This is a genomic window from Variovorax ginsengisoli, from assembly GCF_030486595.1.
Classification (GTDB): domain Bacteria; phylum Pseudomonadota; class Gammaproteobacteria; order Burkholderiales; family Burkholderiaceae_C; genus Variovorax; species Variovorax ginsengisoli_B.
This window is the reverse complement of sequence record NZ_JAUJZH010000029.1, coordinates 1-100,481: the sequence shown is the minus strand read 5'-3', so window position 1 is coordinate 100,481 and position 100,481 is coordinate 1. Positions and strand designations below refer to the sequence as shown.

Genomic DNA, 100,481 nt, shown 5'->3' with positions numbered 1-100,481 from the left:
TGAACAACAGGCCGCGCAAAACACTGGGCTGGAAGACACCGGCTGAGACCTTGAACGAGTATCTAAAATCCGTTCGACAACCCGGTGTTGCGACGACCGGTTGAATCCGCCAACCAAGGAATCCGTGGAACTGGCCACGCTGGAATGGGTGTCATGGTTCAACCACCACCGACTGCTCGAGCCCATCGGCTACATCCCGCCTGCAGAAGCTGAGGCAAACTACTATCGGCAACTCGCCAGTCAAGCCACTGCGGTGGTGGCCTGACTTAAACCAACCGGCCTCCACGAAAACCGGGGCGATTCAACTTCGTCAACGAGTCGACGTCAAAGGGCCTTGAGACCGCGCTTACCCACGTGCGACACCGGAGGTCCCTTCAACCGCTTGGGCCCTGCGACCACAGCGGATAGAAAGAGATCGATCGAGAGTTCGATCATCTGCTGCTTGTCAAGACCGCTGTCCGTTCTCGGAGTGCGGCCCGCCAGTATGAGCGCCGCAACACCGTGTTCCGTAGACCAAGCTGCGTGCGAAAGATATTGCAATTGGCCCTTGGCCCAGCCGCTCTCGAGCGCCAATTCGAAGATCGAATCTGAAAAGTAGGAGTACGACACATTGCTCACTGCCTCGACATCACCTCGGACAAACTCTTGTAGTAGTCGCGGCCCCGTCATCAGATCGAACAAGCCGGCGTGCAACTCCGCGTAGCGCACGTAGCTCAGCATCATTTCACGGGCCTTGGCCAGCGCGTCAAGATTCATTGCCGAGATCTTCACGCGTTGCTCAGCCAACTCCTTGAATCCGCTGGACGCGATGGCAGCCAGCAATTCTTCCTTTCCCTTGAAGTGGCGCGATGGCGCTGCTTCAGACACTCCGAGTCGTCGCGCCAGCGCGCGCAGGCTCAGTTCGCTCGCACCGTTTTCCTCGAACATCTTGCGCCCCTCCTCGACGAGCGCGTTGCGCAGGCCGCCGCGCTCGTAGGCGGGCTCGCTGAGTTGCGGGGGCAGCGCACGGGGCGTTTTGGAGCCAACGCGGGGAGTCGCTCGTGGGGGTGTTCTGGGCAGCTTGATGGACATGGCGATACGGTTTTCAACGTGATCGATCTTACAAGCGATATCTTTCGGTGCCTTCTTCAGAGCTAGGTGTTAACACCGATAACAAGAATCTGTTAACATCGTTAGCATTGCTTCCATACAAGGAGAAAGCATGAGCCCAGTTGCATATGAAAAGGATGGCGCCGTCGGCATCGTCACCCTGGCGAAGCCACCCCACAACCTGATTGACAACGCGATGCTGCAGGCGCTTGCGGCTGCGTACGAACAAGCCGTCGGCGAAGGCTGTCGCGCCATCCTGCTGCGCAGTTCAATGCGCCACTTCTGCGCGGGTGCCGACCTCAACCTGCTTCCTGTTGAACGCTGGAGTCAGAGCGAGCTCGCTCGCCTCTGGGCCTTGTTGGAAGACGTGCCTGTGCCTACCGTCGCAGCGGTCCATGGCGCCGCGCTTGGCGGTGGCTTCGAACTGGCGTTGATGTGCGACATGATCGTTGCAGCGGACACCGCGACCTTCGGAATGGCGGAAGCCTCACTCGGCCTGTTGCCACTGCTCGGCGGCGTTCAGCGTGTGGTGCAACGCGCCGGCGTGGCTCGCGCCAAAGAGATGGCGATGTTCGCGCGCCGCCACGATGCGCGTTCGCTGGAACGTTGGGGCGTGATCAATCTCGTCGCGGCGGAGGCCGAGCTGGCTGCCGCGTCGCTCTCGTGGGCACGACAACTGGCAGCGGGTGCCACGGTGGCGTTCCGCAGCATCAAGACGGTGGCGAATCTGGCGGCACGCGGGGGTATCGCAGCAGGCGATGCACGACAGGAGGAAGCCAACACGGTGATGTGGAACAGCCGCGACCAGAAGAGGGGCCTGGATGCCTTCGCCGCGACAGGGCCGGGCTCCGCAGTCTTCGAGGGGAACTGAGATGAGCGCCGCCCCACTCGAAGGCCTGCGCGTGGTCGACTTCACGCGCGTGCTGTCCGGACCGAGTTGCACTAAGACGCTGCGCGACTTGGGCGCCGAAGTGACCAAGATCGAGCCACCCGCCGGTGATCTGGGCCGCGCAGGTGTACCGCATGTCGGAACGATGTCGATGTACTACGCGCAGCAGAACGCCGGCAAGCGCAACATCAGCCTGGACCTCAATTGGCCTGAGGCGCGCGAAATCGTCGGGGACATGTGCCGTAGTGCCGACGTCATCGTCGAGAACTTTCGCCCGGGGACGCTGGCACGCTTCGGCTTTGCCTACGACGACGTGGTGAAAATCAATCCAAAAATCGTCTACGTTTCGATCAGCGGGTACGGGCAGACGGGACCTTGGCGCAATCGACCGGCATTCGCACCGACAGTCCACGCCGAGACCGGACTCACAGACATTCTGCAGAAACATTACGAAGGCGCGATGGTCGAACCGCGCAATGATGCCTGCAGCCATGCTGACGTGTACACCGGACTGCAAGGCGTCATCGCCGTGCTGGCCGCCCTTCGGCATCGCGAGCGCACCGGTGAAGGCCAGTACGTGGATGTGTGCATGGCCGCCACGATGCTCTCCGTCAACGAACGCGCCGGCGCCCTGTTGACAGGTCTGGATGTCAAGGACGAGCCCTACGCATTGAGCGCAAATGAGTCGCCCCTGTTCGAGCTGCCAGATGGGCGAAAGCTGACCATCGCTTCGAGCCCAGTGGCTTCACCGATGTTTCTCAAGTACTGCTCGATGATGCGTCGGACCGATCTCTTCACGGACCCGCGATTCGCATCAGCGACCCTGCGCAAGGCAAACCTTGAGAGCCTGATGGCCGAGGTCAAGGCGTGGATCCTGACTTTCACCGATCTGGATCTGCTGCAGGCGCAAGTGAGCGAGGCAGGCCTTGCGATCGGCATCGTGCGCAGCACGCAGGATCTGGCTGAATCGGAGTGGGCCAAGGACTGGGGAGCGATCGTCAAAGTGGACGATCGCGACGGCGGCACGGTGCGCATGCCTGGCCCGCCCTGGCGCTTTGGAAGCTCCGAGTTGCCGGCACCTGGCGTGCCCTACTTCCAAGGAGAGAGCAACAGTGTGGTCCTGGGCGAACTCGGGCTCACGGAGGAACGCATCGAGGCGCTTCGCACGCAAGGGGTACTGCGCAGCCGCCGCAGTCTCAGCGGTGCGTTCGACTGAGGGTGAGGCGAGCCATGCGCGAAATAGACCTTACCCACGACGCCTCGGCCACAAGCTGGATACTGAGCGCGAATTCGGACGACACCGACTTTCCGATTCAGAATCTGCCCTTTGGCGCCTTCCGGCGATCGGGCAGCGATGAGCCCTTGCGCGGGGGGCGTCGCTATCGGCGACCAAGTGCTGAATTTGGCGACGCTGAGCCAAGCAGCGGACCCGGACGGCCTCGATGGCATCTCACTGCAGGCGGCAAAGGCATGTGCGGCCCCGGCACTCAACGACTTCTTGGCGATGGGACCGGCCGCGTGGCGCGCGCTGCGCCACGCGCTCTTCCGAATGCTCCGGCAAGACGGCGCGAACGACATCGACGCGTCGGCGACTACACGGACTTCTATACCTCCATTCACCACACCCGCGCCATCAGCGCCCTGCTCGAACCCAAGGGAGATCTTCCCAGAAACTTCCAGTGGGTGCCCACCGCATACCACGGTCGTGTTTCCTCGATCGGTGTCGCAGGCCAGACCTTCCGGCGTCCGCGTGGGCAAGCACTCCGGGGCGGTGGAGCCCCTCCGGAGTACGGGCCGTGCCAGCGACTCGACTACGAGCTCGAACTCGGTTTGTATATCGGGGTCGGCAATGCACCCGGCGAACGGATCCCGCTGTCTTCCGCGGAAGACCACGCCTTTGGCATCTGCCTGCTCAACGACTGGTCGGCACGCGACATCCAGGCGTGGGAGATGACGCCGCTCGGGCCCTTCCATGCCAAGAACTTCGCCACTACAGTGTCTCCCTGGATCGTCACCCTGGATGCGCTTGCCCCCTATCGACAACCCTGGACGCGTCCTCCTTCGGATCCTCAGCCGCTGCCCTATCTGGAAGATGACGGGAATCGGGCGGCTGGCGCGCTGGACATCAGATTGGAAGTCCTGATCGAGACTGATCGAATGCGCTCCGGCAAACTGCCGCCCCAGACCCTGTCGCACACGACGTTTGCGCACCACTACTGGTCGATGGGTCAGATGATTGAAAATCACACGGCGGGCGGCTGCAACCTGCAGGCCGGTGACCTGCCGGGTAGCGGCACGATCTCGGGCCCGAGCCGGGCGGAGGCCGGCGCGTTGATGGAACTGGCGCTGGCCGGCCAGATGCCGGTCCAATTGAGCAATGGCGAAAGCCGCAGCTTTCTGGAGGATGGAGATTCGGTCATCTTCCGCGGCTGGTGCGACCGCCAAGGCTTCCGGCGCATCGGCTTCGGCATCAACCATGGCCGGGTGCTTCCGGCCCAGTCGTAGCGACGTCGCTCGCTCCGCCTTCTTGAGAACACCACAAAGGACAACCATGAAGCTCGTTTGCACATCTCGCCGGCGCTACCTGGCCGCCTGCATCGTTGCGGCCGCAGCGCTGCCATTCGTCACACTCGTTCATGCGCAGCTTCCCTCGTCATCCCGACCCCTCGTGATGCGCGTTGCCTACCCGGCCGGCGGGCCTGCCGATGTGGCGGCGCGCAAGATCCAGTTGCCTCTGCAGGCCGCACTCGGAAAGCCGGTCATCATCGAGAACCTGCCCGGTGCCGGCGGCTCGATCGCAGCAAACAATGTGCTGCACGCTACGCCCGACGGACAAACGCTGCTCGTGACGACGGGGAACGACATGATCCTGTCACCGCTTGCCTTGGCACAGGTAAAGTACAAGCCCGAGCAGTACCGCCTGCTTGCCACCATTTTGCCGACCGACTTTACGCTGGTCACGAGCGCCAACCATGCGTTCCCCAGTGTCGACGCCCTCATCGAGCGGGCTCGCAGGAGCGACCAGAAGGAACTCACCATCGGGAGCTGGGGGTATGGCTCGGCACCCTACCTGGTGGGGGCGGATTTCAGTGCATCGACGAACGCACGCGTCATGGATGTTCCTTACAAGGGCGCGGCACCCGTGATCCAAGCGCTGCTGAGTCGTGAGATCGATCTGGCCTTCGTGCCGCTGGCGCCCAACGTGCTGGAACTCATCCGTACCGGCAAGATAAATGCGATCGGTGTCGCGAACACCAAGCGCAATCCCTATCTACCTCAGTTGCCGACGCTGAGCGAAGGCAAATACCTGAAGAATTTCGTCTACAGCGCGTGGGCTGCCGTCTTCGTGCCCGCGTCCGCGCCCGAGCCGGTCGTCGCCGCGCTGCACAAGAACCTGGCGGAAATCACCGGCAGCAGCGATTTCCAGGGCTTTCTCAAGGACTCGGCCGCATTGCCCGTGGAGCCGATGACGCCGGCGCAGTCCGCCGCGTTCTACCAGGCCGAAATCGACAAGTTCCGGCGCATCGCGAAGGCCGTGAAGCTCGAGCCGCAATGACATGTCCGTCACCGACCTGCGCGCGACCGAACCGGAAGCGGATGAACACACTCCCAGCTATCGGTTGAACGCATGAATGACGACTCAGCCGAAATGATCGAGGTGACGCCCATGGACGAGTCTGTGATTGTCGGGGGCTGCCACGGACTTTTCTTCATTCCTGGAGATCAGATGACAGATTATTACCGGGCACATGGTTTGGTCGCTGTGGTCGGTCTCCTATGCCTGCTTTTGGCGCTTACGTCTCTGCCATAGCGCTGATTATGAAGCGTTTCGACCAAGTTATTCCAGCAATAGCGCACGGACTCGTACACCCCGCAGCGTGAAAGAAGTACGACGTGTGGCTGCCGGCAGAGGCCGGCGAGGTCCAACAGATCCCCTGCTCACGCCGAGAGTAAGACGTAGACCCGCGTCCAGCCGTTTGATCTTCGCGCGATTGCGGCAACGTTTGACCTCGATCCACAGGTCCCGCAAGGGGTTGCACGAGTTCGCGCTGGCGCGGGAATCAATTGCCAAGACTCTCGTTGTGGATGTCCTCCACCTGACGATCGAGGCGGGTCAGTAAACACATCTGCGCCTGGACGACGTCGAGTGGTCATCGTCCCCTCGCCCGCCAAAAACTGGGTTCGCAGCTCAGGCCACAACGCGAGCTGGAACGCCGACTGCCCAAGGAACGGGCGTCCTTGCTGGCGCCGACGGCACCAGGCTGCTCGCGGTGTCCAAGCGGCTGATCTGTTCGGCAGAGAGCTCCAGTGTCAAAGCGCCGAGGTTCTCTGTGAGATGGGTCAAGGAGCGTGGTCCGATGATCGGAACCGCACCGTGTGTGCCCGCCCATGCAATGGCAACCTGCCCTGCGCTGGCGCCGACCTCGCCGGCGATGGCGAGGAGGGTATCGAGTACTTGCGTGCGCTGCGCCGAATTCTCCGGCCGGAATACTTTGCCACCGAGGCCTTCGGCACGTCCCGTCTCGCCCTGCCTGTACTTTCCGGTGAGCATGCCGCCACCCTGGGGCGACCAAGTCACAACGCCGAGCCCCAGAGCGTGTGATGCGGCAAACAGATCGGCCTCGGGCTCGCGATGGACCAGGCTGTGCTCGAACTGTGCAGCCGCAATGGGGACGGCATGGGTGAGTTCGGCCATAGTGACCGCGCGAGCCAGTCGCCAGGCGGAGAAGTTCGAAAGTCCCCCATAAAGAATCTTGCCCGCGCGTGCCAAGTCCTCGAAGCCACGGATGATTTCTTCGATGGGCGTGATTCCATCGGGGTGATGTGCCCAGTAAATGTCGATCCGATCGGTCTTGAGCCGCTTCAGGCTTGCCTCCACAGATGAGACCATGGCCTTGCGGCTGTTGCCGGTGACCAGTCGATTGGCGTTGGGCACAGCGCCGTTGGTGAACTTGGTGGCGAGTACGAAATCTTCGCGCCGCCCTTCCAGCAAGGTGCCGAGCAGTTCCTCGGATTGACCGAATTGGTAGACATCTGCCGAGTCGATGAAGTTGCCGCCAGCCTCGGCATAGGCGTTGAAGATGGCCTTGCTGGCGTCAGGAGCAGCTCCATGGCCCCAGCCCGTACCAAAGTTGCCGGTACCGAGTGCCACCTGCGAAACCCGCAGTCCGGTCTTGCCAAAGGGTGTGTATTTCATGCCGTGCTCCGTTGAGTGAATCGGGATAGTGTTGTCAAACTTCTCTGGTCGCGCGCAATCGGTGCGGTCACTTCATGCCGTGGAACAACGAGGTTGGCCGGCTACGGGGGCATGCAGGTGAAGGGGATGCATTGCTGTCTGCCTCTTCAGAGCGCCTCGAGCGCGAGCGCGATGCTCTGTCCACCGCCAATGCAAAGCGTCACAATGCCCCGTTTGAATCCGTCGCGCCGCATCGAATGCAGCATGCGCGCGGTCAGCACAGCGCCCGTGGCTCCGATGGCATGGCCGTGGGCGATCGAGCCGCCCCTCGACGTTGACGATGTCTTCGGGGAGTTCGAGTTGCCGCAGGCAGGCCAGCGCGATCGCGGCAAACGCCTCGTTGATCTCGATTCGATCAATGTCCGTGTGTTTCCAATTGGCACGTTCAACGGCCAGCTTGACCGCCGGCACCGGTCCGATGCCGAACATGCCTGGTTCGACGGCCGCGACGCCATGGGAAACCAGCCGAGCCCAAGGCTGAAGCCCATGTCGTTCCGCGAAGCTACGCTCCGCGACGATCACCGCTGCCGCGCCGCTGTTGAGCTCGGGTGCATTGCCCGCAGTGATGGTGCCGTCCTTGCGAAATGCCGGCTTGAGTTTGGACAGCGTTTCAAGCGTCGTGTCAGGCCGATTGGCTTCGTCCCTTGCAAAGCTCACCGAACCTTTGCGACTGACGAGTTCGATTGGAACGATTTCCTCGACGAACTTGCCCGCGGCCTGCGCGGCACTGAAGCGCTGTTGCGAGCGCGCGGCCCAGCGATCTTGGTCCTCGCGTGTGATGCCGTATTGGCTGACCAAATCTTCGGTATGCCAGCCCGAGTGCTGGCCACTGAACGCATCGTTGAGGCCATCCCGAAGCAGGCTGTCGAGCATCAACGCGTCACCCATACGGTTGCCCCAACGCCCGCCAGGCGCCAGATAGGGCGCCTGGTCCATGTTCTCCATGCCACCGGCAATCGCCACCTGAGCGTACCCCGCCGCAATCTCGAGCGCGGCACTTGCGATCGCCTGAGCACCCGAGCCACACACTCGGTTCACCGTCAGGGCGGGTACCTGCACGGGCAGGCCACCGCGGATGGCGGCTTGCCGCGCCGGGTTCATTTTTGTGCCGGCCTGAATCACGTTCCCCATGACGGCCGTATCGATGATGTCGGCGGTCAGGCCCGAGCGTCGCAGCGTCTCGCGGATCACGGCAGCGCCCAAGTCAGGCGCCGGTGTGTCCCTCAGCGTACCGCCATAGGTGCCAATCGCTGTGCGCACTGGAAAGCAAAGAACGAATTCATGCTTGGCCATGGGATTCTCCGGAGACGGTTGCAGAGTGGTCGAAAATCAAGCACGTCGTGGTCGCGTGCGCATACAGCTTGCCGTCCGGACCGACGATGCGGCCCTCGGCCGTTGCGACCTGACGCCCGGCGTGGATCACCTTGCCTTCGGCGCGGACAAGGGGGACTTGGTCATTCAGAGGTCGCACCATGTTCACTTTCAGTTCCAATGTGGTGAAGCCCTTGCCGGCGGGCAACGTCGAATGCACCGCGCAACCCAAGGCTGAGTCGAGCAGGGTTGCGAACCAGCCCCCGTGCACGGTTCCCAAGGGGTTGTAGTGCCGGCGCTGTGGCCGTCCCTGGAAGACTGCAGCACCCGGCTCCATGTAGATCGGCACGAAGTCGAGCGTGTCACCAATCGGTGGAGGTGGCAGATCCCCAGCAAAGATCGCCTCGAACATTTCCATGCCCGAGCGACCAAAGACCTGCCCTTTGGCCTCAGCCCCGGGTGCACTGAACCGCGCGCGGACCCGTGTTTCGTCTGCTTCCCAACGCGCCACGACCTGATCGACTTCCATCGCGCCTTCCTTTCCCAATTTCGATTGTATATGCAAGTCTTGCAGATACAATATATCATATGAAGAATGCCACCAAGCCTCAGGGATGCACCAACCTTGATCTTCGCCAGTTCACTCGCATGGTGACGCGGCACTATGATCACCATGTCGCCGCGACGGGGCTCAAGAACACGCAGTACGCCCTGCTGTCGCATGTCGTCAGGCTCGGCCCCATCCAGCCAGGCGATCTGGCTAGGCGCATGCAGATGGATGCCTCAACTTTGACGCGCAACCTGCAGCCGCTGGCTGTCCAGGGGCTGCTGGAAGTGGGCTCGGGCAAGGACGCACGCAGCCGTCTGGTCGAAGCGACAGAGGCGGGGCTTACGAAACGAGCTGAGGGGCAGCATGCCTGGAAGTTAGCTCAGGCGTCACTCAACGAGCGGTTGGGAATTGAGCGCGTCGCCGCGTTGCACGATCTGCTCGATGCATGCATCGAATGTCTCGATGACAACGTTGATGGTGAAACGGAGAACTGAGCGTGCCGGCCTGAGACCGCTCGGGTCCTTTCTCCGGCTCCGCTACACGACGTCTTTCCAGAAGGGCTCACGTCCTCTGGGGAATTTCCTCAACCTTTGAATCCGAATCGGCCATTGCAGGTTTAATCGCATGACTCAGGCCCAGTTGGCTTGGCTGGCGGGCAACATTCGGATTCGTGGCTGTGCTGGCCGTCTTGCTCGCCGTTCACTACATTGCCAGATTGGGAGAGACGCATGGTCCCGACAAACGCTCCCCTTTGGCCATCTCGGCAATATCAAGCACCTATCTGCAACTCCTTGTGGACGCTACCGGAAAGCCGCCTCCGCGCTCGCGGCTCAGTCGGAGGAAGCCAGTGACGCGCGAATTTCAGCGCGACATACCTCCAGTATTTCGTCCGCCAAAGGCGACTCGTCCGGACACGCGCGCGACAACACGACCGCACCGACCGCGTGGGCCAATATGTCGATTGCCTTGGCCCGTGCTTCGCGCTTATCTACCACGCCGAACACGCTGCCTTCCCGTTCAAGGCCTGCCAGCAGCTCGTCGATGCCTGCGGCAAATGTGGCCTTGATGGTCTCAGACTGACGTGCGGCATCGCCACTGAGTGCGGCCATCGTGCAACCGTCACTTCGAGCATCGCGGTGCCAGCGAGAGACGTAGTACTCGACGAAGTCTTTGATCCCAACGCCCTCGGTTTTTGCAGCGGTCTGCGTGAACCCGCAGGTCGCGGCTTCCGCCATTAAGTCGGCTTTGGACTTGAAGTGCTTGTAGAACCCGCCATGGGTGAATCCGGCTGCAGCCATCAAATCCGCGATTCCCACCCCATCGTAGCCCCGCTCGCGAAACAGCGTGGAGGCGATCTCAACGATGTGCGCATGGTTCGCCTGCGCCTGTGCTTTGGTGACCTTCATGTTCGGAAATCTCTTCGTGTATGCCAGCAGCGAACTCGTTACTGTACATTGATGTTGCGCATCATCAAAGCCCTTGACAGCAAAGATGATGATTGACATCATTGTGTGGACTTACCACTCTAGCAAGAACTCTGACCATGAGCGACGCCCACCAGACCGCCCCCACCCGCTTCATCGAAGTCGAAGGCGACCGATTCGCCTATCGCCGCTGGGGCAACACCGATTCCGGGCAACCACCGCTGTTCTTCTTCCAGCACTTCCGCGGGGGCCTGGACCATTGGGATCCCCTGATGACCGACGGACTGGCACAAGGCCGCGAAGTCATCCTCTACAACTATCGAGGCTGCGCCTCATCGTCTGGCGCCCCACGCAACAAGATCGAAGACAAGGCGGACGACGCCGCCAAAGTGATCCGCGCACTCGGCTTGCCCAAGGTTGATGTCGTGGGCTTCTCGCTCGGCGGCATGGTGGCGCAAGATGTGACCCTCCGCCATCCCGCTCTGGTCCGTAAGCTGATGTTGATCGGCACCCAGCCACGTGGCGGGAATCCCGAGGCCGATCCGAAGATCTTCGAGGTCGCGCCTCGTCCTGTACCGGTTGTCGAGGACTTCCTGTTCCTGTTTTTCGGCCCGTCCGAAGCGGCCAAACAGGCAGGCCGGGATTTCTGGGAACGCCGTCATCAGCGCGCGGACCAGGATCCGCCGAGTTCGGTTGAACTCATGAAGGCCGAGGTCGAAGCGAGCATGGCGTTCTACGCGCCACTCGACGCAGAAAAGCCTTTCGCGCATCTGGCGAGGATCACGCAGCCGACGCTGATCGTCAACGGCACCAACGACGTCATGATCGCCACGATCAATTCCTGGCACATGGTCCAGAACATTCCGGACGCGCAGTTGATCGTCTATCCGGACGCCGGGCACGGCGCGCAGTTCCAGTATCCCGAGCGCTTCCTCAAACACGCGATCCAGTTCTTGGAGGAGTGATGCCGTCGCGCATCCCCTCTTTTCAAGCTGGCTCCATCGTCGATACGACAGACAAGACATGACTGACAAAACACTTTTCGATCCCTACGCCCTGGGCTCACTCACCCTCTCCAACCGATTCGTGATGGCGCCCCTGAAGCGCAATCGTGCCGGCGCAGGCTTGGTGCCCAGCGAGTTCGCCGCCACCTATGGGACCGGCGCGCCGCTCACCGCGCTGAACCCAGCCACGCTCTATGGCGGTGGCGCCGCGGGCTACATCGACTACCCGACGCTCGCTGATTCCAACGCCCAGTAGTCCTTTCAGGGCCGCGCAAAGGCGCGGCCCCAGTCCTCATGTCGCACATCGCGGCGTGGGCTCCCTTTTTGATCAAGAGAAAAACACATGGCCACCCGTTCCACTGTCCTCATCACCGGCGCATCCTCCGGCATCGGTGCCACCTATGCCGAGCGCTTCGCACGCCGCGGCCACGACCTCGTGCTGGTTGCCCGCGACAAGGCGCGGCTGGAGGCGCTCTCCGCTCGCCTGCGTCAGGAAAGCAGCGTCGTTGTCGATGTCCTTCAGGCCGACCTCACCCAATCGAGCGACTTGGCCGCTGTTGAAACCCGCCTGCGCGATGACGCCAAGATCGAGATCCTCATCAACAACGCCGGGGTAGCCCAGTCCGGCGGCTTCACCGAGCAGACCGCCGGCAGCATCGATCGGCTCGTAACACTCAACACAACTGCGCTGACACGGCTCGCCGCCGCCATTGCTCCGCGACTGGTAAAGGCCGGCGAAGGCGCGATCGTCAACATTGGCTCGGTCGTTGGTTTTGCACCAGAGTTCGGCCAGTCCATCTACGGCGCGACTAAAGCTTTCGTGCTGTTCCTTTCCCAGGGACTGAGCCTGGAGCTCTCGCCCAAGGGCATCTACGTGCAGGCCGTACTGCCCGCCGGAACTCGCACCGAGATTTGGGAGCGCGCAGGCATCGATATCAGTGCGAGGACCGATCTGATGGAAGTGGGTGAGCTGGTGGATGCCGCGCTGGTCGGATTCGACCGCCGTGAACTCGTGACCATCCCGCCCCTGCACGACGCCGCGCGCTGGGATGCGCTGGATACCGCGCGGCAAGGCCTGCTCTCGGACCTCCGGCAAGCGCATGCGGCGGAGCGCTATCGGGCAGGGCCCTGACACGCCGCGCGCGCACTTCTTCTGCTGGAACCGGGGCGAAATCCATGACATTCAAGGCACTGCTTGCAACCAAGGAGGACGGAAAAGTGTCCGTCGATCCCGTCGAACTCGATGAGCTGGACCTCATGCCTGGAGACGTCACGATCGCGGTGGACTACTCGACCGTGAACTACAAGGACGGACTGGCCATCACCAATCGCCGGGAGATCATCCAGCGGCTTCCGCTGATCCCCGGCGCCGACCTTGCCGGCATGGTCGAGGCATCGACCCATCCCGGTATCGAGGTCGGCGACAAGGTCGTTGTCAACTGCTGGGGACTGGGTCAGACGCACCACGGCGGCTTCGCCCAGAAAGCGCGCGTACCTGGTGACTGGGTGGTCAGGCTGCCCGAGCCCTTCCTAACCCGGGACGCCGTGGCCCTCGGCACGGGCGGCTATACAGCGATGTTGAGCGTCCTGGCCCTGGAGCACGGCGGCATCACGCCGGACCGGGGCGACATCCTGGTGACCGGCGCCAGCGGCGGCGCGGGATCGGTGGCGATCGCCCTGCTGTCCAAGCTTGGCTATCGAGTGATCGCGTCGACCGGCCGTCTCGAAGAAGCCGATTACCTGCGCGCGCTGGGCGCGGCGGACATCATCGATCGCCGCACCTTGTCCGAACCGGGCGCGCCGATCGCCGCTGAACGCTGGGCCGGCGCCATCGATACGGTCGGCAGCCATACGCTGGTCAACGTGCTGGCGCAGACACGCTACCGCGGCGTGGTGGCGGCCTTCGGCATGGTCCAGGGCATCGACCTGCCTGGATCGGTGCTGCCCTTCATCCTGCGCAACGTGACCCTCGCGGGTCAACGCGCCGCAGGCGGTTCGCGTCGAGGCCTGGACACGGCTCGCCCGCGATCTGGATCTGGACAAGCTGGCCCGCACGGTGCAGGTGATCGGACAGGCCGACGTACCGGCGGTTGCCAGTCAGATCCTCGAAGGCAAGGTCAGGGGGCGCACCGTGGTCGATGTCAACGCGTGAGCGCGGGCATCGCGTCATGCCAAGTCGTTCATCTCAATCAATGGAGAACCTCATGTCTGAGCCATATGCACTGTGTGTCGTCCTGCCCGTGAAACCGGAACATGGCGAGGAGTTCGCGGCCATGGTCCGGGAAAACGTCGCCGGGACGCGCCAGGACAAGGGCGTCATCACCTTCAACTACCACCAGGTGGTCGGAGAGACGACCTGGATCTTGTATGAGATCTGGGAGAGCAAGGCCGATTCCGATGCCCACCAGCAGAAGCCCGATGTCCAGGCGTTCATTGCGAAAGCACCGCAGCTGCTGGCGGGTGAGCCCAAGATTTTCCAACTGGGTCCGTTGATCTAGCGGATGGCAACGCCTGCCCCGGCGATCGCCAGCTGCGTCTTGTCGCCGATCCCCAGGAGCACATGATGGTCAACGAAACCCAAGACAACCCGCAAGCAACGCCGTCGAGTGCGGCGCAGGAAGCGGGCGCGCGCGCCTATGAAGAACGCCGACAAGGTACTCAACGCCTCACGCTGTTGCGATGGCGCGACCCAAAAGACGTTCATCCCGCGCCGAGGCAGGGATGAACACCCCCTCTACATTCAACTATGAATGTATCCCACACCCACCTGACCAGGAGAAGACGATGACGTTCAAAGCACTGCTAGCCAACAAGACGGGCGATACGATTTCGACCAACCTGGTCGACTTCAAGGACGAGGATCTGATGCCCGGCGACGTCACCGTTGCGGTCGAGTACTCGACGGTGAACTACAAGGACGCGATGGCTGTCAGTGGCCGGTCACCGGTTATTCGCCAGTTTCCGCTGGTTCCGGGCATCGACTTTGCGGGTGTCGTCGAGGCGTCGACCTATCCCGGCATCGTGGCCGGCGACCGTGTGCTGGCCAACGGCTGGGGACTGAGCCAGACCCACCACGGCGGCTTCGCCCAGAAGGTGCGGGTGAGCGGCGATTGGCTCGTCAAAATCCCGGCGGTCTTTTCGACCCAGGATGCCATGGCCATCGGCACCGCCGGGTACACCGCCATGCTGTCCGTGTTGGCTCTGGAGCATGGCGGCCTGACGCCCGAGCGCGGCGACATCCTGGTGACTGGCGCCAACGGTGGCGCCGGTTCCATTGCGATCGCACTGCTGTCCAAGCTCGGCTATCGCGTAGTCGCCTCGACCGGACGTCTCGAAGAAGCCGATTACTTGCGCGCACTAGGGGCGGCGGAGCTCATCGATCGCCGAACTTTGTCCGAACTTGGAGCATCGATCTCCAAGGAGCGATGGGCTGGAGCTGTTGATTCGGTGGGAAGCCATACGCTAGCAAACGTCCTGGCACAGACTCAGTATCGCGGCGTGGTAGCGGCCTTCGGCCTCGCGCAGGGCGCGGATCTGCCTGCATCGGTTCTGCCGTTCATCTTGCGTAACGTCACCCTCGCCGGCATCGACTCGGTCAATGCTCCGCAGCAGGTTCGCCTGCAGGCTTGGTCTCGTCTCGCCAGGGACCTTGATCTGGAAAAGCTTGCACGAACGACTCAGGTGGTCGGCCTTGCCCACGTTCCCGAAGTTGCCAACCAGGTACTGGCCGGGAAGGTCCAGGGACGCACTGTCGTCGATGTGAACGCCTGATCGCCAGTTCTGCGTCCACTTCCCACGATTTCGCCCAGGACAAGACACAAGGAATAACTGATGACCATCGCCGACAATCACTTTGAGCTGGGCAGCCACTATGCCAAGGTTCCCACCCGATCCATCAATGTTAAGGGGACCGTGTTCGCGTACCGCGATCTGGGGCCGCGCAGTGGCGTGCCACTGGTCCTGCTCAATCACTGGGGAGCAGTACTAGACAACTTCGACCCCAGAATCGTCGATGGTCTTGCACGCCGGCATCGCGTTATTGCCATCGACTACCGGGGGATCGGCGGGTCGGGTGGAACGGCACCCGTGACCGTTGAAGCAATGGCAGGGGATGCGATCGCCCTGATCCATGCACTGGGCTTCGAGAAGGTCGATCTGCTCGGTTTCTCCCTCGGAGGATTCGTGGCGCAGGACATCGCGCTGAAAGCCCCCGACCTGGTGCGCCGGCTCATCCTGACGGGTACGGGGCCGGCAGGTGGCAAAGGCATTGACGAGGTCTGGACGGTCTCCTGGCCGTTGATGATCAAGGGCTTGCTGACGCTGCGGGATCCGAAAACCTACCTGTTCTTCACCTCCACAGCCAATGGTCGGCGAGCCGCGGGGGCCTTCCTGAAGCGACTAAAGGAGCGAAAGTCGGATCGGGACAAGGGACCGACGCCTCGAGCCTTCCTACGGCAGTTGAAGGCGATCAAGGCGTGGGGGCGGCAGGCGCCCCAGCATCTCGGCAGCATCGGTATCCCGGTGCTGGTCGCCAATGGCGACAACGACACAATGGTGCCCACCGAGAACAGCATCGATCTTGCGCGGCGCATTCCAGGCTCACAACTGGTCATCTACGAAGACGCCGGGCATGGCGGGATCTTTCAATACCACAGCGAATTCGTGCCAAAGGCACTGTCCTTCCTCAATGACTGAAACGATCGAATGCAGCGAATTGGTTTGAAAAGAAGAGACCGCTCAAGAATATCGCCGCCGTCGACGTTCTCAAACGAACCTTGCGCACGCAGCGAACTGTCGGGTGTCAAGGCACGATTGCGCGATGACGCGAGTATGGCCAACCTCATCAACAAGACGGAGACGATGAAATGAGTCAGCCAACTGCAATCGTGTTTGGCGTGGGATCGATTCGCGGTGTGGGCGGCGCGGTGTGCAGGCGCTTCGCACGCGAGGGCTATCACGTCTTCGTGGCAGGACGTACCTTGGCCAAGATCGAGGCGGTGGTTGCGGAGATCGCCGCGTCCGGAATCGGAAGTGCTGAAGCGCTTCTGACTGACGTGACCGATGAAGTGCAGGTGATCGCCGCTTTCGACCGCGCGATGAACCCCGGGCCGGGCCGCGAGCCAGCCGATGTCGTCGTCTCCAACGCAGGCAACAACGCGGTCATCGATTTCACCCAACTGACCACAGCGCAGTTCGAGGACTTCTGGCGCGTGGGTTGCTACTCCGGCTTCCTGGTTGGTCGCGAGGCCGCACGCCGACTGATCCCGCTGGGCCGCGGCACCGTGATCTTCACTGGTGCCTCGGGCAGTCTGCGAGGCAAGCCCGGCTTCGCACACTTCGCCGCCGCCAAGGCCGGGCTGCGCATGATCTCGCAAAGCATGGCCCGCGAGTACGGACCCAAAGGGCTCCACGTCGCGCATGTCGTCATCGACGGTGGCATCCTCGGCGACCGTCTTCAGGGCGCCTCTCCAGCCAGGGTGGAGCGCGTCGGTCCCGAAGGCCTCCTTGGCTATGACGCCATCGCGGAAAACTACTGGTTGCTCCACCGGCAGCCGAAATCGGCATGGACGCAGGAGCTCGACTTGAGACCGTTCAAGGAAAACTGGTAATCCCATCGAGCAGAAGGCCAGCATCAAGTCCAATGATTCAGGACGCCTGCTGGCTGCTAAAGCGAACGACGACGCACTCGACCGTAACGTTGCAAGGTCGAATTGCTCGCCCGCCAGGCGCATTCCTGCGCTCCCCACGCCAAGGCGAGGCTTGCCAACCGAGCGGTTGGCGGCCTGAGGGTTACGATCGACTTGCCCTTGACGAAAGCATGCGATAGGCTGCGTACTTTTTTGTTCTCGAGGCCGAACAGGCTGCTGCCAGCCCGCGCTTCGGCCGGGTGCGATCCGAATGACTCGGCTTCGAACAAGGCCGCACAAGGAAATCAATGGAAGGCAAGGACGATCGTCATTTCGTCACCGCGTTGGCAAGGGGGCTTAGCATCTTGCGGGCATTCGCCTCAGGGGCCGAGCGTTTAAGTAATCATGAGCTTGCACAGCGATGCGCATTGCCGAAGTCGACGGTATCCCGCCTCACGCACACACTGACCCAGCTCGGATTTCTGCACTACATCGAGGATACGGGGCGATATCGGCTGGGCATGGCGACGCTCGCGCTGGCGCGGACGACCTTGGACCGCCTCGATCTGCGCGAAGCCACAGGGGACCTGCTGCAGAAGGCCGCGGACGGGACCGGCACCATGATTTCGCTGGCGATTCGCGACGAGCTATCAGTTCTGTATGTGGAGAGCTACCGAAGCCAATCCTCGGTCGTCACCCTGCGACTCGGCATCGGTTCACGGTTGCCCGTTGCCTCCACGGCTGCAGGCCGTGCGCATCTCGTGGCGCTGGATGCGCGGCAGCAGTCTGCGCTGATGCAACGGATCAGGAAATTGGACGCTGCCGCGTGGCCCGCGCTCGAAGCAGGCATCCTGCAAGCTCGCAAGGAGTTCGCGAGTTCCGGATGCGTCAGCTCATTCGGCGAATGGCGTAAGGAGATCAACGCCATCGCCGTGCCCATCACGCTGAGCGGCGGTGGCCTGCCACCCCTGGTACTCAATGCGGCAGCGCCTGTCTGGTCGATTTCGGTCGAGACTTTCCTGTCGGACGTTCGCCCGCAATTGATCTCCGCTGCACGAGCCGTCGAGGCCAGATACCGCGAGACTTCCACGCCATAGCGAGCTTCGGCGCCCCGAGGCCAGCTACCTGTCCGGTCAACTGCGCGCGCATGACCTTCTTGTCGTACTTTCCTACGCTGGGACGGGGCAATGCATCGACGAAGCGACCCACTTCCGGAATAGCGTACTTCGTATTGCACCGACTCGAACGACGAGCGCATCGGCGTATGAAATGATGTCTCCGGATTAGTTGTGTTGCCGGGGTCGCACTTTGCTCGCCCTCAACCCAGCTGTAGTTGCGACTGGACGAAGCGGCGGATTGCCTGGGCCAGACCCTCTGACTGCTCGAGCTGAGGCCAGTGTCCTGCGCCGCCGATGTGTTCGACGACCGCGCGGCGAAAGCGCCTGGATCCTTGCGCCAGCATCTCGGTTGTGAAGAACTTGTCGTCGGTCGTCACTGTGAGGGCGGGGCCGCCAAAAAAGGAGGGGCTGTGACCCGCCAGGTGTCCGCCGGTCCAAGCGTGCAATTGCGCAAGTGCGGTATCGCGGGATGTGGCCGCAGTCGACTGCACCAGGATCTCCAGCGCCTCGTCGTCCAGTGCCACGGATAGGGCACGCTTACCATCCCGGATCGACGCGGCGTCGGTGATTCCTGCGCGCGAAGCGAAGCGATCCATCACCGCCGGCGGCAGCGGGTATCCGGCAAGCGGGGCCGGTGTCACCAGCACCAAGCCCGCAGCCTGTGCGCCAAGCGAACACGCCACCAACTCTGCAATTTGCCCGCCCATGCTGTGCCCGACGATGACGACCGGCAGCCCGGCGAGCAATGTCGCGGCGTCTACCTGGTCGACCACCTGTCCAGCATAGAGCTGCAGCAGGTCCGCAGGCGCGCCCGACTGCTGATGCGGCGTCTCGAGCGTAGCGGCAATGGTTCGCCAGCCTGGCAACGCCAGTTGCGAGATAGTCCGCGCCCAGACACCGGGACTGTCCATGTAACCATGCACAAAAACGACAAGCCCCTGCGGTACGGTCCCTGTGCTCGCTTCGGGGTCGTTCACGGTGCAGTCCGAGTCAGCAGATGCTGGACGAACCAGTCGCGTGCAGCCGAACTCGAATCCTCGAACTCGCTGAGATAGGCATCGAAATGCCCGCGCCGGATGATGCGGAGCTTCTTCGGCTCCAGGGCGCGCTCGTAAGCCGCAAGGGCAAGGTCTGCTGGCGTGATGACGTCGTTCTCTGCCACCACCATCAGTAGTGGCTTGGGCCCGATGCGCGACACCCACTGGCCGGGCTCGTACATTTGGGCAAGTCGCGAAGACCGCAATGTGACATGGTCGCCGTGCTCCACGCCTTCGGGAATTTCGAAAGCGTCGTGAAATGCCATCATGTCCTTCGAACGATAGGCCGCGCGGACGGACGGGTCCAGGCTCACGACGAGTTGCGTCATCGGGGGCTCGCCGCGCAACTGCGCGCGTTCGTCTTCGCTGAAGAGTTCCTGCTGGGTGGCACGCGCATCCGGTGGCACTCGCCGCAGACCCTGCTCGTATCCGCTGATGATTGGCACCTGCGCGACCACGGCGCGGATCCGTGAATCGGTCGCACCGAGGACCATGGCATGTCCGCCTGCATAGCTGGTACCCCACACGCCGATGCAGCCGGCGTCGACGCCGGGAAGGTTCTCGAGGTACGAGATGACACGACGCCAATCCGCGATCTGCTTCCAGGGATCGATATCGCCACGAACGTCCCCGCCGCTGAGTCCGAAGTTCCGATGGTCGTGCACGATCACCGCGAAACCAGCCCGCGCGAAGCGCTCCGCATATCGCTGGAGGCCCCGGTACTTAAGGCCGGAGAACCCGTGCGCCATCGTAATGGCGGGGACAGGTCCGTCGACCCCCTCCGGACGGAAGACCCAGGCGTGCAGCCTGAAGCCGTCTTCGACCGGAACGTAGTGCTCTTCTGGTTGCATGATGTTTCCTTGGTACGAATTCATCGGACGATCACTGCCCGTTGAAGTCGAGAGCCGGGCGCTCCGTGCCCGCCTCGATGGCTTTGATCGCGGAACTCACGCCGCGCTGAACGTCATCCGTGGCGAGCAGCACAGACACATGTTCGATCATGGCTTCGTCGGCACTGCGCACGCCGCCCGCCGACCAAGCGGACAAAATCGCCTTCGAAACCGCGTGCGCCCGCGTCGGACCCGACGCGAGCTTCAGGGCGTGTTCGAACGCAACCGCTTCGAGGCGGTCGTCCGGCACGACTTTCGCCACGATGTTCATCGCCAGCGCTTCTGCGGCCGAGATCTCGTCGGACAGCATGACGAGCCTTGACGCCACGCTGCGCCCTGCGCGCTCGGCGATGCGCTGCACGCCCCCGGCCAACGGGGCCACGCCGAGCGTCGCCTCGGAAAAGCGAAACGTCGCGGACTCGGCGGCGATGATGAGATCGGTATGCAGCGCCAGTTCGAAGCCGCCGCCGAATGCCCGTCCTTGTACCTGGGTGATGGTGGGGATCGAAAGCGACTCGATCGCATTGAGCACGCCGTTGGAGAAGCCAAAGCGCTCGCGCCGCGCTGAGTGGGTGGTGAGATGGGGCCATTCGCGAAAGTCGCCGCCGAGGCAGAAGTCGCTGCCATTGCCGCGAAACAGCACGCAGCGCGCGCCATCGTGAACGGCTTGCCTCGCGAACAGATCCAGCAGCGTGAAGAGCGGCCTCGTCAGGCGGTTCTGCGGTGGGCGATCGAGCGTGATAATGGCGACGTTGTCCCGGAGTCCGTACTTGACGATGTCCGCGTCTTCTTGGGTAGTCATATGGCAATTCCCTTGGTTAAACGGTTTCCCAGATCTCGCTGAGCAGTTCGCGCTCGGTGAGCGTGCTGGCGATCGCGATCACGCGCCAACCCTCGGTCGTGCGGTGAATCTCGAAGTGAACGGCGCGCCGCTCGATCTCCGATTCGTCCGCCCGGCGGCGCGACCAGATCACGTCGATCGACCCCGCGTTGCTGTTGTAGCCCTTTACGTGACGATCCAGCACCACGGTGTGGGTGTAGTTCGCCGCCTGCAACGGATCCTGGTTGGCGTGCAGCAGCCCGATCACCGCTTGCCCCGTCATCAGGCACTTGGTCATGTTCACCGAAGCCGCGTGCAGCGGCACACCCCAGTAGTCCAGGATGCCATCTGGTCCTCCGCTCGAAGGATCCGCTCCCATCGCGACCCATTTGGGCAGGTAGATGTTGAAGAACCAGTCATTCATCTCTCGAATACCGGTGATGGCGTGCGTTGGCGATGCTGTGTCGCTAGCTGTAGTCATGTTCAGTCCCTTGTAAGTCGGCCGCTCTCAATCCAGCTTCGCACCGGAGCGTTTGACAACCTGCTGCCACATCGGCGCTTCCCGAAGGTATGTCACGCGGATGGGTGCCGGGCCTTGGAAGCTGGCCACCCATCCGAGTTCACGGATTCGAGCCTGAACGTCGGGCATCTTTACTGCCGCTTCGATGGAAACCCCCAGCTTCTGCACGACGGCGTCTGGCGTCGCGGAAGGAACGGCGACGCCGACCCAACCGACCGCACGCAGCAGCGGATCGTCGAGGCCCACTTCGGCCAAGGTCGGCACATCGGGCAGCGATGGAATACGGGAAGTTCCCGTGACGCCGATGGCCCTGAGCTTGCCACTCTGGATGAAGCCCGGAGCCTGTGCGCCCGTGGCGAACGACATGGGGATGTTGCCTGCCACCAGATCCTGCATCATCGGCGCTTCACCCCTGTAGGCCACGTGCGTCATGTCGCCGTCGAGCATGGCGCTCAGGCGGCTCGCGCTCATGTGAGAAATCGTGCCCACGCCCCACGATCCGTAGGCCAACTTTCCCTTGTTGGCAGCGATGTAGGTACGCAGTTCGGCGCTATTGCGGATCGGCAACGCGGCATTGACCACCAACACGAGCGGCGCATCGGCAACCTTCGCCACCATGGTCAGGTCCTTCTGCGGGTCGTAGGGCAGCTTCGTGTACAGAAACTGGTTGATCATGAGATTGGAGCTCAGGGCCACGGAAACGGTGTAGCCGTCACCCGGCGCCTTGGCCACAGCCTCGACGCCGATGTTCCCTGCCCCACCCGTCTTGTTGTCGACGATGACAGGCTGTCCCAGGCTCCTGGTCATCTTGTCGGCCAGGACGCGGGCCACAATGTCCACGCCACCGCCCGCAGCATAAGGAGCAATGATCTTGACGGGCTTGCTCGGATAGCTCTCCGCTGAAGCAGGCTGCATGAACGCGGCCAATGCGAGCGTTGCACCACATACGAGGTTCAGGAATTCTCTGATTTGCACGATAGTCTCTGTTGGTTAGTTGGTGAAGGAACTAGCTACATCCAGCTAAGGATCTGGCCGCCATCGACCGGCAGCACGGCTCCCGTGATGTAGCGCCCCGCATCGGACGTCAGCAGTAACATGGCGCCATCGAGGTCCGATGGCTCACCGAAGCGACGCATGGGAATTCGCTTGCGGATGGATTCTTCGAGGCCGTGCTCACTGAAGCTGGCCTGCATGTCGGTTCGGATGTTGCCGGGGGCCAGCGCATTGACGCGCACGCCCTTACCGGCGAGTTCAAGAGCCATGATGTGCGTCAGGTGGATCAATCCAGCCTTGGAGGCGCCGTAGCTTGACATGTGACCGCTGGCGCGAAGCCCCGCCGACGATGCCACGTTGACGATGCAGCCGCCGCCCTGCGCGACCATTTGCCGCGCGGCCTCCTGTGCTACCAGGAATGCGCCCTTGAGGTTGGTGTCGAAGATGCGCGTCACGTCCTCCCTGGATTGGTCGGTGAAGCGCTCGATATGGATGACGCCTGCGTTGTTGATCAGGATGTCCAGCGGTTGATCCAGTTGCTGCTGCGCGTCCGCCCAGGCCACCGAGATAGAGTCTGGCTGCGTCACGTCGAGGCTCGTCGCGCAGGCGCGATACCCCGCTTCCTTCAGTTGGGTGACAGCGTCGCCAAGCCGATCAGCCCGACGCGCAGCCAACGCGACCGAAGCACCGGCGCGCGCCAGCAATCGCGCAGTGTGCAGACCGATGCCGCTGGAAGCGCCAGCCACGAAGGCGGCTTTGCCGCGCAAATCGAAAAGGGAAGCGAGGGTCGTCATTTCAAACCCTCAAACAGGCCGGCCGCTCCCATGCCGCGCGCCGCCTCCAGCAACGCATCGAAGACGCCGCCGTTGTGTTCAGGGTATGAATCACGGTGCAGGAGTTCTCCCGTATCCAGGAAACCGTGCAACAAACTATTGAGCTCTCGCTCTCTCACCAGGACGGTCATGATCTAGGCTATCGTTGTCTCTAAAATAATGAGCGCTTGCTCGGTTCTCGAGAAGTTTACGGAGCCGAATCAACTCGGGCAACACGCCGTTCCACTATGCAGTCCAAAATTTCAGGCCAGTTTTCTTTCAGCAGACCGGCTTCACTTCCATGTCGCTGCGTGACCTGTCGCGTGAATCAGGACTCTCAATGGGCGGCTTGTACGGCTACATCAAGACCAAAGACGATCTCGCGGCCATGATCGAAGACGTAGTGCGTTACTGCAGTTGCGCCATTCCTGAGCGGTTCTCGGCCTGCGCCGATCCGCAGGTCAGACTGGCAGCCACCTGCGCGCTCACCGTCTTTCTTGGAGAGCTTGCACCCACGGCTTCGGCGCCCTACACGATCGAGTAATTCGCAGAGGCGTTCGCGCATATCGTTTCCGGCCGATTGCAAGTTGGTCAGCTTATCACCAGCCAAGTCGAACTTGACGGAGTGCCGGACGCCTTTGCCCGTCTGGCCGATCCCGACGCGACGCCAAATTCACCATCGTTCCACAAGCCAGTTGACTACCCGCCAGTTGGAGGATCGGCGCGGATGGTGACCTCATCGGGAACTTACCGACCAGTGGTCACACGCCGATGGCGCATACATAGGCCCGTACCTCATGGGGCGGCGAATTGCTGCATAGATGCACGGACGGCTGATGTATGAGCGAAGTCGCTACCTTGGCTTGGTTCGTCGCTGTGCCGGTATGTCCAAGCATCGGTTCGCCGGTGCATCGTCAAAAGACCGGCCCTTGTAGATCTGCAGCGGGCCGGATTCTGGACGCATTTGGTGAAGAGTGAATATGGAGAATTGATTGGAGAGAACGGGCCTCCGAAGTCAAGGCCGTCGGTGTCGCTATCCGCAAATGTGACAGTCAAGTCCACTTCGCGGAACGCGATGATCGCGGTGGCGATCTGGCTGAGTGCGACGCGAAACTTGGTTCGAATTCCTCGTGTTGCAGGCGCACGCTACGGAAGCGGTTGAACCAACTTTGCTTGGCAAGATGGGCGTCTAACAGCTCAGAAGATCGGCAAGCTCCCTCAGATCTCTGGCGTGAAGCGTGTTGTCCGCATTCAGCGAAATATCTTTCTGCTGGAGAGGGCCGTATTCCATGGGACGTTCGATGTACGCGGTCCTCAATCCACATTCACGTGCATGCGCCAAGTCATCTTGATGGGCTGCAACCATCATGACTTCGTCCGGCTCTATATCGAATATCCGCGCGACCCCCAGGTACACCGCCGGATCAGGTTTGTATTTTCGAAACACTTCCGCCGACAGAATGCAGTCCCACGGCAGGGAGGCATGCTTTGCCATGTTGGAAAGCAATCCGATATTGCCGTTCGACAACGTACAAATCGTATAGCGCGACTTCAACCGGGTGAGGCCTTCCACGCTATCGGGCCAGGGGTCCAGTCGGTGCCAGACTCCGTTGAGACTTCGCCTCTCTTTCTCCGTCAGATGCGTCAGCCGAAAGACTTGCAGCAAGTCGTCCAGAATCATTCTGTGAAGGTCGTCGATCGAGGTCCAATCGAGTTCGCCGGACATGACTTTCCGGATCGCAGGCATGTAGCCGGCTCTCCATGCCAGCGCGAACTGGTTGCCGTCCACGTCGAGATTCATCGACCGGACCTCTTGCACAACGCTCTTGTGCCAATCGACCACCGTTCCGAAGACATCGAAGGCGAGAACCTTGGTGCCAGCGGTTCCTTGGCGGTTCATGTGTTCCATCAGACGTCGTACCCGGGGTTGGTGCGTTCCAACTTGCGCAACAGCGCCGGCCACACGAAGCGGCCGCCGATGCCCCCTGTCTGCGCGCGTGCATCCGCCTCCGCGGTCGCCTGGATGGACTCGTCGACCATGGTCAACGCACCGCCTGCCTGCGCCGCGATCTGAATCTGACAAGCGCTCTCGAAGATGTACATCGCCAGGAAGGCGTCGGCGATCGACGCACCCACCGTGAGCAGGCCGTGGTTGCGAAGCATCAGATAGTTGGCCTTGCCCAAGTCGGCCTGCAAGCGCGGCTTCTCTTCGTCGCGTAGTGCGATGCCTTCGTAATCGTGATACGCCAGCGTATTCTGGATCACCATCGACTGTTGCGATATCGGAAGCAATCCGCCCTGCTGCGCGCTGACGCCCACGCCCGCACGGGTATGCGTGTGCAACACGCACTGAACGTCCGGCCGAGCGGCGTGAATGGCGCTATGAATCACGAAGCCGGCGCGATTGACAGTAAAGGGCGATCCGGTGATCTGATTGCCCTCCGCATCAACGCGAAGGAGCGAGGAGGCCGTGATTTCATCGAACAGCAAGCCGTACGGGTTGATCAGAAAGTCACGCGCATCGCCTGGCAATCTCGCACTGATATGGGTGAATATCAGATCGGTCCAGCCGTGTAGCGCCACCAGTCGGTAGCAGGCTGCCAAGTCGCAACGCAATTGCCATTCTTCGGCGCTGACGACTTCTTTGAGGGATGGGATGTGCACGGTGAACTCCTTTGGATTCGGGGGATGGATGATGACAGCGGGCTAGCTACGCGGCGCCCACGAGCTTCGCCTGCTGCGCTCGCATCAGTTTCTTGTCCAGCTTGCCCACACTGGTCTTGGGTAGACTGTCGGCGAACATCACTTCCTGCGGGATGGCGAACTTTGAGATGGCGCCGGCGTCCGCGAACGTCTTGACGTGGGAACGAATGGTGTCAGCATCGAGAACGACGCCCTCCTTGAGTACGACGATGGCGGCAGGGCGCTCGCTCCAGCGCGGGTCGGGAATTCCGATGACTGCGGCCTCCTGCACTTGGGGGTGCTTCAGCAGGATGTCCTCCAACTGCAGTGAGGAGACCCATTCACCGCCGGTCTTGATCACGTCCTTCAGGCGGTCGACGATCCGGACGCATCCATCCGGATCCATCACCGCGATGTCACCCGTATGCAGCCAACCGCCACGCCAAAGCGCCTGGCTGGCCTGCGCGTCGCCGAGGTAGGACTGCGTGAGCCAGGGCGAACGGGCCACCAGCTCGCCGGGCGAGTTTCCGTCGCGCGGCTGGTCCTTCATCGCATCATCGACCACGCGCAACTGGACGAACGGAATTGCCCAGCCCGCATGACAGCGGGCCGCGACTTCCTGGTCGCTGGGCGAATCGGAACGTCCGGACCGGGGTTGCGCCAGCGTCAGTATCGGGCCGGTTTCCGACATGCCGTAGCCCGCGAACACGTCGACCCCCCACCCCATGGCGGCCCTGGCCAGCGATTGCGGGAGGGCGGCTCCGCCAATGACCACTGTCCAGCCGTCCAAGCGCTGGCCCTTGACCGCTGCCGAGTCAAGAATCATCTGCAGAATAGTCGGCACGCAATGGGAAAAAGTGACCTTTTCTCGCGCGAACAGGGTCAGCAAGCGGTCGGGGACGTAGCGCCCAGGGTAGACCTGCTTGACGCCCATCATCGTGGCCACGTAAGGCAGGCCCCACGCATGCACGTGAAACATGGGCGTGACCGGCATGTACACGTCGTCGTGATTGAAGCGGCCCGCGCCCGGCCCTGACAGAGCGGCCCGGCTGGCCAGGGTGTGTAGGACGAGTTGGCGATGGCTGAAATGCACGGCCTTGGGCAGGCCCGTGGTTCCGGTTGTGTAGAAGGTGGTTGCCCGTGCCGATTCTTCCAGGTCCGGCCATGCGTTCACCGGATGCGATTTCGCGAGCAAGGCCTCGTACTCGGCGGCAATGGGCAGACGCGTCTCGCGTGGGCTCGCTGCGTCCGACAGGACCACCAGTTGCTTACCCGGCTCCACGCGGTCCCAGATAGCCTCCAGCATCGGCAGGAACTCAGTATTGACGAGGATGAAGTCGTCCTTGGCGTGGTTGATGGTGTACAGCAATTGCTCGACCGAAAGTCGAACGTTGACCGTGTGCAGCACCATGCCTGCCATTGGCACCGCGAAGAAGCATTCGAGATAACGATGCGTGTCCCAGTCCATCACAGCGATGGTGTCGCCCGGGCGCGCGCCGAGTGACGCAAGCCCGGCCGCCAGACGGCCGATGCGCCGGCTCAGTTCAGCATAGTCGAAGCGCACGGCATCGCCGCACACAATCTCTTGTGAAGGATTGCGGGCCAGACCGGCCTCCAGCAGTTGCTTGATTAGCAGCGTGTTTGCACCGAAGGCGTCGGGCGTGACGTTCGATTCCATGGTTAGAGATATCCTTTCAACGGCTTGTCGCAATAAAATCGAGGAGCGCGGCATTGACCGCCTCCGGTTGTTCTTGCTGCACCCAATGCCCGGCGTCGGCGATGAACCGCGCCGAGACCCAGCGAGTGCACGCATCGCGCTGCATGGCGGCGAGTGCCCCGGGTAGCATGTGTACACCCCAGTCCAACTCGCCGGCGATGAAGCAGCTTGGCACGTCGACGGTCGATCCGGCGTAGAACTCCAGTCCCTTCTGCAGCGCGGGGCTTGTGGCAGCCCGGTACCACAGCAGCCCCCCCTGGAAGCCGGTGCGGCCGAACTCCTCGCTGTACACGCCCAGAGAATCTTCGGACAACCAACGGCTGGGTCCCATCTCGCGCTGCGCGATGCCTTGCGCCACGGTGTCGGCCATGCCCAGTCCCACGTCCATCACGTAGTAGGTTGGAAGTCGGGCCAGCGATGACGCGCTCAGGTCGGGCAAAGGCATGGGCCGCTCCTCGGCCCCCTCCGCGCTCTTGAGGTGGTAGTACCCGCGCAGGAACTCGCGCAGACCCTGCCGTGCGCCGTGCATTTCGACGTTGGCATCGGGACCCGAGTAGTACAACTGGTAGTGCTTGCGCGGACGTTCCAGGGACGACAGACCGGCAATCGCTTCTGCGAGCTGACGGGCGCGCGGGACCGGCGTACCGGCGTCACCGGGCGGTCCGGTGAAGGGCGTGGCCAGCATGGCCAGCGAACGAAAGACATCCGGGCGGATTAGCGCGCACCAGGCCGCGACGTGCGAGCCGAAGTCGTGGCCGACTACGGCATGCACCGATGTCTTCCCAAGCACATGGACCAGGCCCAAGATGTCGCGCGCAAGGTTGTCCATGCGAAAGGCTCGCAGGTTGCTGCTCGCATCGGCGGTCCAGCCCGTGGTTCGGCCATAGCCGCGCTGATCAGGCGCCACCACATGGAAGCCGGCTTGCGCAAGCGCGAGCAACTGGTGCCGCCAGCTGAAAGCCAGATCGGGGAAGCCATGCAAGAGTACGATCATCGGCGTCTCGGGACTTGCATCACCCGCTTCCAGCCAATGCATGCAAAGGCCGTTGCCGTTGTCGGCATGGCGCGCGCGCACGCGAGAGTCCAGCGGCAAAGGGGTCAAGATGAGTTGCTCGACCAAGGTTCAGCGTGCGTAGACGTCCGTCATCGTTTTGCTCGGGGCAGAGCGGAGCGCGGCAGCACCGCGCCGGATCGCGCCGCTGCTGACCATCAAGATGGCGCCCGCGAGCATGATGCCGGCGATGATCAGCAGGCCGCCCGTCAGGCTACCGGTGGTCTCCTTGACCACGCCCAAGATGTAAGGGCACGCCAATCCAGCCAAGTTGCCCAGGCTCGTGATAATCGCGATGCCTGCGGCGGTCGATTGCCGCGATAGCTGTGACGTCGCCATTGCCCAGAACACCGGCAGCGCCGAGACGGATCCTGCAATTGCGACGGAGATCAGCGCCACCGACAGCCACAGGTCGGCAGTGGTCCAGCTCGTCAGCGCCAGCCCCACTCCACCAATGGCCACCGCGACCGCATAGTGCCAGCGACGCTCGCCACGTCTGTCCGAGTGGCGGCCGTACAGGATCATCGCCAGGGCAGCGAATGCGTAGGGCACGGCGGAGATCAGCCCGATCGTCTGCATGCTCTTGACGCCCAGGCTCTGGATCATCGTAGGCATCCAGAAACTCAGGGTCGTCCCGCCGCAAACGGCCGCGAAGTAGAGAAACGACAGCAGGTAGACCTTAGGGTCACGCAGGGCAGCAAGGGCTGCCTCCACGGGTGGCGTGGATCCATGCGGCGCCGCGTCCTTGGGCAGGTCGACGCGTATCAGTCGCTTCTCGTCCTCGGACAGCCACTTGGCCTCTTCAGGCGAGTTGGACAAGCATGCGTAGACCACGAAGCCCAGCGCCGCGGCCGGTAGGCCTTCGAGCAGGAACATCCATTGCCAGCCTCGCAGGCCGCGCCAACCATCGAGGTTCTGCAGAATCCACCCGGACATCGGACCTGCGATGAGGCCGCCCACAACCGTTGCACTCATGAGCAAGGCGATGATGCGTGCTCGACGCTTCGCCGGGAACCAGAAAGTCAGATACAGCACGATGCCCGGAAAGAAACCAGCCTCGAAAGCGCCCAGCAGGAAGCGGGCAATGTAGAACTGCATTGGCGTGGTGACGAACATTGTCACCGCCGAAATCAGGCCCCAACACACCATGATCCGCATGATGGTCAGGCGCGCACCAATGCGCATCAGGAGCACGTTGCTGGGCACCTCGAAGAGCGCGTACCCGACGAAGAAGATGCCCGCGCCGAGCCCGTAGATCGCATCGGTCAGATGCAGGTCCGAGCTCATCTGCAGCTTGGCATAGCCGACGTTGATTCGGTCGACGTACGAGACGACGTAGGCCAGGAAGAGCAGCGGTATCAGCCGCCATGTGATCTTCCGGTACATCGCCTTCCTGTGCGGCTCATGCGCGTCATCCAGAGGGGCCGGGTTCGCTGTTCGATTCATCGAAGGTCTCCAACGTTGTCTTGTAGTTTCACGATGCTTCGGCGCACAGGGACGGGGAAGCAATGCGGCGGGGACGCCAATTGCCAGGGATGGCGGGCCCTACGTACCTCGCCAGGCTTAGGCCATTGCGGCCGTTTTCTTGTAGATGCTGTTGACCGGACTCAGGAACAGCCGGCGAACCATGGGCTCAAACTCCGACAGCGGCAGCGTCTCGGCCTTGGGGTCGAAGGCCGGGCTGTCGTACAGCTCGCAGAACTCAGCCGTCCGGTCGTAGTGCGGATGCCCGGCGAACTGCTCGCGCATGTCGCGGTCCATGCCCAGGTGATGGAAGAAGTAGTAGCCCTGGAAGATTCCGTGGTTCTGAACCATCCAGTGATCGGCTTCGCTCACGAACGGCTTTAACACCGCCGCCGCAACGTCAGGGTGGTTGAATGTTCCCAGGGTGTCGCCGATGTCGTGCAGCAAGGCGCAGCACACGTAGGCCTCATCGCGACCATCGCGCAAGGCCCGCGTGGCTGTTTGCAAGGAGTGGTCGAGCCGGTCGATGGGAAAGCCCCCAAAGTCGCCCCGAAGCAGACTCAGGTGATGAAGGACACGGTCGGCCAGCCCCTTGGAGAATGATTGAAACTCGCCCGCGATCACTTTCCAATCTTGGGCCGTGCTCTCTTGAAAGCTCCGAAAAGTTGCGCGTTCCATCATGGAAATACACCCGTTCAGTAATGAAGCTGCGCATCTTAGGAATCTTGGGCCTCCTTTGATTGCAAGCCGCTTAACAATCCGCGGGTAAGTCCTAGCGTTTTCACTCGCAGCTCGCAGCTCGCAGCTCGCAACTCCGCGCGAGCACCGGCGGCCAAGCTTTGCCTACAACTCGCTGAGTACCTTCAACGTCTCCACCGACTCTATGACGATGCGCCCATACGACAGCGATACCGCGCCGGTCGCCGCGATAGCCTTGAGCTCCAAAGACAGAGTCTGGCGCGTCAGGCCAAGCATCAGTGCAAGGGTCTCGTGCGTGATGAGGATCACACGCCTTACGCGCGGCAGCGCGTTTGCGTCGCCGCGGGCCAATCGGAGGAGCCGTCTCGCGATGCGGGCACGTGTCGTGCGCAGTGCCGCGTCCTCGAAGAAGCTGAACATGGTGCGCGTGCGCCCAGTCTGCAGTACCGCGATCGACCGCGCAAAGCCAACGTCCTGCATCAAATCTTCGAATACTGGCGGCGCGATGTGCAGCAGTTCGGAGTTGCGCAAAGCCTGAATGTCGTGCGTACGCGGAAGCCCGTCGAGCGACGATGCTTCGCCAAACCAATCGCCTGGCTCAAGCAGGCCGAAAATCATCTCCCGACCATCTTCGAGTACCGACGAAGCAGCGAGAACGCCGCTCACCACACCGTAGAAGCCGTTCGCAGGATCTCCTTTGCGCACCGCAAACTCTCGTCCCCTAACACGAAGTAGCCGCCCTCGGGTCAACAGTATCTCCTGCGTGGCCGACCCGAGTGACTTGAACCATCTATCGCCGGTGAGGCTGAGCAATTCGTCGCGTGCCATCAATGTGCCATTGGCGCCAACGGACCAAGTCCATGTATCGATCCGGCCCATCCAACCGCCGCCGTCAGCCTGAAATGGCCAAAGGAGCCGCCAGCGTTAACGATGCCCTGGCCATTCCACGCTTGTCCGAAGGCACCAGCCGCATGCTCGCCGCCATTGGCGCCGATGGCCCGGCCATGCCGGTGCTGCCGGCCGGCCCCCATACCGACGCCGGCAGCAACCACGCGCCGGAGAGGGACTGCTTCAAGCCCCACCAGAGCTGCCCGAAAGAAAAGGCCAGGCTGATGCCGCCGATGGCCGGATCGGTCGAGGTGTTTGCTGCCGGGAGGTACAGGCCCATCGCCTGTCGCACGACCATCGCAGAAGCCGGCTGGGGTGGATGGGATCCCAGTTGTTCATCGTCCCTGTGAAGTGGTGGAGGCAAACCAGTAGCGGCACAGCCCTCCTTCCCGAAGCGCCGATAGGCGAGTCGAACATCGCCGACCTCTTGGAATCGGGTCGGGCGGACTCGTGCAGGTTGATTTGCGCCATGATGGAGTTTCCTTCCATGGGATGGTTACCCTGCCGACGGCCAGATTGAGATGCGGGTCGGCCTGGCCGCCGTCATGCGTTGACATCGACGACGGTGCGGCCTCGGACCTTCCCTTCGAACATTCGTGCGGCGACGTCGGGCACGTCTGCGAGACCGACGACCTCGGTTGTGCGGGCGAGTTTGCTCAGGTCCAGATCACGTGTCAGTCGCGACCAGGCCTCAATGCGAGCCTCGTGAGGGGCATTGACAGAGTCGATGCCGGCAAGGGTCACGTTGCGCAAGATGAAAGGCAGAACGGACGCGGGGAGGTCCATGCCCTGAGCCAGCCCGCAGGCCGTGACCACGCCCCGGTAGCGGGTTTGCGCCAGGACGTTCGCCAGCGTGCGGCTGCCGACCGAGTCCACGGCTCCGGCCCATCGTTCGCTCGCGATGGGCGCTCCTGCCTCCGACAGCGTCCGGCGGTCAATGACCTCTGTCGCGCCGAGGCTGCGCAAGTAGTCTTTCTCTTCGAGGCGCCCCGTTGATGCCACGACCCGGTAGCCCAGGTCCGAAAGGATTGCGATCGCGATCGAGCCCACACCGCCATTGGCACCGGTGACGAGGATGTCTCCGCGCTGCGGGGTGAGGCCGCCGTGTTCGAGCGCCAGCACGGACAACATCGCCGTATAGCCCGCCGTGCCGATCGCCATGGCATCCTTGGTCGAGAAGGCCGCCGGAATCTTGATCACCCACCCGCCCTTCACACGGGCCTTCTGAGCGAATCCGCCATGATGAGTCTGGCTCAGGCCCCAGCCGTTGACGACGACGCGATCTCCAACCGAAATGCCTGGATACTCCGACGCCTCGACGGTTCCGGCCAGATCGATGCCCGCGATCAAAGGAAACTGGCGCATGACCTCCGCTCGCCCGGTGACCGCCAGCGCGTCCTTGTAGTTCACTGTCGAATAGTCGACCGCTATGCTGACGTCTCCGGGCATCAGATCCTGTTCATCCATCTCGACCACTTTGGTCGAGATGGTCTTGTCCGTCTTCGTTGCAAGAAGGGCTTTGAATGTCATCGTGTTCTCCAAATCGTTTACTGTTCCAAGACCGGAGTCCGAAGCGGCGACGGCCGCTTCCGGCACGACGGCTACGACGCCGCGCTGCTCAGCAGGTGCCGCCACCTGTTTTGGCGCCTGTGACGAGCGCGACACAACCTTCGATCTTCATCGGGTGCCTCTTTCGGGGCTGATGGCGACGAAATCCATCGCCGCCGCGACGACCGCTGGATTGCCTAGGAGGCGCCGGTGGCCCAGTCCCTCGACGCACAGGTGCCGAGCACCGGGCCACACGCTGGCACCGGCCAGGCTGTCTTCGATTGCGACGACGCGGTCGTCGGCGGAATGGATGAAGAGCGCCCGCTGGCGCAGTTGCGGCGCGCGGAGCGGCAGCGAAATCTCGCGCACCTCAACCCCGATTGCGCTGCGCAATAGCGCCAGCATGGCCTCGGTCCCCTCGCGGTCCAGGCCGGCCGCAGCGGCGAACCTGCGTGCATGGTGCTCATAGTGGGCTGGTGCCGAAACTAGCACTGCACACTGGGCCCCCAGTCCCGCGTGCAGCGCTTCCGCCAGCACCGCTGAGCCGATCGAGTGCGCGATCACCGCGTGCAGCGGTCCCAGCGCTTCGCCGACCGCACGCAACGCTCGTGCGGACTGTGGGATCGACGTTTGCCGCCCGGCAGAGTCACCGTGTGCCGGAAGATCCATCGCGAGCACGCTGAAGCCGGCGTCAAGCAGCGGTGGCGCGAAGGCAGCCAGATCGGAAGCTTGCCCTTCCCAGCCGTGAAGAAGCAACACCGCAGGGCCGCTACCGGCGCGCTGCAGCGCAATCTCGCCCTCCGGCGTCGAGATGCGCAGCGCCTCACCGCCGTTGAGCACTAGCGGCCGGCGCTGCGGCGGAGGCCGTGGCGTCAGAAAGGCGTGTGCGACCTGTTCGGGACGCAGGCGCACAACAGTGGTGTCACTCATCGCATTCGATGGCATGATTTGCATCATATTTGTGGTCGAATTCCGCGCTGCCGTGGTTCACGCAAAGTCAGCCGTTGACGGGGACGAGGTGGTTGAGCGCCGCCTCGCGCAACGCATCGGAAAGGCGGAGGTCGTCGACGGCACGCGCCAGTGACAGTGCGCCGACCATCGTGGCCACCGTGACGAGTGCGCGCTCGTGGGCTGCCGGCCCTCCCCATTCGGGCGACTGGCGGGCGATGAGATCAATCATCTCTTTGATGTGGCGGGTAGCGGCTCGCCGCACCTCGGGCGCCTGACGCGGCATCTCCGAGCCGAGTGCGGCAGCAGGACAACCTCTTTCGGTGGCTTCGAGGTGTTCCTTCGACAGATACGCGCGCAGCAGTGACCCCATTGCGCGCTGCGGCGGCGCGTCGGCGGCGATGCGCGTCAACGCGGCGACAGTTTCGGCGCCCGCGCGGTCCGCCGCCTCGGCGAGCATCGCCTCGCGCGACGCGAAGTGGGCGTAGAAGCCGCCGTGGGTCAGGCCGGCGGCCTTCATGATGTCGGCTACACCGCTGCCACCGTAGCCGCTGCGCCGAATGGCACGCGCTGCGGCCTCGACGATCCGTTCATGCGAAGCTTCCTTGCGACTATGTGTGGCTCGTTTCATGGTGGATTCCGTTACTATGATTTCCATCATATCAAATTCCCGCATGTCAAGCAATCTGAACGGATGCAGATCCGGGGCGCCGATAACCCGAATGCGCCCTCGCTCCACGATGGCCAACGACCGCTCAGTCCATCCAGTTTGAACGACTCTCTTCAAGAAGACTTGACGAATTCATGACGTCCATCATATGATTGGACGTCATCCAGCGTGTCTGGCTTCACGCAGATCGCGATCAAAGTCCACGCGGCGCATAGAGCTTGATGCGAGCCCCTCGGATCACGGAGTCAGCCATGCCCGCCACCGCCTCTTCGCCTCAAGCCTCGTCGTTCAAGATTCGCTTCCCATCGCTCTCTAGCGAAGGCAACAGCGAGGACTTTCCGTGTGATGAGGCCGGCCGGGTCGACTTGGATGAACTCGACCGAACGCGCGCGTTGGAACTATCTGTTCGCCCGCGCCATGATCGGGCGCGAGTACGGCAAGCCCAGCGTATACGCGGGCTAGCTTCCGAAATGCCAACAACCCTCGAAAGATTCCCATGAGCATGAATGTCGTCATCTGTTCGCCCGTTCGCAGCGCAATCGGCAGCTTCGGCGGTTCGTTGCGAGATACGCCGACGAGCACACTAGGTGCCCACGCCATCGCCGCCACCTTGCGACGCTCCAAGCTAGATCCTGCACTGATTGATTCAGTGGTGATGGGCAATGTCGTACAAGCTGGCAACGGTATGAATGTCGCGCGGCAGGCCGCGATCCACGGCGGCCTACCGGTGGCTGTGCCGGCGATGACGGTCAACCGTGTGTGCGGTTCGGGCGCTCAAGCCGTGGCCACGGCCTATGCGGAGGTCGCTGCGGGACTGTCTCGGATGGTGGTCGCGGGCGGCGTCGAGAACATGGACCGTGCACCCTACCTGCTGCCGGGCATGCGGTTCGGTACGCGGATGGGCAACGCCGAAACGGTTGACTCGCTGCTGCTGGACGGCTTGCACGATGCGTTCTCGACGCGACATTCAGGATGGCATACCGAAGAACTCGTGCGAAAGCACGGCCTCACCCGAGAGGCGCAGGACGCGTTCGCGGCGGAAAGTCAGAAGCGCTTTGCCGCCGCTCAAGCAGCCGGGTCGTTCAAGGACGAGATCGAGCCTCTGCCCCTCAAAGGGAAGAAAGGTCCGATCACATTTGCGGCGGATGAATCGAATCGTCCCGACACGACTGCGGAAACGCTCGCCCGGCTGAAGCCCGTGTTCCGTCCCGATGGCACGATCACCGCCGGAAACGCGCCGGGTGTCAACGCGGGTGCCGCCGCAATGATCGTCTGCGACAACGCGATGGCACACGATGTTGGACTCGAACCGATGCTTGTCGTCCGCGGCATCGGCGTTGCTGGCGTCGAACCCGGCTTCTTTGGGTTGGGTCCCCTGCCGGCGATCCGCCAGGCCCTGGGCCGCGCCGGCTGGAATATCGGCGAGGTCGACCGCTTCGAAGTGAATGAGGCCTTCGCTGCCATAGCCATCGTTGTTCGCGACGAGTTGGGCATCGACCCGTCGCGCTTCAATGTCGACGGCGGCGCGATTGCGCACGGGCACCCGATCGGCGCAACCGGAGCGATCCTCATCACCAAGGTGGCCCATGCGCTGCAACGCACCGGGGGCAACAAGGCTGTAGTGTCGCTTTGCATCGGCGGCGGTCAAGGCATCGCCTTGTGTCTGGAGCGCGCTTAGTCACGGCACAGCCAGGCGGCGCCGACATCGGGCAACGCGAGGTCAATGCGCAGCTGGGCAGTCTTCATAGCCTGCTGTTGACGCGATGCGCTCGGCCGCTCGAAGCCCGAATCATCGGCGCGGCGCCTGCCCGCACACTCAAGGAAGGAGACCGTTTGTGAAAATCGTTGTTTTCGGCGCCGGCTCCATCGGCGCCTTCGTGGGCGGCTGCTTGCTGGCCTCCGGTGCCCAGGTTCAACTGGTGGGGCGCCCGTCGATGCGGCAGCGGATCGAACAGCATGGCCTTCGATTGTCGGACCTGAACGGATGGAGCGCTGAATTCCCCGCATCGTCGGTGCCGTACGCAGAATCGCCCGAGGTGCTGACGAAGGCCGACCTGGTCATCGTCGCCGTCAAGAGCTCAGGCACGAAGGCGGCCGCGACCGAAGTGGCCAGGCATGCCCCCTCGAGCGCGATGGTCGTGAGCTTCCAGAACGGCATCGGCAACGCCGCGGCGCTGCGCGATGCACTGCCTGGCCGCGTCGTGCTCGGCGGGATGGTGCCCTTCAATGTCGTCCAATTGTCCGAAGGCAGGCTTCACCGCGGCACCGCAGGCGAACTGATGGTCGAGGCACACGAGGGCTGGTCGTCGTGGCTCGCAACCTTCGCGGCGGCGAGACTGCCCCTGGAACAACGAAGCGACTTCGTCGCCGTGCAATGGGGCAAGCTGCTGCTCAATCTCAACAACGCAGTGAACGCGCTATCCGGCGTGCCGTTGAAAGCCCAGCTTTCGGATCACCGCTATCGCCACGTCCTGGCCCAACTCATGGACGAGGCCCTCGCTGCCTTCCAAGCAGCAGAGCTGACACCCGCTCAGGTGAGTGGTGTGCCGCCCGGCAAGCTGCCAGCGCTGATGCGTTTGCCCGACGCCGATTTCGGTCAGGTTGCAAGCACCATGCTGGCCATCGACCCACAGGCGCGCTCTTCGATGTGGGAGGACCTGGAAGCCGGGCGTCTGACGGAGATCGACGAGTTGAACGGCGCGGTGGTTCGGCTCGCCCGTGAGCATGGGTTGAGCGCGCCGGCCAACGAAGCCATCTGTGCCCTCGTGCACGCCGCTGAACGAGGCGGCGACCGGCAGATGCAAGGCCGCGCCCTCCTTCGGGCCGTCGGGCTTCAAGCAGGCACTTGAACACGCAGGCCTCTGACGATGGGGACAATTGACCCGCGATGAACCCCTGATCTGGGCTTCAGCAATCGTCGGCCATCTGGGTCTCGTTCGATCGGAGCGATCGAGCGGCACCCGTTGGATCAGGCAGTGTGGAAGCGCTCGCGCCGGCTCGCAGCGATAGAAACCACCGGTGCCGTTCGGGTCTCTTGCCTGCACATCTCGCGCTCGATCCCGCCCTCCCTCCAGGAGGTCTGGAACTGCATGCCCAGATGCCGCGCCACGGCCTGACCATAGGCGAGGGTGACAGACCAGTCCATCAGGGCTCTGGTGCAATCTCGCCCTGGTTACGCTGTGGCCTCTGAACTGAAGGCGAATCGATGGCGCAGAGGCTTCAAAGCATGGACGAACTGTTCAAGGGCCGGCACTTCGAGCGTCAGGTCATCGTCCTATGCGTTCGGTGGTACCTGCGCTTCAAGCTGAGCGTTCGTGACCTCGTCGAGATGATGGCCGAGCGCGGCCTGGCGGTGGCCCATACAACGATCATGCGCTGAGTCCAACGTTTCGTGCCCGAGTTCGAGAAGCGCTGGAATCTATTTGCTCGCAGGGCCGGTCGCTCATGGCGCGTCGACGAAACCTACGTGAAGATCCGCGGCAAGTGGAGCTATCTCTATCGTGCCGTCGATCGAGAAGGCCAGACGGTCGACTTTCGCCTGAGCGTCAACCGCGACGTGAAGGCAGCCAAGGCATTCTTTCGCAAGGCGCTGCAGACTCAAGGACGACCTCCGGTCAGCATCACCCTGGACGGCTACGCCGCCTCGCATCGCGCAGTCCGGGAGTTGCCCGAGCAGAGTCCTCGCTGGAAAGACACTCGGCTGCGATCGTCGCGCTACTTGAACAATATGGTCGAGCAGGACCATCGGGGCGTGAAGGCGCGCATCAAGCCCATGTTCGGCTTCAAGGTCTTCGATCGCGCGGCCGTGACGATCGCCGGCGTTGAGCTGCTCCATCGCATCCGCAAAGGCCAGTTCAATCTGGGCCGGTTGCGTACAGCGGGCCAAGCCGCGCCCGCAATTTGGAGCGCGGTGCTTTTGGCCTGACAGGCACGCACGCACCCACGAAGTCGTTCGCCCGCGCGGAAGATTTGCACCAGAGCCAGTCCATGCTTCAGTGCTGATTCGGCCCGGTCGCGGGCACCGGTCGACCGCGCTGCGGGCTGATGCGCTTGCGGCGGTTGACCTTCATGCGCAACTGCAGCCCTTCCAGCCGGCACAGGCGATAGACCCGCTTCTTGCCCACCGACCAGCCCTCGCGTTTGAGCATGACCCGGACGCGCAGATACCCGAATCGCGGTCGGTCCATGGCGATCTCCCGAATGCGCAACCGCAACGCACTTTGATCGCGCGCCTCGCTCTTCTGATACCAGACCGAGGGCCTCAGCAGCGCCAATCGACACGACCTGCGCACATTCACTTTGAAGCGCTCCTGCATCCAGGCTGCCAGCTCACGCCGTTGGTAGTCTTCAGAGCTTTTTTCGGACGACCTCCTGCAGGATCTGCTTGTCCAGTGTCAGGTCCGCCACGATGCGCTTCAGCCTGGCGTTCTCGTCCTCGAGCATCTTCAAGCGCTTGAGCTCGGTCACGCCCAAGTCACCGAACTTCTTCTTCCAGGTGTAGTACGTCGCCTCAGACACGCCAATCTGGCGGCACACATCGACCACCGGCGTACCCGACTCGGCCAGCCGCAACGCGTAGGCGATCTGCTCCTCGCTGAATCTCGACCTCTTCATCGCTTCTCCTTCCTGCCCTCACGGGCCGGCCGAAAAAGCCACCTTACCTTTAGTTTTGAAAAGTCCGGAATTCGGGGGAGACGTCATCCAGCAGTTGTCACGACGAGCACCAGTTCCCCCTGAGCCAAGGCTTTGCATCGCTGATGACCTGACCAAGTTGCCCCACGCAGCTAGATCGGACGAACGCCGCTTCCTCGTCGAGTGCCCCGCGCTGGATGCGAAGCCAAATCCGCGAATCACCGCCACCGTCTAGTCCCTTGTAGCCAACATAGTTGTGCTTACGATGGCATCGTAACTCTCGGCGGTTCGACGCCAGATCACCGAGAGAATCTAAGAGGAAACCCTAGTTTCTTCTAACGACCGGTACAGCTACGATAATGCGAACGTTAGCACGCATTGGTGCGTAGTTTCAATCAGACAGAAAGCCTTGGACTGCCATGTTGATGGTCGACGCTAACTGCTTCAAGACTTGACCGCGTTCCATTCCCACAAGCCGCAATTCCTACATTTGGAGACACCCGCAATGAAAAAAACTCTCGTCGCCGTGGCTGTTCTAGCTGCGACCGGCGTCGCCTCGGCTCAGTCAACGGTGACCCTGTTTGGCGTTGTTGACGCAGCCATCAGCGGATACAAGAATCAGTCGGAAACGCCTTTCGGTGTGTCCGTCAATAAGTCGCAAACGGCCATGACGAGTTCCGGCTACAACAACAGCCGGTTGGGGTTCCGCGGAACGGAAGATCTCGGGGGCGGCTTGGCCGCGACCTTCTGGTTGGAAGCAGGGATGACCAACGACAACGGCCTCGGCGCAGGCACCGGAGGCGCCCTTATCTTCAATCGGCGATCAACCGTCAGCCTGTCCGGCGTCTTCGGTGAAGTTCGCCTTGGAAAGGACTTCACGCCCACGTTCTGGAACGACACCGTATTCGATGCTTTTGGCGCCAACGGGGTCGGTACCAACCTGATCACGACTGCAAGTGGCGGCGCCACTTTCGGTGTCCCTAACAGCGGCTTCCAAGCGAATCCAAACTATGTGAGGGCTGTCAACTCGGTGGGCTACTTTCTGCCACCGAACCTAGGCGGGATTTATGGTCAGTTCATGTATGCTTTCAATGAGCAAGTCTCCTATGATCCGGGCGGCCTGACTCCTCCAGGATCTGCCGCGATTGCCGCGAACCCGACCCTGGCCCTGACGCCCAACAACGCGCGGGTCGGCCGATACGTTGGCGGTCGCGTGGGTTACGCCAAAGGTCCGCTGGATGTAGCGTTGGCCTACGGAGCAAGCACGATCGGTTCCAACTATTTCGTCGGTACAACAACGACACTCAATACTTGGAACCTAGGCGCCTCATACGACTTTGGCGTGGTGAAGTTGCTCGGTGAATATTCCAACAACAAGCAGAACACCGATTTCGCGAAGAACACCTTCAACCCGTTCGGTACTACGAAACCCGGCGCCAATGGTGCCGTTGTCGGCGTGCTCATACCCGTGGGTGTCGGGATGATTCGCGCGTCTTACTCGGAGGTCAAATACAACAATGTGAACGCGAATACTCTGGGCCTGAACCCGAACCCGAAGGCTGATCAATTCGCGATCGGATACGTACACAACCTCTCGAGGCGGACGGCGCTGTACACCACGTTCTCGTATTTGAAAGACAAGGATGGCGCTGCGCTGGCAGTCACAGGCTCTCCCGGCTTCTACATGGGCCCAGTTCCGGGCGGTCCCGGCAGCGCGACGCCCAGCAAGTCGCTGGGTTACGACGTGGGGATCCGTCACGCATTTTGATCAGAGAGCGCTGCCAATTTTCTTGCAAGTGAAGTAGTTGAAGCCGCCCGTCCATCGGGTGGCTTTTTTTTGCCGGGCTGAGGCAACTGGCTGCAGTTGCGTAGCAGGAGGCCAGTGAAGTCAAAGCAGAGGGCACCGCTGCGATCTTGAAGACGCGGCTTCTGCCGTTGCCCCGCGAGCCATGGCCGCAAAGCATCGGCCACCTTGCGTTACCTCTCTTGAGGAGGTCGCCGACTCATGCGCGTCTAGAACCAGCGGCGGCAGATGTCACTGAGTTCTTGCGATGGATCCTTGATCAAGCCAACCGCAAAGCCTCTGACTCGGTCCTTTTCTTGCTCATCGGTGATGTACTCCACGGGCGACTTGCCATCGATCCGCGCCAGCAACAGGCCGGGCAGCAACTTCGCGGCCCGGCGTTGTACTTCGTGCGCGGGCTCCCAACCAACTTGGTCGAGGTAGCTGCGCATGAGTGCCATGAACGACCGCGCGAACTCAGCGCTGCGCGACGGCACGACAACCGCCTTCAACACAAGGTGGTTGAGGCAAAACGCGAGGTCAAACGCCGGATCTCCATACCATGCGCACTCCGCATCGAGAAGCACCGGTCCTCGCGGACCGGCCAGGATGTTCTTCGGGCTCACGTCGCCGTGGACCAGCGCGTGCGTGGTGCCCGCTGTCTGCGCCACCAGCGCTAGAAGCGCGGCTGAGACCTCGGGATAACGTGCCGCCGTCGCCACGAGGTAGGGCTCCAGTCGCAGGGCATAGAAGTTCTCGATCGTGTCGAAGCGCTTGGCGAGGTCGATCCGCCAGGCACTTTCCGCATGGATCGCGCCGAGCACCTTACCGACCGCTGCAGCCAAACCAACGTCAACCTCGCCCGCTAGGAGTTGCTGCTTCCACACCGGGTGGTCCTCCGGCTCCAAGTAGGCCATGGCAAACAGGCCGGCTTCCACATCCTGCGCGATCGGCGCGGGAACATTGGCGGGGCAATGCTCCGACACGAATTGCATCCAAGCCCACTCATAGGCATTGCGGGAGACTGGCGCATCCCACACCGCCGCGACCTTCAGTTGCGGCAGCGCGCGCTTGACGCAAATTGTGCGATCGCCCAGATCGACCTTCCAGATGTCGGAAGACACGCCTCCGGCCAACTCCTGCCAGCGCGCTTTGACGCCAGGTTTTGTCAGGCCTTGGACTTCGACGAAGTGGACCAGATCGCGGTCCGGTACGGCTGCATTCGACATGGCGTCTCCTTAACGGCGGTGAGCCGGCTGATTGCGCCCCTCGCGCGGCGCCTGACCCGACAGGACACGCACCACCTCCTCGGCGGCGCGGCGCCGCAACTCTTCCAACGACGCGTCGGACGAGAACGCAACATGCGGCGTCAACATCGCGCCCGGACTGGACCTCAGTTCGTCCGGCACCTGCGGCTCCGACTCCAGCACATCCAAACCAACTGCGGATAGGCGACCGGACCTGAGGGCCTCCATCACTGCCGCTGTATCCACGACGGCGCCTCGGCTGACATTGATGAGCAGGCCACCCGGCCGCATCAGGGCCAGGCGCTCGCGGTTGATCAAGTGCTTGGTGGCCGCTACCAATGGCGCATGCACTACAACGATGTCGCTGTTGCGCATCAGGCCGTCCAGATCCATCGGCTCGACGCCCGGATGCGCTGCGCCCGGAAACGGGTCATATGCCAACAGTCGGCAGCCGAACGCAGACAGCTTGCGGGCGGTGAGGCGGCCGATGCGTCCGAATCCTACGATGCCGCAGGTCAGGTTGGCCAGTCGCTTGAGTTTCGCGCTCGCCGGGTTCCAGTGCCCGGCCCGAACCTCGCGATCGAAGTGATTCAATCCACGGGTCCAGGACAGAATGAATCCGAGCGCATGGTCTGAAACCTCCTCCACGCAATAGTCTGGCACGTTCGTCACCCAGACTCCACGGTCGGTCGCGGCCTGCACGGCAATGTTGTCCAGCCCGACGCCCAGGCGGGCCACTATCTCGAGCGGCAGGCTTGACTGGATCGCGTGCGCGGAGACCTCCGCCCAGCACGTCATGATCCCGTGCGGTTGATGCGCGGCGATCAGAGCGTCGATGTCTGACACGTTGGATGGCGCGGCCGGTCCGCTCACGAGACGCAGGCCCGCTGATTCAATGACCCCGCGCTCGATGGAGTCATCGGGCCAGGCGTAGTCAGTCAGCAAAACAGTCTTGGTCATGGTCATTCCCTACGATGAGACGAAGGCGAGCCCTCGATGAAACAAATGCGTTGGGCCCCCAGGCCGTCGATCCCTGCTTCCACCACGTCGCCGGGGCCCGCCCCGCCTGGACCGTCGCCGCTGTCCTCAGCCGTAGTCGGCCACCGAGAAGATCGGCGCCTCGCACTTCGCGTCGCCGCACGAGACCGCGATGACCTCGGTGGCCGCGCCCTTCTCCTTCAGGCGGACGGCCTCTTCGACCGCGACTAGTCGAGGCGGGCATTGGCGAGGCTCATGGCAGCCAAGGCCTTCAGGGGCACACGACGTAGTTGGAAAAGCCCCCGTTGCGATCCTTCAGGCCGGAGATCGCTTCGTTCACGCGTGCCAGAGGGAACGTGACGTCTTCCAGGTACGACAGGTCGATGGTCCCAGTGCGAACCATGTCGGCCATCTCTTGGCCTTGCGTGGCGCTGAACCAGTTCGACCCGATCAACTGGATCTGCTCGTCCATCAGCCACTTCATGTCGATCGGCAAAGCGTCCGACACGCCGCCGATATTCACCACCTTGCCGCCGCGCCGCACGCCCTTCATGGATTCCAGCATCGTCTCGACCGGTGCGCGGGCGCCCAATGCGCTGATCGCGAAATCAACGCCGTCGCCGCCAGTCTGTGCCCTCGCCCACTCCCCGGTCGGTCGATCCCCCAGCGCGATGACCTCGATGCGCTCGGGAGCCAGCGCCTTCACGCGCTCCAGCAGAGCCAGATCCCGCCCGGTACCCAGAATCTTGGACAGTCCCATCGCCAAGCCGAGCACCGTTGCCGCGACGCCCAGCGTACCGGTGATGCCGTCGATCAGGCCGACTTGCCCCGGGCCAGCGCCAGCATTGCACAGCGCACCGTAGGAGGTGCCTAGATAGCCAAACCGTCCAGCCTTCTCAAAGCTGAGGTTGTCGGGAATGTTCACCAGCGCGTACTCAGGCGCTGTCATGTACTCGCTGAAGCCCCCGTACGGGTACAGGTCGAAAATCCGTTGCCCGTCTGTGCTGGTGCTGAAATAGCCATTGAGCGTGTAGTAACGGCACTGGCTACGACGGCCGGAGCGGCAGGCCTTGCACGATCCGCAAGAACGCAGCGGGCTCACGTACACGCGGTCGCCCGGTTTTGCATTGATCACCGCCTCGCCGACCTCCTCGACGACGCCAGCCGGATCAAGGCCAAAAATGGCCGGAAACTTGGCGAGCGGCTGGTGCGGAAACCAGCTCGGCCAGTTGTTGATGACGTTCGCCATGTTGGGAACGATGCCGCACGCCTTGACGCGCACGAGCACGTCGTTGGACCGAGGCTTCGGCACCGGAATGGTGTCGAGGGTCATTGGGGTGTGCAGCTGGTGCAGCCGCGCCGAGGTCATTGTCCTCATGATTTCTCCTGTTGCGATCCGGGGGTATGCGATGTCACTGGAAGGCGCCTCCCGGCGGGCGGAACTTCGCCGGCCAAACGGTCACCCACTTTCCGCCCTGCACCTGCTTGAGCTTGGTGTCGGGCGCGCTGCTGTTGAACTTGCCTTCGAACGAACGAACGCCGAGCACGGTCTGTACTTTGTTAGCCTTGAGCCAGGCGGCCATGGCCTTGTCGTCAATCTTGCCGGCGCCATTGGCAGCTGCCTCCATGATTTGCCATGCAGCAAATTCCGACGCTGCCTGATATTCGGCGACTGGATACGGCAAGCCGGCTCCCTTGGCCTTCTGCACAAACGCTGCAACGAAGTCTGCGGCTCCAGCATTCTTGATGAACGGGTCGTGGTCTTCGAACCAGGTCAGGCTGGTCACACCGGCAGCGTTCGGGTGCCCCGCCGTCGGACCCGGTGCCGGAAACAGATAGAAGTGACGCTTCGGTAGGTAGTCGATGCGCTTCATTGCATCGAGCAACTGCACCGCCTCCATGCCCACGGCGCCGGACCACAATACGTCTGGATTGGCGTCCTTGATGCGAGCGGCGATAGCGCCGAAGTCACGCGTTCCGAACTCATACTCGAGCGCTAGCACGGTCTTGAGGCCACGCCTCTGCGCGATCTCTTGACCTCCCTTCGCCAAGTCGAGCGCCGACGGGAACTTGCTGGTGACAAAGGCGATGGTTTTAGGCGGATTCGGCAGGCTGGCATATCCATCGAGGATGAGTTCTGTGTCTGCCAGCCGCGGATCCGGGCCCAGGGGCAGCGAAGGGAACTGCATGTCGTACGGCGCCAGCGCTGGCTCCCCCAGGCTGCTTTGAATGAATAGCTTGTTGAACCGCTGCGCAACGCCCATTGCGGCGAGGATCGAACTCGTGCCGTAAGGTCCCATCAGCAGGTCGACCTTTTCCGCAGTGATCAGGCGTTCGTACAGCGTGCGGGCGTTTGCCGGCTGCGACTGGTCGTCCAGTACGACGAACTCGACCTTGCGGCCCAGCAGTCCGCCGCGCTTGTTGATGTCTTCGACAAACACCTCGGCGGCCAGCTTGTGAATCATGCCGACCGACGCCAGCGGGCCGGTGAGTGGCAAGGTGCCTCCGACACGAATGGGGGCGCTGCCGCTCCCTTGCGCGAAGGCCGCCGGCAGGCCGGTTGCAAGCATGAGCGTGCCGGCCGCGAGCGCCAGCACGCGACGACGAAGAGGGCTGCAAGTCATGGTGTTGTCTCCTGCTGATGTTGTAGGTGGGCGACGTTGCCGCCGTTCAGTGGCCCGCTTCGAGTTCGATCCCCAGGCCCGCCATGATGCGAACGCCGGAGTTGTACCAAGAGACCACCAGCACCAGCGCGATCATTTCCGGTTCGCCAAGGAATGCCGCCGCGCGTGACCAGCTGTCGTCGCTCACATCGACCTTGAGAGTCGACTCCTTGGCAAATGTCATCACCGCCTTCTCTTGATCGGTGTAGAGGCTGGAGGTCTCGAACTGCGGAACCGCATCGAGCTGCGCCTGCGTCAAGCCGGCCTTGAGGCCATGCGACTGATGGTGCGCAATCTCGTAGCGCGAGTTCGTGAGGTGCCCCACCGTCAGAATCGCCAACTCCCGCAGCCGAGGGCTCAGCGGCGACGACCGTAGCGCGTTAGCGTAGGTAAGGAAGCCGTCAAGCAACTCCGGCGTCTGGGTCAGCGCCAGGAAGATGTTGGCGGTGGGCATCTTCCGCTCTTTCTCAAGGCGGTCGAAGATCGCCTGGTTGGGGCTGCTGGCGCGATTGAGGTATTTGACGCGTGCCATGGGATTCGGTCCTTGGTTAGTTGTTGCTTTGGGTCGATTGCTGCTGAATGAACATTTCCAGCGTCTGCGGATTCGGCTTCTGCTCCGGGTCCTGTGTGGTGGCGTCCTTGAAGGGGCTGGCGTGGAAATACCAGTGTTCGGTGGCGGGTAGGCCCCAGCGCACGTTGGTGCTTAGGGAGCCCGCATCCCAGCGCACCGGCTCGACCTCGGTGTCGATGGTCTGGTAGTGACCGTCGCACAGCTCAATGCGATGTCCATCCGGGTCCAGGAGGTAGACGTACAGCATTCCGCCGGGGCCGTGTCGGCCTGGCCCGCGGTCCACCGAGCCGCCGTAGCCGTAGTTGCCCGCCAGGTCGCAGGCCGTGAAAATCAGGTGCGACTCCGGAATGATGTAGGCGAAGTGGTGCATCTTCGGCCCCACGTTCTCCACAATCGCCAGGTCAAGGCACGTCCCCTTGCGGAACATGAAGGCACCCAGCAACTTGTCACCGTGCGCCAGGTATTCCGAGTTGCGGAAGCCAAGTTGGCTATAGAACTCGCAGGCCTTCCAGCAATCGGGTGCAAAGATCTGAAAGTGATCGATGCGCTGAGCGTGCGCGCCGGTGAACTGCTCGAACTTGAGGAACATCCGCTCGCGCACTTCCATGTGGGCGCACAGCTCGAGCTTGGTGCCGTACAGATCCTCGCAATGCAGCGTGCGGCCTTGGTAGGGCACCTCCACCCACTTCGCCGGCAAGCCGCGCCCGGTGAACCAGGCGTAAGCGCTATCGAGGTCCTCGTCCAGATAGACACGGAAGCCGAGTCGCTGACAGGCGGGCGCGCCCTCCGTTTGCACCAACACCAGGCTGTGATGCGCTGCTTCTGAGAGACCGCGAAGGTAGCAGGTGGTCGGCGTCTCATCGGAGACCACCAGGCCCACGATCTTCACGTAGAAGTCTCGGCTCTTTTGGAGATCCTTGACTTCCAGCACTATGTGACTCGCCCGGCTGATGTTGAATGGCGGGCGCAGGTCGACGGTGGGCAACATGGCAAATCTCCTGTGTGGTTGGTTTGACGGTGAGCGAACGAGACCGGTTTGCAGAGGGCTTGGGACTCGATTTCCGGCGGTGCAGCCGAAGTAACTTCACCCTACTCGGTTAGCGCCCTGCTGGCGCGGATCTCGGTGGTCAATGCCTGGATGGCGGCGAGAGCGAACTGGATGTTCGACTCGTCCGTCAGCAGGCCGTCCTTCAGCTTCTCGAACACCTGGGGGATGACGACGGCCGGATGGACCGCCACCCGGGACAATGTGCTTGCGAGCGCCTCCCGCAGCTGCGCATGCGCCCGAGCACCACCGGTGAAAGCAGGCGAGGCGCTGATGATGAGCGCATGCTTGCTCCGCAGCGGCGAAGTCTTCGGCGGCCGAGACGCCCAGTCGAGGGCGTTTTTCATCACGCCCGAAGTACCGGCGTTGTACTCCGGGGTGCACAGAACGAGGCCGTCCGCCTGCCGGATCGCCTCGCGCAAGCGCGCCACCGCGACCGGAGGCTCCTCGGTGTCGAAATCGCCGTTGTACAGCGGGAGGTCCGTGAGCGGATGCAACTTGAGGGCGATCCCGTCGGGCACCCGTTGCTGCAGGGTGCGCAGGACGGCCGTATTGCTCGAAGCGTGGCGCAAGCTGCCGGAGAGGCCGAGGAGGCGAATCATGCTGGGAATCCTTTGTTGGCAAGAAATCAGTGACTGGCCTGGAACGGCAATGCGTCCCAGCCCCAGAAGCGCGCGTCGCGGCCCATCGATTCCTCGATGCGCAGCACCTCGTTCCATTTCGCCATTCGCTCCGAGCGGGCGAAGGAGCCGACCTTGAGCTGTCCCGCGTTCCAACCCACCGCCAGATGAGCGATCGTGACGTCCTCGGTCTCTCCTGAACGCGCCGAAACGATGGTGCCGAATCGTGCATCCTTCCCTGCTTGCAGCGCGGCCAGGGTTTCGGTCAAGGTGCCGGCCTGGTTGGGCTTGATCAGGACAGCGTTCAATTGCGACACCGCCGCGGCGGCGCGGACGCGTTCGGCGTTGGTGACGAGAAAGTCGTCGCCGATGATCTGGCAGCGCGATGCGTACTTCGAACTGAAGCGCGTGAAGCCCTCTGCGTCGTCCTCGGCCAATGGGTCCTCAATGGACATGATGGGATAGCTGTCGAGCCAACGCCCCAGCATGTCAATCATGGCGTCCGTGTTGAGCACGCGGCTCTCCAGGGCCAGTTCGTAGCGACCGTTCGAGCCAAATTCGGAGGCTGCGATGTCGAGCGAAATGCCGACCTGCGCACCTGGCTTCAGTCCCGCATCGATGATAGCCTGCATCAGCGTATCCAACGCTTCCTCGTTCGAGTTGAACGCGGGCCAGTAGCCGCCCTCGTCGGCCACTCCTTGGAGCTTCCCGGTGCGTCGTAGCAGCGCTCCCGCGGCGCGATAGATTTCGGCAGTCCACTCCAGCGCTTCGTCGAAGCTGGTGGCGGCAGGACACATCACCATGAAGTCCTGGACATCAACGCGCCGCTCCGCGTGGGCGCCGCCCCCGAAGATCTGGATCTCAGGAAGCGGCAACCGAACCGGCTGCCCGGCGGCCAGCAGCTGCCAAAGCGGCACACCAGCCGCGGCCGCCCGGGCATGTGCTATCGCCATGGATGTCGCCACCAGCGCGTTGCCCCCGAGCCGGCTCCGGTTGGGTGTTCCGTCCAGCTGGACCATCAGTTGGTCCAGCGACCCCTGGTCGTTGACATTGCGCCCTGCAAGCGCGCCGTCTAAAACCTCGTTGATCGCGCGACAGGCCGATTGCACATCCAAGCCACCGAAGCGTGCTCCACCGTCGCGCAGGTCGACCGCCTCCCCACTGCCCATCGAGGCGCCAGCCGGCGCGAGCGCGCGCCCCGTCAGGCCGCCGCGCAGCCGTACGGTCGCCTCGACGGTCGGTCGGCCGCGCGAGTCCCACATGCGTCGTCCGTGGACGCTCTCGATCGTTGTATCGTTCATTTGTTGTGTTGATGTCGTTGGGTGTTACTTGGCCGCTTGGCGCGCACCGATGAGCACGAAAGCCACGGTCGCAGGTCGGTCGGACTTGTTGCGCCATGCGTGGCGTGTACCGTTCTGGACCACGATGTCGAACGGCTCCAGGTGGGTCTGCACCGCGTCGTCGAGCTCCAGCCACAGCTCTCCGTCGAGCAAGATGCCGTAGTCGACGGTTGGGGTCTCGTGCATGCCGTCGGGCTCGAATCGCTCCGCCAAGCCGGGGCTGATCGCGAGGTTCTCTTCAAACGCCGCTTGGCCGTTGAAATCCGCGGCGGCGAAAACGCTGTCTGGTGGAAACGTGACGACCAGTAGCCGGGTTTCGCCGGGGGCAGGTACAAAGCTTGCGACGTCAACAGTCGGATCTTCGCCGTCAAAGGGAAGCGTCGGCGCGGCGGGCGTCGCCCAGACCAAACGCGACACCATGCCCGGGATGTGCTTGAACACGTCTGTCCGGGGCGGCACCGAGTGCATGACAACATGGCCGCCGCCGTCCTGGCGCTGTCCCGTCACGATGCGATTCAGGTCAGACGGCACATTGCCATTGAGGGAACTATCAGACGCCAAGATATGCCTCCTTGATCTTCGGGTCACTCAACAGGGCGGCGGGCCTGCCGGAAGTCACGATCCGGCCCTGCTCGATCACGTACGCGTGGTGCGCGACTTCCAACGCCTGGTGAATGTTTTGCTCGACCAGCATCACTGCCACGCCGCGCTCGTTGATGCGTCGGATGATCTTGAACATCTCCGAGACGATGAGCGGCGAAAGGCCCAGAGAAGGCTCGTCCATCAGCAGCAGACGCGGTCGTGCCATGAGTGCCCGCCCGATCGCGACCATCTGTTGCTGTCCGCCGGACATCGAGCCTGCGATCTGCTGGCGTCGTTCCTTCAACACCGGCAATAGCGAAAAAACCTCTTCCATCGTCTCGCGGCTCGACGCCCGTGCACCCTTGCGATAGGCGCCAAGCTCAAGGTTGTCTTGCACCGTCATGTCGGCGAACAGGCGCCGCCCCTCCGGTACGATGGCGATGCCGTGGTCGCACACCCGGTGACTCGGTGCGGACGCAATGTCGACGCCGTCAATGAGCACCTTCCCCTGGCGCGGCCGAAGGACGCCCGCAATGGCGTTGATCAGCGTGCTCTTGCCAGCACCGTTAGGGCCCAGCACCGCCACCACTTGGCCCGCATCGATGTGCATGCTGGCATCCCAGATTGCGGGAGCGTCGCCATACGACACGTGCACATTGAGAAGATCAAGCAGCATGGGCGGCTCCCAAGTAGACATCGATGACCTTGGGATCCTGCATCGTTGCCTCTGGCTGGCCGAGTGCCAGCAGCCGTCCCTGGTCGAGCACGGCAACCCGGTCGGCAAGGGCCACCACCGCGCGCATCACGTGCTCCACGAACACAATGGTGGTTCCGGCGGCGCGGATGCGGCGGATCAGGTCGATGGCCTGGTCGACTTCAGTTGGCGTCAACCCGCAAAGAACCTCATCCAGCAGCAGCAGCTTGGGTTTTGCGGCCAGCGCACGCGCGAACTCGACGAACTTGCGTTCGTGGAGATTCAGCGACGCCGGCAGTTCGTGCGCCTTCTCCGCCAAGCCCATGAAGTCGAGCCAGTGCAAGGCGGAGTCTGCCGCATTGAGCGCCTTGACGTCTTGGCCGAATGCTGCGCACAGCTGCACATTCTCCAGCACCGTCATGTGCTCGAACAGCCTTGGGATTTGATAGGTACGCGCAATGCCGCGCGCGGCGACCCTATGCGGCTCCAGCGTCTCGAGAGACTGTCCATCCAGTCGGATGCTCCCGGACGTCATCGGAAAGTGACCGCTGATCATGTTGATGAGCGTCGACTTTCCGGAACCATTGGGGCCAACCAGCGCCAGGATTTCGCCGCGGCGAACTGAGAGGGAAATACCGCCGAGCGCCCGCAGGCCGCCAAAGAGCTTGGTGACGTCCTCGCACTCCAGCAGCGTACCGCCCGGCGCGTGGGCGTCGATCGACTGGCGCAGTGGCTCCTCGGCTGACGCCGCCGCCGGCTGAGCACGGCTGCGCAACTTGCGCAGCAGTCGTGGCGCGATGCCTTCAGGCAAGAACAGGATGACCACGATCAATGCGAGCGCGACTCCGGCGCGCCCCAGCTCGGCGTGGCTGCCACCGACGAACAGGCTGAGCGCGACGGTAATCAGGGTCGCGCCCACTGCCGGCCCCACCCAATGCCGGGCCCCGCCCAAAATGCTCATCAGCACGACGTAGAGGGGCACCGTGATCGAGAACGTCTCCCCCACGGTGACGTAGCCCACGTAGCCCGCCTGCACGGCGCCTGCGGCGCCGGCGATGGCAGCCGAGATGGCGAAGGCGCCGACCTTGTAGCGGAATGTGGGCACGCCTTTCACCTCGGCCACGTCCTCGTCGTCGTGTATGGCCAGCAGACCGCGCCCAAAGCGCGAAGACAGAATGCCGCGGGACACCAGCAGAGCGATCACCGCCACTGCCAGGCCCAGCAAATAGATCGCGCCGGGAATCGAGGTGCCGAGTGTCGGCATTGGCACGCCGCTGAGGTTCACGCCGGCGCCGCCATCGATTGGGGTGTTCGACACGATCGCAGCCAGGACGTAGGTCACCGACAGGGATAGCAACGCGAAGAACTCGCCGCGGAGCGTGTGGATGCGAAACACCACCGCGCCGATGCAGGCCGCCAGCCCAGCGGCCAGAGCCGCTGCCAGCGGAATCGTCAGAAGGTAGGGCAGCCCCAACTTCACGGACATCCCGCCTGCCGCATAGATGCCGGTGCCGAAAAAGGCCGCGTGGCCAAAGCTCCAGTAGCCGGCGTAGCCGCTCAGGATTCCCCAGCTCGTGGCCAACGCCACCCAAAAGAAGATGACGTACAGATACGACAGATAGAAGTCGGGGGCTCCCGCGTAAGGCAACGCAATCAGCGCTGCCCCAAGAAGGCCGACGGCCGCTTTGACGGTCATGGAATTCACAGCCATTTCGGCTTCCAGAGCAACAACGCGATGAGGATGGAGAACGCGACCAGGGGCGCCCAGGCGGGATTGACCGTCGCCATCGTGATGGCCTCCGCAACGCCAATCAGCATGCCTGCTGCCAGCGCGCCAAGTGGATTTGCCAGACCGCCGATGATGACGACGGCAAATACCACGCCGATCCAGGCTTCGATCTGCGACGGCGCCAACGTGGAGGTCAGAGCGATGAACACGCCCGCCACGCCAGCAGAGGCGGAACACAGTCCGGCCAAGCCGTATGACAGCTGACGGGCATTGATCCCGAAGGCCGCCGCGATGGGGCCGTCATGGGCAGCGGCCCGTAGCGCGCGCCCGAGCAACGTGCGATGCAACGCCAGCCAGGCTGCGATTGCGAGCAGCGCAGCGCTGGCGAATGCCGTGAGTTCGAGCACCGGAATGAACAAGGGCCCAAGCCGGATTGACTCTTGCGCGTAGGGAGTCTCGTACTTGCGAAAGTCCGCCGACCAGATCCATTGGATCAGGGACTCGATCAGCACGGTGACACCGAAGGTCACGAGCATCGAGGCAAACTCACTGACGTCGAAGCGGACGAATATCGTGTGGAGCGCCAGGCCGACCACGAAGAAGGCGGGAACGATGATGAGCAATGACGCGTACGCCGGCCAGCCGAACTGGGCCCCGAATTGGTAGGTCAGGTACGCGCCCAGGAACGCGAGGGCAAAGTGGCTCAGGTTGACCAGTCTCAGCAGACCCCAGCTGAGGCTCAGCCCCATCGCAAGAAGGCCGTAGATACCGCCAAGCAGCAGGCCCCCGATGCCCGACTGGAGCAGCAGCGAAGCGCTCACCCTTTTGCTCCCTCAGCGCACGCCCGGTGAGCGCAGCGAATTCGCTGGGTGCAGTTGATGGCTTGGCGGCTCGCCACTGTTGGGTTTCGAATCATTTGTCTTGTCTCCTTGTGCTAACGTTAGCGCAATTGTTGGCATGGTCATTTCGTTTGTCAATAGCAGAGATGCTCTGGGGTTTACCCTAGTAAGAAACCTGGTCTTATGGCGTTAAAAATGCCAACGTTTGCACAGGAGATGACATGAGTTCACTGACTGTCGTGAGGTACGAAAGAGAAGGCCAGGCGCACTACGGCGTCTTGGCAGACGGCGTGTTGGAACGCCTGGTTGGCTCCCCCTTCGAGGGAATCGTCAAGAGCGGAGAGCGAGACCGCCTCGATGCGGTCCGCCTGCTGCCACCGGTGGCACAACCGCGCATCTTCGGCCTTGGCTACAACTACAGGGCCCATTCGCAGGAATCGCAGAAGGCCGTGCCTGAGATCCCGGTCGTTTTCATGAAGCCGAGCACCTGCGTCGTCGGCCACGAGGATGCGATTGTGTATCCGTCCCATGGCGAAAACATTCACTTCGAGGGTGAGCTCACAGTGGTGATGGGCAAGACGGCGCGTCATGTCACGGAGGCCGACGCACTGGGCCACGTTTTCGGCTACACCTGCGGCAACGACATCAGCGACCGCGTGCTGCAGAGGCGCGAGAGCAGCTTCGGCTGCCTCTTGGCCGGAAAGGGCTATGACACCTTCGGCCCCATCGGCCCCTGGATCGTGACGGGTCTGGATCCGGCAGACCAGCGGATCATCACACGCGTCAATGGAACCGTACGCCAGGACGGCAACAGCCGGGACCTGGTGTTTTCCGTACCGTTCTTGGTCGCCTACCTGTCGAAATACATGACACTGCTGCCAGGCGACCTGATCATGACGGGCACGCCGGCCGGCGTCGGTCCTATCAGCGTCGACGATGTGATCGAGGTCGAGATTCCGGCTATCGGCGTGCTGCGCAATCCGGTCGTCGCCGAAGCACACTGACGATGTGTCGACGGATCTGGTGGAGACCTCCGGTTCACCCGTGCAAGCCTTTGCCACAGACGCGCGCAGCGGCATGCTATCGTCACCGCTTACTTGGTGGGGCTTTCCGTGGTAACGATTAAGGACATTGCCGCGCGGCTGAACGTGTCGGCTTCGACTGTTGGCCGAGCGCTGGCGGATGACTCCCGCATCAGCGCGGCCATGAAGCAGCGGGTTCAGGAGGTCGCAGGCGAGATCGGCTACGTGGCCAATCGGGCCGCTCGCATGATGCGCGGAGTGTCGAGCAACTTGGTGGGGCTGATCGTCCCCGACGTGCGCAACAATTTCTACTCGACGATTGCCCACGCGCTATCCAAGTGCTTGGAGCAGGAGGGGTTCCAACTGACCCTGTCCGAGTCGGACGACGATCGGGCCGCCGAGTTGAGACACGTCCGCGAACTTGTAAGCGCCAATGTCGCCGGGATGATTCTGGTGCCCTGCGCGCGGCCGCTGCCTGCGACAGCAAAGCTTCTGCAGACCATGCCACACATTCAGTTGCTGCGCGAGCACACCAGTTTGGGGAAGCAGTGGTTTGGGATGGATGACGTCCGGGCCTTGGGTCTGGCTGTGGAACATCTCCTGCAGCTTGGTCACCGGCGCATCGCATACATCGGCCCGCCGATGGATTTGCCGACAGGCGCCGCGCGATTGAAGGGCTACCGCGATGCACTGGCGCTGAGCGCCAGTCATGATCCCGCACTGGAGTTGTGTGGCGCACCCGACGACGAGATGGCGAGCGGCGCAGGCCTTGGCGGCCTGCTGCGGCTGGAGCGCCCTCCGTCGGCCGTTGTGATCGCTGGTGTGCGGCACACGCACGCCGTCGTCAACGAATGCATTGCCATGGGGATTCGCGTGCCCGAGGACCTCTCGGTGGTGGGCTTCGGCGACGAGGCCGGATTCGGCTGGTGGGGCGCTGGCTTGACGACGATCAGCCTTCCGGTGTCTGAAATGGCCACCTCCTGCGGCTTGTGGTTCTTGCATCAGTTGCGGCAGCGGGCGACGCCGCTTCCGCCCTACCGCTCCATTTCGGCGCCTTCCCTGGTCGTGCGGGGCAGTACGCAAGAAGTTGCGGACCCCGAGGTGCTGGGCCGTGGTGGCGATCCGCTTGCCCCAGCCAAGACAGGGAGCCGCAACACACGCCTTAGACGTGAGGCGTCCCGGCTCTAAGCTTGGGTCGCCGGATGCAGCTGCCCGCAAGGGCGTCACACGATCCCCCTTGGCCGCCGCCTGCTACCCAAAGCGATCTGCACGGGTTGCAGACCGAACCGGGCTAGCGCACCCTGAAATTGCTGAGACCCTAAAAATTCCAGCAGCGCTGCGATCTGACTTCCCTGTGGGCGCCGGTCGACAGCGATGGCGTCATAAGCGGCCTGTCTTTTGAACTCCTCGGGCAACTCGAGAATGGTCACGCCTGGTACGCCGATCATTTCGCTGATCTGTTGAATACCCAATTCAGCAGCTCCTGAGGCCACGAGGGTCGCCGCCGATCCTCCCGGCTCGGGGATCACGCGCTTCCGTGCAACGGCTTCGCTCAGCCCGTACTTTCGCAACACATTGACGAGGTGCTCTCCGCTGATGCCGTCCGAGTACACCACCGCCGATGCGGACTTCAGGACGAAAGGCGGCGCCGCTGCGCGACAGTGCCACGGCACAGCGCTTCATCGAGGCCGGTTGACGCTCCGCAGCGTACTGGTCCACGATCTCGCTGGGTCCCAAAAAGACATCCGCTGCAATCTCGCGGGTTCCCGTTCTCTTGATGGCCGACACGCCGATGTAGGACGCCGAGATCCGCACGCCGCTCTGCTTTTCGAATTTGGGCAGGACCGCCTCCAAAATCTTGCGGGTGGACTGGGTACTGACCAGCTCCAGCACGGAATTCGAGGAAGGGGCGGTCATTTGACGGTCTCCTGGGCTTGGCCATGTGTCTGGCGCGGCAACGGTGATGTGGTTTGCACGGATGAAACGATGAAGCTACGAGTCGATCGCCTTGGCCATGTCCTCGACCACCTTCTTCGCGTCGCCGAAGACCATCACGGTCTTGGCCTTGTAGGCCTCCAGGATCGGCATGCCCTTGGTGAGCGCGGCCGGGTTCACCACGTCGTTGGCGCCCAGGATGATCGCCACGTCGGCCTGGCCGAACTCGCCGTTGATGTCCTCCATCTCGAACACCTGGTCGTAGGGCACCTCGGCCTCGGCCAAGAGCATGTTCATGTGGCCCGGCATGCGCCCCGCCACCGGATGGATCGCGTACTTGACCGTCACGCCATGCTCGGTGAGCTTGGCCGCGAGTTCCTTCACCGCGTGCTGGGCGCGCGCCACCGCCAGGCCGTAGCCCGGCACGATGATCACGGTCTCGGCGTTGCTGAGCACGAAAGGCGCGTCGTCGGCGCTGCCGCTCTTGACCGGGCGCTGCTCCTTGGCCGCGCCGCCGGCGGTGGCCGCCTCGCCGCCGAAGCCGCCCAGGATCACGTTGAAGAACGAGCGGTTCATCGCCTTGCACATGATGTAGCTCAGGATCGCACCCGAGGAGCCCACCAGCGAACCGGCCACGATCACCATCGCGTTGTTCAGGCTGAAGCCGATGCCCGCGGCCGCCCAGCCCGAGTAGCTGTTGAGCATCGACACCACCACCGGCATGTCGGCGCCGCCGATCGGGATGATGATCAGCACGCCCATCACGAAGGCCAGCAGCAGCATCGCGAGGAAGGCCGCCCAGCTCTCGGTCGCCATGTAGACCAGGCCCAGCGCGATGGTCAGCAGGCCCAGCACCAGGTTGAGCATGTGCTGGCCCTTGAACTGCACCGGCGCGCCCTGGAACAGGCGGAACTTGTACTTGCCCGAGAGCTTGCCGAAGGCGATCACCGAGCCGCTGAAGGTGATCGCGCCGATGGCCGCGCCCAGGAACAGTTCGAGCCGGTTGCCGGCCGGAATGGCATAGCGCAGGAAGCCGTCGATGATCGCGGCGCCCTCGGGCGTTTGCACGCCGACCGCGGCCGCCACCGGCGTCGGCGTGATGCCGAAGGCCCAGGGCTCGACCACCGCGGCCACCGCGATGAACACCGCCGCCAGGCCGATCATGCTGTGGAAGAAGGCCACCAGCTCGGGCATCTGCGTCATCTCGACCGTCTCGGCGCGCTAGGCGCGGCAGCCGCCGCCGACCACCACGCCCAGCAGCACCCAGGCCATGCCGATCGCCTTGCCGCCCGAGAGCTGGACGATCAGCGCCGCGGTGGTCAGCATGGCGATCGCCATGCCGACCATGTCGACCATGCCGAACAGGTTGCTGCGGACGGAGGTGGTCGGGTGCGACTCGCCCATCACAACGTCGAACCGAAGCCGTTCATCTGGACCGCACGCGCCTGCGACATCCTGGCCAAGGTCACGCGGGCCAAGCCCGCTCTCATTGCCGCTGCGGGATAAGTACAGCACAGAGTGGCGCACTGCACTAGCGAGTGGGCTGGACTGCGCGACGGGCTCCGCCGTCTACGCCCTCACACGTTCGACACAGGCGGGTGGCGACCTGGTGAAACAGGGACTTCGCAGGATGGACGCAAAAATCCGTTGAAAATATAAATATTCACAGGTAATATCGACAATCGGCGAACGCAACCGAACATCATCCGACCTTGGATGAGTTGGAGGTGGCCGTAAGTCGATGTCTGACGGTTGGACCTCTGGGTCAAACCGAAATCCAACATGCTCAGGAGACAAAAGTGTTAATCCATCATCCGCTCACTCTGCCGGTCGGGAGCAATATTTCAGCATGGTTAAAGGCGGTCATTCTTAGCCTGATCGCAACAGCCTTCTCTTTGCCGCAGATCAGCGCTGGTAGTGAGCCATATCCGTCGAAGCCAGTAGTGGTAAAGGTGGCGTTTCCAGCCGGAGGTGGAGTGGACGGAGTCGTCAGACAAATTCTCCCGTCGCTTCAAAACTCGCTTGGGCAACCCGTCGTAGTTGAAAACCTTCCGGGCGTAGGTGGTGCTATTGGCGCCATGAACGTCGCGAGAGCGTCGTCGGACGGATACACGCTGCTTGCCCACGCAAACGATCTGATTCTCGCGCCACTCGTGCTGGCATCCGCCCAATACAAGGCAAGCGACTTTAGATTGATCACTCCATTAGCTCGCGGCGATTTCATGCTTGTGGCCCGGCCGGGCCTTGCAGGAAAACAACTCAAAGACCTGATTGAATTGAGCAAATCATTACAGGGCGGGTTGTCTATAGCGCATCAAGGTCTTGGATCACTGTCGCATTTGGCTAGTGAAGATTTTGCACAGTTCGCTGGAATGCGAATAACAGGAGTGCCATACAAGGGCGGAGCGCCGATTATCCAAGACCTTATTGGAAATCATGTGGACTTGGCATTCTTGCCAGTAGCGGCCAACAGCGTTTCCATGATCAAAGAGGGGCGAATTGTTGCAATCGGTATTGCTTCAACGCAGCGGAATGCCGAAATTCCCGATGTCGCACTTCTTTCAGAAGGGCGGGATCGCTCCTTTGAATATTCTTCATGGACTGTGATTATGGCGAAGCGGGATATTCCTGAGAGCGTTGCGGAAAAGTTAAACCTTGCAATCCGCAAGGCACTCGAAACGCCTGAGTTTCAGAAGTTTGCCAAGGATAGTGCTGCCAAACCATTCGGTATGTCGCTAAAAGAGGCTGATGCCTTCTACGCGTCAGCCATCAAGCAGTACGCAGACACGGCGGTAAAGTTCAAATTGCAACCGCAGTAGCACTTTTAAAATACAGCTTACTGGAAACCTCTTTCTCTGGGGGCGGCGGCCCAGTGGTGGCTCCAAATGCAATGTTATTTTAAAAATATCCAACGTATGTCAGAAAGAAGCAAAATTATGAATGATTTGATCAAGCATAGCGTTGAGGGCCCGGTGTCCATTTTGACAATGGAGGCACGCCCTCACAATTTCATGAGCATTGCGTTTTTGGACGCGGTACTGGATGGCCTGGCCGCCGCAGAGTCTGCGGGATCACGAGCGGTAATCCTGCGCAGCGGCCTAAAAAACTTCTCTGCTGGTGGGGACGTCGACTATTTGTACGACGTGCGGAGCGCCGCTATCGCAGGGCACGCACCACCTTATGATCTTCCTGGTTTTCTCACACGGTTCGAGTCATGTCGATTGCCGGTGATTGCTAGTGTGCATGGCATCTGCGTGGGCGGCGGGTTGGAATTGGCAACGGCATGCGACTACATCATCGCTTCAGAATCGGCAAAATTCGGCTGCGTTGAAGTGGTCGTCGGCCTGCATCCTTTGATGGGCGCCATCCAGCGGATTAGCCAGCGTGCCGGTGCATTGCGCGCAAGTGAAATGGCGATTCTTGGACGTCGATACGATGCTTCCACCCTGGAACGATGGAACTTGCTGAATTTGGTCGTCCCAGACGACCGATTGCAGTCGGCCACGATGAGCATTGCTAGCGAGATAGCTGCCGGCCCTAGCGTCGCTCACTCCGCCTCTAAGCAATTAATTCGCATTTCCGTGAGTCAGGGAGTGGCTGCCGCAGACGTAGCGATGACCCAGATTCAGGCTCCAATCTGGGCTTCCAAAGACGTCGAGTTCGGGCTTGCTGCGTACAAAGCGGGCGATCTTGGCTCCACCAAATACGAGGGGGTCTAGCCATGAGTGGCCCACTAAGTGGAATCAAAGTCGTGGATTTTTCGCGTGTGCTCGCTGGCCCATTGTGCGCCCGAACCTTGATGGATTTGGGTGCCGATGTGATTAAGGTCGAGCCGCCACGTCAAGATCTCTCCCGCTTCGCCTATCCAAGAACGTCAGGCATGTCAGGCTACTACGCTCAGCAAAACGCTGGGAAGCGCAACGTCTGCATTGATTTAAACGTGCCAGGAGCGCTCGACATCATCCTCAAGCTATGTGACGAAGCGGATGTCGTCGTTGAGAACTTCCGCGCTGGAACGATGAAGTTTTTGGGATTAGATTATGAGACCTTGGCAGCGCGCAATTCGCGCTTGATCTATATATCGATCTCTGGCTATGGTCAACTCGGACCTTGGGCTAGCAGGATGGCGTATGCGCCCGTAATTCAGGCAGAATCCGGATTTACGCGTAACAGTCTGGATCATTACGGGGCAGCATTGGAGCGGTCAATGACCGATAGCCTTTCACATGCCGACGTATATACCGGCTTACAGGGCGCAATCGCCGCGTTGGCGGCGTTGACTCGGCGCTCCCTTACTGGTGTTGGTCAGCATGTCGACGTTCCCATGGCTGCCACGATGCTCGCAACAAGCGAACGTGCACATTTCGACCTAAATCCGGAAGAACTGAATGACGAACCCCCTATTCTGGGCGCGGCAGATTGTCCTTTCTTTCAAGGCCCGAACGGTGAGCAGATCGTTTTAAGTGCAAGCTTAGTTGGTTCTCTTACGTTTCCTTTCTTTCTCAAAGCGATGCGTCGACCTGACCTAGCGTCTGATGTGCGCTTTGCAACGGCAGCAGATCGAAAGCGGAATGTGACGGAACTACACCGGATAGTGCAAACCTGGTTCTACACATTTCAGAGCATCGCAGCTCTCGATTGCCAACTGGATGAAGCAAAAATCGCAATGGGTGTGATCCGCACGGCAGCTGCCCTGACCAACTCAGTCTGGTCAAAACATTGGCGCGCAGTGGAACGTGTACCAAACCGCCGTGGCGGCGAATACATTTTGCCTGGCCGTCCGTGGCGGTTTTCAAAGGATGAACTGGCGCCTCCAGGGCCCCCTGCATTCCGAGGCGAGCACAACCGAGAGGTGCTTTCGGATATTGGAGTACCAGAGGAGCAAGTTAATTCGCTTCTTGATTCTGGCGCGTTGCTCATCGACTCGGAAAATCTCTCAGACGTGAATTGAAGGTTTTGATATTTTCATATTTTGTCGAAAACATTGATTGCACATCTGGGATGTCCCGCTCAACAACTACATAAGTAGATAGTTGCGCTTGTTGAAATAAAGGATCCAGGGCCATGAATAAAAATCACGAAGTACTCGAATCTTTTTGGAAATCCGCTTGGGAACGATCGCCAACGCCTACCCAATGGGAAGGTCAACTTTCTGTTGACGAGGGTAGTCTGATTCAAATTCAGATTGGAGATCGATTTATGGCTCACGGAATTCGTCGATTCGGTTGGAAGGTGGCTGCAACCAACAAAGCCGTTCAGCAGCAGCTAGGGGTTTCGGAGCCAGGATTTGGATCGATTTACGAAAACAAGGTGCTGTGGTCCGGCGCCGCCTTAGTCGCCGGTCAGCTTATTCAGCCGCACATTGAATGCGAATTGGCATTTCAGCTAAACAAGAATATCAGCAGCGCCCGTACGGTTGAAGATATGTCCAATTCTGTTGACTTCGTCTATCCGGCTTTCGAATACATCGAGAAGAGGGTGACGGTTCTAGATATGGGCGTGGCATTTGCTGACAATGCGGAGCACACTGGGATTGTTCTAGGTCAGCCTGTCATGCATAGCATCGGCAAAGATTACAGGCAAGTCGTCTGTACTTTGTTCAAAGATGCAGCACGGGTTGACTCCGCTGCCGGCGAAGTTGTCTTAGGAGATCCGCTGAATTCAATCTTGTGGTTGAAGCAGAGACTGGAAAAATATCAGCGACAGCTTACTGAAGGCATGGTTGTCATGACAGGGTCTTTTCTGCGTCAACTCCCGGTCTCATCGGGCAATAATATTCGTGCTGAATTTTCTGGGATCGGCGCTGTAGATATTAAGATTATTGATTAGATCGAATCTATTTACTCCTAAATTTCTCTAATAACTCCGGCACTAGGATTGATAATGAAAATAGCACGCTTCACGGAGCATGGTCGCGATGGCTTGGCTATGGCTGTTAATGGAATGAATTTTAAAGGCATTTACTTAGATAAATTGGGTGTCCTAGGCGATCTGCAAGCTGCGTTGGAAAAAGGGCCGGAGGCCATCCGAAACTTGACGCACGCTCTTTCACTTGGTGAAGATATAGATTTGAACCAAGTTTCACTGAGGCCGCCGTTACTTTCACCCGAAAAAATCATTTGCATCGGCCTGAATTACGTAGATCATTCAGTCGAAAGCGGGTTCGTGACGCCAACCTATCCGACCGTTTTCTCTCGTTTCAATTCAAGTCTGGTCGGCCATGGAGAAGCGATTGAACGACCTCTAACGTCTGAGCAGCTCGACTATGAGGGTGAAATCGCCTTTGTGATTGGGGTTGGCGGGCGAAATATTTCCAGAGAAGGCGCTCTGAAGCATGTTTTTGCCTATTCATTGTTCAATGATGCTTCATTGCGTGACTATCAAACACGGACGCCACAATGGACTATCGGCAAAAACTTTGATAGAACTGGTGCTTTTGGCCCGTATCTTGTGACAGCCGATGAATTACCCGAAGGCGCAAGAGGGCTATCGTTGCAAACTCGCCTCAATGGTGACCTAGTGCAAAATGGAAACACGGACGACCTGATTTTCGATATTCCCACGCTAGTCGCCGAATTGAGTGCGGTTATGACTTTGCGCCCGGGTGATGTTGTCGTCACTGGAACGCCTGCCGGCGTGGGTGCTGCACGCAAGCCGCCACTGTGGATGGTCCCCGGCGACGTCTGCGAGATCAGTGCAAGCGGTTTAGGAACCCTTCGAAACCCGATTGTCGCTGCGGGTTAAATGGAGGAGGCGGACTGAGATACAAGTTTTCTCGATTTAACTAGGAAAATATTTCTTCGTAGAGATCGCAGCATTGTCAAAAATCTCTACTTTCTTTTATAACTCCAGCCTCGAGGTAAAAGCAATGATCAGCAGATCTTTAAAAATCCGGAGCATTTCCGCTAGGCCAATCGTTATTCAGCTAAAACGACCAATTGTTACTCGGAAAGGCTCTTTTACTGATTGGCCCATTGTCCTGGTTGATTTGATGACGGAAGATGGGGTTATTGGCCGCAGCTATCTGCAGCCCTACATCATTAAGTCACTGCGTTATTTGGTCGCCGCTCTTGAGGACGTTGGGCTGATGCTTAAAGGCCAAACGGTGTCACCAAGTGATTTATTCAATACAGTCCGGAAGTCGCTTCATTTGATTGGTTATGAAGGTTTTTCAATGATTGTTGCTTCAGGTGTCGACATGGCGGCATGGGATGCTCTTTCGAAGAGCGCGCAACTCCCGTTGTGCGTGATGCTCGGTGGCTCTGTCGGTTCAGTCCAGTGCTACAACACTAATGGTCTTTGGCTTCAAGAACCAAGAGCAGCGGCCGATGAAGCCAAGGAGCTTTTGAATGAAGGTGGGTTTACCACCTTGAAGATGAGATTGGGGCGAGAAAAAATCGCTGATGACCTCGCCACACTCGATGCGGTCCGCGAGGCAGTGGGTGATGAGGCTAATTTAATGGTTGATTTCAATCAAGGTCTTGACCTCGCCGAGGCTCTACAGCGATGCCATTTGATTGATGACTATGGGCTGATTTGGATCGAAGAGCCGCTTCTTTATGACGATTATGATGGGTATGCCCGTCTAGCGGCAGACCTCAAAACTCCTCTGCAAATGGGAGAGAACATCTATGGGCCGCGTGAGCTATACAAATCGATTCAAAGGAAGTCATCCGATCTTGTCATGCTGGACCTAATGCGCATAGGTGGCGTAACGGGATGGACGCGAGCGGCTGCTATTGCTGGAGTGGCAGGCTTGCCATTGTCATCCCATGTTTATCCCGAAGTTTCGGCGCATATGATGCGGGTGTCGGAAACGGCCCATTGGTTAGAATGGAACGACTGGCACAACGCATTGTTGCAGGCGCCGTATGAGATCAAGGATGGCCACCTCCTTATTCCTGACGTCCCCGGCGTAGGATTGGATTGGGATGAAGAAGCCGTAAAGCATTATCTGGTCTAACAGCCGGCGCGGAACATGCATTCTCCCTTATTGCTCATTTGCACTACGCACCTTGTACCTGATGATTAAGGTGTTGATTGAAATCAATTTTTTTGCGACTAAAGCACTGCCAATTTTTTGGCAAACAAGACTCCATCAATTCATCTAACGTTCATTTCAAAAAACTCCAGACCTTTTGTTTTACTAACCATGAAAAATAGCACAAACATTTCCTCGCGTTACAGAATGCCAACGGTGTTTGGGCCGAGTCCTGGCCCCCGTCAAGGGCCCAATGGGGAAACATTTGATCTCAGAAATGCACCACGCACTGTAGCCTCGATCAGCTTTTTGACGGACGAATCTGAGCTTCGTAAATTGCTGCCGCCAAATTGTGAACTAGACGGTGAACCGCTTGTCACCGTAGAACATGTGACCTTGAGGGAACTTGAGTGGCTTGCTGGCCGAGGCTATTCGCTGCTTTCAGTTTCATATCCAGTGCGTTACCGCGGATCTAGCGAATCCGTTCGCGGGTTGTTCATGTCTGTCCTATGGGAAAACCGATGTGAACCAATTCTCACTGGCCGAGAGGAATTGGGTTTTTCAAAACTGTATTGTGAGTTGCCAGAGCCTCGACATTTGCGAGGGGCGCGACTCCATACGGCTGTTTGGGAGGGGCACGAGTTTATCCGAATGACGTTTAGCGACCTAGCAGCCGGAGTGCCGCCGAGTTCACCGGCAAGCGACGGAATTCTGCATCATCGCTATATTCCTAGCCTGCGCCGAGTGGGGGAAGCCGCTGTCGATGAAATGGTGTTGTCTCCACAAGTCAGTTCAGCCGAAACTCGATATACCTCTTTTAATTCAGGCACTGGGAAGGTCGAATTCATTCGCTCCACTTGGGAGGATATTCCAACAATGTTCCACATTGTGAATGCGCTTGCAAGTTTGCCAGTGCTTTCACAGCGGTTTAGCTATATCGCTGAATTGCGTGGTGCGACGGATCTTTCTGAGCAAAGGGTATTGAGCTGATATAAAAATTAGCAATTATATTCCATAATATTTTACATCGGAGATGCTTTGTCGCTCGCGCATGCTTATGCCGCTCAGTCGGCCACTACCCCCCTCGAACCGTTCACAATTGAGCGCCGGTTTCCCACAGCCCGCGATGTTGCTATTGACATCTTGTACTGCGGGGTCTGCCACTCTGATCTGCACACCGCAAGGAGCGAATGGGGTCCGTCCGTTTATCCCTGTGTGCCTGGCCATGAAATCGTCGGACGTGTGAGCAAGGTGGGGGCGGACGTATTAAAGTTCAAAGTAGGTGACATCGTCGGCGTGGGGTGCATGGTGGATAGCTGCCAGCACTGTCGGCCTTGCGCTCAAGGTCTCGAACAGTATTGTGACAACGGCATGACGGGGACCTACAACAGCCAGGAGCAAGTGTCGCGCGCCAATACGTTGGGCGGATACTCGGACCACATCGTGGTTTCTGAAAGATTTGTGCTAAGAATCGCACACCATGAAGAGGCCCTTGCTGCCGTCGCGCCGTTGTTGTGCGCGGGGATCACTACTTACTCGCCTATGCGTTACTGGAAGGTTGGTCCAGGCCAGAAGGTCGGTATTGTCGGGTTGGGCGGGCTGGGGCATATGGGAATAAAACTGGCGACAGCACTGGGCGCGCACGTTGTCTTGTTCACCACTTCGCCTAACAAGGCCGAGGACGCGCTGCGGCTGGGCGCCAAGGAAGTCGTTATTTCGGAAAATGCAGGCGAATTGGCGATTCATAGCAACAGCTTTGACTTCATTCTCAATACAGTCGCGGTCGCCCACGACTTGGATCCATTTATTGCGATGCTCAAGATGAACGGCACTATGGTCTTGGTTGGGATACCGAGCTCACCGAATTCTCCGCCTGGGGCTTTTGGACTCATCAGTAAGCGACGCAGTATTGCTGGGTCGATGATAGGCGGTATTTCTGAGACGCAGGAGATGTTGGATTTCTGCGCGAAACACAACATTGTTTCTGATGTCGAGATCATCAAGATGCCGCAAATCAATGACGCCTTTGAGCGAATGCTCAGAAGCGACGTCAAGTATCGCTTTGTCATCGACATGTCCGGATTGTCATAGATCCCACGCTCGGAAGATCGATCGTCGAGCTGATCGAGACGTCGAAGCAACCTGCAGGTCGATGGTGTCGATACGCGTGATGCACCGCAAGCGTCTAGTCGATCCACCTTGACGGTGAGTTGCGGACCTGCTGGCTAGATCAGCGAGCAGGCTGCCAGTTGTGCGGAAGGAACCCGACCACCAGCGCATCGAACTGCGCCTGCATCAGGACGATCGGCTTTGCCGTATCGATCTCGCGTGGCCAGGCGAAGCGCCCGACGTTCAGTCTGCGTGCCACGCACCACACGCCGAAGCCGTCATGCACAAGCATCTTCCGAAGGCTTCGGTCTCTCGATCGCGGAGGCAATGGCCTACGGCCTTCCCGTGGTGGTGACGGGATGGAGCGGCAACACCGATTTCGTGCATGCCCACAACGCGGCCTTGGTGCCTTTCGACCTCGCGCGCAGCCAGGTGGTGCCCACCACGATCGAGTTGAGAAGGTCCGAGCCCGACATCCCAGAAGTCATGGACGAGCACTTGCCAACCGGCCGCGGAACAGCGCCTATGGCACACAGGCTCAAAGCTCGGCGGCGCTCGAAAGCGAACTGTCGACCGCACTGGGAGCGGCCGTTCGCTTCGACGATGGACATCAGGCGGTGTCGTGTCCGACGCGTCCAACTACCGCCAAAAGTCCCGATCGGCGTCGTGGTGCCCAAGAGCAGAGACGACTTCGTGAAGGGCCTCGACATCTCCCGTCGCCCGAGGCCCAGATGCTGATGCGGCGATGGCACCTCGTTGAACTGCCAGACCGTCAACGTCGCCGTGGTGGTCGATTTGTCCGCGTTGCGCGACGGCATTCTGGAACTTGACCCCGAGGAGCGGTCACGATGCCCGCCGCTTCACCGTCTCCTCGGGTGCGAGTGCGTCGTGCCTGCCCGGTCGCCCTACCAGGCTGGCCAGCGTGGCCGGCAGCGTGATGACCGTCGCTCTTGGCGACAGGCCTAGTCGCAGAATGCTCGTGCTCATTGCGAGAATTTCAGCCAAAAGAATGATGGCTCCCGTATTTGCTGGTCGCATTGCGATGCGGCGCCCGCCTAACGGCTTCGCCCAAAATCGTCACAGCGCACCTTTCGTGAATCATGTATGATAATTATCATGCGTAATTCGAAGCACAACATCAGAACTGCGGCCAAGGAAGCCTCGCACGAGCGCATCGTGTCGGCAGCTGCGCGGGCGATCCGTCGTAGCGGCTACGACGGCACGGGAGTTGCCGACATCATGAAGGAGGCAGGCCTGACCCATGGCGCCTTCTATGCTCATTTCGCATCGCGAGAAGCCATGCTCACCGAAGCAGCGAGTCGCGCGTGTGCTGACTCAGCCGCCGTAGTGGCGGAGGTTGTCGCCAGCGTGCCTCCCGAGCAAGCTCTGCCATCCATGCTTCGTACCTATCTCTCGCGCGAGCACCTGGAGCAGGCGGAGACGGGGTGTCCCCTGGCCGCGCTGGGCTCGGAGACGTCGCGCCAGGCGCCCGAAGTCCGCCGAGTGACCACTCGGCACGTCAAGGAAATGATCGATCTTGTCGCCCGTCAGTCGCCTGACTGGGGGCAGCCCAGTGCCCACGAACGGGCACTCGTGACCATCGCCACCATGGTGGGCACGTTGCTGCTTGCCCGTGCAGTCGACGAGCCCGCACTGTCGGACAGTCTGTGCGCGGCCGCATTAAAGCATCTGCCCCCCACCTGAACCCACCGAATCATGCAGCCTATCCACTCGCCAGAATATATTGTGAACATCATGCCAAACACACATTGCGCCTTTCAAGGAGAAACATCATGAACATGGCCAATAAGGTTGCGCTCGTTACGGGGGCCTCTTCGGGCATCGGCGAAGCGATCGCGCACCGGCTTGCGAAGGCCGGCTGCAAGGTTTACGGCACCAGCAGGCGTGGAGACCAGGCGGGTCGACGACCGTTCGAGTTGCTCCCCCTTGATGTGACGAAGGACGAGTCGGTCGAAGCTGCGGTCCAGAAGGTGATGCAGTTGGAAGGCCGCATCGACCTACTCGTCAACAACGCAGGCTTCGGGGTGGCAGCAGCCGGCGCGGAGGAAAGCTCGATTGAGCAGGCTCAGTCGATCTTCGATACCAACTTTTTCGGGCTGGTGCGGATGACCCGGGCGGTTGTGCCGCATATGCGAAGCCAAAAGAGGGGGCGCATCATCAATATCGGCTCCGTGCTGGGTTTCCTGCCCTTGCCTTACATGGCGCTGTACTCCGCCACCAAGCATGCGGTCGCGGGCTATTCGGAATCGCTGGACCATGAACTGCGCAAGCTCGGCATTCGCGTCTCGGTGGTAGAGCCTGCCTATATCAATACGCCATTCGATGCAAACCTGATGCAACCCGATGCGCCCCTCGACGTGTATCGCGAGATTCGCGAGGGCGTGGCGAAACGTGTCAAGGAAGCGCTAGTGGGCGCGGACGGCCCTGACGTGGTCGCCGAAATCGTGTTGAAGGCGGCAACGGTGGCGCATCCAAAGATCCACTACACCCCGGGCCTTGCCAGCCGCATGCGGCTGCTGCGTAGATTTGCGCCCGCCAGGGTGATAGATGCAGGGGTTCGAAAAGACCTTCGGCTCGAAGCATAGGCGGCTATCCGCGTGACCGTCTTGGCCAGTTCGCAAGCCTCGGCACAAAAAAGCACAAAAAAACAAGGAAAAACAACATGCGCGCTTTTGTTCTCGAGCGATATGGAAAAAACCTCGCATTAACCTTGGCAGATGTGCCGGCGCCGGAACTGCGCGATGATGAAGTCTTGGTCGAGGTCCACGCTGCTGGCGTAAACCAGTTGGACTCTAAGATCAGGGAAGGAGAATTCAAGCTCATACTGCCCTATCGTCTGCCTCTCGTCCTCGGTCACGATGTGGCCGGCGTGGTGGTCAAGGTCGGACCACGCGTGCGCCAGTTCAAACTGGGTGATGAGGTCTATGCGCGGGTGGACGACTTCCGCATCGGTACGTTCGCTGAGTTCGTCCCCGTCAAGGAAGATTCCCTAGCGCTCAAGCCCGAGGGTCTCACGATGGAAGAAGCGGCTTCCATTCCGCTTGTGGCTTTGACCGCATGGCAGACACTGGTCGAGAAGGCCAACCTGAAAAAGGGGCAGAAGGTCTTCATTCAGTCCGGTTCCGGAGGCGTAGGCACTTTTGCCATTCAGTTGGCCAAGCATCTGGGCGCAACCGTTGCCACGACGACGAGCACGACCAATGTTGCGCTCGTCAAGAGTCTGGGCGCAGACATCGTTATCGACTATAAGACGCAGGACTTCGAAGATGTCTTGCGCGATTACGACGTGGTCCTGAACAGCCAGGACCGCAAGGCGCTCGAAAAATCCCTCCATGTGGTCAAGGGCGGCGGGAAGCTCATCTCCATCTCCGGGCCGCCTGATCCCGAATTCGGAAAGGAAAGCGGGGCGCCCGGCTTCGTGAAACTGATCATGCGGCTGCTGAGTTCTGGAATCAGGCGGAGGGCAAAGAGGCGCGGCGTCGGTTTCTCGTTCCTCTTCATGAAGGCGAGCGGGAGCCAACTGCGTGAGATCACCCGTCTCTTCGATGTGGGCGCCATCCGCCCTGTGGTGGACCGGGTCTTCCCGTTCGAGTCGACCAACGAGGCCATGGCCTACGTCGAAGCAGGCCGCGCTAAGGGCAAGGTCGTCGTCAAGATCAAGTGAGCCCTGTTCGCCGCCCCAACGCGTGGCCTCATGGCTGAACGGCGGCGAGCTGGCGGCTCGTCCGTAAGCAATGGGATGGGCGCCCCCACCTGTCGGCATCAACGTGCGAGAGTGGAAGTGTCACCAACCACTTGAACCGAAAGGGGCGTCCACCATGAAGATTACGACTGTTGGCATCGACCTGGCAAAGAACGTGTTCCAGGTCCACGGGGTCAATGAGTACGGGAAGGCTGTGCTCAAGAAGCAACTTCGACGCGACCAGGGTGAGCGTCCAGCGATCCCACCTTGCGCCTGACCCAGCGGCTCCCGAGGATGACGTCCACCTAAATTTGGCGGACGCCTATGCATCTCAATACTTCCAATCGCCGAGTCCACAGCGCCGAGTTCAAGGCTCGCATCCTGGCCGAGTGCCGGCAGCCCGGCGCGTCGGTCTCGGCCGTGGCCATCGCGCACGGCCTGAACGCCAACGTCGTACGCAAGTGGCTCACGGGCTGCGGGCTCAAGCGCATGGGCGCCGCGGCGCCTGCGGCCGGTGGCACCGCGCCTGCCCTGCAGTTCGTCCCTGTGGAGTCGCCGCGGCCCGCGCCGATCGCCGCTCCTGCACCGCAGCCCGACATCCGCATCGAACTTCAGCGCGGCGGCCTGCACGTGAAGCTCCAGTGCGCTGCCAGCGCAGGCGCGCTGTACGCTGCGCAGTTGCGCGCCCTGGCCGATGCGCTGTGCGCCGCCTGAGGATCCGGCCCGTTGATCCGCATCGACACGCTGTGGCTATGCACCCAGCCGCAGGACATGCGCGCCGGCGCCGACCGGTTGCTCAACATCGTCGTCAATACCGTCGGCGCGGCGCATGCGCACCATGGCTACTTGTTCGCCAACCTGCGCGCCACGCGCATCAAGCTGCTCGTGCACGACGGCTTCGGTGTGTGGTGCGCCACGCGCCGCCTGCACACGGGACGCTTCGTCTGGCTGGAGCGTCCACAAGGGCATGTCCCGGCGGCTGCAACGCTGCAACTGACCGCGCAGCAGTTCGAAGCCCTGACGGTCGGCCTGCCGTGGCAGCCCTGGGCGAACTCAGCGTCATCAGTCGATCGTGAGGGCACTGAGAGCCAGCGCTGCCGTTGACATCGCATCTGCCGATGCGCAGCACGTGCCGACTCGTGCAACATGCCGAGCATGCTCGGCGAGACCGCTACTGACCGCATCGACATGGCACAACTGCCGTCGGAGGCGGCCGCGCTGATCACGCGGTTGCATCAGCAGGTGCAGGCCCAGGCGCGGGAGATCGCCTGGCGCGACGCCAAACTCGAGAAGGTCAACTTCGAGCTCGCCCGTCTCAAGCGCTGGAAGTTCGGTGCGAAGACCGAGGCCATGACGGCCCAGCAGCGCGCCCTGTTCCAGGATGCACTGGCAGAGGACGAGGCCAGCCTGCAGGCGCAACTGGCCGAGTTACAGCGCGGTCTTCCCGAGGCGCCCAAGACCCCGAAGGCACCACCGCGCCGGCCACGCCGCCGAGCGCTGCCCGAGCACCTGGAGCGCGTCGAGCATCGCCACGAGCCCCAGGACACGACCTGCCCGAACCTTGAGTGCGGCCGGCCCATGCACCGCGTCGGCGAGGACGTCAGCGAGAAGCTGGACATCGTCCCGGCCAAGTTCTTCGTACACCGGCACATCTACGGCAAGTGGGCTTGCCGGTGCTGCCAACAGATCCGCCAGGAGCCGGCCGAGCCGGACGTGGTGGACGGCGGCATCCCGGCCAGCGGGTTGGTGGCGCACACGCTGATCAGCCGCTTCGTGGACCATCTCGGGTCAAGTGTTGCTCGTCCCTGGTCACGCGATAACTTGGGCACATCGTCCCCGCATCGAACTTGCGACAGTGCCCGTTGTTGTTGCACATTTCCACAGCCTTGGCGAAGCCAACTGCGTGGCATCTTTGATCGAAATCTCGATGGTCTCTTTAGCGATTGGCATAGGTGAGGCAGTTCGACTGGTTCACGGCGCTTCGGAAGCGAGCGGCATCGGCGCCCTGCCCGCGATCAGTTCCACGGCCTCACGCGGAATGACCCGCGCGCGTTGCAGTTCGGCGTCAAAGATCGCGATGTGATCCGGCGACCCATCCAGCACGAAACCTGTGCCGATCGACTCACCGCTCTTCTTCAGCTCCACACAGGGCTGCTTGGATTTCTCGCAGCCCTGCTTGAAGTCCCGCGCCTCACGTTCGGCGTGCGCTTTGCCGCTGGCGCCGCCCAGCGCGTCGGGCAGGTTCATTACCGCGACGAAGGAAACCAGCAGGATTGGAAGGATGGCAGCGGCCATCAGTGCGCCGACGACGTATCGCGCCAGTCGCTGCACCCAGATAGGGCGCTTGGCCAGCCGATTCAGAACCGAGCCAATGCCCCCATCCCACGGCGACTGCAGAATGAAGAGATAAACGGCAAGCCCGACGGCTGCGACCGTCCACAGGCCGATGTTCGCCAGAATCTTGAGGAAGCCCATGGCCGATTGGTTGACGAGGGCGTAGTAGCCGCTGATCAGCACCTGGTCGGTGGTCTTGGGCAAGACGCCGGAGTCGATGCCCCAGAACTGCATGTAGGCACGGTGCGAGGCCATGCCCATCACGTGCAGGGTGACTGTGCCCAGGCCGACAAAGGCCGTCAGAACGCCCAACAGCGTGGTCCAGCTCGGACGGATGGGCTTGGGCGATGCGGGTTCTGCAGACGACATCGAGCGAATGTAGCCCGCCGTCACACCGACAGATTAGGCCTCTGGCTTCTCGCCAAGTGAACAAGTTCTCAATTCGCGACAGTTTCGTAGCGCGACCACGTATTGGCGCGCAAAGGAACTCGTTGATTCCATTGAGATTTCCCTCCAATTCCCGACCCAGGCGTGATAACGGCCCCGTCCAATGGCCAGCCTCCCCAGCATGGCACCGAATCCGGATTTCATTCACGACGGTTTTCCGAGACGCCAGACGGGCGCGACGGGTGTCACGCACCCCAGGCCCAATGTCCCTTCCTTTCACCCTTCGTGCTTCAAACCAAGTGGTAGGCCGGCGCGTTGGCCGCAGGCTGGGCCTGGGCGTTCTCGTACGCACGGATGACGCCGCGCAGCCGCTCGCACTCGCGCTCCAGGGAGGCGACCCAGGCGCGGGCATGCTGCGCTTCGTTGTAGGCCTGCGTGTGCAGGGCGGCCATGCCCCAGCGGCTCTCGAACCAGAGCGCCAGGTACACCGCCCGGGGTGCATTGCCGCTGGCCTGGTAGCGCTGCAGTGTGCGCAGGCTCAAGCCGCCAGGTGGCGGGCGATGTGCTTGCGAGATTCCACTTGGTCGGCGAGCAGATAGGCCAAAAGTGGCAGGCGGGCGAACGAGGGCGCGAGGAAGGGCATGACGGGGCTCATGCGACGGTTCAAGATGTGCGAGAGCCGGCGATGCCGACCCAGGCCCTGTCAGTTTGTCGCAGCGCCGCGCAAGACCCCAGTGCCCTCTTCTCCGCTTCCCTGCGCACTTTTCCCGGGCGGTGAGGGCGAGAAATCCCCCCGCCTGAATGAAAAGCCCCCCGCCCTCCCCGCTCGTCCGCGAGTGCCTCGGGCCCGCTCCGCTCCAATAGACAAAATTGAGCATGGGAAAGCTTCACCGACTTCTAGTCGGCCAGGGAATTAAACCGTCGGCACTGTCCACGTGTCGGGCGGTTGCGGCACTGCAAGGTCCGGCGGCGCAATGGCGCTGATGCTCCAGCCCATGCTGTTTGCCCAGTTCGCGATCGAGTCCTCAGTGTCGCGGCCTTCCCGCGCCAACCAATCACAGAATGCCCGCACCGCCGGCGATCGCTTGCCCGACAAAGGCACGTTGGCGTAGTACTGACGCTGCAGGGCTGCCAGCAGCCCGAATGGCGCGCACAGGTTACCCGCGACGATGTCGTCCACGACCAGGAAGAGCGGAACCAGCACGATTCCTAGCCCTTCCGCCGCAGCCTGCAGGGCGAAGTACATCTGCTCAAAGTGCAATGTGTTCGCAGCTTGCAGGTCCCTTTCCCCCGCCGCCTCGAGCCAGTCCGGCCAGCTGTAGGGCTCGGTCGCATACCGGATCAGGGTGTGATGTCGCAGATCCCCAGGGTCGCGAAGCCGACCCCGCTCGAGCAGGTCAGTGTGGCACACCGGCACGACGAGCTCGGTCATGAAGGGGTCGGACCTGCACCCCGGTAGTGGATCGTGAGCTCCCCGGATTGCGATGTCATAGCCGTTCTCATGGAAATTGACTGTCGACAGCGAGGTCGTGAGTCGAACCTCGATCTCTGGATGCTGGCGTTGGAAGCTGGACATCCTCGCGATTAGCCATCGCATCGTGAAGGTGGGCGGCGCGTTCACCCCCAGCGACACAGGTGCATCTTGCTGGGCAAACTGCATCGACGCCACGGCAAGCCGATCCAACATGGACGTCACTTCGGCCGCGTAGCTACGGCCAGCATCGGTCAAGACCATGCGCGACGCCGAACGGCGAAAAAGCGCGCTTCCAAGCCAAGCCTCCAGCAAGGCGACTTGTCGACTCACGGCGCCGTGTGTGACGTGCAATTCTTCGGCGGCTCTCGTGAAACTCACGTGGCGTGCCGCAGCCTCGAAGGCGCGCACGGCGTTCAGCGGCGGCAATTTGCGTGTCATACGGGTCTCTATGGTGTCTTGCATCTGGAGGCTTGTCTCGTGAGTTTATCTGACGCTGCCTCAGCTTTATTCGTTTGTGGTCGTGGGTCCCCCCGAATGACACTTCCGGTCCTGAAGGCAGGCCCTGTGGCCGCCCGACCCGCAGACAGGAGACTCGATTGATCCCAAATTGCGACGCCAAGACAGGCGCCTGCCGTCCAGGCAAGCCGTCCACGAAGTGGGCCGCATCGTGAAGGCTGCGCCCTTCGACTACGTACGAGCCGAATCCATCGAGCACGTGCTGGAGCTATTGGCTCAGTACGGGATGGACGCCAAGGCAATCGCCGGAGGCCAGAGCCTGGTGCCCATGATGGCGATGCGGCTGGCGCGTCCGGCCGTGTTGGTGGACATCAACTGGATCTCGGATCTGAAACAGGTGGAAATCGAAGCCGATCGCGTCAGCATGGGTGCTACAACCCGGCAGAGAGATGTGGAAGACGATGCCGAGCTTCACGTGGCGCTGCCACTGATCCGCCGGGCCCTGAAGTGGGTTGGGCACGTGCAGACCCGAAATCGGGGAACCATCGGTGGCAGCCTGGTCCACGCAGACCCATCGGCCGAACTGCCTTTGGCCGCTGCAGTGCTTGGTGCAACGCTGCGCTTGCAGAGCCGGGACGGCGGTGAGCGCGCCCTCGGCGCAGAGGAGTTTTTTCTCGGCCCCATGTTTACGGCGGTGGGTGAAACCGAGTGCCTGATCGACATCGAGTGGCCGATCTGGAGCGGCCCCGGCGTCGTGAGCGCCTTCGAGGAAACAGCCATGCGCAGCGGCGACTTTGCCATGGGCTCGGCAGCATGCCAGTTGCAACTCGATGCAGAAGGCGTTTGTCGACGCGCGGCCATCGGCCTGGGCGGAGTGGACGGCACGCCTCTCGCATTTCCCGACCTCGCGGCCGAATTGACAGGCCGTCGCATCGACGGCGTCCTTGCACGCGAAGTCGCGCAGGCCGCCATCGCGCGGGCTGAGCCCGGCGCGGATCTACATGCCGATGTCGAGTACCGCCGCCACTTGGGCGCTGTCCTACTCGCGCGCACGCTGCAGCGTGCAGCTTCCAGCGTGAATCCCAGTGTCACGGCGCACTGACGAATTGCAACCCCTTCCCAGCGAAAGAGACCCATGTCCCCCACACCGGTCACGGTTCAGATCAAGGTAAATGGCATCATCCAACCGCGAACGGTCGAGCCGCGCACGACGCTCGTCGATTTCATTCGCGACCACCTCGGGCTCACCGGCACGCACGTCGGCTGCGAGCACGGGATCTGCGGCGCATGTTCCGTACTGCTCGACGGCGACCCGGTGCGCTCCTGCTGCATGTTCGCCGTGCAGGCCGACGGCCGATCGGTGACAACCGTCGAAGGCCTGGCGCCAAAGCGAGGTTGTCTGTCCAAGATTCAGGATGCCTTTTGCGAGGCGCACGCGCTGCAATGTGGCTATTGCACGCCGGGCATGCTGATCGCCTGCCACGCGCTCATAGAGAAATCGCCCTCGCCCAACGAAGCGCAGATCCGCGCTGCGATCGGCGGCAACCTTTGCCGTTGCACGGGATATCAGCAAATTGTCGATGCCGTGAAGCTTGCCACCCAGCCGGGCTATGAGGTCAGGGTCGCACCCGCCACGCAAGCCGGCGACCGTTCAAGCTCGGGCCACACCTTGATTCCGGGAGCCGCCAATGGCTGAACCAAGGCATGCGGCCTACAAAGCGTTCAAGTTCATCGGGCGCCATCGGCGCGCGGTCGAGCATCGGCGCTTCGTGCTGGGCCAGGGGCACTATGCCGCGGATGTGGTGCCGGCCGGCCTGCTTCACGTCGCCATCGTAGCCAGTCCATACGCCAGTGCACGCATCGTTTCCATCGACTCCTCGGCGGCACTCGCATTGCCAGGCGTCCATGCGGTTCTCACAGGCGACGAACTGACGCCCGAGATCGAACCGATGCTTCCCGGCGTCGACGCGCCCCAGGTTGCGCGCTATCCGCTGGCGACGGGCGTTGTGCGCTACGCCGGCGAATGGGTGGTGGCGGTGGTTGCGGAAACGCGGGCGCTGGCCGAGGATGCCAGTGAGCTTGTCATCGTCGACTACGAGCCGCTGCCCCACATCGTTGACCCCGAATCCGCGATCGAAAGCGACGCTCCTTTGGTCCACCCATCGCACGGGTCGAACGTGATCTGGCATCGGAAGTTTACGTGGGGGCCAGTCGATGCGCATTTCGCGGACGCTGCACACTCCCTGAGCTATCGCGTACGGTGGGCGCGCAGTTCAACCGTTCCCATCGAGACCTTCGTGGCGACGTGCCTGTGGAACGACGCGACTCAGATTCTCGACGTCTGGGCCTCGATCCAGATGCCAAAGTATCCGGACCTGCTCGCCAAATGCTTGCGGCTACCGGGCAACGGAGTGCGAGTCCACTTCGACGTCGACGTGGGCGGCAGCTACGGCGTGAAGCGTGGCCTGAAGCACACGATCCTCGTCGGATTTCTAGCGAGAAAGCTCGGACGCCCGGTGCGCTTTCTCGAGGACCGCCTGGAGAACATGCGCGGCGGCGACATGCAGGGGCCCGATCGGATCTTTGACGTGACGTTCGCCTTCGACGATGACGGCACGATCCGCTCCATGCGAATGCGCGCACTAGATGACATCGGCGCCTACTCGGGGCGCTCTCCGTTGCAGCTCGGCAAGCCGGTCGGAGCCATCGTGGGGCCATACCGCATCGCCAGCGTCGAATACGACGCCATCTCGGTGATGACCAACAAGACGCCGCAGGAAGCCGTCCGCGGTTTCGGCCAGGCACCCACCAACTATGCGATCGAGAGCGGGATCGACAAGGTTGCGCGCTTCCTCGGCATGGACCGGATCGCGCTGCGTCGTCGCAACATGATCGGCCACGACGAGTTCCCCTATCTCATCCCGAGTGGAACGCTATATGACTCCGGCGACTTCGACGCCGTCATGACCAAGGCACTTGACGCGGCGCCCTACGACACCATCGTTCGGGAGCGGGATGCCATGCGGGCACGAGGGCTCCTAGCAGGCATTGGCATCTCGACCTGCCTGGAGCCGTCTGGCGGCAATTCGGCCTTCGAGCCGCTGTTCAATCCCAAGAACAAGACAACCACATGGATGGACTCGTGCCTCATTCGGATCGACTTGAGCGGTGCAGTAACCGCCATGATGGGGACCTCGACCTCGGGGCAGGCGCACGAGACCCTGGTCTCAACCGTCGTTGGTGAGATCCTGGAGCGCGAGCCGGACAGCATTCGCGTGTTGCACGCAGATTCGCTGAACGCCTTGCCCTCGAATAGCCCGGTGGGCAGCCGCATGGCGATCATGCTGGGCGGCGCCGCAGCCGGCGCCGCCAAGATCCTGCGCGAAAAGCTCATCGAGATCGCGGCGCACAACCTGAAGACGACGGTCGAAGCGCTCGTTTACGAAAGCGGTGACGTTTTCTTGTGCAACGATCCTTCGCGCCGGATGGGCTGGGATGCGCTGGTTGAGATTGCGCATCGTCACTACCATCACATGCCTGAGGGCATGGAGCCGGGCCTTCAAGAGAAATTCTGCTGGGAGGTCCCCACCGGGGGCGGGTTGCCCACCGAAGACGGTCGCATCCAGATGTACCCGTGCCACTCCTTCGAGTCACACGTCACGCTCGCCAGCATCGACCCGGAGACCGGCAAGACCACGCTGCATCGCTACGTGGTCGGCCACGACTGCGGTGTGATGATCAGTCCCGATGTCGTACATGGCATGACCTACGGCGGCGTCGCGCACGGTCTTGGCGCAGCCTTGATGGAGAAGTTTGCCTTTTCCGATGAAGGGCAGTTGCTGTCCGGCACCTTCATGGACTACCTCATCCCGAGTTCGGAGGAGGTCCCCTCGGTCACGATCGTCGATCACTGCACGCCTTCGCCACTGACGGTCTTCGGACAAAAGGGCTCGGGCGAGGCCGGCTACCTCGGCAGCCCAGCGGCTATTGCAAGCGCGATCAACGACGCCTTGGCGCCAGCCGGCGCGTCCATCGATTTCTTGCCCATGACGCCCCAGGCTGTCTGGCGCGCACTTCAAAAACCCATCGCACCAAAGGTCCGTTCATGAGTACCCCTGCCCGCGCCGGCGACATCGCCTTTCTGACCCACGGAAACAGCGACGCGACTCCCGTCGTCCTGGCCCACTCCATCCTCTCCTCTGGCGCCATGTGGTCATCACAGGCGAGTCTGCTGGTCGAACATGGCTTCTTCGTCGTCTGCATCGATGCGCGCGGCCATGGCGCATCGGGTGCGACCCCTGCGCCGTACAGCATGGATGGCCTCGCGGACGACACGGTGTCGGTACTCGACACCTTGAAGATCGAGCGCGCGCACTACGTCGGACTTTCGCTGGGTGGCATGAGCGGCGTGGGCCTCGGACTGCGTCATGCAGACCGGCTGCTCAGCCTGTGCCTGTGCGACATGCGTGCCGACACGCCTGCGGCCGCGGCGGCGCCATGGGACGAACGGATCGCCATCGCCCAGGCGGCGCGCAGTTGCGCGCCGCTCGCAGAACCCACGCTCGAGCGCTGGTTCGGCCGGGCCTTCCTCGAAGCCAATGCGTCCACCGCTTCGCTGTTGCGCAACGTCGCCAGCACGACCTCCGTGGACGGTTTCGCGGGCTGTGCCCGGGCCATCCAGGCCATGGACTACCTGGCCGTGGTGGATCGCGTCGAGACGCCCACCTCCCTGATCGTCGGCGCCCGGGACGGAACGCTTCCAGACGCCATGCGCGCACTGGCACAGCGAATCCGCGGCGCGGTCTTCGAGGTGATCGAGGACGCCGGACACCTTCCCAATGTCGAACGGCCGGACGCGTTCAATGCCGCGCTGCTGCGGCATCTTGAGCGCACCGTGGCGTGACTACTTTCATTTTCATCCCCAAGGAAATCCACTATGCATCCCCAACTGAAGATCGAACAGGACGGCCGCCTTCTGCGCATCACGCTGAACCGTACCGAGGACAACGGCGTCTCGGACAGCATGGCCTCGGCCTTCTCGGAAGCGCTGCTGACCGCGCACACGACCTCGGACGCCGTGCTGCTGCGCAGCGCAGGCCCTGATTTCTGCACGGGCCGCGTGCGCGATGCAGGACCGACGCCAGCCGCGACCGAGGCCTACGCTCGTCGTGACGAATACGACGGCATCTTCGGAAGCTACCAGGCAATGCGCGGTGCCAAGGTGCCGGTGATCGGCGTGATCGAGGGTCGCTGCATGGGTTTCGGCACAGCGATCGCCTCGCTGTGCGACGTGAGCCTTGCCAGTGACGCCGCGGTGTTCAACATTCCCGAGATCGGCCACAACGTGATGCCGACCATGGTGATGTCGGCCGTCTACGATCGCATGAGCCGGAACGCGATCCTCTGGATGGCGTACTCCACCGACTTCATCGACGCCGAGCGCGCCATGGCCTATGGGATCGTGAGCAACGTCGTGCCAGCGGAAAAGCTGAACGCAGAGGTGGATCGCTTCTGCGAGTTGCTGTTGAGCCGGCCGCGTCCCGCCATCCTGGGCCTCAAGGAATATCTGCGCGTGGCGCCGCTGATGGACGAACAGGGCGCCATCGACTATGCGCGCAGCCTGCACTCTATGGTCAATACCTCGGCCGCCATGAAGAAGAAGCACTGAGCGGCGCCATGGAAATCAACGGTACTCAAAGCATCGATGCACCGCGCCAGAAGGTGTGGGAAGCGTTGCACGATCCCCTCATTCTCAAGCAATGCCTTCCCGGTTGCGAATCTGCCGAGCGCGTCAGTCCTGAAGAATTCCGGGTGACCATCGCGGCTGCCATCGGCCCTCTTCGTGCGCGCTTCAACGGCAACCTTCGCATGACGGAGTCCAAGCCGCCCGAATCCTGCCTGATGATCTTCGAGGGGCAAGGCGGCGTCGTCGGCTTCGGCAAGGGCACATCCTCCGTGTCGCTCGCGGAGACGACGGAGGGCACTTCTCTCAGCTACACCGCCAACGCGCAAGTCGGAGGAAAGCTCGCGCAGGTCGGCTCTCGACTGATCGACAACGTGGCGCGGAAGATGGCAGACGACTTCTTCATTGCGCTGCGTCGACAGCTTGTCGCCGGTGTGAAGAGTGCTTCAACGCCGCTGAGTCCGCGATCGGGGTCTGCCTCCGTTGCAGCAGTCTCCGCGACGACTCCGCTGCCAGCCGCGCCGCAAGTTCAGAGGCCCACCGCTCCCGCGCCTGTCGTACATCCGGCCTTCGCTGCCGTCGATGCGCCTGTGGGCTCCACGGCAAGCGTTGCGCTGGTTCCGGCCTGGTGGCTGGCCGTCTCCATGGTCCTCGGTTCTGCCGCGTCGCTGGCTGGCGTCGTCCTCACCCGCTAGGTCGAACTTGAACAGACCCGACCTCAGGCAGACATGCGCCGATGCGCGCGGGCATGCTTGAGATCCAATCTGATCTGCGTCGCATCCGCGCGAACGAGCGGCTCAGCGTTGAACCAAGCATCAAGCATCGATGGACCACCATGGGTGGAAACCCACCCCTTGTGAAAAAAGCTAACGTTACCTCAGTTTCCATCGGTTGTTGAGTTTCGGGCTGCTCAGCAAAATCGAACCATGCCTCGCATTCGCAGGCTCGCATTTCATGCACTCAAGGAAAAAAGTGGAGACTTCGCTTACCCACACGCAACTGCTCATCGATGGACGCTGGACCGACAGCGCTTCAGGCCGGAGGCTGGACGTTGTCAATCCGGCCACGGGACTTGTGATCGGGACCGTCGCCCATGCAACTGAGCAGGACTTGGCCCGGGCGGCAGAGGCATCGGCGAAGGGATTTCGCATGTGGCGACACACCTCCGCGGTCGAACGCGCCGGACTCATGCGCAAGGCTGCAGCTTTGTTGCGTGAACGCGCTGACCACATCGCGCGGCTGATGACTCTCGAGCAGGGAAAGCCACTCGCGGAGGCCCGCCTTGAGGTTCTCAATGGCGCCGACACGATCGAATGGTTTGCCGAAGAGGGAAGACGCACGTACGGCCGTGTCGTGGCACCGCGCAATCCCTCCATCCAGCAACTCGTGCTCAAGGAACCTGTCGGTCCGGTCGTGGCTTTCACGCCTTGGAACTTCCCGATCAACCAAGCCGTGCGCAAGATCTCCGCTGCATTGGCGACGGGATGCTCCATCATCGTGAAGGCACCGGAGGAGACACCCGCTTCGCCTGCCGAATTGATACGTGCGTTCGTCGACGTTGGGGTGCCGGCCGGGGTCCTCGGCCTGGTTTACGGCGAACCCGCCGAGATCTCCAACTATCTCATACGCCATCCTTCGATCCGAAAGATCACCTTCACCGGCTCGACGCCAGTGGGCAAACAACTCGCCGCGCTGGCCGGCCAATACATGAAGCGCGCCACGATGGAACTGGGCGGTCATGCACCGGTCATCGTGTGCGAAGACGCGGACATCGTCAATGCGATACGTGCCACTGCGACGGCCAAGTTCCGGAACGCAGGGCAAGTCTGCATCGCACCGACTCGATTTCTTGTTCACAACAGCATCCTCTCCGAGTTCACCCGCACCTTCGTCGAGCACGCCGAGACGCTGTCTGTCGGTGACGGTTTGGCTGAAGGAACTCAGATGGGGCCGCTTGCGAATGGCCGGCGCCTCACGGCCATGATGCAGGCCACCGACGATGCATTGCGGCGGGGCGCCACGCTGGAGCTCGGGGGCAAGCGCTTGGGGGGCGTGGGCAACTTTTACGCGCCCACCGTTCTCGGCAACGTATCACTCGATGCCGACGTCTTCAACAACGAGCCCTTCGGGCCGGTGGCTGCGATTCGCGGATTTGAAAGCCTGGACGAAGCGATCGCGGAATCCAATCGCTTGCCCTTCGGTTTGGCCAGCTTTGCCTTCACCCGATCTATCCGAAATGCCCACCGACTGAGCAACGAATTGGAGGTCGGAATGCTGTGGGTGAACCAGCCTGCTTTGGCCGTTCCCGAGATGCCCTTTGGGGGCGTCAAGGAATCGGGATACGGCTCAGAAGGTGGTCCGGAAGCGATGGAGGCCTACCTTGTGACGAAGTCTGTATCGATCCTCTCCGTGTAAGGCGAGGCGCGGTACGCGTTGACCTCAACCCCTTTCTCTCTATTCCTCAAGAGCGCCCTGCCTCAACAATCATCTGGAGACAAAAATGAAGCACAACCTCGGCCACACCATCGCTGCCGCTGCCCTCGGCTTGGCCAGCATCGCCCACGCGCAGACCTCCCCTTCCACGCCAATCAAGATCGGTGTCGTCACCCCCTTGTCCGGTACATACGCTGGAATTGGTCAGACAGTTCGCTGGGGCCTCGAGTTGGCAACGGCCGAGATCAATGCGTCGGGAGGCGTTCTCGGCCGCAAGCTCGAATTGCTTTTGGAGGACGAGGAGGCAAACCCTGCCGTCGCTGTACAGAAGGCTGAGAAATTGATTCAAATCGCCAAGGTGAACCTGCTCACCGGCACAGTGAATTCCGGTTCGACGCTCGCCGTAGGCCAACTGGCGGAGCGCAACAACGTCCTCGCATCGACCACGGTCTCCTATTCCGATGCGATCACTGGCGACAAATGCTCTCCCAATCTGTTTCGAGTCAACGCGCGCGCCGAGCAGCAAGCCATCACGCTCGCGGCATACGTTGCCAAGGTGAAGCCGAAGGCGCGGGTGTTCTACATCGGACCTGACTACGAGATGGGTCGCTCCAGTGTCGCAGCCTTCAAGCTCTACGCCGAGAAGGCGGGATTGCAGTCTGTGGGCGAATTCCTCGCCCCCATCGACTCTAAGGACTACACGCAATACTTTGGCCAACTGCGTGCGGCACGCCCCGACGTCATCTACGCCGCGGTGGCAGGCAACGACACTGTGCGGTTGCTGACACAGTTGCAGGAATTCGGGCTGCTCAGGAACGTACTCGTCACCGGCAACGCGGGGGTCATCAACTCGCAGAACGTTGTCGCAGTCGGGACGGCCGGTGAAGGATTCATCAGCGGCAACAACTACTCTCCGAAGATCGACACAGCAGAGAACAAGCGCTTCGTTGCCTCGTACAAGGCTGCATACAAGGCGGATCCCGATGGGTTTGCAGCCGACTCCTATGGGTTGGTCTACCTCTACAAGCAGGCGGTCGAGAAGGCCGGTTCCACCGATACGGACAAGGTGCGTGCCGCACTCAAAGATCTCAGCTGGATGACGCCACAAGGCACCAAGACCTTGCGCGGCGGCGATCATCAGGCGATCCAGGACATGGTTGTGGTGGCAGTACGAAAGGGCGAGTTCGACGTGGTGGGCAAGGTTCCAGGCGCCGAGTCCATCGGCCCCGACGCATGCGCGCGTTTCTGAGCCCGGCGGAGCGCGCATTTGTCCATCTTCGACTACCTTCAGTTTGTCCTCGCACCCCAGGTCGTGAACGGCCTCACACTGGGAGTCGCGCTGGTTCTCGTCACGTTGGGGCTGACCATCACCTTTGGTCTTCTCGATGTGCTCAACATGAGTCACGGCGAGTTCTATGCCGTCGGCGCGTTCTGTGCGATCGCGCTCGGCTTGCTCGGGATCGGCTTCTGGGCATCACTGGTGCTCGTGCCGCTACTGATGATGCCGTTCGCGATGTTTATCGAGCGTGCCATGATACGGCCCGTCTATTCAAGGGCAGATCGACACACTACGACACTGCTAGTCACGTTCGGCCTTGCTCTGGTTCTCGAGGACGCACTTAAACTGGCCTTCGGCCCCAACCCGTACCGGCCGGAAAATCCGCTACCCGGCGCCCTCTCGCTCGGCGAGATGGTCCTGCCGACATACCGGCTCTTCTTGATCGGCGCCGGAAGCGCGGTGATCGCCGTTGTCGCGTGGGTGGTGTATCGCACCCGGATCGGCGCGATGGTCCGGGCGGCGGCCTTCGATCGAGATATGGCTGCGTCGCTCGGTGTACCGGTCGGGGTGGTCTACGCCTGCACTTTCGCCTGCGGGGCGATGCTCGCTGGGTTGGCTGGGGTCCTGCTGGCGCCGGTGTACTCGGCGTTTCCAACCATGGGCCGGGACTTCATCACGCTCGCGTTCAGCGTCGTCATCGTCGGTGGAATGGGCTCGATCGCCGGTGCGGTCGTGGCCGGGCTCTTGCTCGCACAGGTAAGTGCGTTGACGAGTCTGGTCATCGCACCCGTATGGACCGAGCCCATCGTCTTCGGCGTGATGGTGCTCTTTTTAATGTTCCGTCCGAAGGGACTTTTTGGACGGATTGGCCATGCTTGACCGACAAGCTCTTGAACTGCGTGCCAGCCATGTCATGACGGCAGGACTGGTACTTGTCGGCACTGTGTTCTTCGTGATCGCATTGGCGATGCAAGACACCTTCTACTTGCGCCTGGCGACGGAGGCACTGATCTTTGCCGGGCTGGCGCTCTCTGTGGATCTGCTGTTGGGATGCACGGGCCTGCTGTCGCTGGGACAAGCGTTGTACTTTGGTGCCGGTGCCTACGTGTCTGCGTTGCTCCTGATCTCCGGTCGCTCGTTCTGGGAAGCGCTCGCCGGAAGCGCCCTGCTCGTGCTGTTGCTGTCCATCGTCGGTGGTCTCATCGCGAACCGCGTACGCGGCGTCTACTTCGCCTTGATCACGATTGCGCTCGCGCAGGTGGGTGCCAAAGTGGTCTACAACACACGCGCACTGGGCGCGTCCGACGGGCTTATCGGCATTCCCGTGGTGGAAATCAGCGGCTTTGGATTCACGACCGGCAGCGCCCCTGGGTTCTTCGTGTTCACTGCTGCCATCATCCTGGGCCTGTACGCGCTTCTTTCCGGACTGCTGAATACGCCCCTTGGCCGAATTCTGCTCGCGCTACGAGCCAACGAGCGCCGTATTCCGTTCTTAGGCTTTTCGGTTTGGCGCGCCCGCATGATCGCCTACGTGCTTGCCGCGACCTTGGCTGGAACGAGCGGCGCGCTATATCCCATGCTGCGAGGCTTCGTATCGCCCGAGTTGCTCTACTTCACAACTTCAGGCAACGCCCTAATCGCCGTCATCGTGGGGGGTGTAGGCACGCTCACCGGCGCGCTTTACGGCAGCCTCTTCGTGATTGTTTTGAAGTCGTTGCTCAGCAGTTACACCACTCACAGCCTAATGGTGATCGGCGCGCTCTTTATCGTATTGGTGCTCTTCCTCCCGCAGGGCTTCGCGGGCTGGCTACGACCTCGACTTGTGGCCTGGATGGACCGGCGACAATCCCAGACAGGTGGAACCAAATGAAAGCAGCCTCACTCACTGTTCGCGACTTGTCGCGGTCGTTCGGGGGTCTGCGCGCCGTCGACAGAGTCTCCTTCACGGCGACGGCGGCGAAGATCACCACCGTGATCGGCCCCAACGGGGCCGGCAAATCGACCCTGTTCAATCTGATTAGCGGTGCGCTTCACCCGGATCAAGGCACAGTGGCGCTGAATGATCGCGACGTGACGTCGATGTCGCCCGAACTGCTCAAGTGCGCTGGCGTTTCGCGGTCATTCCAGATCACCAACCTTTTTTCCGACCTGACCGTGGGCGAGAACTTGCGGATTGCGGCTCAGTTCCTGGAGCCCGCGCGCTCCATGTTCCTTCCCATCCGAAAGAGCACGCGCGCGCTGCGCAAGTGTTCGGAAGTGTTGAACCGCTTCGGGCTCGCGGCTAAGGCCGGCGTGCTGGCCGGCGCCCTCTCGCACGGCGAGCAGCGTCGACTCGAAGTGGCGATGTGTCTAGCGTCAAACCCTGGAATTCTCATGCTCGATGAACCCACGCAGGGCATGAGCCATGGGGACACCGCGGAGACCGCGAAGATGCTCAAGGAGCTCTCGAAGGAAGTCACGATCTTGCTGGTGGAGCACGACATCGGGCTGGTGATGAGCCTGTCGGACCATGTGGTGGTCATGCATCAGGGCCGAAAGCTTTCCGAGGGTTCGCCTGCGGAAGTGCGCGCCAATGCCGACGTTCAGGCTGCCTATTTTGGACATCATTGATATGTTGAAAGTCCAATCGCTTCACACGTACTACGGCCTGAGTCACATTCTTCAGGGCATCGATATCGATGCCGTTGAAGGAGAGTCGATCGGCATTTTTGGACGTAACGGTGCGGGCAAGACCACGCTGCTCAAGACCATTGCCGGATGGGTCCGTCCCAGCCAGGGATCGCTGCAATGGAACGGTCATGCGCTGGCCGAAGTAGCACCCGATCGGGTATGTCGACTGGGCATCGGATTCATCCCTGAGGATCGACGCATCTTTCCTGGGTTGAGCGTCGATGAGAATCTGCACCTCGGCCTGATGCAGGCTCGGGGTATTTCGACCGCGGATAAGAAGGCCGCCGTTGATCGAATGTACAAGCGCTTTCCTAAGCTGGCAGAGCGCCGTAAGCAAGCGGGAACCACGCTTTCTGGCGGTGAACAGCAGATGTTGGCGATGGCTCGAACCATTGTGGCGCGGCCTCGGCTTCTGCTCATCGACGAGCCGACCGAAGGGTTGGCACCGATGATTGTCGAGGACATCTTCTCGCTGATTGGCGAGTTGAAACGCGAAGGAACGACGATCCTTCTGGTTGAGCAGAATATGGCCGGCGCGCTGGCAGCCACGGACCGTTTCTACGCGATCGACCGTGGTCGTGTGATCCTCCAAGGCAGCTCCGCTTCCAACGACGACCAGCAGCGACTGATGGAGGCGATCGCCGTCTGAAACCGCCGCACGACTCCGGAACCACGAAACATTTATCAGGATATCTTCAATGGCAATGCACAAGGGCCGAATGGCCAACAAGGTCGTTATCATCACAGGGGCCGCGCAAGGCATCGGGCGGACCTACGCACTCGCGATGGCTCGGCAAGGAGCCCGAATCTGCGTATCGGACATTGTCCCTCCTGACGAGACACTCACTGCAGTTCTCGCAGAAGGCGCCGAAGCGATGGGCATCCGCTGCGACGTGACGGATCAGGCCTCCGTCGATGCCATGGTGGCCGCTGCACTGGGCGCCTTTGGTCGGATCGACGTCCTGGTCAACAACGCCGCCTTGTTTGCTAGTCTCCGGATGCGTTCATTCATGGATCTTGATCTGCAAGAATGGGACAAGGTCATGACAGTCAACGTGCGAGGGACCTGGCAGGTCACAAAGGCGGTCGTGCCTTCGATGCGTGCTACCGGTGGCGGAAGCATCATCAACATCGCTTCTGCGACCGTGTTCAAGGGGTCGCCGCTTCTCGCCCACTACGTGGCCTCCAAAGGCGCTGTGGTTGCGATGACCCGAGCTTTGGCGCGCGAAGTGGGCGACGCCAACATCCGGATCAACGCGCTGGCGCCCGGCCTCGTCATGAGTGAAGGCGTGCAGGATCACCCCGGATGGCTGGAGTCGAGCAAATCGATCGTTGCCAGCCGGGCCATCAAGCGAGAGTCGCAGCCAGAAGACATGGTCGGCGCGCTGCTTTTCCTGGCCAGCGACGACAGCGAATTCGTGACGGGGCAGACGCTCGTCGTCGACGGCGGCTCGGTAATGCACTGACAAGCGGGAGCACCACATGAGCGTTGCGACTTCGACAACGGCAACCGAGCTGGATCTCGATCCATTCAGTGCCGACTACATCCTGAACCCCTATCCTCAGCACGAGCGGCTGCGAAGCAAAGCGCCAGTCGTCTGGCTCGAGCGCTACAAGTGCTATGCCACCGGTCGCTATGAACTGGTGCGCGCTGTGCTGGAGGATCCCGTTACGTTCTGTTCCGGTGCAGGCGTCGGACTCGGCAATTTCAATAAGGAGCCACCGTGGCGAGTGCCCAGCATGGTGCTGGAAACCGACCCTCCCAACCATACGAGGAATCGAGCGGTCATCAGCCGCGCACTGTCGCCCGCGACCTTGCGCTCTCTGCGCGACCGCTTCGAGCGCGAGGCTCAAGCGCTGGTGGAGCGCGTGCTCGCTGTTGGCGGCACGACTGAAGCCGTCAAGGACCTCGGGGAGGCATTTCCTCTGAAGGTATTCGCTGACGCAGTAGGGCTGCGAGAGGATGGTCGCGAGAACCTCATCGCCTACGGAAATATGGTCTTCAACGGCATGGGCCCGCGCAATGCCCTTTACGAGCAGGCCATGGCAAATGCCGATGCAGTGAATGCTTGGGTCTGGCCCGCGTGCCAAAAGGAGGCGCTGGCACCTGGTGGTCTCGGTTTGAAGATCTTCGAAGCGGTGGACTCGGGCCTGTTCAGCGAACTTGAAGCGGCCACGCTGGTTCGCTCCTTTCTGTCGGCAGGCATCGATACGACGGCCAACGCGATCGGCCTCCTCCTGCACTGCTTTGCACGCTTCCCTGAGCAATGGGATCTGCTGGTCGGTGACCCCAGCCTTTCTCGCGGTGCTTTCGACGAAGTCTTGCGCTTGGAATCTCCGTTCCAGACTTTCTTCCGAACCACAACAAAGGACACTGAACTCGGCGGCGTGCGATTGGGGGTGAATGAAAAGATCATGGTGTCGCTAGGCTCTGCCAATCGCGACCCCAACCGCTGGGATGCTCCCGAAACCTTCGACATTCGTCGTGCGACGACGGGCCACGTCGCCTTTGGCGCGGGTATTCACGGCTGCGTTGGACAAATGATGGCGCGGCTTGAGGTGGAATCGCTGCTGCGTGCCCTAGTGTCCCGAGTCAGGCGTGTGGAATCGGCAGGAGAACCGCGCTGGATGCTGCACAACACGCTGCGCGGACTCGAATCCCTCCCACTTCGACTCATTGCTTGATGGGCTGCCCGACCCACGAACGAACATGACCCAGATCACATTCCAGAACGCCCGCGGGGAACGCCTCACGATCGATGTCCCCGACGGGAGCACAGTGATGCAAGCTGCCGTTAGCAACGGCGTTGACGGCATCGTCGCTGAATGCGGTGGCTCGGCCATGTGCGCGACATGTCACGTCTATGTCGATCCCAAGTTTGCCGATCGACTCCCGGCGCCTGACGCAGTCGAAGACGAGATGCTCAACTCCACCGCTGCAGAACGGCGGATCAACAGCAGACTGAGCTGCCAGCTTGTCATCACGGAGGCGCTGGACGGTCTCGTTTTCTTGCTGCCGGATCACCAGACATGAACGAGGCAGGCATCGTCATTGTTGGAGCCGGTCAGGCGGGGGCGCAGTTGGCTTTGTCGCTGCGGCAACTGAAGCACGCCGGACGTGTCACGTTGCTGGGCGATGAGTTCGAGCCGCCCTATCAGCGACCGCCGCTTTCAAAGGCGTACATGCTCGGCAAGATCGAGCTGTCTGGGATGCTGCTTCGGAACGCCGCGATCTACGCCCAGCAGGAGATCTATTGGAGAGGCGGTGCCCGCGTCCATGCGATTCACCGGGCTGACCAGCGAGTCGAACTGACGTCGGGCGATTCCATCGACTACGCAGCGCTGGTACTCGCAACTGGCACCCGCAGCCGCCCGCTCGAGGTCCCCGGCGGTAGGTTGCAAGGCGTGGTCTACCTGCGCAGCTTTGGCGAGGCACGGAACCTGCGCAGCCAACTCGATCGGACGAAGAAGATCATTGTCGTGGGCGGTGGGTTCATCGGCTTGGAGTTTGCAGCGGTGGCGAGTTCCCAGGGCCACAACGTCACCGTGCTGGAATCGGCTTCGAGGTTGTTTCCGCGCACGCTGTCCCCTCCCGCTTCAGAGTTCTTTCGCTCGCTGCACGAGCGCGCCGGCGTTGAAGTGCTTTGTGGGCAAACGTTGACTCGCGTGGAAGGCGATCAAGGTCGGGCGACAGGGGTGACGTTGTCCGACGGCCGGCGCCTTGCCGCGGACCTGGTGGTGGTCGGGATTGGCGTGTTGCCGAACTCCGATCTGGCCAGAGAGGCAGGATTGGTCACCGACAATGGCATACGCGTCAACGCTCGCCTGGAGACGGAGGACCCGGCGGTCTTTGCGATCGGCGACTGTGCCTCCTTCGTCTCACCTTTTCTGGCGTCCCACGTTGGCACCCACGTGCGCCTGGAATCTGTCCAAAATGCCGTTGATCACGCGAAGCATCTTGCCGCTCGGTTGACTGGAGCGCACAACGACTACCAGAGCGTTCCCTGGTTCTGGAGTGATCAATACGACACCAAGCTCCAGATTGCCGGTCTCACGCAGGGTGCGGACCGGTGGTCGATCGAAGGGGATCCAACCAAGGGAGACTTCGGCGTTCATTGCTTTGTCGAGGATCGCTGGCTTGGTTTCGAATCGATTAACAGGCCGGGCGAGCACATGGCCGCGCGTCGCATTCTCGATTCTGGCCATCTGCTTGCGTTTGACGAAGTGAGATCGGCGTCGTTCGACATTCGCGCGAGGGCCACCGCTTCCGCATGAAGGCAGCGCACGGTGGGGTCGATTCGTTTTCGGTGTCAAAAGTAACGCTTCGACTTTCCAGCAGTGGCGCGGGGACGGTTCGCTAAGTCGTTGATTTCGCGAGCATTGGGGTTGTCGTACTTTTCGTATACATGCATGCAGACCGTTTGACGTCACCGAAAAGAGTTTGCAAAAGGCGCTGGGTCCCCGCTGGGTCCATACATACACGAAAAGTACGACAACCCCGACTACGGGGACAACTGGCGCCACCGGGTCAAGGTCGAGAAGATCGTGGAACTGGACACGCCGATCTCGTCGGCAGTGTGCGTGGCTGGGGAGAACGCGTGCCCGCCAGAAGACGTTGGTAGTGCCTCAGCCTATGAGGAATTCCTTTCCTTGAGATCCTCGTGCTCGGGGTCGCTGGGATCGGCGAGCGCGGCAAATGGATCGGTGGATCCTTCGATCCCACGGCGTTCGACCTCGCCGAGGTCAACCAGCGGTTGAGTCAGAGTGAGGGCTGATCGTCAAGAACGGTGTTCGTCGGACTCTTACGTAGTAGGTGCGCCGAGCGCATTTAAAGAATTTCAACGCCTGAGAACTCGCTGTGTTGGTACAGCGATATCAAGCGATTTCTTTGTGATGGCGTAGCCATTCTTCAATTAGAAGCCGAGCGCGATGCCATCGCGTCGACTATCGGAGCCACCCAAGAAGACGCCTTCTTCATTTACCCAGACAGCATGGCACGTCCCCAAAGGATTCTCAGTAGCTGATGGCGCGTGTCCGCGGCTCCGAAGACCCGGCCAAACAGCTTCCGGCACGCCGCGCTCGAGCTCGAACAAATCGCCGCGCGCAAACATGCGCGGGTGCTCGATCGCTTGCTGGATGGTCATCCCAAAATCGACTATGTTCGATAACACCTGCAGTTGCCCGGCAGGTTGGAAGTGGCCGCCGGTAACTCCAAACGACATAACGCCTCGATCATCCTTAGTAAGAAGCGCGGGAATGATGGTGTGCATGGGGCGTTTGCGGCCCTGTAGCTCGTTCGGATGCCCCTCCTCTAGCACGAACCCGGAGCCGCGGTTTTGAAGAAGAACTCCAGTACCGGGCGCAACCAGGCCGCTGCCGAAGTCGTCGAATAGGGAATTGATGAGCGATACAAGCGTTCCGTCAGAGTCGGCGACGGTCACGTAGACAGTATCGCGATGTTTAGGGATAGGCACCGGCAATAGGTCAGGCAGTCTGGTGTTGAAGTCAACTTTCGAGATCAGCTTGCTAATCGTCGCGGCGTCCAGCATGCTTTCCACGTTGACGCCGTGGAATCGAGGGTCGCAAAGGAAGGCGTCGCGCTGGGCATAAGCAATGCGCGAGAGTTCGCCCTGCAAATGAAAGCGGTCGGAAGTCAACGGCCCTAGTCGCGACATATCGAATCGCTCCAGCATGGCCGCTAATTGCAAAGCAACCAAGCCTTGGCCGTTCGGGGGACATTCCCAAAGCCGATAGCCTCGATACTCGACACTGATGGGCTTGACATACTCCGGCTTGAATTCCGCGAAGTCTTCAAGTGTCAGCGCGCTACCCATCTTCCGCAACGCTCCAACGATGTTTTCAGCAATCCAACCCTCATAGAAGGAATCCGGTCCTGCCTTCGCGATAGAACGAAGCGTCTTGCCAAGTTGCGGGTTACTACGTCGCGTCCCTACGCACGGCGCCATCCCATCCGCAAAAAACAACTCGGCAGTCTCTGGATTTGCCGTCATTTTGCTTTTCTGACGCGCCCAATCGCGAGCGAGGCGCTCGGTCACAAGGTAGCCGAGCTCGGACGCATCAATGGCCGGCTTTAGAAGGGCTTGAAGTGGCTGGGTCCCATAGTCCTCGACTAGCCTGGCCCAAGCTCGAACCGCCCCTGGGACAGTGACCGCATGGACACTGTCAGAGGCGATCGCGGCCATTCCCTGTTCTCTTAAAGTAGCGGCGTTGCTGGCCTGCGCAGCCCACCCGGATCCATTCAGCGCAACGGGGAGCTCTCCACGCCGCTTGAGCATGACGAAGCAGTCTCCACCGATGCCTGTCTGCGTTGGCTCAACTACAGCGAGCATGGCAGCCGCAGCCACAGCCGCATCCACGGCATTGCCTCCCGTTCGCAGTACGTCCAAGCCGGCTAGTGCAGCTTGAGGGTTAGAAGTCGCAACCATGCCACGACTTCCGACCGAAACTGAACGGCCAGAATTTTCAAAATCTCGCATTTGGTGTCTCAGGGGGGGGACGGAAGGCTAGACCTGCAAAGGCACGGTCAGAGTTGCCTTAATGCGTTGCATCGCCACATAGGTTTTAAACGCCTTGACATTCCCAGACAGGAAGAACAACTCCCGCGTGAGTCTCTCGTACTCGGTCATGTCTTTTACGTTCATGACCAGCATGAAGTCGAAATCGCCGGTCACATAGTAGACCTGCTGAACCTGCGGGCACACAGAGAATCGCTTCTTCACCTCGTCTAAGAGGTCGATTCGCTCGCTCTCCAGCTTCACCTCGACAAGAATCGTAATCGGTCGACCTACGGCTGCAGGGTCGACAATGCTCACCGTCGATGTAATGACGCCGGCAGCCTCCAGCGCAGCAATCCGCCGGTTAACCGCTGACGGAGAGAGACTAACTGCTTCCGAAAGCTGCCTTTGCGACATCTTGCTGTCCTGCTGCAGCAGCACAAGGATCTTGAGATCGTAATTGTCGAGGAGCATAGCGCCTTGGTGGTGTGGGTACGGGCTGGCTACCATCGCTCAGGTTAGCCTCACGCAATTGTGCGGTCCGTGGCTGGCAACGTTCTGCACATATTCGGGCCGTGGATGCAACGATATTGCGTTCGTTCACGGCGGCAAACACTGCTGCCATGATTGGCCCAGAACGCTTCCGTTGCTCCCCATCGATACTGTCAAAACCGAATCTCCTTGACGTCGCTCGCCGCCTAAGAGGTCATCCGTAAATAATGTTGACGTCTGCTGGCACCTTGCGGAACGCGATGATTGCCGCGGCGAGGAGGTTGAGTGCAACGAAACTGCGCTCCAGTTTTCTCGTAGCGCACGAGTAGCTTTCGGAAGCGGTTGAACCAACTGTGGCAGACCTCGACCCATCGTTGGGCCTTCTTCTTGGGATCGCGGCGCTTGCGCTGTGACTCCTGCCGGCGATCGACGACGTGAGGGATGTAGCCATGCGCATTGATCGTCTCGAGTCCCGCACGACTGCGGTATCCCGCGTCCGCGCACAGGTGTTTGCTGCGCCTGTGCGGCGGTTGCTGCCGCGTCACGGCAATGGCCTGCTGAACCGCGTCGAGCATGGTGATGTCATTCACGTTGGCTGCGGTCACAATGAACGACAACGGAACGCCACGACCGTCCACCAATAGGTGACACTTGTTCTTGCCAATCGGTCGGGTTCCGCCCGACCGCTTCCTGGGCCATTGGCGCTTGAACATCGCCCCATCGACGCTTTGCCATCGCCAGGCGACTACCTCCATCTGGTCGTACTCGGCAAGCCCGGCCTTCCAGAGTGCTTCGAACAGGCCATCCTTCTCCCATTCCAGGAACCGCTTGTGCACGGTGCTCGCCGAACCGCTTCTTGGGCAACGCCTTCCACTGGCAACCCGTGCGCAGCACGTACATCACCGCCTCGAAGACCTGGCGGGCCGGCTTCGGCGGTCTCCCTGCGCCCGCCTTGCGCACATACCCCTTGTCATCGGGCCGAGTGCGATTTGGAATGAGTGGCTCGACCCGTGTCCAGAAGTCGTCCGTCACGACCCATGACTCAACTCGTTTGGCTGTCATCGTCTCACCCCAAGACCGCGGGATTGGGGCTCGGAACGAAATTGTACTATTTGCGGGATCAATGCTTAGGAGAGGAAGGCGGCTCGACGGCAAAACTCGCGGCGGCCCATTTTCGTGCTTCGCGCACTGCAGTAGCGACAAACGAACCACCGCGGTGCAGCGCCAAGGGGGCGTAAGTAGTAACCCTCGCATGTTTGTTTCGCGAATGCAATATCTGCCCGCTTTGACCATCGAGATTCGCCTATTCGTGCGCAAGCCCACTCCTACCATTTCTCCACGCTGAATAGCACCCCAGCAAACAGAAAACCTCAACCCCGAAAGGAATGCGCACCATGTTCACGAATCATCAGGCCTCCCGCGATTTCGAAGCTCGCCCGAACCTCCGAGCTGCGGTGGGCGCCTTGGTCTGCGCAACATTGGTGACGACAGGTGTAGCGCATGCACAAACGCGACCTGATTCGGCTCCGGTTGCAAGTCCCACAGCATCAGTTCCCGCTGGTGCCGTTGCGGTTCCCGCGGCAACATTGAACGCTATCAAGGCTCGTGGCCATCTCATTTGCGGCGTGGGCGGCGACCGTCCAGGATTTAGTTTCCCTGACTCGAAGGGCGTGATGCGAGGCTTCGATGCAGATGTGTGCCGCTCCGTTGCTGCGGCAATTTTCGGCAGCGGCGAGAAGGTGCGATTTGTGACACTTACAAGCTTGACGCGCTTCCCTGCACTGCAGTCCGGCGAAGTAGACATCGTGGCACGCTTCACGACTTGGTCGCTGACGCGCGAGGCGCAGCTCGGCCTGGAGGTCCCCGCAATTCAGTTCTACGACGGTCAAGGCTTTATCGCGAAGAAAAAGGCCGGTTTGAAGAGCGCGCTCGACCTGAGCGGCGCTTCCGTTTGCTTCCAGCCGGGATCGAGTGGCGAGTCAAACGTTGCAGACTACTTTCGCGCCAACAAGATGGAGATGAAGCCCGTCATCATCGAGAAAATGGAGCAAATGCGGGATGCTATTGTGAGCGGCCGATGCGACGTCTACACCAACGATACCGCGCAACTGGCTTCCTTCAAGGCGTCGATTGGCGCTGCCGGGAATGACTATGCTGTCCTGCCAGAAATCATCTCGAAGGAACCCTTGGGCGCATTCATTCGCAAGGGAGACCAACGATTCTTCGACCTGGTTCGGTGGACCCACGCGGTAACCCTTAACGCCGAAGAATTCGGCATGACGGCTGCGAACATCGAGAAGTTTCGCAACAACTCGAATCCGGCCATCCAACGATTCATGGGGGAAACGGGAGACCTGGGGCAGGCCCTCGGCGTCGACGCACAGTGGGCAGTGAATATCGTCAAGGCGGTTGGCAACTATGCCGAGATGTACGACCGCAGCATTTCCCCGCTCGGATTGCAGCGCGGCCTCAACCGACTTCTGAAAGACGGCGGCATTCAGTACGCAGGTCCGATGCGCTAAGCCTGGAAACACATCTCGGGCGCGCAGCCCGGGATCTGCTCAGAAAAATTGCGTTCCGGAATCCCGCTGTTTACCCGACCGCTCGTCGGGAGGTTATACCCCATGAATCAAAAAGTCTCACCACGGTTCAACAGCATCGCTGCAAAACGGCTAGCTTGGCAGACTCTAGTAGGTCTGATTCTGGCACTCGGCATCGGCTGGCTCGTCAGCAATGCTCAGCATAATCTGGACGCACGCAACGTCGCATCCGGGTTCGGTTTCCTCCAAAGAGAAGCGGGACTGCCCATTGCGGAGCACCTGATCGCCTATACGCCGGCGGACTCGTACCTCCGCGCGCTTGTCGTCGGCGCCTTGAACACGCTTTGGGTGGCGTTCTGGGGCATCCTGCTTGCAACGATCCTTGGCACGGCTGTTGGTATCGCTCGACTATCAAAGAACTGGCTACTGACGAAATTGATGTCCGCGTACGTGGAGTTCTTCCGCGACGTTCCACTGCTCCTGCAGCTTTTCCTCTGGTACGCGCTTCTGCAAGGACTGCCGGCCGTACGACAGGCGTTGAACCCAATTGCAGGGGTCTTCTTGTCGAACCGCGGACTGAGCCTACCGCTGCTTGATTGGCAAGCGGCGCATTCGTGGGTGTTGCTTGTCTGGATTGCTGGATTCGCCGTGACCCTCACAAGGATGAAGTGGGCTACGAAGAAGCGCCTGGATGACGGCCGTCAGCATGCCACTTGGCCCATTGGAGTGCTATCGCTGGTCGTGCTGCCAGGGGTGCTTGCCATCCTGCTTGGCGCCGAGTTCAAACTTGACGTACCCAGTCCAAGAGGTTTCAACATTCAAGGCGGGGTAACCGTCTCTCCTGAGTTCTTCGCGTTGCTGTTGGGCCTGGTGCTCTACAACGCTGCGTTCATCGCCGAGATCGTCCGTGCTGGTATTCAATCGGTTGGCCATGGCCAGCAGGAAGCCGCAACGGCGCTCGGCCTACGACCCGCAAGTACGATGAGGTGGGTGGTATTCCCGCAAGCCCTTCGCGTTATCGTCCCGCCGCTGACAAGCCAATACCTGAACCTAGCGAAGCAGTCATCTCTTGCCGTTGCTATTGGTTACCAGGACATCGTGTCAGTCGCTACTACAGCGATGAATCAGAACGGCCAAGCGGTAGAACTGGTGGCCGTCATCATGGGCGTGTACCTCACGCTCAGCCTCTCCATCAGCTTGCTCATGAACTACTACAACGCCCGCATCGCGTTGGTGGAGCGTTGAAATGTCCACGGTACCCGCATCACACACCCTGCACGCGCTCAGCGCTGGCTCAAAGCCGCCTCCAGTTAGCGTCGGGGGAGATCCTCTGGCCTGGGCTCGGCGAAACCTCTTCTACTCCTGGTCATCGACCATCATTACCATCCTGCTTGCTGCCGTACTGGCAAAAGGTGCGATAGCGCTGGTCAATTGGGCCTTCATCAATGCCATTTGGAGTGTTCCGTCCGGTCCGCAGGGTCCGATAACGGACAGCTGCCGAGCGCTAGAGGGGGCCGGCGCCTGCTGGGCAATCATTGCCGACAAGTACAGGTTCATGCTGTTCGGCATGTATCCCTTCGACGAGCAGTGGAGGCCCGCGATTGTGACCGTGCTATTCATCAGCCTGTATGTCGTCTCCTCGCGCAAGTCATTTTGGCGAGCCAGTCTTGCAGGCATATGGGTTGCTGCGCTACTGGGAATTGGCGTGTTGATGTGGGGCGGGGTATTCGGCCTTGAAGAGGTACCGCAATCCCGCTGGGGTGGGTTAGCGCTGACCTTGATTCTTGCCACGGTGGGCGTCGCAGTTGCATTTCCGCTGGGAATTCTGGTCGCACTGGGTCGGCGTTCGCAGCTCCCGTTCATCCGTTGGTTGTGCGTCGGCTATGTAGAGGTCATCCGCGGCGTTCCTCTGATCACACTGCTTTTCATGGCAAGCGTCATGTTCCCGCTGCTGCTGCCTGAAGGGATGAATCTCGACAAGTTGCTACGCGCACAGATTGCCATCATCCTTTTCTTCGGCGCGTATCTAGCTGAAGTGGTCCGCGGTGGTCTTCAAGCCCTCCCGAAAGGCCAAGGCGAGGCCGCGCACGCACTGGGTCTCTCCTACTGGCAGATGACCCGCCGGGTCGTCTTGCCGCAGGCATTGAGGATGGTCATTCCGCCTCTGGTCAACAACTTCATAGGCTTCTTCAAGGACACCTCGCTGGTTCTTGTCATCGGGCTCTACGACCTGTTGGCGGCATCACGCGCGGCGGTCGGTGAGCCAGCTTGGCAGGGGTTCGCAGTCGAGACCTACGTCTTCGTCGGGCTTATCTACTTTGTTTTCTGCTTCGCCATGTCCAAGTACAGCCAGAACCTTGAAGTCCAACTCAACCAGCATAGAAAGCGCTAAGTCATGGCAGCAACATCAACTACCGCAGCAGCAACTCCCAAAGCGAATATCTCCGCAGTCTCCATGCGGAATATCAACAAGTGGTATGGCGCGATGCATGTGCTTCGCAACGTCAATCTTGACGTTGCCTCCGGAGAGCGCGTCGTTATTTGCGGGCCTTCTGGGTCTGGCAAATCGACGCTTATCCGCTGCATCAATCGGCTGGAAGAACACCAGGAGGGCGAAATCGCAGTCGATGGCGTCAAGCTTGACCAAAATCGCGCAACCCTTGACACCGTGCGAAGCGAGGTCGGCATGGTGTTTCAGAGCTTTAATCTCTTTCCTCACCTCACGGTGCTGGAGAACTGCACACTTGCTCCGATGCTCGTACGCCGGGTGCCGCGGCATGAAGCGGAGTCGCTGGCGAAGTCGTACCTCGAGCGCGTGCGCATTCCGGACCAAGCGAACAAGTTTCCTGGACAGCTCTCGGGAGGGCAACAACAGCGGGTGGCCATCGCACGAGCGCTGTGCATGAAGCCCAAAATTATGCTGTTCGACGAACCGACTTCGGCGCTCGATCCCGAGATGGTCAAAGAGGTTCTCGACACAATGGTCTCGTTGGCCAAAGACGGTATGACGATGATATGCGTCACTCACGAGATGGGTTTTGCACGCGAGGTCGCAGATCGAGTGGTTTTTATGGACTGCGGCGAGATTGTCGAGTCGGGGCACCCGGATGCCATGTTTGGAGCTCCGAAGTCCGAGCGTTTGCAAGCATTTTTGGGTCAAGTCCTTAGAAGTCAGTGATGCGACTTGGGCTGTGCCAGTTCAGCAATCAGGCCGGCGGCTCGGTTACGGTGTGGGGCGCTCAGTCAGGACGAGGCGAATACCAAAACAAATGAATATGCAGCCGGCAGTCTTGTCCAGCCAATACATCCCTCGCTGGACCGACTCACGCTTCGCCATCCACGCCGCGGCTATTGCCCACCCAATGTTGATCGGCACGCTGCTTAGGTTGAACAAAATGCCCAACAGAAGAAATGCAGTGGACTTCCCTTCGGCGTCCGCGCGAATGAACTGCGGCAGGAAAGCCAGGAAGAAGAGCGCCACTTTTGGATTGAGCACGTTGGTCCAAAAGCCGCCGACGAACACGTTGAACAAGCTCTTTGGCGGCAAGGACTGGGCGATCGCGACGATGTTACTGTCGCCTTCGGGTGCCCGATCGAACAAGATTCGAAGACCGATGTACACCAAGTATGTGGCACCCATCCACTTTAGAACTTATCCGTAAATTATGTTGACGTCGGCAGGTACCTTGCGGAAGGCAATGATGGCAGCGGCAAGGTGGTTGAGGGCGACGAAGCTGCGCTCGAGTTTCTCGTAGCGC

The 100,481-nt window shown here is 61.2% G+C and carries 102 protein-coding genes and 11 pseudogenes; 61 read left to right on the top strand and 52 right to left on the bottom strand.

Annotated elements, in window-relative coordinates; all coding sequences use genetic code 11:
• Positions 1–112 precede the first annotated feature (112 nt).
• Positions 113–265 (top strand): annotated as a pseudogene (locus tag QZH52_RS30520) (IS3 family transposase); the annotation flags it as partial.
• Between the two features lie 59 nt (positions 266–324).
• Here the strand turns inward: QZH52_RS30520 and QZH52_RS30515 are convergent.
• Positions 325–1,071 (bottom strand): TetR/AcrR family transcriptional regulator, encoded by a 747-nt coding sequence (locus tag QZH52_RS30515; protein ID WP_301814724.1) that lies wholly within the window; start codon positions 1,069–1,071, stop codon positions 325–327.
• Positions 1,072–1,201: 130 nt separating this feature from the next.
• Between QZH52_RS30515 and QZH52_RS30510 the strand changes: the two genes are divergently transcribed.
• The 4 genes and pseudogenes from QZH52_RS30510 to QZH52_RS30495 all read left to right on the top strand — a co-directional run bounded on the left by QZH52_RS30510 (position 1,202) and on the right by QZH52_RS30495 (position 5,534).
• Positions 1,202–1,960, top strand: coding sequence for an enoyl-CoA hydratase/isomerase family protein (locus tag QZH52_RS30510; protein ID WP_301814723.1), 759 nt, complete (start codon positions 1,202–1,204; stop codon positions 1,958–1,960).
• Between the two features lies 1 nt (position 1,961).
• On the top strand, positions 1,962–3,194 hold the full coding sequence (locus QZH52_RS30505) for a CaiB/BaiF CoA transferase family protein (RefSeq protein WP_301814722.1): 1,233 nt from the start codon (positions 1,962–1,964) through the stop codon (positions 3,192–3,194).
• Between the two features lie 14 nt (positions 3,195–3,208).
• Positions 3,209–4,483, top strand: a pseudogene (fahA, locus tag QZH52_RS30500) (fumarylacetoacetase).
• 46 nt (positions 4,484–4,529) lie between these two features.
• Positions 4,530–5,534, top strand: a complete 1,005-nt coding sequence (locus tag QZH52_RS30495; protein ID WP_301814721.1) for a tripartite tricarboxylate transporter substrate binding protein — start codon at positions 4,530–4,532, stop codon at positions 5,532–5,534.
• A gap of 633 nt (positions 5,535–6,167) precedes the next feature.
• Here QZH52_RS30495 and QZH52_RS30490 read toward each other — a convergent pair.
• From QZH52_RS30490 to QZH52_RS30480, 3 genes and pseudogenes are all read right to left on the bottom strand, one after another.
• On the bottom strand, positions 6,168–7,175 hold the full coding sequence (locus QZH52_RS30490) for an aldo/keto reductase (RefSeq protein WP_301814720.1): 1,008 nt from the start codon (positions 7,173–7,175) through the stop codon (positions 6,168–6,170).
• Positions 7,176–7,321: 146 nt separating this feature from the next.
• A pseudogene (locus QZH52_RS30485) lies at positions 7,322–8,507 on the bottom strand (thiolase family protein).
• Complete coding sequence (locus tag QZH52_RS30480; RefSeq protein WP_301814719.1) at positions 8,494–9,054, bottom strand: PaaI family thioesterase; 561 nt, start codon at positions 9,052–9,054, stop codon at positions 8,494–8,496. The pseudogene QZH52_RS30485 and the gene QZH52_RS30480 overlap by 14 nt, the downstream one beginning before the upstream one ends.
• Before the next feature lie 59 nt (positions 9,055–9,113).
• On the opposite strand from QZH52_RS30480, the gene QZH52_RS30475 reads away from it, so the two are divergent.
• On the top strand, positions 9,114–9,569 hold the full coding sequence (locus QZH52_RS30475) for a MarR family winged helix-turn-helix transcriptional regulator (RefSeq protein WP_301814717.1): 456 nt from the start codon (positions 9,114–9,116) through the stop codon (positions 9,567–9,569).
• Between the two features lie 336 nt (positions 9,570–9,905).
• Here QZH52_RS30475 and QZH52_RS30470 read toward each other — a convergent pair whose 3' ends face one another.
• Positions 9,906–10,481: a TetR/AcrR family transcriptional regulator gene (locus QZH52_RS30470; RefSeq protein WP_301814734.1), complete on the bottom strand. Its 576-nt coding sequence runs from the start codon at positions 10,479–10,481 to the stop codon at positions 9,906–9,908.
• Between the two features lie 137 nt (positions 10,482–10,618).
• On the opposite strand from QZH52_RS30470, the gene QZH52_RS30465 reads away from it, so the two are divergent.
• From QZH52_RS30465 to QZH52_RS30420, 10 genes and pseudogenes are all read left to right on the top strand, one after another.
• A complete protein-coding gene (locus QZH52_RS30465; RefSeq protein WP_301814716.1) occupies positions 10,619–11,464 on the top strand; it encodes an alpha/beta hydrolase in 846 nt (281 codons plus the stop codon).
• A gap of 58 nt (positions 11,465–11,522) precedes the next feature.
• On the top strand, positions 11,523–11,759 hold the full coding sequence (locus QZH52_RS38895) for a hypothetical protein (protein ID WP_436411650.1): 237 nt from the start codon (positions 11,523–11,525) through the stop codon (positions 11,757–11,759).
• Between the two features lie 87 nt (positions 11,760–11,846).
• Positions 11,847–12,635, top strand: a complete 789-nt coding sequence (locus QZH52_RS30455) for an SDR family NAD(P)-dependent oxidoreductase (protein WP_301814714.1) — start codon at positions 11,847–11,849, stop codon at positions 12,633–12,635.
• A 44-nt stretch (positions 12,636–12,679) separates the two neighbouring features.
• A pseudogene (locus tag QZH52_RS30450) lies at positions 12,680–13,655 on the top strand (MDR family oxidoreductase).
• Between the two features lie 121 nt (positions 13,656–13,776).
• Positions 13,777–14,001 (top strand): putative quinol monooxygenase, encoded by a 225-nt coding sequence (locus tag QZH52_RS30445; protein WP_301814732.1) that lies wholly within the window; start codon positions 13,777–13,779, stop codon positions 13,999–14,001.
• Positions 14,002–14,063: 62 nt separating this feature from the next.
• Positions 14,064–14,228 carry a hypothetical protein gene (locus QZH52_RS30440; RefSeq protein ID WP_301814713.1) on the top strand — a complete coding sequence of 55 codons (165 nt, stop codon included), beginning with the start codon at positions 14,064–14,066 and terminating at the stop codon, positions 14,226–14,228.
• A 59-nt stretch (positions 14,229–14,287) separates the two neighbouring features.
• Positions 14,288–15,274 carry an acrylyl-CoA reductase (NADPH) gene (acuI, locus tag QZH52_RS30435; protein ID WP_301814712.1) on the top strand — a complete coding sequence of 329 codons (987 nt, stop codon included), beginning with the start codon at positions 14,288–14,290 and terminating at the stop codon, positions 15,272–15,274.
• Positions 15,275–15,334: 60 nt separating this feature from the next.
• Positions 15,335–16,198: an alpha/beta fold hydrolase gene (locus QZH52_RS30430; protein ID WP_301814711.1), complete on the top strand. Its 864-nt coding sequence runs from the start codon at positions 15,335–15,337 to the stop codon at positions 16,196–16,198.
• A gap of 170 nt (positions 16,199–16,368) precedes the next feature.
• The gene (locus QZH52_RS30425) at positions 16,369–17,112 is read left to right on the top strand and encodes an SDR family NAD(P)-dependent oxidoreductase (protein ID WP_301814710.1); all 744 of its coding nucleotides are present in this window, start codon (positions 16,369–16,371) and stop codon (positions 17,110–17,112) included.
• A 326-nt stretch (positions 17,113–17,438) separates the two neighbouring features.
• Positions 17,439–18,227, top strand: a complete 789-nt coding sequence (locus tag QZH52_RS30420; protein ID WP_301814709.1) for an IclR family transcriptional regulator — start codon at positions 17,439–17,441, stop codon at positions 18,225–18,227.
• Between the two features lie 221 nt (positions 18,228–18,448).
• On the opposite strand, the gene QZH52_RS30415 is transcribed toward QZH52_RS30420, so the two are convergent.
• From QZH52_RS30415 to QZH52_RS30385, 7 genes are all read right to left on the bottom strand, one after another.
• Complete coding sequence (locus tag QZH52_RS30415; protein ID WP_301814708.1) at positions 18,449–19,225, bottom strand: alpha/beta fold hydrolase; 777 nt, start codon at positions 19,223–19,225, stop codon at positions 18,449–18,451.
• Positions 19,222–20,136: an alpha/beta hydrolase gene (locus QZH52_RS30410; protein WP_301814706.1), complete on the bottom strand. Its 915-nt coding sequence runs from the start codon at positions 20,134–20,136 to the stop codon at positions 19,222–19,224. The genes QZH52_RS30415 and QZH52_RS30410 overlap by 4 nt, the downstream gene beginning before the upstream one ends.
• A 31-nt stretch (positions 20,137–20,167) precedes the next feature.
• A complete protein-coding gene (locus QZH52_RS30405) occupies positions 20,168–20,977 on the bottom strand; it encodes an enoyl-CoA hydratase/isomerase family protein (RefSeq protein WP_301814705.1) in 810 nt (269 codons plus the stop codon).
• 16 nt (positions 20,978–20,993) lie between these two features.
• Complete coding sequence (locus QZH52_RS30400; RefSeq protein WP_301814704.1) at positions 20,994–21,419, bottom strand: DUF6841 family protein; 426 nt, start codon at positions 21,417–21,419, stop codon at positions 20,994–20,996.
• A gap of 84 nt (positions 21,420–21,503) precedes the next feature.
• On the bottom strand, positions 21,504–22,490 hold the full coding sequence (locus QZH52_RS30395; RefSeq protein ID WP_301814703.1) for a Bug family tripartite tricarboxylate transporter substrate binding protein: 987 nt from the start codon (positions 22,488–22,490) through the stop codon (positions 21,504–21,506).
• A gap of 35 nt (positions 22,491–22,525) precedes the next feature.
• On the bottom strand, positions 22,526–23,302 hold the full coding sequence (locus QZH52_RS30390) for an SDR family NAD(P)-dependent oxidoreductase (RefSeq protein ID WP_301814702.1): 777 nt from the start codon (positions 23,300–23,302) through the stop codon (positions 22,526–22,528).
• Positions 23,299–23,472, bottom strand: a complete 174-nt coding sequence (locus tag QZH52_RS30385; RefSeq protein WP_301814700.1) for a hypothetical protein — start codon at positions 23,470–23,472, stop codon at positions 23,299–23,301. Before QZH52_RS30385 ends, QZH52_RS30390 begins: the two co-directional genes overlap by 4 nt.
• A 149-nt stretch (positions 23,473–23,621) precedes the next feature.
• Between QZH52_RS30385 and QZH52_RS30380 the strand changes: the two genes are divergently transcribed.
• Positions 23,622–23,864 carry a hypothetical protein gene (locus QZH52_RS30380; RefSeq protein ID WP_436411649.1) on the top strand — a complete coding sequence of 81 codons (243 nt, stop codon included), beginning with the start codon at positions 23,622–23,624 and terminating at the stop codon, positions 23,862–23,864.
• 645 nt (positions 23,865–24,509) lie between these two features.
• Here QZH52_RS30380 and QZH52_RS30375 read toward each other — a convergent pair.
• From QZH52_RS30375 to QZH52_RS30345, 7 genes are all read right to left on the bottom strand, one after another.
• Positions 24,510–25,229 (bottom strand): haloacid dehalogenase type II, encoded by a 720-nt coding sequence (locus tag QZH52_RS30375; RefSeq protein ID WP_301814699.1) that lies wholly within the window; start codon positions 25,227–25,229, stop codon positions 24,510–24,512.
• Entirely contained in the window at positions 25,229–25,984 is a 756-nt protein-coding gene (locus QZH52_RS30370) for a class II aldolase/adducin family protein (RefSeq protein WP_301814698.1), read from the bottom strand. Before QZH52_RS30370 ends, QZH52_RS30375 begins: the two co-directional genes overlap by 1 nt.
• A gap of 46 nt (positions 25,985–26,030) precedes the next feature.
• Positions 26,031–27,680, bottom strand: coding sequence for a long-chain-fatty-acid--CoA ligase (locus tag QZH52_RS30365; protein WP_301814697.1), 1,650 nt, complete (start codon positions 27,678–27,680; stop codon positions 26,031–26,033).
• Positions 27,681–27,696: 16 nt separating this feature from the next.
• Positions 27,697–28,839 (bottom strand): alpha/beta hydrolase, encoded by a 1,143-nt coding sequence (locus tag QZH52_RS30360; protein ID WP_366919335.1) that lies wholly within the window; start codon positions 28,837–28,839, stop codon positions 27,697–27,699.
• Between the two features lie 3 nt (positions 28,840–28,842).
• Positions 28,843–30,216 carry an MFS transporter gene (locus QZH52_RS30355; RefSeq protein WP_436411648.1) on the bottom strand — a complete coding sequence of 458 codons (1,374 nt, stop codon included), beginning with the start codon at positions 30,214–30,216 and terminating at the stop codon, positions 28,843–28,845.
• A 117-nt stretch (positions 30,217–30,333) separates the two neighbouring features.
• Positions 30,334–30,915, bottom strand: coding sequence for an HD domain-containing protein (locus QZH52_RS30350; RefSeq protein WP_301814696.1), 582 nt, complete (start codon positions 30,913–30,915; stop codon positions 30,334–30,336).
• Between the two features lie 162 nt (positions 30,916–31,077).
• Positions 31,078–31,761 (bottom strand): Crp/Fnr family transcriptional regulator, encoded by a 684-nt coding sequence (locus QZH52_RS30345; protein ID WP_301814694.1) that lies wholly within the window; start codon positions 31,759–31,761, stop codon positions 31,078–31,080.
• A gap of 32 nt (positions 31,762–31,793) precedes the next feature.
• On the opposite strand from QZH52_RS30345, the gene QZH52_RS38720 reads away from it, so the two are divergent.
• Positions 31,794–32,171, top strand: coding sequence for a hypothetical protein (locus QZH52_RS38720; RefSeq protein WP_366919334.1), 378 nt, complete (start codon positions 31,794–31,796; stop codon positions 32,169–32,171).
• Positions 32,172–32,364: 193 nt separating this feature from the next.
• On the opposite strand, the gene acuI (QZH52_RS30335) is transcribed toward QZH52_RS38720, so the two are convergent.
• The 3 genes from acuI (QZH52_RS30335) to QZH52_RS30325 form a co-directional block, all read right to left on the bottom strand.
• Complete coding sequence (gene acuI / locus QZH52_RS30335; RefSeq protein ID WP_301814693.1) at positions 32,365–33,351, bottom strand: acrylyl-CoA reductase (NADPH); 987 nt, start codon at positions 33,349–33,351, stop codon at positions 32,365–32,367.
• Positions 33,352–33,498: 147 nt separating this feature from the next.
• On the bottom strand, positions 33,499–34,299 hold the full coding sequence (locus QZH52_RS30330) for an alpha/beta fold hydrolase (RefSeq protein ID WP_301814692.1): 801 nt from the start codon (positions 34,297–34,299) through the stop codon (positions 33,499–33,501).
• 67 nt (positions 34,300–34,366) lie between these two features.
• Positions 34,367–34,948, bottom strand: a complete 582-nt coding sequence (locus QZH52_RS30325; RefSeq protein ID WP_436411652.1) for a TetR/AcrR family transcriptional regulator — start codon at positions 34,946–34,948, stop codon at positions 34,367–34,369.
• 535 nt (positions 34,949–35,483) lie between these two features.
• On the opposite strand from QZH52_RS30325, the gene QZH52_RS30315 reads away from it, so the two are divergent.
• Both QZH52_RS30315 and QZH52_RS30310 read left to right on the top strand, forming a co-directional pair.
• Positions 35,484–36,665, top strand: coding sequence for a thiolase family protein (locus QZH52_RS30315; protein WP_301814690.1), 1,182 nt, complete (start codon positions 35,484–35,486; stop codon positions 36,663–36,665).
• A 157-nt stretch (positions 36,666–36,822) separates the two neighbouring features.
• Positions 36,823–37,836, top strand: a complete 1,014-nt coding sequence (locus QZH52_RS30310; RefSeq protein ID WP_301814689.1) for a 2-dehydropantoate 2-reductase — start codon at positions 36,823–36,825, stop codon at positions 37,834–37,836.
• A gap of 119 nt (positions 37,837–37,955) precedes the next feature.
• On the opposite strand, the gene QZH52_RS30305 is transcribed toward QZH52_RS30310, so the two are convergent.
• Positions 37,956–38,132: a hypothetical protein gene (locus QZH52_RS30305; RefSeq protein WP_301814688.1), complete on the bottom strand. Its 177-nt coding sequence runs from the start codon at positions 38,130–38,132 to the stop codon at positions 37,956–37,958.
• Positions 38,133–38,192: 60 nt separating this feature from the next.
• On the opposite strand from QZH52_RS30305, the pseudogene QZH52_RS30300 reads away from it, so the two are divergent.
• Positions 38,193–38,912: pseudogene (locus tag QZH52_RS30300) on the top strand (IS6 family transposase).
• A 67-nt stretch (positions 38,913–38,979) separates the two neighbouring features.
• Here QZH52_RS30300 and QZH52_RS30295 read toward each other — a convergent pair.
• Entirely contained in the window at positions 38,980–39,303 is a 324-nt protein-coding gene (locus QZH52_RS30295; RefSeq protein WP_301814687.1) for an IS3 family transposase, read from the bottom strand.
• 31 nt (positions 39,304–39,334) lie between these two features.
• On the bottom strand, positions 39,335–39,601 hold the full coding sequence (locus tag QZH52_RS30290) for a transposase (protein ID WP_301814686.1): 267 nt from the start codon (positions 39,599–39,601) through the stop codon (positions 39,335–39,337).
• A 523-nt stretch (positions 39,602–40,124) separates the two neighbouring features.
• Here QZH52_RS30290 and QZH52_RS30285 point away from each other — a divergent pair.
• A complete protein-coding gene (locus tag QZH52_RS30285; RefSeq protein WP_301814684.1) occupies positions 40,125–41,387 on the top strand; it encodes a porin in 1,263 nt (420 codons plus the stop codon).
• A gap of 245 nt (positions 41,388–41,632) precedes the next feature.
• On the opposite strand, the gene QZH52_RS30280 is transcribed toward QZH52_RS30285, so the two are convergent.
• The 13 genes and pseudogenes from QZH52_RS30280 to QZH52_RS30220 all read right to left on the bottom strand — a co-directional run bounded on the left by QZH52_RS30280 (position 41,633) and on the right by QZH52_RS30220 (position 53,692).
• The gene (locus QZH52_RS30280) at positions 41,633–42,631 is read right to left on the bottom strand and encodes a phosphotransferase family protein (RefSeq protein ID WP_301814683.1); all 999 of its coding nucleotides are present in this window, start codon (positions 42,629–42,631) and stop codon (positions 41,633–41,635) included.
• Positions 42,632–42,640: 9 nt separating this feature from the next.
• Complete coding sequence (locus tag QZH52_RS30275) at positions 42,641–43,609, bottom strand: C-terminal binding protein (RefSeq protein WP_301814681.1); 969 nt, start codon at positions 43,607–43,609, stop codon at positions 42,641–42,643.
• Between the two features lie 159 nt (positions 43,610–43,768).
• A pseudogene (locus tag QZH52_RS30270) lies at positions 43,769–43,855 on the bottom strand (electron transfer flavoprotein subunit beta/FixA family protein); the annotation flags it as partial.
• Between the two features lie 43 nt (positions 43,856–43,898).
• Positions 43,899–45,005, bottom strand: a complete 1,107-nt coding sequence (locus QZH52_RS30265; RefSeq protein WP_301814680.1) for an alcohol dehydrogenase catalytic domain-containing protein — start codon at positions 45,003–45,005, stop codon at positions 43,899–43,901.
• Positions 45,006–45,039: 34 nt separating this feature from the next.
• On the bottom strand, positions 45,040–46,251 hold the full coding sequence (locus QZH52_RS30260) for an amino acid ABC transporter substrate-binding protein (RefSeq protein WP_301814678.1): 1,212 nt from the start codon (positions 46,249–46,251) through the stop codon (positions 45,040–45,042).
• A gap of 46 nt (positions 46,252–46,297) precedes the next feature.
• Complete coding sequence (locus QZH52_RS30255; protein WP_301814677.1) at positions 46,298–46,822, bottom strand: carboxymuconolactone decarboxylase family protein; 525 nt, start codon at positions 46,820–46,822, stop codon at positions 46,298–46,300.
• 16 nt (positions 46,823–46,838) lie between these two features.
• The gene (locus QZH52_RS30250) at positions 46,839–47,849 is read right to left on the bottom strand and encodes a VOC family protein (RefSeq protein ID WP_301814675.1); all 1,011 of its coding nucleotides are present in this window, start codon (positions 47,847–47,849) and stop codon (positions 46,839–46,841) included.
• 101 nt (positions 47,850–47,950) lie between these two features.
• On the bottom strand, positions 47,951–48,508 hold the full coding sequence (locus QZH52_RS30245) for an NADPH-dependent FMN reductase (RefSeq protein WP_301814674.1): 558 nt from the start codon (positions 48,506–48,508) through the stop codon (positions 47,951–47,953).
• Positions 48,509–48,534: 26 nt separating this feature from the next.
• Positions 48,535–49,827, bottom strand: a complete 1,293-nt coding sequence (gene eno / locus QZH52_RS30240; protein ID WP_301814673.1) for a phosphopyruvate hydratase — start codon at positions 49,825–49,827, stop codon at positions 48,535–48,537.
• 24 nt (positions 49,828–49,851) lie between these two features.
• Complete coding sequence (locus QZH52_RS30235; protein WP_301814671.1) at positions 49,852–50,427, bottom strand: cupin domain-containing protein; 576 nt, start codon at positions 50,425–50,427, stop codon at positions 49,852–49,854.
• Entirely contained in the window at positions 50,417–51,124 is a 708-nt protein-coding gene (locus tag QZH52_RS30230) for an ABC transporter ATP-binding protein (protein WP_301814669.1), read from the bottom strand. The genes QZH52_RS30235 and QZH52_RS30230 overlap by 11 nt, the downstream gene beginning before the upstream one ends.
• A complete protein-coding gene (locus QZH52_RS30225; protein WP_301814667.1) occupies positions 51,114–52,853 on the bottom strand; it encodes a branched-chain amino acid ABC transporter ATP-binding protein/permease in 1,740 nt (579 codons plus the stop codon). The genes QZH52_RS30230 and QZH52_RS30225 overlap by 11 nt, the downstream gene beginning before the upstream one ends.
• The gene (locus QZH52_RS30220; protein WP_301814666.1) at positions 52,844–53,692 is read right to left on the bottom strand and encodes a branched-chain amino acid ABC transporter permease; all 849 of its coding nucleotides are present in this window, start codon (positions 53,690–53,692) and stop codon (positions 52,844–52,846) included. Before QZH52_RS30220 ends, QZH52_RS30225 begins: the two co-directional genes overlap by 10 nt.
• Before the next feature lie 239 nt (positions 53,693–53,931).
• Between QZH52_RS30220 and QZH52_RS30215 the strand changes: the two genes are divergently transcribed.
• Both QZH52_RS30215 and QZH52_RS30210 read left to right on the top strand, forming a co-directional pair.
• The gene (locus QZH52_RS30215) at positions 53,932–54,714 is read left to right on the top strand and encodes a fumarylacetoacetate hydrolase family protein (protein ID WP_301814665.1); all 783 of its coding nucleotides are present in this window, start codon (positions 53,932–53,934) and stop codon (positions 54,712–54,714) included.
• Positions 54,715–54,822: 108 nt separating this feature from the next.
• Positions 54,823–55,920 carry a LacI family DNA-binding transcriptional regulator gene (locus QZH52_RS30210; protein WP_301814664.1) on the top strand — a complete coding sequence of 366 codons (1,098 nt, stop codon included), beginning with the start codon at positions 54,823–54,825 and terminating at the stop codon, positions 55,918–55,920.
• Positions 55,921–55,955: 35 nt separating this feature from the next.
• On the opposite strand, the gene QZH52_RS30205 is transcribed toward QZH52_RS30210, so the two are convergent.
• The 3 genes and pseudogenes from QZH52_RS30205 to QZH52_RS30195 form a co-directional block, all read right to left on the bottom strand.
• Positions 55,956–56,306, bottom strand: a complete 351-nt coding sequence (locus QZH52_RS30205; protein WP_301814727.1) for a molybdate ABC transporter substrate-binding protein — start codon at positions 56,304–56,306, stop codon at positions 55,956–55,958.
• Positions 56,206–56,649 carry a hypothetical protein gene (locus QZH52_RS30200; protein ID WP_301814736.1) on the bottom strand — a complete coding sequence of 148 codons (444 nt, stop codon included), beginning with the start codon at positions 56,647–56,649 and terminating at the stop codon, positions 56,206–56,208. The genes QZH52_RS30205 and QZH52_RS30200 overlap by 101 nt, the downstream gene beginning before the upstream one ends.
• A gap of 75 nt (positions 56,650–56,724) precedes the next feature.
• Positions 56,725–58,071, bottom strand: a pseudogene (locus QZH52_RS30195) (NAD(P)(+) transhydrogenase (Re/Si-specific) subunit beta).
• Between the two features lie 395 nt (positions 58,072–58,466).
• Between QZH52_RS30195 and QZH52_RS30190 the strand changes: the two are divergent.
• The 8 genes from QZH52_RS30190 (at position 58,467) to QZH52_RS30155 (ending at position 66,739) form a co-directional block, all read left to right on the top strand.
• The gene (locus tag QZH52_RS30190) at positions 58,467–59,486 is read left to right on the top strand and encodes a tripartite tricarboxylate transporter substrate binding protein (protein WP_301814663.1); all 1,020 of its coding nucleotides are present in this window, start codon (positions 58,467–58,469) and stop codon (positions 59,484–59,486) included.
• A gap of 117 nt (positions 59,487–59,603) precedes the next feature.
• The gene (locus QZH52_RS30185) at positions 59,604–60,386 is read left to right on the top strand and encodes an enoyl-CoA hydratase/isomerase family protein (RefSeq protein WP_301814662.1); all 783 of its coding nucleotides are present in this window, start codon (positions 59,604–59,606) and stop codon (positions 60,384–60,386) included.
• A 2-nt stretch (positions 60,387–60,388) separates the two neighbouring features.
• Positions 60,389–61,618, top strand: coding sequence for a CaiB/BaiF CoA transferase family protein (locus tag QZH52_RS30180; RefSeq protein ID WP_301814660.1), 1,230 nt, complete (start codon positions 60,389–60,391; stop codon positions 61,616–61,618).
• 113 nt (positions 61,619–61,731) lie between these two features.
• On the top strand, positions 61,732–62,496 hold the full coding sequence (locus QZH52_RS30175; RefSeq protein ID WP_301814658.1) for a 2-keto-4-pentenoate hydratase: 765 nt from the start codon (positions 61,732–61,734) through the stop codon (positions 62,494–62,496).
• Between the two features lie 54 nt (positions 62,497–62,550).
• Entirely contained in the window at positions 62,551–63,411 is an 861-nt protein-coding gene (locus tag QZH52_RS30170; RefSeq protein WP_301814657.1) for a fumarylacetoacetate hydrolase family protein, read from the top strand.
• Between the two features lie 73 nt (positions 63,412–63,484).
• A complete protein-coding gene (locus QZH52_RS30165) occupies positions 63,485–64,630 on the top strand; it encodes an enolase C-terminal domain-like protein (protein WP_301814656.1) in 1,146 nt (381 codons plus the stop codon).
• 189 nt (positions 64,631–64,819) lie between these two features.
• Positions 64,820–65,638 carry an acetoacetate decarboxylase family protein gene (locus QZH52_RS30160; protein WP_366919337.1) on the top strand — a complete coding sequence of 273 codons (819 nt, stop codon included), beginning with the start codon at positions 64,820–64,822 and terminating at the stop codon, positions 65,636–65,638.
• Between the two features lie 48 nt (positions 65,639–65,686).
• Entirely contained in the window at positions 65,687–66,739 is a 1,053-nt protein-coding gene (locus tag QZH52_RS30155) for an NAD(P)-dependent alcohol dehydrogenase (RefSeq protein WP_301814655.1), read from the top strand.
• 139 nt (positions 66,740–66,878) lie between these two features.
• Here QZH52_RS30155 and tnpB (QZH52_RS30150) read toward each other — a convergent pair whose 3' ends face one another.
• A complete protein-coding gene (gene tnpB / locus QZH52_RS30150) occupies positions 66,879–67,085 on the bottom strand; it encodes an IS66 family insertion sequence element accessory protein TnpB (RefSeq protein ID WP_301814653.1) in 207 nt (68 codons plus the stop codon).
• Between tnpB (QZH52_RS30150) and QZH52_RS38715 the strand changes: the two genes are divergently transcribed.
• On the top strand, positions 67,085–67,495 hold the full coding sequence (locus QZH52_RS38715; protein WP_436411647.1) for a hypothetical protein: 411 nt from the start codon (positions 67,085–67,087) through the stop codon (positions 67,493–67,495). The two genes, tnpB (QZH52_RS30150) and QZH52_RS38715, sit on opposite strands and share 1 nt — an antisense overlap.
• Before the next feature lie 105 nt (positions 67,496–67,600).
• On the opposite strand, the gene QZH52_RS30140 is transcribed toward QZH52_RS38715, so the two are convergent.
• The gene (locus QZH52_RS30140) at positions 67,601–67,744 is read right to left on the bottom strand and encodes a hypothetical protein (protein WP_301814651.1); all 144 of its coding nucleotides are present in this window, start codon (positions 67,742–67,744) and stop codon (positions 67,601–67,603) included.
• A 117-nt stretch (positions 67,745–67,861) separates the two neighbouring features.
• Here QZH52_RS30140 and QZH52_RS30135 point away from each other — a divergent pair, with 117 nt between their 5' ends.
• From QZH52_RS30135 to QZH52_RS38890, 7 genes and pseudogenes are all read left to right on the top strand, one after another.
• Positions 67,862–68,461: a TetR/AcrR family transcriptional regulator gene (locus tag QZH52_RS30135; RefSeq protein WP_301814650.1), complete on the top strand. Its 600-nt coding sequence runs from the start codon at positions 67,862–67,864 to the stop codon at positions 68,459–68,461.
• 89 nt (positions 68,462–68,550) lie between these two features.
• On the top strand, positions 68,551–69,363 hold the full coding sequence (locus QZH52_RS30130) for an oxidoreductase (protein ID WP_301814649.1): 813 nt from the start codon (positions 68,551–68,553) through the stop codon (positions 69,361–69,363).
• Between the two features lie 77 nt (positions 69,364–69,440).
• On the top strand, positions 69,441–70,442 hold the full coding sequence (locus QZH52_RS30125) for an NADP-dependent oxidoreductase (protein WP_301814647.1): 1,002 nt from the start codon (positions 69,441–69,443) through the stop codon (positions 70,440–70,442).
• Between the two features lie 154 nt (positions 70,443–70,596).
• Positions 70,597–70,704, top strand: a pseudogene (locus QZH52_RS30120) (IS110 family transposase); the annotation flags it as partial.
• 80 nt (positions 70,705–70,784) lie between these two features.
• Positions 70,785–71,174: an IS66-like element accessory protein TnpA gene (gene tnpA, locus QZH52_RS30115; protein ID WP_301814646.1), complete on the top strand. Its 390-nt coding sequence runs from the start codon at positions 70,785–70,787 to the stop codon at positions 71,172–71,174.
• Positions 71,175–71,186: 12 nt separating this feature from the next.
• Positions 71,187–71,564, top strand: a complete 378-nt coding sequence (gene tnpB / locus QZH52_RS30110; RefSeq protein ID WP_301814644.1) for an IS66 family insertion sequence element accessory protein TnpB — start codon at positions 71,187–71,189, stop codon at positions 71,562–71,564.
• Between the two features lie 42 nt (positions 71,565–71,606).
• Positions 71,607–72,128 (top strand): annotated as a pseudogene (locus tag QZH52_RS38890) (IS66 family transposase zinc-finger binding domain-containing protein); the annotation flags it as partial.
• A 303-nt stretch (positions 72,129–72,431) separates the two neighbouring features.
• On the opposite strand, the gene QZH52_RS30100 reads toward QZH52_RS38890, so the two are convergent.
• The 3 genes from QZH52_RS30100 to gcvA all read right to left on the bottom strand — a co-directional run bounded on the left by QZH52_RS30100 (position 72,432) and on the right by gcvA (position 75,117).
• Positions 72,432–73,187, bottom strand: a complete 756-nt coding sequence (locus QZH52_RS30100; protein WP_301814641.1) for a hypothetical protein — start codon at positions 73,185–73,187, stop codon at positions 72,432–72,434.
• Positions 73,188–73,471: 284 nt separating this feature from the next.
• On the bottom strand, positions 73,472–73,723 hold the full coding sequence (locus QZH52_RS30095; RefSeq protein WP_301814640.1) for a hypothetical protein: 252 nt from the start codon (positions 73,721–73,723) through the stop codon (positions 73,472–73,474).
• A 371-nt stretch (positions 73,724–74,094) separates the two neighbouring features.
• Positions 74,095–75,117 (bottom strand): transcriptional regulator GcvA, encoded by a 1,023-nt coding sequence (gcvA, locus tag QZH52_RS30090; RefSeq protein WP_301814638.1) that lies wholly within the window; start codon positions 75,115–75,117, stop codon positions 74,095–74,097.
• 193 nt (positions 75,118–75,310) lie between these two features.
• On the opposite strand from gcvA, the gene QZH52_RS30085 reads away from it, so the two are divergent.
• The 17 genes from QZH52_RS30085 to QZH52_RS30005 all read left to right on the top strand — a co-directional run bounded on the left by QZH52_RS30085 (position 75,311) and on the right by QZH52_RS30005 (position 91,934).
• Positions 75,311–76,213, top strand: coding sequence for an FAD binding domain-containing protein (locus QZH52_RS30085; RefSeq protein WP_301814637.1), 903 nt, complete (start codon positions 75,311–75,313; stop codon positions 76,211–76,213).
• A 33-nt stretch (positions 76,214–76,246) separates the two neighbouring features.
• Positions 76,247–76,807, top strand: a complete 561-nt coding sequence (locus QZH52_RS30080; RefSeq protein ID WP_301814636.1) for a (2Fe-2S)-binding protein — start codon at positions 76,247–76,249, stop codon at positions 76,805–76,807.
• Positions 76,800–79,220, top strand: coding sequence for a xanthine dehydrogenase family protein molybdopterin-binding subunit (locus QZH52_RS30075; protein ID WP_301814634.1), 2,421 nt, complete (start codon positions 76,800–76,802; stop codon positions 79,218–79,220). Before QZH52_RS30080 ends, QZH52_RS30075 begins: the two co-directional genes overlap by 8 nt.
• Positions 79,217–80,014, top strand: a complete 798-nt coding sequence (locus QZH52_RS30070) for an alpha/beta fold hydrolase (protein WP_301814632.1) — start codon at positions 79,217–79,219, stop codon at positions 80,012–80,014. Before QZH52_RS30075 ends, QZH52_RS30070 begins: the two co-directional genes overlap by 4 nt.
• 33 nt (positions 80,015–80,047) lie before the next feature.
• A complete protein-coding gene (locus QZH52_RS30065; protein ID WP_301814631.1) occupies positions 80,048–80,779 on the top strand; it encodes an enoyl-CoA hydratase/isomerase family protein in 732 nt (243 codons plus the stop codon).
• 8 nt (positions 80,780–80,787) lie between these two features.
• Positions 80,788–81,489: an SRPBCC family protein gene (locus QZH52_RS30060; protein ID WP_301814630.1), complete on the top strand. Its 702-nt coding sequence runs from the start codon at positions 80,788–80,790 to the stop codon at positions 81,487–81,489.
• Between the two features lie 259 nt (positions 81,490–81,748).
• Positions 81,749–83,209 (top strand): NAD-dependent succinate-semialdehyde dehydrogenase, encoded by a 1,461-nt coding sequence (locus QZH52_RS30055; protein WP_301814629.1) that lies wholly within the window; start codon positions 81,749–81,751, stop codon positions 83,207–83,209.
• A gap of 85 nt (positions 83,210–83,294) precedes the next feature.
• Entirely contained in the window at positions 83,295–84,476 is a 1,182-nt protein-coding gene (locus QZH52_RS30050; RefSeq protein ID WP_301814627.1) for an ABC transporter substrate-binding protein, read from the top strand.
• A gap of 18 nt (positions 84,477–84,494) precedes the next feature.
• Positions 84,495–85,385: a branched-chain amino acid ABC transporter permease gene (locus tag QZH52_RS30045; protein ID WP_301814626.1), complete on the top strand. Its 891-nt coding sequence runs from the start codon at positions 84,495–84,497 to the stop codon at positions 85,383–85,385.
• A complete protein-coding gene (locus QZH52_RS30040) occupies positions 85,378–86,376 on the top strand; it encodes a branched-chain amino acid ABC transporter permease (RefSeq protein ID WP_301814625.1) in 999 nt (332 codons plus the stop codon). Before QZH52_RS30045 ends, QZH52_RS30040 begins: the two co-directional genes overlap by 8 nt.
• Positions 86,373–87,116, top strand: a complete 744-nt coding sequence (locus QZH52_RS30035; protein ID WP_301814623.1) for an ABC transporter ATP-binding protein — start codon at positions 86,373–86,375, stop codon at positions 87,114–87,116. Before QZH52_RS30040 ends, QZH52_RS30035 begins: the two co-directional genes overlap by 4 nt.
• A complete protein-coding gene (locus tag QZH52_RS30030) occupies positions 87,103–87,825 on the top strand; it encodes an ABC transporter ATP-binding protein (RefSeq protein WP_301814622.1) in 723 nt (240 codons plus the stop codon). Before QZH52_RS30035 ends, QZH52_RS30030 begins: the two co-directional genes overlap by 14 nt.
• 70 nt (positions 87,826–87,895) lie before the next feature.
• Positions 87,896–88,642, top strand: a complete 747-nt coding sequence (locus QZH52_RS30025) for an SDR family NAD(P)-dependent oxidoreductase (RefSeq protein ID WP_301814621.1) — start codon at positions 87,896–87,898, stop codon at positions 88,640–88,642.
• 16 nt (positions 88,643–88,658) lie between these two features.
• Entirely contained in the window at positions 88,659–89,861 is a 1,203-nt protein-coding gene (locus QZH52_RS30020; RefSeq protein ID WP_301814620.1) for a cytochrome P450, read from the top strand.
• Between the two features lie 25 nt (positions 89,862–89,886).
• Positions 89,887–90,210, top strand: coding sequence for a 2Fe-2S iron-sulfur cluster-binding protein (locus tag QZH52_RS30015; protein WP_301814618.1), 324 nt, complete (start codon positions 89,887–89,889; stop codon positions 90,208–90,210).
• Positions 90,207–91,451 (top strand): NAD(P)/FAD-dependent oxidoreductase, encoded by a 1,245-nt coding sequence (locus QZH52_RS30010; protein ID WP_301814617.1) that lies wholly within the window; start codon positions 90,207–90,209, stop codon positions 91,449–91,451. Before QZH52_RS30015 ends, QZH52_RS30010 begins: the two co-directional genes overlap by 4 nt.
• Positions 91,452–91,640: 189 nt before the next feature.
• The gene (locus QZH52_RS30005; protein WP_366919336.1) at positions 91,641–91,934 is read left to right on the top strand and encodes an IS1096 element passenger TnpR family protein; all 294 of its coding nucleotides are present in this window, start codon (positions 91,641–91,643) and stop codon (positions 91,932–91,934) included.
• 155 nt (positions 91,935–92,089) lie between these two features.
• Here the strand turns inward: QZH52_RS30005 and ggt are convergent, their stop codons facing one another.
• From ggt to QZH52_RS29985, 4 genes and pseudogenes are all read right to left on the bottom strand, one after another.
• The gene (gene ggt / locus QZH52_RS30000) at positions 92,090–93,622 is read right to left on the bottom strand and encodes a gamma-glutamyltransferase (protein WP_301814615.1); all 1,533 of its coding nucleotides are present in this window, start codon (positions 93,620–93,622) and stop codon (positions 92,090–92,092) included.
• A gap of 78 nt (positions 93,623–93,700) precedes the next feature.
• Positions 93,701–94,165, bottom strand: coding sequence for an Lrp/AsnC family transcriptional regulator (locus tag QZH52_RS29995; protein WP_301814614.1), 465 nt, complete (start codon positions 94,163–94,165; stop codon positions 93,701–93,703).
• A 224-nt stretch (positions 94,166–94,389) separates the two neighbouring features.
• The gene (locus QZH52_RS29990) at positions 94,390–95,019 is read right to left on the bottom strand and encodes an IS5 family transposase (RefSeq protein WP_301814613.1); all 630 of its coding nucleotides are present in this window, start codon (positions 95,017–95,019) and stop codon (positions 94,390–94,392) included.
• Positions 95,020–95,077: 58 nt separating this feature from the next.
• Positions 95,078–95,245: pseudogene (locus QZH52_RS29985) on the bottom strand (IS5/IS1182 family transposase); the annotation flags it as partial.
• Between the two features lie 332 nt (positions 95,246–95,577).
• Here QZH52_RS29985 and QZH52_RS29980 point away from each other — a divergent pair.
• The 4 genes from QZH52_RS29980 to QZH52_RS29965 all read left to right on the top strand — a co-directional run bounded on the left by QZH52_RS29980 (position 95,578) and on the right by QZH52_RS29965 (position 99,901).
• Entirely contained in the window at positions 95,578–96,705 is a 1,128-nt protein-coding gene (locus QZH52_RS29980; protein WP_301814612.1) for an amino acid ABC transporter substrate-binding protein, read from the top strand.
• A 102-nt stretch (positions 96,706–96,807) separates the two neighbouring features.
• Positions 96,808–97,968: an amino acid ABC transporter permease gene (locus tag QZH52_RS29975; protein ID WP_301814611.1), complete on the top strand. Its 1,161-nt coding sequence runs from the start codon at positions 96,808–96,810 to the stop codon at positions 97,966–97,968.
• A 1-nt stretch (position 97,969) separates the two neighbouring features.
• Positions 97,970–99,115, top strand: coding sequence for an amino acid ABC transporter permease (locus QZH52_RS29970; RefSeq protein ID WP_301814610.1), 1,146 nt, complete (start codon positions 97,970–97,972; stop codon positions 99,113–99,115).
• 63 nt (positions 99,116–99,178) lie between these two features.
• A complete protein-coding gene (locus QZH52_RS29965; protein WP_436411651.1) occupies positions 99,179–99,901 on the top strand; it encodes an amino acid ABC transporter ATP-binding protein in 723 nt (240 codons plus the stop codon).
• Positions 99,902–99,946: 45 nt separating this feature from the next.
• Here QZH52_RS29965 and QZH52_RS29960 read toward each other — a convergent pair whose 3' ends face one another.
• Positions 99,947–100,363, bottom strand: a complete 417-nt coding sequence (locus tag QZH52_RS29960; RefSeq protein ID WP_301814608.1) for a LysE family translocator — start codon at positions 100,361–100,363, stop codon at positions 99,947–99,949.
• A gap of 12 nt (positions 100,364–100,375) precedes the next feature.
• Positions 100,376–100,481, bottom strand: a pseudogene (locus QZH52_RS29955) (IS5/IS1182 family transposase); the annotation flags it as partial.

Coding starts and splice junctions, on each gene's coding strand:
- QZH52_RS30350 (WP_301814696.1), bottom strand. CDS start 30,915: ATGATGGAACGCGCAACTTTTCGGAGCTTTCAAGAGAGCACGGCCCAA.
- QZH52_RS30080 (WP_301814636.1), top strand. CDS start 76,247: ATGTCCCCCACACCGGTCACGGTTCAGATCAAGGTAAATGGCATCATC.
- QZH52_RS30480 (WP_301814719.1), bottom strand. CDS start 9,054: ATGGAAGTCGATCAGGTCGTGGCGCGTTGGGAAGCAGACGAAACACGG.
- QZH52_RS30065 (WP_301814631.1), top strand. CDS start 80,048: ATGCATCCCCAACTGAAGATCGAACAGGACGGCCGCCTTCTGCGCATC.
- tnpA (WP_301814646.1), top strand. CDS start 70,785: ATGCATCTCAATACTTCCAATCGCCGAGTCCACAGCGCCGAGTTCAAG.
- QZH52_RS30385 (WP_301814700.1), bottom strand. CDS start 23,472: ATGACCGTCCTGGTGAGAGAGCGAGAGCTCAATAGTTTGTTGCACGGT.
- QZH52_RS29960 (WP_301814608.1), bottom strand. CDS start 100,363: ATGGGTGCCACATACTTGGTGTACATCGGTCTTCGAATCTTGTTCGAT.
- QZH52_RS30325 (WP_436411652.1), bottom strand. CDS start 34,948: ATGAAACGAGCCACACATAGTCGCAAGGAAGCTTCGCATGAACGGATC.
- QZH52_RS30420 (WP_301814709.1), top strand. CDS start 17,439: ATGGAAGGCAAGGACGATCGTCATTTCGTCACCGCGTTGGCAAGGGGG.
- QZH52_RS30250 (WP_301814675.1), bottom strand. CDS start 47,849: ATGTTGCCCACCGTCGACCTGCGCCCGCCATTCAACATCAGCCGGGCG.
- QZH52_RS30215 (WP_301814665.1), top strand. CDS start 53,932: ATGAGTTCACTGACTGTCGTGAGGTACGAAAGAGAAGGCCAGGCGCAC.
- QZH52_RS30075 (WP_301814634.1), top strand. CDS start 76,800: ATGGCTGAACCAAGGCATGCGGCCTACAAAGCGTTCAAGTTCATCGGG.
- QZH52_RS30305 (WP_301814688.1), bottom strand. CDS start 38,132: ATGGACTGGTCTGTCACCCTCGCCTATGGTCAGGCCGTGGCGCGGCAT.
- QZH52_RS30400 (WP_301814704.1), bottom strand. CDS start 21,419: ATGAATGACTGGTTCTTCAACATCTACCTGCCCAAATGGGTCGCGATG.
- QZH52_RS38895 (WP_436411650.1), top strand. CDS start 11,523: ATGACTGACAAAACACTTTTCGATCCCTACGCCCTGGGCTCACTCACC.
- QZH52_RS30135 (WP_301814650.1), top strand. CDS start 67,862: ATGATAATTATCATGCGTAATTCGAAGCACAACATCAGAACTGCGGCC.
- QZH52_RS30425 (WP_301814710.1), top strand. CDS start 16,369: ATGAGTCAGCCAACTGCAATCGTGTTTGGCGTGGGATCGATTCGCGGT.
- QZH52_RS30365 (WP_301814697.1), bottom strand. CDS start 27,680: ATGGAATCGAACGTCACGCCCGACGCCTTCGGTGCAAACACGCTGCTA.
- QZH52_RS30375 (WP_301814699.1), bottom strand. CDS start 25,229: ATGGAACACATGAACCGCCAAGGAACCGCTGGCACCAAGGTTCTCGCC.
- QZH52_RS30515 (WP_301814724.1), bottom strand. CDS start 1,071: ATGTCCATCAAGCTGCCCAGAACACCCCCACGAGCGACTCCCCGCGTT.
- QZH52_RS30280 (WP_301814683.1), bottom strand. CDS start 42,631: ATGTCGAATGCAGCCGTACCGGACCGCGATCTGGTCCACTTCGTCGAA.
- QZH52_RS30180 (WP_301814660.1), top strand. CDS start 60,389: ATGAGTGGCCCACTAAGTGGAATCAAAGTCGTGGATTTTTCGCGTGTG.
- QZH52_RS30440 (WP_301814713.1), top strand. CDS start 14,064: ATGATGGTCAACGAAACCCAAGACAACCCGCAAGCAACGCCGTCGAGT.
- QZH52_RS38720 (WP_366919334.1), top strand. CDS start 31,794: ATGTATCGATCCGGCCCATCCAACCGCCGCCGTCAGCCTGAAATGGCC.
- QZH52_RS29970 (WP_301814610.1), top strand. CDS start 97,970: ATGTCCACGGTACCCGCATCACACACCCTGCACGCGCTCAGCGCTGGC.
- QZH52_RS30330 (WP_301814692.1), bottom strand. CDS start 34,299: ATGAGTGACACCACTGTTGTGCGCCTGCGTCCCGAACAGGTCGCACAC.
- QZH52_RS30010 (WP_301814617.1), top strand. CDS start 90,207: ATGAACGAGGCAGGCATCGTCATTGTTGGAGCCGGTCAGGCGGGGGCG.
- QZH52_RS30495 (WP_301814721.1), top strand. CDS start 4,530: ATGAAGCTCGTTTGCACATCTCGCCGGCGCTACCTGGCCGCCTGCATC.
- QZH52_RS30390 (WP_301814702.1), bottom strand. CDS start 23,302: ATGACGACCCTCGCTTCCCTTTTCGATTTGCGCGGCAAAGCCGCCTTC.
- QZH52_RS30160 (WP_366919337.1), top strand. CDS start 64,820: ATGAAAAATAGCACAAACATTTCCTCGCGTTACAGAATGCCAACGGTG.
- QZH52_RS30050 (WP_301814627.1), top strand. CDS start 83,295: ATGAAGCACAACCTCGGCCACACCATCGCTGCCGCTGCCCTCGGCTTG.
- QZH52_RS30505 (WP_301814722.1), top strand. CDS start 1,962: ATGAGCGCCGCCCCACTCGAAGGCCTGCGCGTGGTCGACTTCACGCGC.
- QZH52_RS30200 (WP_301814736.1), bottom strand. CDS start 56,649: ATGACCGCCCCTTCCTCGAATTCCGTGCTGGAGCTGGTCAGTACCCAG.
- QZH52_RS30470 (WP_301814734.1), bottom strand. CDS start 10,481: ATGAAGGTCACCAAAGCACAGGCGCAGGCGAACCATGCGCACATCGTT.
- QZH52_RS30025 (WP_301814621.1), top strand. CDS start 87,896: ATGGCCAACAAGGTCGTTATCATCACAGGGGCCGCGCAAGGCATCGGG.
- QZH52_RS30260 (WP_301814678.1), bottom strand. CDS start 46,251: ATGACTTGCAGCCCTCTTCGTCGTCGCGTGCTGGCGCTCGCGGCCGGC.
- QZH52_RS30315 (WP_301814690.1), top strand. CDS start 35,484: ATGAGCATGAATGTCGTCATCTGTTCGCCCGTTCGCAGCGCAATCGGC.
- QZH52_RS30055 (WP_301814629.1), top strand. CDS start 81,749: ATGCACTCAAGGAAAAAAGTGGAGACTTCGCTTACCCACACGCAACTG.
- QZH52_RS30275 (WP_301814681.1), bottom strand. CDS start 43,609: ATGACCAAGACTGTTTTGCTGACTGACTACGCCTGGCCCGATGACTCC.
- QZH52_RS30035 (WP_301814623.1), top strand. CDS start 86,373: ATGAAAGCAGCCTCACTCACTGTTCGCGACTTGTCGCGGTCGTTCGGG.
- QZH52_RS30490 (WP_301814720.1), bottom strand. CDS start 7,175: ATGAAATACACACCCTTTGGCAAGACCGGACTGCGGGTTTCGCAGGTG.
- QZH52_RS30060 (WP_301814630.1), top strand. CDS start 80,788: ATGGAAATCAACGGTACTCAAAGCATCGATGCACCGCGCCAGAAGGTG.
- QZH52_RS30230 (WP_301814669.1), bottom strand. CDS start 51,124: ATGCTGCTTGATCTTCTCAATGTGCACGTGTCGTATGGCGACGCTCCC.
- QZH52_RS29980 (WP_301814612.1), top strand. CDS start 95,578: ATGTTCACGAATCATCAGGCCTCCCGCGATTTCGAAGCTCGCCCGAAC.
- QZH52_RS30475 (WP_301814717.1), top strand. CDS start 9,114: ATGAAGAATGCCACCAAGCCTCAGGGATGCACCAACCTTGATCTTCGC.
- QZH52_RS30380 (WP_436411649.1), top strand. CDS start 23,622: ATGTCGCTGCGTGACCTGTCGCGTGAATCAGGACTCTCAATGGGCGGC.
- eno (WP_301814673.1), bottom strand. CDS start 49,827: ATGAACGATACAACGATCGAGAGCGTCCACGGACGACGCATGTGGGAC.
- QZH52_RS30130 (WP_301814649.1), top strand. CDS start 68,551: ATGAACATGGCCAATAAGGTTGCGCTCGTTACGGGGGCCTCTTCGGGC.
- QZH52_RS30255 (WP_301814677.1), bottom strand. CDS start 46,822: ATGGCACGCGTCAAATACCTCAATCGCGCCAGCAGCCCCAACCAGGCG.
- QZH52_RS30465 (WP_301814716.1), top strand. CDS start 10,619: ATGAGCGACGCCCACCAGACCGCCCCCACCCGCTTCATCGAAGTCGAA.
- QZH52_RS30175 (WP_301814658.1), top strand. CDS start 61,732: ATGAATAAAAATCACGAAGTACTCGAATCTTTTTGGAAATCCGCTTGG.
- QZH52_RS30015 (WP_301814618.1), top strand. CDS start 89,887: ATGACCCAGATCACATTCCAGAACGCCCGCGGGGAACGCCTCACGATC.
- QZH52_RS30405 (WP_301814705.1), bottom strand. CDS start 20,977: ATGACTACCCAAGAAGACGCGGACATCGTCAAGTACGGACTCCGGGAC.
- QZH52_RS29975 (WP_301814611.1), top strand. CDS start 96,808: ATGAATCAAAAAGTCTCACCACGGTTCAACAGCATCGCTGCAAAACGG.
- QZH52_RS30295 (WP_301814687.1), bottom strand. CDS start 39,303: ATGCAGGAGCGCTTCAAAGTGAATGTGCGCAGGTCGTGTCGATTGGCG.
- QZH52_RS30355 (WP_436411648.1), bottom strand. CDS start 30,216: ATGAATCGAACAGCGAACCCGGCCCCTCTGGATGACGCGCATGAGCCG.
- QZH52_RS30170 (WP_301814657.1), top strand. CDS start 62,551: ATGAAAATAGCACGCTTCACGGAGCATGGTCGCGATGGCTTGGCTATG.
- QZH52_RS30455 (WP_301814714.1), top strand. CDS start 11,847: ATGGCCACCCGTTCCACTGTCCTCATCACCGGCGCATCCTCCGGCATC.
- QZH52_RS30245 (WP_301814674.1), bottom strand. CDS start 48,508: ATGATTCGCCTCCTCGGCCTCTCCGGCAGCTTGCGCCACGCTTCGAGC.
- QZH52_RS38715 (WP_436411647.1), top strand. CDS start 67,085: ATGGCCTACGGCCTTCCCGTGGTGGTGACGGGATGGAGCGGCAACACC.
- QZH52_RS30040 (WP_301814625.1), top strand. CDS start 85,378: ATGCTTGACCGACAAGCTCTTGAACTGCGTGCCAGCCATGTCATGACG.
- acuI (WP_301814712.1), top strand. CDS start 14,288: ATGACGTTCAAAGCACTGCTAGCCAACAAGACGGGCGATACGATTTCG.
- QZH52_RS30140 (WP_301814651.1), bottom strand. CDS start 67,744: ATGAGCACGAGCATTCTGCGACTAGGCCTGTCGCCAAGAGCGACGGTC.
- QZH52_RS30290 (WP_301814686.1), bottom strand. CDS start 39,601: ATGAAGAGGTCGAGATTCAGCGAGGAGCAGATCGCCTACGCGTTGCGG.
- QZH52_RS30285 (WP_301814684.1), top strand. CDS start 40,125: ATGAAAAAAACTCTCGTCGCCGTGGCTGTTCTAGCTGCGACCGGCGTC.
- QZH52_RS30410 (WP_301814706.1), bottom strand. CDS start 20,136: ATGCAACCAGAAGAGCACTACGTTCCGGTCGAAGACGGCTTCAGGCTG.
- QZH52_RS30345 (WP_301814694.1), bottom strand. CDS start 31,761: ATGGCACGCGACGAATTGCTCAGCCTCACCGGCGATAGATGGTTCAAG.
- QZH52_RS30125 (WP_301814647.1), top strand. CDS start 69,441: ATGCGCGCTTTTGTTCTCGAGCGATATGGAAAAAACCTCGCATTAACC.
- QZH52_RS30265 (WP_301814680.1), bottom strand. CDS start 45,005: ATGAGGACAATGACCTCGGCGCGGCTGCACCAGCTGCACACCCCAATG.
- QZH52_RS30445 (WP_301814732.1), top strand. CDS start 13,777: ATGGTCCGGGAAAACGTCGCCGGGACGCGCCAGGACAAGGGCGTCATC.
- QZH52_RS30430 (WP_301814711.1), top strand. CDS start 15,335: ATGACCATCGCCGACAATCACTTTGAGCTGGGCAGCCACTATGCCAAG.
- QZH52_RS30020 (WP_301814620.1), top strand. CDS start 88,659: ATGAGCGTTGCGACTTCGACAACGGCAACCGAGCTGGATCTCGATCCA.
- gcvA (WP_301814638.1), bottom strand. CDS start 75,117: ATGCAAGACACCATAGAGACCCGTATGACACGCAAATTGCCGCCGCTG.
- QZH52_RS30185 (WP_301814662.1), top strand. CDS start 59,604: ATGAATGATTTGATCAAGCATAGCGTTGAGGGCCCGGTGTCCATTTTG.
- QZH52_RS30510 (WP_301814723.1), top strand. CDS start 1,202: ATGAGCCCAGTTGCATATGAAAAGGATGGCGCCGTCGGCATCGTCACC.
- ggt (WP_301814615.1), bottom strand. CDS start 93,622: ATGGTTGCGACTTCTAACCCTCAAGCTGCACTAGCCGGCTTGGACGTA.
- acuI (WP_301814693.1), bottom strand. CDS start 33,351: ATGACATTCAAAGCCCTTCTTGCAACGAAGACGGACAAGACCATCTCG.
- QZH52_RS29965 (WP_436411651.1), top strand. CDS start 99,179: ATGCGGAATATCAACAAGTGGTATGGCGCGATGCATGTGCTTCGCAAC.
- QZH52_RS29995 (WP_301814614.1), bottom strand. CDS start 94,165: ATGCTCCTCGACAATTACGATCTCAAGATCCTTGTGCTGCTGCAGCAG.
- QZH52_RS30070 (WP_301814632.1), top strand. CDS start 79,217: ATGAGTACCCCTGCCCGCGCCGGCGACATCGCCTTTCTGACCCACGGA.
- QZH52_RS30225 (WP_301814667.1), bottom strand. CDS start 52,853: ATGGCTGTGAATTCCATGACCGTCAAAGCGGCCGTCGGCCTTCTTGGG.